104 protein-coding genes, 3 tRNA genes and 1 pseudogene (2 of these 108 running past the window's edge) are annotated in these 113008 nt (G+C 65.5%); 74 read left to right on the forward strand and 34 right to left on the reverse strand.

Annotation, left to right across the window (positions count from 1 at the left end; translation table 11 throughout):
* Positions 1 to 902 carry the 5' portion of a long-chain fatty-acid--CoA ligase gene (locus CAFEL_RS04575; protein WP_194560246.1) on the reverse strand. The gene continues 838 nt to the left of window position 1, outside the view, so only the first 902 of its 1740 coding nucleotides appear in the window; it begins with the start codon at positions 900 to 902; its stop codon lies off the left edge, out of view.
* 241 nt (positions 903 to 1143) lie between these two features.
* Here CAFEL_RS04575 and rho point away from each other — a divergent pair, with 241 nt between their 5' ends.
* From rho to CAFEL_RS04670, 19 genes are all read left to right on the forward strand, one after another.
* On the forward strand, positions 1144 to 2940 hold the full coding sequence (rho, locus tag CAFEL_RS04580) for a transcription termination factor Rho (protein WP_290172298.1): 1797 nt from the start codon (positions 1144 to 1146) through the stop codon (positions 2938 to 2940).
* Positions 2940 to 4019: a peptide chain release factor 1 gene (prfA, locus tag CAFEL_RS04585; RefSeq protein WP_194560244.1), complete on the forward strand. Its 1080-nt coding sequence runs from the start codon at positions 2940 to 2942 to the stop codon at positions 4017 to 4019. Before rho ends, prfA begins: the two co-directional genes overlap by 1 nt.
* Entirely contained in the window at positions 4006 to 4851 is an 846-nt protein-coding gene (gene prmC, locus CAFEL_RS04590; RefSeq protein ID WP_194560243.1) for a peptide chain release factor N(5)-glutamine methyltransferase, read from the forward strand. Before prfA ends, prmC begins: the two co-directional genes overlap by 14 nt.
* A gap of 25 nt (positions 4852 to 4876) precedes the next feature.
* Positions 4877 to 5533, forward strand: coding sequence for an L-threonylcarbamoyladenylate synthase (locus tag CAFEL_RS04595; RefSeq protein ID WP_194560242.1), 657 nt, complete (start codon positions 4877 to 4879; stop codon positions 5531 to 5533).
* A 6-nt stretch (positions 5534 to 5539) separates the two neighbouring features.
* Positions 5540 to 6703 carry an MraY family glycosyltransferase gene (locus CAFEL_RS04600; RefSeq protein WP_194560241.1) on the forward strand — a complete coding sequence of 388 codons (1164 nt, stop codon included), beginning with the start codon at positions 5540 to 5542 and terminating at the stop codon, positions 6701 to 6703.
* A 19-nt stretch (positions 6704 to 6722) separates the two neighbouring features.
* The gene (locus tag CAFEL_RS04605; RefSeq protein WP_194560489.1) at positions 6723 to 7121 is read left to right on the forward strand and encodes a Cg1360 family ATP-synthase-associated protein; all 399 of its coding nucleotides are present in this window, start codon (positions 6723 to 6725) and stop codon (positions 7119 to 7121) included.
* A gap of 355 nt (positions 7122 to 7476) precedes the next feature.
* Positions 7477 to 8271, forward strand: a complete 795-nt coding sequence (atpB, locus tag CAFEL_RS04610; RefSeq protein ID WP_034999809.1) for a F0F1 ATP synthase subunit A — start codon at positions 7477 to 7479, stop codon at positions 8269 to 8271.
* Between the two features lie 97 nt (positions 8272 to 8368).
* Entirely contained in the window at positions 8369 to 8614 is a 246-nt protein-coding gene (locus CAFEL_RS04615; protein ID WP_034999811.1) for an ATP synthase F0 subunit C, read from the forward strand.
* A gap of 47 nt (positions 8615 to 8661) precedes the next feature.
* Complete coding sequence (locus CAFEL_RS04620) at positions 8662 to 9234, forward strand: F0F1 ATP synthase subunit B (RefSeq protein WP_194560240.1); 573 nt, start codon at positions 8662 to 8664, stop codon at positions 9232 to 9234.
* 5 nt (positions 9235 to 9239) lie between these two features.
* The gene (locus CAFEL_RS04625) at positions 9240 to 10073 is read left to right on the forward strand and encodes a F0F1 ATP synthase subunit delta (protein WP_194560239.1); all 834 of its coding nucleotides are present in this window, start codon (positions 9240 to 9242) and stop codon (positions 10071 to 10073) included.
* 8 nt (positions 10074 to 10081) lie between these two features.
* On the forward strand, positions 10082 to 11746 hold the full coding sequence (atpA, locus tag CAFEL_RS04630) for a F0F1 ATP synthase subunit alpha (protein ID WP_194560238.1): 1665 nt from the start codon (positions 10082 to 10084) through the stop codon (positions 11744 to 11746).
* 51 nt (positions 11747 to 11797) lie between these two features.
* Complete coding sequence (locus CAFEL_RS04635) at positions 11798 to 12766, forward strand: F0F1 ATP synthase subunit gamma (RefSeq protein WP_194560237.1); 969 nt, start codon at positions 11798 to 11800, stop codon at positions 12764 to 12766.
* 3 nt (positions 12767 to 12769) lie between these two features.
* Positions 12770 to 14281, forward strand: a complete 1512-nt coding sequence (atpD, locus tag CAFEL_RS04640; protein WP_228496370.1) for a F0F1 ATP synthase subunit beta — start codon at positions 12770 to 12772, stop codon at positions 14279 to 14281.
* A gap of 11 nt (positions 14282 to 14292) precedes the next feature.
* Positions 14293 to 14661: a F0F1 ATP synthase subunit epsilon gene (locus tag CAFEL_RS04645; RefSeq protein WP_194560236.1), complete on the forward strand. Its 369-nt coding sequence runs from the start codon at positions 14293 to 14295 to the stop codon at positions 14659 to 14661.
* Between the two features lie 144 nt (positions 14662 to 14805).
* Positions 14806 to 15276, forward strand: a complete 471-nt coding sequence (locus tag CAFEL_RS04650) for a DUF2550 domain-containing protein (RefSeq protein WP_194560235.1) — start codon at positions 14806 to 14808, stop codon at positions 15274 to 15276.
* 22 nt (positions 15277 to 15298) lie between these two features.
* Positions 15299 to 15991, forward strand: coding sequence for an endonuclease NucS (gene nucS / locus CAFEL_RS04655; protein WP_194560234.1), 693 nt, complete (start codon positions 15299 to 15301; stop codon positions 15989 to 15991).
* A complete protein-coding gene (locus CAFEL_RS04660; protein ID WP_194560233.1) occupies positions 15991 to 16278 on the forward strand; it encodes an Rv1322 family protein in 288 nt (95 codons plus the stop codon). Before nucS ends, CAFEL_RS04660 begins: the two co-directional genes overlap by 1 nt.
* Positions 16279 to 16288: 10 nt before the next feature.
* Complete coding sequence (locus tag CAFEL_RS04665) at positions 16289 to 16591, forward strand: MTH1187 family thiamine-binding protein (RefSeq protein WP_034999836.1); 303 nt, start codon at positions 16289 to 16291, stop codon at positions 16589 to 16591.
* 6 nt (positions 16592 to 16597) lie between these two features.
* Complete coding sequence (locus CAFEL_RS04670; protein WP_194560232.1) at positions 16598 to 17431, forward strand: tetratricopeptide repeat protein; 834 nt, start codon at positions 16598 to 16600, stop codon at positions 17429 to 17431.
* Here the strand turns inward: CAFEL_RS04670 and glgB are convergent.
* Both glgB and CAFEL_RS04680 read right to left on the reverse strand, forming a co-directional pair.
* Positions 17428 to 19617: a 1,4-alpha-glucan branching protein GlgB gene (gene glgB / locus CAFEL_RS04675; RefSeq protein WP_194560231.1), complete on the reverse strand. Its 2190-nt coding sequence runs from the start codon at positions 19615 to 19617 to the stop codon at positions 17428 to 17430. The two genes, CAFEL_RS04670 and glgB, sit on opposite strands and share 4 nt — an antisense overlap.
* Positions 19618 to 19625: 8 nt before the next feature.
* A complete protein-coding gene (locus tag CAFEL_RS04680) occupies positions 19626 to 21653 on the reverse strand; it encodes a maltotransferase domain-containing protein (RefSeq protein WP_194560230.1) in 2028 nt (675 codons plus the stop codon).
* Positions 21654 to 21794: 141 nt separating this feature from the next.
* Between CAFEL_RS04680 and CAFEL_RS04685 the strand changes: the two genes are divergently transcribed.
* Genes CAFEL_RS04685 through CAFEL_RS04705 form a run of 5 tightly spaced genes read left to right on the forward strand, consistent with a single transcriptional unit; the run spans position 21795 to position 26846 of the window.
* Positions 21795 to 22589 (forward strand): ABC transporter ATP-binding protein, encoded by a 795-nt coding sequence (locus CAFEL_RS04685; protein ID WP_194560487.1) that lies wholly within the window; start codon positions 21795 to 21797, stop codon positions 22587 to 22589.
* Between the two features lie 17 nt (positions 22590 to 22606).
* Positions 22607 to 23482: an NUDIX hydrolase gene (locus tag CAFEL_RS04690; protein ID WP_194560229.1), complete on the forward strand. Its 876-nt coding sequence runs from the start codon at positions 22607 to 22609 to the stop codon at positions 23480 to 23482.
* On the forward strand, positions 23472 to 24611 hold the full coding sequence (locus CAFEL_RS04695) for a THUMP-like domain-containing protein (protein WP_194560228.1): 1140 nt from the start codon (positions 23472 to 23474) through the stop codon (positions 24609 to 24611). The genes CAFEL_RS04690 and CAFEL_RS04695 overlap by 11 nt, the downstream gene beginning before the upstream one ends.
* A 9-nt stretch (positions 24612 to 24620) precedes the next feature.
* Complete coding sequence (locus tag CAFEL_RS04700; protein WP_194560227.1) at positions 24621 to 25730, forward strand: cysteine desulfurase family protein; 1110 nt, start codon at positions 24621 to 24623, stop codon at positions 25728 to 25730.
* Positions 25731 to 25781: 51 nt separating this feature from the next.
* Entirely contained in the window at positions 25782 to 26846 is a 1065-nt protein-coding gene (locus tag CAFEL_RS04705) for a glycoside hydrolase family 25 protein (RefSeq protein ID WP_194560226.1), read from the forward strand.
* An 8-nt stretch (positions 26847 to 26854) separates the two neighbouring features.
* Here the strand turns inward: CAFEL_RS04705 and CAFEL_RS04710 are convergent, their stop codons facing one another.
* Entirely contained in the window at positions 26855 to 27643 is a 789-nt protein-coding gene (locus tag CAFEL_RS04710) for a spermidine synthase (protein ID WP_194560225.1), read from the reverse strand.
* A 330-nt stretch (positions 27644 to 27973) separates the two neighbouring features.
* Between CAFEL_RS04710 and CAFEL_RS04715 the strand changes: the two genes are divergently transcribed.
* Complete coding sequence (locus CAFEL_RS04715) at positions 27974 to 28162, forward strand: hypothetical protein (protein ID WP_194560224.1); 189 nt, start codon at positions 27974 to 27976, stop codon at positions 28160 to 28162.
* Between the two features lie 210 nt (positions 28163 to 28372).
* Here CAFEL_RS04715 and CAFEL_RS04720 read toward each other — a convergent pair whose 3' ends face one another.
* Both CAFEL_RS04720 and CAFEL_RS04725 read right to left on the reverse strand, forming a co-directional pair.
* Complete coding sequence (locus CAFEL_RS04720; RefSeq protein ID WP_353959478.1) at positions 28373 to 28663, reverse strand: metal-sensitive transcriptional regulator; 291 nt, start codon at positions 28661 to 28663, stop codon at positions 28373 to 28375.
* 34 nt (positions 28664 to 28697) lie between these two features.
* On the reverse strand, positions 28698 to 30857 hold the full coding sequence (locus CAFEL_RS04725; RefSeq protein ID WP_194560222.1) for a heavy metal translocating P-type ATPase: 2160 nt from the start codon (positions 30855 to 30857) through the stop codon (positions 28698 to 28700).
* Between the two features lie 173 nt (positions 30858 to 31030).
* Between CAFEL_RS04725 and mnmA the strand changes: the two genes are divergently transcribed.
* From mnmA to CAFEL_RS04740, 3 genes are read left to right on the forward strand one after another with little or no spacing between them, the layout of a single operon-like run.
* Positions 31031 to 32110, forward strand: a complete 1080-nt coding sequence (gene mnmA, locus CAFEL_RS04730; protein ID WP_194560221.1) for a tRNA 2-thiouridine(34) synthase MnmA — start codon at positions 31031 to 31033, stop codon at positions 32108 to 32110.
* A gap of 10 nt (positions 32111 to 32120) precedes the next feature.
* Positions 32121 to 32978: a uroporphyrinogen decarboxylase/cobalamine-independent methonine synthase family protein gene (locus CAFEL_RS04735; RefSeq protein WP_290172309.1), complete on the forward strand. Its 858-nt coding sequence runs from the start codon at positions 32121 to 32123 to the stop codon at positions 32976 to 32978.
* Positions 32975 to 33358, forward strand: coding sequence for a hypothetical protein (locus CAFEL_RS04740; protein ID WP_194560220.1), 384 nt, complete (start codon positions 32975 to 32977; stop codon positions 33356 to 33358). The genes CAFEL_RS04735 and CAFEL_RS04740 overlap by 4 nt, the downstream gene beginning before the upstream one ends.
* On the opposite strand, the gene CAFEL_RS04745 is transcribed toward CAFEL_RS04740, so the two are convergent.
* The gene (locus tag CAFEL_RS04745) at positions 33355 to 34029 is read right to left on the reverse strand and encodes a 3'-5' exonuclease (protein WP_194560219.1); all 675 of its coding nucleotides are present in this window, start codon (positions 34027 to 34029) and stop codon (positions 33355 to 33357) included. The genes CAFEL_RS04740 and CAFEL_RS04745 overlap by 4 nt on opposite strands.
* Positions 34030 to 34099: 70 nt before the next feature.
* On the opposite strand from CAFEL_RS04745, the gene ligA reads away from it, so the two are divergent.
* Positions 34100 to 36127 carry an NAD-dependent DNA ligase LigA gene (ligA, locus tag CAFEL_RS04750; RefSeq protein WP_194560218.1) on the forward strand — a complete coding sequence of 676 codons (2028 nt, stop codon included), beginning with the start codon at positions 34100 to 34102 and terminating at the stop codon, positions 36125 to 36127.
* On the opposite strand, the gene CAFEL_RS04755 is transcribed toward ligA, so the two are convergent.
* On the reverse strand, positions 36124 to 36789 hold the full coding sequence (locus CAFEL_RS04755) for an ACT domain-containing protein (protein ID WP_194560217.1): 666 nt from the start codon (positions 36787 to 36789) through the stop codon (positions 36124 to 36126). The two genes, ligA and CAFEL_RS04755, sit on opposite strands and share 4 nt — an antisense overlap.
* Before the next feature lie 82 nt (positions 36790 to 36871).
* Here CAFEL_RS04755 and CAFEL_RS04760 point away from each other — a divergent pair, with 82 nt between their 5' ends.
* From CAFEL_RS04760 to CAFEL_RS04780, 5 genes are all read left to right on the forward strand, one after another.
* A complete protein-coding gene (locus CAFEL_RS04760) occupies positions 36872 to 38011 on the forward strand; it encodes a cytochrome P450 (RefSeq protein ID WP_194560216.1) in 1140 nt (379 codons plus the stop codon).
* Positions 38012 to 38079: 68 nt separating this feature from the next.
* Positions 38080 to 38379, forward strand: coding sequence for an Asp-tRNA(Asn)/Glu-tRNA(Gln) amidotransferase subunit GatC (gene gatC, locus CAFEL_RS04765; protein ID WP_194560215.1), 300 nt, complete (start codon positions 38080 to 38082; stop codon positions 38377 to 38379).
* Between the two features lie 6 nt (positions 38380 to 38385).
* Entirely contained in the window at positions 38386 to 39867 is a 1482-nt protein-coding gene (gene gatA / locus CAFEL_RS04770) for an Asp-tRNA(Asn)/Glu-tRNA(Gln) amidotransferase subunit GatA (protein ID WP_194560214.1), read from the forward strand.
* Positions 39868 to 39889: 22 nt separating this feature from the next.
* On the forward strand, positions 39890 to 41152 hold the full coding sequence (locus tag CAFEL_RS04775; protein WP_228496368.1) for an MFS transporter: 1263 nt from the start codon (positions 39890 to 39892) through the stop codon (positions 41150 to 41152).
* A gap of 10 nt (positions 41153 to 41162) precedes the next feature.
* Positions 41163 to 42194: an ATP-dependent 6-phosphofructokinase gene (locus CAFEL_RS04780; RefSeq protein ID WP_194560212.1), complete on the forward strand. Its 1032-nt coding sequence runs from the start codon at positions 41163 to 41165 to the stop codon at positions 42192 to 42194.
* Here the strand turns inward: CAFEL_RS04780 and CAFEL_RS04785 are convergent.
* Positions 42191 to 42922: a PrsW family glutamic-type intramembrane protease gene (locus CAFEL_RS04785; protein ID WP_194560211.1), complete on the reverse strand. Its 732-nt coding sequence runs from the start codon at positions 42920 to 42922 to the stop codon at positions 42191 to 42193. The two genes, CAFEL_RS04780 and CAFEL_RS04785, sit on opposite strands and share 4 nt — an antisense overlap.
* A 113-nt stretch (positions 42923 to 43035) precedes the next feature.
* Positions 43036 to 43320 (reverse strand): hypothetical protein, encoded by a 285-nt coding sequence (locus CAFEL_RS04790; protein WP_194560210.1) that lies wholly within the window; start codon positions 43318 to 43320, stop codon positions 43036 to 43038.
* A gap of 307 nt (positions 43321 to 43627) precedes the next feature.
* Between CAFEL_RS04790 and CAFEL_RS04795 the strand changes: the two genes are divergently transcribed.
* Positions 43628 to 44146, forward strand: coding sequence for a mismatch-specific DNA-glycosylase (locus CAFEL_RS04795; RefSeq protein ID WP_194560209.1), 519 nt, complete (start codon positions 43628 to 43630; stop codon positions 44144 to 44146).
* A gap of 136 nt (positions 44147 to 44282) precedes the next feature.
* On the opposite strand, the gene nadC is transcribed toward CAFEL_RS04795, so the two are convergent.
* Entirely contained in the window at positions 44283 to 45158 is an 876-nt protein-coding gene (gene nadC / locus CAFEL_RS04800) for a carboxylating nicotinate-nucleotide diphosphorylase (protein WP_194560208.1), read from the reverse strand.
* 6 nt (positions 45159 to 45164) lie between these two features.
* Positions 45165 to 46118, reverse strand: coding sequence for a quinolinate synthase NadA (gene nadA / locus CAFEL_RS04805; RefSeq protein WP_194560207.1), 954 nt, complete (start codon positions 46116 to 46118; stop codon positions 45165 to 45167).
* A gap of 21 nt (positions 46119 to 46139) precedes the next feature.
* Here nadA and CAFEL_RS04810 point away from each other — a divergent pair.
* Positions 46140 to 46451: pseudogene (locus CAFEL_RS04810) on the forward strand (bile acid:sodium symporter family protein); the annotation flags it as partial.
* On the opposite strand, the gene CAFEL_RS04815 reads toward CAFEL_RS04810, so the two are convergent.
* Both CAFEL_RS04815 and CAFEL_RS04820 read right to left on the reverse strand, forming a co-directional pair.
* Positions 46448 to 47251, reverse strand: coding sequence for a PrsW family glutamic-type intramembrane protease (locus CAFEL_RS04815; protein WP_194560206.1), 804 nt, complete (start codon positions 47249 to 47251; stop codon positions 46448 to 46450). The pseudogene CAFEL_RS04810 and the gene CAFEL_RS04815 sit on opposite strands and share 4 nt — an antisense overlap.
* Complete coding sequence (locus CAFEL_RS04820) at positions 47251 to 47766, reverse strand: hypothetical protein (RefSeq protein WP_194560205.1); 516 nt, start codon at positions 47764 to 47766, stop codon at positions 47251 to 47253. The genes CAFEL_RS04815 and CAFEL_RS04820 overlap by 1 nt, the downstream gene beginning before the upstream one ends.
* Before the next feature lie 78 nt (positions 47767 to 47844).
* On the opposite strand from CAFEL_RS04820, the gene CAFEL_RS04825 reads away from it, so the two are divergent.
* Positions 47845 to 48792 (forward strand): GNAT family N-acetyltransferase, encoded by a 948-nt coding sequence (locus CAFEL_RS04825; protein WP_194560204.1) that lies wholly within the window; start codon positions 47845 to 47847, stop codon positions 48790 to 48792.
* A gap of 36 nt (positions 48793 to 48828) precedes the next feature.
* Positions 48829 to 50331 carry an Asp-tRNA(Asn)/Glu-tRNA(Gln) amidotransferase subunit GatB gene (gene gatB, locus CAFEL_RS04830; RefSeq protein ID WP_194560203.1) on the forward strand — a complete coding sequence of 501 codons (1503 nt, stop codon included), beginning with the start codon at positions 48829 to 48831 and terminating at the stop codon, positions 50329 to 50331.
* Between the two features lie 291 nt (positions 50332 to 50622).
* On the opposite strand, the gene CAFEL_RS04835 is transcribed toward gatB, so the two are convergent.
* Entirely contained in the window at positions 50623 to 52038 is a 1416-nt protein-coding gene (locus tag CAFEL_RS04835) for a YkvI family membrane protein (protein ID WP_194560202.1), read from the reverse strand.
* Between the two features lie 179 nt (positions 52039 to 52217).
* On the opposite strand from CAFEL_RS04835, the gene CAFEL_RS04840 reads away from it, so the two are divergent.
* A complete protein-coding gene (locus CAFEL_RS04840; protein WP_194560201.1) occupies positions 52218 to 53033 on the forward strand; it encodes a DoxX family protein in 816 nt (271 codons plus the stop codon).
* A gap of 8 nt (positions 53034 to 53041) precedes the next feature.
* Here the strand turns inward: CAFEL_RS04840 and ilvD are convergent, their stop codons facing one another.
* Positions 53042 to 54880, reverse strand: coding sequence for a dihydroxy-acid dehydratase (ilvD, locus tag CAFEL_RS04845; RefSeq protein ID WP_194560200.1), 1839 nt, complete (start codon positions 54878 to 54880; stop codon positions 53042 to 53044).
* A 12-nt stretch (positions 54881 to 54892) separates the two neighbouring features.
* Positions 54893 to 55435, reverse strand: a complete 543-nt coding sequence (locus CAFEL_RS04850) for a PH domain-containing protein (protein WP_194560199.1) — start codon at positions 55433 to 55435, stop codon at positions 54893 to 54895.
* Positions 55436 to 55749: 314 nt separating this feature from the next.
* Here CAFEL_RS04850 and CAFEL_RS04855 point away from each other — a divergent pair, with 314 nt between their 5' ends.
* From CAFEL_RS04855 to ilvC, 3 genes are all read left to right on the forward strand, one after another.
* On the forward strand, positions 55750 to 57543 hold the full coding sequence (locus tag CAFEL_RS04855) for an acetolactate synthase large subunit (protein WP_394354800.1): 1794 nt from the start codon (positions 55750 to 55752) through the stop codon (positions 57541 to 57543).
* Between the two features lie 2 nt (positions 57544 to 57545).
* Complete coding sequence (gene ilvN / locus CAFEL_RS04860) at positions 57546 to 58064, forward strand: acetolactate synthase small subunit (RefSeq protein ID WP_194560197.1); 519 nt, start codon at positions 57546 to 57548, stop codon at positions 58062 to 58064.
* 73 nt (positions 58065 to 58137) lie between these two features.
* On the forward strand, positions 58138 to 59154 hold the full coding sequence (gene ilvC, locus CAFEL_RS04865; RefSeq protein WP_194560196.1) for a ketol-acid reductoisomerase: 1017 nt from the start codon (positions 58138 to 58140) through the stop codon (positions 59152 to 59154).
* 64 nt (positions 59155 to 59218) lie between these two features.
* On the opposite strand, the gene CAFEL_RS04870 is transcribed toward ilvC, so the two are convergent.
* A complete protein-coding gene (locus CAFEL_RS04870) occupies positions 59219 to 59815 on the reverse strand; it encodes a hypothetical protein (RefSeq protein ID WP_194560195.1) in 597 nt (198 codons plus the stop codon).
* Between the two features lie 279 nt (positions 59816 to 60094).
* Between CAFEL_RS04870 and CAFEL_RS04875 the strand changes: the two genes are divergently transcribed.
* From CAFEL_RS04875 to CAFEL_RS04910, 8 genes are read left to right on the forward strand one after another with little or no spacing between them, the layout of a single operon-like run.
* The gene (locus CAFEL_RS04875) at positions 60095 to 60985 is read left to right on the forward strand and encodes a cation diffusion facilitator family transporter (RefSeq protein ID WP_194560194.1); all 891 of its coding nucleotides are present in this window, start codon (positions 60095 to 60097) and stop codon (positions 60983 to 60985) included.
* A 22-nt stretch (positions 60986 to 61007) separates the two neighbouring features.
* Positions 61008 to 62777, forward strand: coding sequence for a DUF262 domain-containing protein (locus CAFEL_RS04880; protein WP_194560193.1), 1770 nt, complete (start codon positions 61008 to 61010; stop codon positions 62775 to 62777).
* Positions 62777 to 63634, forward strand: a complete 858-nt coding sequence (locus tag CAFEL_RS04885; protein WP_290172316.1) for a hypothetical protein — start codon at positions 62777 to 62779, stop codon at positions 63632 to 63634. Before CAFEL_RS04880 ends, CAFEL_RS04885 begins: the two co-directional genes overlap by 1 nt.
* A 60-nt stretch (positions 63635 to 63694) precedes the next feature.
* Positions 63695 to 64711, forward strand: coding sequence for a 3-isopropylmalate dehydrogenase (locus tag CAFEL_RS04890; protein ID WP_194560192.1), 1017 nt, complete (start codon positions 63695 to 63697; stop codon positions 64709 to 64711).
* Positions 64712 to 64721: 10 nt separating this feature from the next.
* The gene (locus tag CAFEL_RS04895; protein WP_194560191.1) at positions 64722 to 66170 is read left to right on the forward strand and encodes a cell wall-binding repeat-containing protein; all 1449 of its coding nucleotides are present in this window, start codon (positions 64722 to 64724) and stop codon (positions 66168 to 66170) included.
* Between the two features lie 42 nt (positions 66171 to 66212).
* A complete protein-coding gene (locus CAFEL_RS04900; protein ID WP_194560190.1) occupies positions 66213 to 68078 on the forward strand; it encodes a DUF294 nucleotidyltransferase-like domain-containing protein in 1866 nt (621 codons plus the stop codon).
* Position 68079: 1 nt separating this feature from the next.
* The gene (locus CAFEL_RS04905) at positions 68080 to 68646 is read left to right on the forward strand and encodes a 3'-5' exonuclease (RefSeq protein ID WP_194560189.1); all 567 of its coding nucleotides are present in this window, start codon (positions 68080 to 68082) and stop codon (positions 68644 to 68646) included.
* 34 nt (positions 68647 to 68680) lie between these two features.
* Positions 68681 to 69472 carry a fumarylacetoacetate hydrolase family protein gene (locus CAFEL_RS04910; protein ID WP_074432049.1) on the forward strand — a complete coding sequence of 264 codons (792 nt, stop codon included), beginning with the start codon at positions 68681 to 68683 and terminating at the stop codon, positions 69470 to 69472.
* Positions 69473 to 69477: 5 nt separating this feature from the next.
* Here the strand turns inward: CAFEL_RS04910 and CAFEL_RS04915 are convergent, their stop codons facing one another.
* Positions 69478 to 70593: an isochorismate synthase gene (locus CAFEL_RS04915; RefSeq protein WP_194560188.1), complete on the reverse strand. Its 1116-nt coding sequence runs from the start codon at positions 70591 to 70593 to the stop codon at positions 69478 to 69480.
* Between the two features lie 85 nt (positions 70594 to 70678).
* Between CAFEL_RS04915 and CAFEL_RS04920 the strand changes: the two genes are divergently transcribed.
* The gene (locus CAFEL_RS04920; protein ID WP_194560187.1) at positions 70679 to 71731 is read left to right on the forward strand and encodes a CE1 family esterase; all 1053 of its coding nucleotides are present in this window, start codon (positions 70679 to 70681) and stop codon (positions 71729 to 71731) included.
* Positions 71732 to 72005: 274 nt separating this feature from the next.
* Here CAFEL_RS04920 and CAFEL_RS04925 read toward each other — a convergent pair whose 3' ends face one another.
* Positions 72006 to 72434 (reverse strand): hypothetical protein, encoded by a 429-nt coding sequence (locus CAFEL_RS04925; protein WP_228496366.1) that lies wholly within the window; start codon positions 72432 to 72434, stop codon positions 72006 to 72008.
* Positions 72435 to 73199: 765 nt separating this feature from the next.
* Between CAFEL_RS04925 and gltX the strand changes: the two genes are divergently transcribed.
* The 8 genes from gltX (at position 73200) to CAFEL_RS04965 (ending at position 80284) form a co-directional block, all read left to right on the forward strand.
* A complete protein-coding gene (gene gltX, locus CAFEL_RS04930) occupies positions 73200 to 74687 on the forward strand; it encodes a glutamate--tRNA ligase (protein ID WP_194560186.1) in 1488 nt (495 codons plus the stop codon).
* A gap of 156 nt (positions 74688 to 74843) precedes the next feature.
* Positions 74844 to 74915, forward strand: a tRNA-Gln gene (locus tag CAFEL_RS04935).
* 30 nt (positions 74916 to 74945) lie between these two features.
* A tRNA-Glu gene (locus CAFEL_RS04940) sits at positions 74946 to 75018 on the forward strand.
* A gap of 160 nt (positions 75019 to 75178) precedes the next feature.
* On the forward strand, positions 75179 to 76315 hold the full coding sequence (locus CAFEL_RS04945) for an alpha/beta hydrolase (protein WP_290172319.1): 1137 nt from the start codon (positions 75179 to 75181) through the stop codon (positions 76313 to 76315).
* Positions 76316 to 76400: 85 nt separating this feature from the next.
* Positions 76401 to 77471 carry an ABC transporter substrate-binding protein gene (locus CAFEL_RS04950; RefSeq protein WP_194560184.1) on the forward strand — a complete coding sequence of 357 codons (1071 nt, stop codon included), beginning with the start codon at positions 76401 to 76403 and terminating at the stop codon, positions 77469 to 77471.
* Between the two features lie 6 nt (positions 77472 to 77477).
* On the forward strand, positions 77478 to 79088 hold the full coding sequence (locus CAFEL_RS04955; protein ID WP_194560183.1) for an ABC transporter permease: 1611 nt from the start codon (positions 77478 to 77480) through the stop codon (positions 79086 to 79088).
* A complete protein-coding gene (locus CAFEL_RS04960; protein WP_194560182.1) occupies positions 79088 to 80137 on the forward strand; it encodes an ABC transporter ATP-binding protein in 1050 nt (349 codons plus the stop codon). The genes CAFEL_RS04955 and CAFEL_RS04960 overlap by 1 nt, the downstream gene beginning before the upstream one ends.
* A 74-nt stretch (positions 80138 to 80211) precedes the next feature.
* Positions 80212 to 80284 (forward strand) — tRNA-Glu (locus tag CAFEL_RS04965).
* A gap of 146 nt (positions 80285 to 80430) precedes the next feature.
* On the opposite strand, the gene CAFEL_RS04970 is transcribed toward CAFEL_RS04965, so the two are convergent.
* A complete protein-coding gene (locus tag CAFEL_RS04970; RefSeq protein WP_194561165.1) occupies positions 80431 to 81609 on the reverse strand; it encodes an IS1249 family transposase in 1179 nt (392 codons plus the stop codon).
* Between the two features lie 125 nt (positions 81610 to 81734).
* Here CAFEL_RS04970 and CAFEL_RS04975 point away from each other — a divergent pair, with 125 nt between their 5' ends.
* The 3 genes from CAFEL_RS04975 (at position 81735) to CAFEL_RS04985 (ending at position 84673) form a co-directional block, all read left to right on the forward strand.
* Positions 81735 to 82562, forward strand: a complete 828-nt coding sequence (locus CAFEL_RS04975) for a PhzF family phenazine biosynthesis protein (RefSeq protein ID WP_194561018.1) — start codon at positions 81735 to 81737, stop codon at positions 82560 to 82562.
* A 79-nt stretch (positions 82563 to 82641) separates the two neighbouring features.
* Positions 82642 to 83217 carry an HD domain-containing protein gene (locus tag CAFEL_RS04980; RefSeq protein WP_194560960.1) on the forward strand — a complete coding sequence of 192 codons (576 nt, stop codon included), beginning with the start codon at positions 82642 to 82644 and terminating at the stop codon, positions 83215 to 83217.
* Positions 83218 to 83227: 10 nt separating this feature from the next.
* Positions 83228 to 84673, forward strand: coding sequence for an FAD/NAD(P)-binding protein (locus CAFEL_RS04985; RefSeq protein WP_194560961.1), 1446 nt, complete (start codon positions 83228 to 83230; stop codon positions 84671 to 84673).
* A gap of 68 nt (positions 84674 to 84741) precedes the next feature.
* Here the strand turns inward: CAFEL_RS04985 and CAFEL_RS04990 are convergent, their stop codons facing one another.
* Positions 84742 to 86739, reverse strand: coding sequence for a purple acid phosphatase family protein (locus CAFEL_RS04990; RefSeq protein WP_194560962.1), 1998 nt, complete (start codon positions 86737 to 86739; stop codon positions 84742 to 84744).
* A 136-nt stretch (positions 86740 to 86875) separates the two neighbouring features.
* Here CAFEL_RS04990 and CAFEL_RS04995 point away from each other — a divergent pair, with 136 nt between their 5' ends.
* Positions 86876 to 88570, forward strand: a complete 1695-nt coding sequence (locus CAFEL_RS04995) for an alkaline phosphatase D family protein (RefSeq protein WP_194560963.1) — start codon at positions 86876 to 86878, stop codon at positions 88568 to 88570.
* Positions 88571 to 88654: 84 nt separating this feature from the next.
* Here the strand turns inward: CAFEL_RS04995 and CAFEL_RS05000 are convergent, their stop codons facing one another.
* The 3 genes from CAFEL_RS05000 to CAFEL_RS05010 all read right to left on the reverse strand — a co-directional run bounded on the left by CAFEL_RS05000 (position 88655) and on the right by CAFEL_RS05010 (position 94205).
* Positions 88655 to 90844 carry a YhgE/Pip domain-containing protein gene (locus CAFEL_RS05000; RefSeq protein ID WP_194560964.1) on the reverse strand — a complete coding sequence of 730 codons (2190 nt, stop codon included), beginning with the start codon at positions 90842 to 90844 and terminating at the stop codon, positions 88655 to 88657.
* Positions 90841 to 93432, reverse strand: coding sequence for a YhgE/Pip domain-containing protein (locus CAFEL_RS05005; protein ID WP_194560965.1), 2592 nt, complete (start codon positions 93430 to 93432; stop codon positions 90841 to 90843). Before CAFEL_RS05005 ends, CAFEL_RS05000 begins: the two co-directional genes overlap by 4 nt.
* 86 nt (positions 93433 to 93518) lie before the next feature.
* The gene (locus CAFEL_RS05010; RefSeq protein ID WP_194560966.1) at positions 93519 to 94205 is read right to left on the reverse strand and encodes an IclR family transcriptional regulator; all 687 of its coding nucleotides are present in this window, start codon (positions 94203 to 94205) and stop codon (positions 93519 to 93521) included.
* Positions 94206 to 94266: 61 nt separating this feature from the next.
* Here CAFEL_RS05010 and leuC point away from each other — a divergent pair, with 61 nt between their 5' ends.
* Positions 94267 to 95688 carry a 3-isopropylmalate dehydratase large subunit gene (leuC, locus tag CAFEL_RS05015; protein WP_194560967.1) on the forward strand — a complete coding sequence of 474 codons (1422 nt, stop codon included), beginning with the start codon at positions 94267 to 94269 and terminating at the stop codon, positions 95686 to 95688.
* 12 nt (positions 95689 to 95700) lie between these two features.
* A complete protein-coding gene (gene leuD / locus CAFEL_RS05020; protein ID WP_194560968.1) occupies positions 95701 to 96291 on the forward strand; it encodes a 3-isopropylmalate dehydratase small subunit in 591 nt (196 codons plus the stop codon).
* 12 nt (positions 96292 to 96303) lie between these two features.
* Here leuD and CAFEL_RS05025 read toward each other — a convergent pair whose 3' ends face one another.
* The 3 genes from CAFEL_RS05025 to CAFEL_RS05035 are packed head-to-tail and all read right to left on the reverse strand — an operon-like array spanning position 96304 to position 98270.
* On the reverse strand, positions 96304 to 96765 hold the full coding sequence (locus tag CAFEL_RS05025) for a hypothetical protein (RefSeq protein WP_194560969.1): 462 nt from the start codon (positions 96763 to 96765) through the stop codon (positions 96304 to 96306).
* 5 nt (positions 96766 to 96770) lie between these two features.
* Complete coding sequence (locus CAFEL_RS05030) at positions 96771 to 97235, reverse strand: YbjN domain-containing protein (RefSeq protein WP_034999885.1); 465 nt, start codon at positions 97233 to 97235, stop codon at positions 96771 to 96773.
* Between the two features lie 24 nt (positions 97236 to 97259).
* The gene (locus CAFEL_RS05035; RefSeq protein WP_194560970.1) at positions 97260 to 98270 is read right to left on the reverse strand and encodes an NUDIX hydrolase; all 1011 of its coding nucleotides are present in this window, start codon (positions 98268 to 98270) and stop codon (positions 97260 to 97262) included.
* Positions 98271 to 98372: 102 nt separating this feature from the next.
* On the opposite strand from CAFEL_RS05035, the gene CAFEL_RS05040 reads away from it, so the two are divergent.
* Positions 98373 to 99371, forward strand: coding sequence for an NAD(P)H-dependent glycerol-3-phosphate dehydrogenase (locus CAFEL_RS05040; RefSeq protein WP_194560971.1), 999 nt, complete (start codon positions 98373 to 98375; stop codon positions 99369 to 99371).
* A gap of 21 nt (positions 99372 to 99392) precedes the next feature.
* Complete coding sequence (locus CAFEL_RS05045) at positions 99393 to 100433, forward strand: D-alanine--D-alanine ligase family protein (RefSeq protein ID WP_194560972.1); 1041 nt, start codon at positions 99393 to 99395, stop codon at positions 100431 to 100433.
* Here the strand turns inward: CAFEL_RS05045 and CAFEL_RS05050 are convergent, their stop codons facing one another.
* Complete coding sequence (locus CAFEL_RS05050) at positions 100434 to 101369, reverse strand: DUF3515 domain-containing protein (RefSeq protein ID WP_194560973.1); 936 nt, start codon at positions 101367 to 101369, stop codon at positions 100434 to 100436.
* A gap of 34 nt (positions 101370 to 101403) precedes the next feature.
* Here CAFEL_RS05050 and CAFEL_RS05055 point away from each other — a divergent pair, with 34 nt between their 5' ends.
* From CAFEL_RS05055 to CAFEL_RS05085, 7 genes are read left to right on the forward strand one after another with little or no spacing between them, the layout of a single operon-like run.
* A complete protein-coding gene (locus CAFEL_RS05055; RefSeq protein ID WP_290172326.1) occupies positions 101404 to 102366 on the forward strand; it encodes a thiamine-phosphate kinase in 963 nt (320 codons plus the stop codon).
* On the forward strand, positions 102366 to 103007 hold the full coding sequence (locus tag CAFEL_RS05060; RefSeq protein ID WP_228496524.1) for a uracil-DNA glycosylase: 642 nt from the start codon (positions 102366 to 102368) through the stop codon (positions 103005 to 103007). The genes CAFEL_RS05055 and CAFEL_RS05060 overlap by 1 nt, the downstream gene beginning before the upstream one ends.
* 24 nt (positions 103008 to 103031) lie before the next feature.
* Positions 103032 to 104576: a DAK2 domain-containing protein gene (locus tag CAFEL_RS05065; RefSeq protein ID WP_194560976.1), complete on the forward strand. Its 1545-nt coding sequence runs from the start codon at positions 103032 to 103034 to the stop codon at positions 104574 to 104576.
* Complete coding sequence (locus CAFEL_RS05070; protein ID WP_194560977.1) at positions 104577 to 106679, forward strand: ATP-dependent DNA helicase RecG; 2103 nt, start codon at positions 104577 to 104579, stop codon at positions 106677 to 106679.
* A gap of 18 nt (positions 106680 to 106697) precedes the next feature.
* Positions 106698 to 107288: a 16S rRNA (guanine(966)-N(2))-methyltransferase RsmD gene (gene rsmD, locus CAFEL_RS05075; RefSeq protein WP_194560978.1), complete on the forward strand. Its 591-nt coding sequence runs from the start codon at positions 106698 to 106700 to the stop codon at positions 107286 to 107288.
* Positions 107289 to 107765 carry a pantetheine-phosphate adenylyltransferase gene (gene coaD / locus CAFEL_RS05080; protein WP_194560979.1) on the forward strand — a complete coding sequence of 159 codons (477 nt, stop codon included), beginning with the start codon at positions 107289 to 107291 and terminating at the stop codon, positions 107763 to 107765.
* Entirely contained in the window at positions 107765 to 108502 is a 738-nt protein-coding gene (locus CAFEL_RS05085; protein WP_194560980.1) for a sulfite exporter TauE/SafE family protein, read from the forward strand. Before coaD ends, CAFEL_RS05085 begins: the two co-directional genes overlap by 1 nt.
* 148 nt (positions 108503 to 108650) lie before the next feature.
* Here the strand turns inward: CAFEL_RS05085 and CAFEL_RS05090 are convergent, their stop codons facing one another.
* From CAFEL_RS05090 to CAFEL_RS05110, 5 genes are all read right to left on the reverse strand, one after another.
* On the reverse strand, positions 108651 to 109424 hold the full coding sequence (locus CAFEL_RS05090; RefSeq protein ID WP_286205306.1) for an amino acid ABC transporter ATP-binding protein: 774 nt from the start codon (positions 109422 to 109424) through the stop codon (positions 108651 to 108653).
* Entirely contained in the window at positions 109424 to 110389 is a 966-nt protein-coding gene (locus tag CAFEL_RS05095) for an amino acid ABC transporter permease (protein WP_194560981.1), read from the reverse strand. Before CAFEL_RS05095 ends, CAFEL_RS05090 begins: the two co-directional genes overlap by 1 nt.
* A gap of 2 nt (positions 110390 to 110391) precedes the next feature.
* Positions 110392 to 111291, reverse strand: a complete 900-nt coding sequence (locus CAFEL_RS05100; RefSeq protein WP_228496525.1) for an ABC transporter substrate-binding protein — start codon at positions 111289 to 111291, stop codon at positions 110392 to 110394.
* 116 nt (positions 111292 to 111407) lie between these two features.
* Complete coding sequence (locus CAFEL_RS05105) at positions 111408 to 112046, reverse strand: hypothetical protein (RefSeq protein WP_194560983.1); 639 nt, start codon at positions 112044 to 112046, stop codon at positions 111408 to 111410.
* A gap of 22 nt (positions 112047 to 112068) precedes the next feature.
* Positions 112069 to 113008 carry the 3' portion of an MFS transporter gene (locus tag CAFEL_RS05110; protein ID WP_290172334.1) on the reverse strand. The gene runs 269 nt beyond the window's last position, so only the last 940 of its 1209 coding nucleotides appear in the window; the start codon falls outside the window, past its right edge; it ends in the stop codon at positions 112069 to 112071.

Raw genomic sequence — 113008 nt, forward strand, 5'->3', positions numbered from 1 at the left:
TGCAAGCTCATGCGCTCGGGCGGGTTGTGTAGGTAGTGCACCATCAGCTGGATCCACAGGGTAGGCACCCCGTGGGCGACGCGCGGGTGGGTGCCCGCGATGAGCTTGGCCAAGGTGGGGGCGGACATGTCCGAATCCGGCAACACCAGCGGCGTGCCAGCCAAAAACGCGGCGAGCGGCACGCCCCAGCTGAGCACGTGGTAGATGGGGATGCAGCACAAAAACGTCTCACCGTGCGTCACGGCCAACGAGTCGGTGGCGCGCAGGCTCGTCGCCTCCAGCCACAGGGAGCGGTGCGAATAGGCCACGCCCTTCGGCGCGCCGGTGGTGGCGGTGGAATACACCAGCGCCGCTGCGGTGTTTTCGGGCAGTTCGGGCCACGGGTAGGACGTCGGTCGGCCGTCGAGAAGCTGCTCGTAGCTGTATACCTTGACTGAGTCGGGGAGGTGCGAAGCTGCGTCGTCAAGCGGTTCGACGCCCGTAAACGCCACCGCGCGCACGGTCGGGCAGTCCTGCAAAATTGTGCCCAGCTTCTTTGCCAGCCGCGGGTCCGCGACCACAACTTCGGACTCGGAGTGGTTGACAACGTACGCGATCTGATCCGCCATGAGCTGCACGTTTAGCGGATTGAACACCGCGCCCTTCGCGGCAACGGCGAACATCACCTCGATGTGCTCCGCGCAGTTGTACAGCAACGTGGACACGCGCTGGTCGCCGTCGATGCCCAGGTCGTTGTGCAGGGCATGCGCAAAGGCCGCGGCGCGTGCGCCGATCTCGGCGAACGTGGTTTCCTCCGCGCTGGATGCGCGCCACGTCGTGCACTTCGTGTTGGCGTGGGCTGTGATGCCGAACTCCAAAATCCTGGCGACGGAGAACGGCACCTCCTGCATCGTTGAAAGCATGCAGGCCATGTTAGCGCGGGCCTGATTAGCACAGGGCCTTCTATGCGCTACACTTCTGCGTGGATCGTGCGAATTGCACCCGTCCCGGAACTTCTCCGGTTGAGGGGTGCTGGCGGCGCTACCGGGAGGAACGTTTCCCCGGGCCCGCGAGATCCGTAAGACCGCACACGACCGCTACCGGTACATGCAAACGCGAATATCTGCGCGATTAAGCAGCTGGCTTAGCGACGAAAGGACACACGTGACCGAAACCGGCACCGCGGCCGACCTCGCCGCAATGAAGATTCCGGAGCTGCGCAAGCTCGCCGCCGAAAAGGGACTTAAGGGGGTCTCCGGGCTCCGCAAGGGGGAACTCATCCAGGCCATCGTTACCGGGCAGGTGCCCCGCAAGGCCGCCGCCGAGAAGGCTGCGCCGGCGGAGAAGTCTGCCGCCGAGAAGGCAGCGCCGGCGGAAAAGGTCGAGAAGCCGAGCCAGGCCGAGAAGCAGCAGCCTAGCGACGACGACGAGTCCCGCGGGGCATCGCGCTCGGCCGCACGTCGCGCCCGCCGCAACCGTGCACGCTCGCAGCACGACGAGCAGCAGGGCGGCGACAACCGCGAAAACCGCGACAACCGTGACAACAATGCCGACGGCGATAACGAGCAGAACCACGGCAGCGACCACGGCAACAACGACCGTGGCAACGACCGGGGCGGCCGCAACAACCACGGCAACCATGGCAACCACGGCGGCAACAACGACGACCACCACGGCGGGGGCCGCCGCGGCCGCCGCGGGCGCCGCAACCGTAATCGCAACCGGGACCACAACCACGGCGGCGGAAACAACGCCAACAACGACAACCAGAACTTCAACCCGGAGGACCTGCAGGAGGTCGCCGGTATCGCGGACGTGCAGGACAACGGTTCGGCGTTCATCCGCACCACCGGCTACCGCCAGTCCAACGCGGACGTCTATGTGCCACAGAAGCTCGTGCGCCAGTCGGGCCTGCGCTCCGGCGACGCGGTGACGGGTCAGGTCCGCGCCAACGGGCAGTCCCACTCGCAGGGCAACGGCCGTAACCGCCGCAGCTACAACCAGGTTGTGCGGGTCGATTCCATCAACGGCCAGACCACGGAGGCGGCGAAGGGCCGCAAGGAGTTCCACAAGCTCACTCCGTTGTACCCGAACCGCCGTCTGCGCCTGGAAACTGAGCCGAAGATCCTCACCACCCGCGTGATCGACCTGGTCATGCCGATTGGTAAGGGCCAGCGCGCGCTGATCGTCTCCCCGCCGAAGGCCGGTAAGACGACGATTCTGCAGAACATCGCCAACGCGATCGCCACCAACAACCCGGAGTGCTACCTCATGGTGGTGCTGGTGGATGAGCGTCCGGAAGAAGTCACGGACATGCAGCGCAGCGTCAACGGCGAAGTCATTGCCTCCACGTTCGACCGTCCGCCGTCAGAGCACACCGCTGTGGCCGAGCTTGCCATCGAGCGCGCGAAGCGCCTGGTGGAGATGGGCCAGGACGTGGTGGTCCTGCTGGATTCCATCACCCGCCTGGGCCGCGCCTACAACAACTCCTCCCCGGCGTCCGGCCGCATCCTCTCCGGCGGTGTGGACTCCAACGCGCTGTACCCGCCGAAGCGCTTCCTGGGCGCTGCCCGCAACATCGAGGAGGGCGGTTCGCTGACGATCATCGCCACCGCGATGGTGGAGACCGGCTCGGCTGGCGACACCGTGATCTTCGAGGAGTTCAAGGGCACCGGCAACGCCGAGCTCAAGCTGGATCGCAAGATCGCGGAGCGCCGCGTGTTCCCGGCTGTGGACGTCAACCCCTCCGGCACCCGCAAGGACGAGCTGCTGATGAGCCCGGAGGAGGCGCGCGTGATGCACAAGCTGCGCCGCATCCTCTCCGCGCTGGATCCGCAGCAGTCCATTGACATGCTGATTAAGCAGCTGAAGAAGACGAAGACCAACGGCGAGTTCCTGATCGGCGTGGCCAACTCTGCACCGATGGCGCAGACGGAAAACGACGAGGAGGACTACTCCTAATGGCAGAGAAATCGCAGGTTTCGCTTGTCGACGACTACGTGGCCGAATACCAGGGCATCCAGGCCCAGATGGGCGACCCGGAGGTGGCGGGCGACCAGGACCAGTTCCGCAAGCTGTCCAAGCGCTACGCGGAGCTGCAGCCGATCATCAACGTCTACAACGACCTGACCCAGGCGCAGGAGGACCACGAGGCCGCGGCCGAGATGGCCAACGAGGACAAGGAGTTTGCCGAGGAGGCCAAGCGCCTTGAGGGCGAGATTGTCCGCCTGGAGGAGGAGCTGGCCGACCTGCTGGCCCCGCGCGACGAGCACGACGGCGACGACATCATCATGGAGCTCAAGGCCGGCGCCGGCGGCGAGGAAGCCGCGCTGTTCGCTGGCGACCTTGCGCGCATGTACCAGAAGTACTGCGAGAAGCATGCCCTGACCTGGGAGGTGCTCGACGTCGCCGAGTCCGACCTGGGCGGCGTGAAGGACATGACTGTCGCGGTGAAGTCCAAGAACCCCTCGCGCGACGGCGCCTGGTCCAAGCTGAAGTTCGAGGGCGGAGTGCACCGTGTGCAGCGCGTGCCCGTCACGGAGTCCCAGGGCCGCATCCAGACTTCGGCCGCAGGTGTCTACGTCTTCCCGGAGGCCGACGAGATTGAAAGCGTCAACATCGACGACAAGGACATCCGCGTCGACGTGTACCGCTCTTCCGGCAAGGGCGGCCAGGGCGTGAACACGACCGACTCGGCCGTGCGCATCACCCACCTGCCCACCGGCATTGTGGTGACCTGCCAGAACGAGCGCTCTCAGATCCAGAACCGCGCCCGCGCCATGCAGGTGCTGCAGGCACGCCTGGACCAGCTGGAGCGCGAGAAGCTCGAGGCCGAGGAGGCCGAGGGCCGCGCATCCCAGGTGCGCACCATGGACCGCTCCGAGCGCATCCGCACCTACAACTGGCCGGAAAACCGCATCTCGGACCACCGCATCAATTACAAGTCCAACAACCTGGACTCGGTGCTCGACGGCAACATGGACGACCTGATCGGCGCGCTGCAGACGCACGAGCGCCAGGAGCGTCTTGAAGCCGAGTAGCGTCCGCTCGTTCCTCCCGGAAGCGGTGAATGCCCTCCGGGAGGCGGGCGTCGACTCTCCGGAGGTGGACGCCCGCCTGCTCGCCGCGCACGTGCTCGGCGTCGCGCCGATGCAGCTGATGTTCGCCGATGTGCCGGCGGACTTCGGGCAGCGCTACACCGAACTCGTCGCCCGCCGCACGAAGCGCGAGCCGCTGCAGCACATCATCGGTACCGCGCCGTTTTACGGCGTCGACCTCGCCGTCGGCCCCGGCGTGTTCATCCCCAGGCCCGAAACCGAGGTCCTCGCCGAGTGGGCGGTGCAAAAGCTTATCGACGCACCTTCGGACCCCACCGTCGTCGACCTCGGCTCCGGCACCGGAGCTTTGGCCATTGCGGTAGCCCGCGCTAGGCCGGACGCGACGGTGTACGCGGTGGAGCGGTCGGAGGCCGCGCGTGCCTACCTGCAGCGCAACGTCGATACGCTTGCGCCCCAGGTCAACGTGGTGGCGGGCGACATGACCGACCCGCAGCTGCTCGCCGGGATCCGCGCGGACGTGGTGGTGTCCAATCCGCCGTATGTTCCGGAAACGCCGGAGCTGCAGCAAGAGGTCTACGCAGACCCGCACGAGGCAGTCTTTTCGGGCGTTGATGGGCTGGCGGCGATTCGCGGGATCGTGCCCGTCGTCAAGCAAATGCTCAAAGATGGGGGAGTTGTGGGCATTGAGCACGACGACACAACCTCCGAGGCTGTGCAGGATGAGCTGCGCGCCGGCGGTTTTGCGGACGTGCGCGCGATGGAGGACCTGACCGGGCGGGCCCGGTTTGTCACGGCGAGTAAGCTAGCCCGGTAACTGCCCGACGGCCAAGGAGCGAACATTGAGGGAAACGTACAACTGCCTCGACCCGCAAAAGCGCATCGAAGGGGTACGCGCTGCCGCCGATGCCGTCCGGGCCGGACGCTGCGTGGTGCTGCCGACGGATACCGTCTACGGCATCGGCTGCGACGCCTTCAACAACGACGCCGTGGACACGCTTTTGGCCACCAAGCGCCGCGGGCCGGATATGCCGGTGCCGGTGCTCGTGGGCTCCTGGGTGACCATCCAGGGGCTCGTGCGCGAGTTCACCGAGACCGCAAAGACGCTGGTGGAAGCATTTTGGCCGGGTGGACTGTCCATCGTCGTGCCCGAGGCGCCCAGCCTGCCGTGGAATCTCGGCGACACGCGCGGCACCGTGCTGCTGCGCATGCCGAATCAGCCGCTAGCGCTCGAGCTTCTGCAAGAGACCGGGCCGATGGCGGTGTCGTCCGCGAACATCTCCGGCAACCCGCCGGCGACCACCGCCACCGAGGCGCGCCAGCAGTTCGGCGACGCGGTGCCGATTTACCTCGACGGGGGCACCGCGGAGATCGGGGAGCCCTCCACGATCATTGATCTTTCTGGCCCCGCGCCACGGATTTTGCGCGAGGGGGCGATTTCCGCCGAACGCATCGGTCAGGTCTTAGGGCTTGACCCAGAGAGCATGCGGAGGAAGTAACCGCCGATGAACGCCTCCGGTGTTCCGCTGCGTGAGCTGGGCCTCGTCTTGCTCGTGGCGGCTGCAGTCACGTACCTGGCCACCGGGCCGGTGCGGTCCATGCTCGTGCGTACGGGCAGGGTGGCTGAGATCCGCCAGCGCGACGTGCACACGCAGCCGACTCCGTCGTTAGGCGGGCTAGCTATGTTCACCGGGTTCTTGGCCGCCTACGCGCTCGCGCAGCAGCTGCCCGCGCTGACCCGCGGGTTCGCGCCCGTGACGCCGGAGATGACCGCGGTACTGGTGGGCGGGCTCGCCATCGTGCTCGTCGGTGTGGTGGACGACCTGTACGAGCTGCGCGCGCTGACCAAGCTGATAGGGCAGTTCGCGGCGGCGGTGATCATGACGGCCCTGGGCATCGTCTTTACCGTGTTTTATGTGCCGTTCGGGGAGGGCACCACGCTCATCCTGGATCAGGTCCAGGGCATGGTCTTGAGCGCACTTTTTACGGTGCTTTTGATTAACGCCGTGAACTTCGTCGACGGCATCGACGGGCTCGCCGCGGGCCTGGGCATGATCGCGGGTTCTGCGATCCTGATCTACTCGTTGGCGGTGCTGCACGACCAGGGCGGGGCCGTCTCCGCATACCCGCCGGCGATAATCTGCGCGATCCTGGTGGGCATCTGCGCCGGGTTTTTGCCCCACAACTTCGAGCCGGCGCGCATCTTCATGGGCGACTCCGGGGCGATGCTGATCGGGTTGTTGCTCGCCGCGGCGTCGATTTCGGCTTCCGGCAAGATCAACATGTCCCTCTACGGCGCGGCTGACCTGGTCGCGCTGGTCAGCCCGATCATTGTCGTGCTGGCGGCGATCGCGCTGCCAGTGCTGGACCTGGTGTGGGCGGTGATCCGCCGCACCGCGAGGGGGCAGAGCCCGTTTGCCGCGGACGCTGGGCACATTCACCACCGCCTACTGCGGCTGGGGCACACCCACCGGCGCACCGTGCTAGTGCTCTACATGTGGGTTTCCGCCGTGGCCTTTGGCGCGGTGAGCTTCTCCGTGGTGCCGTTCAAGGTCGCGGCGTCGCTGAGCGTGGCTGCACTGCTGGTTGCGTTCTTGCTCACGCTGGTGCCCTTGGCCAAGGGGAAAATTGGCCCGGCAGGTAGGATGAGCCACCGTGAAACCGCTTGAAGTCAACGACGCTAATGCCATGTCCGACCACCGCAAGCCCCTTGTGCGCGCTCTGAAGGTGGCGAGCTGGGCGCTCGTGGCGCTGACCGTGGTCGCCCTTATGGGGTGGGGCGCGGCGCGCGACCTGCCCGGCATTTGGGCCGCATTGATGGGCGTGGCCGTCGGCGGGAGCTTCGTGCTGCTGACGGCGGTCACCGTGCTTGCCACCTCGAACTCCTCCCCGAACGCGACCATGGCGATCGTGCTCGGCGGCTGGCTGCTCAAGATGGGTGTGCTGGTGCTGTTTTTCCTGTGGATCCGCGGCTACGACTTCTACGACCACCAGGCGTTCGGCATCACCACTATGGTCGCTTTAGTTGTGGCCTTGGGTGCCGAAACTTGGGGCTTGATCACCACGCGCACTACCTACCTGGATTAGGGGTAAGTGCGGCCTGTGACAGACCTAACAACCCTTCGAAAACGCGTTGTAGCAGCGCAGTTGCGGGTTTCGGGGGTCTGGGGTGGCGCGTCGGGGGGACAACTCCACAGGTAAAACCTACTTTGCGCGGATGGCCTGTTAGGATTACCGCTGGGTTTGTTCCGAGTCGATATCAACCCTCGTAAGCAGGGGAAACCGGCAGAAGAACGACATCCCCTGCCCCCGCGGAAGCAGATGTGCGACGGAGTCCGCCGCGGAGGCAGCCTTTGTTGAAGACGTCCATCGCACCGCGCGCCGAGCGCATCGGAGCGCGGCCCGAGAACGGGAGAGAACGCTGAGCGTTACAACTTTGGCCATGAAGGGTGAATTCCACGCACCTTCGCTTGGTCCAGAATTTTTCCCGGGGCAGACGTACGGCCAGCTCATTGGCGAAGACTTCGCTAATGGGTGGTTCGCACTCGATCGCATCATGCTCGTCCGCCTCTTCATGGCGGCGATTTTGGTGCTCCTCTTTGTTATTGCCTTCCGGAACCCGAAGCTGGTTCCCAAGGGGCTGCAGAATGTCGCCGAGATCGGTGTCGATTTCGTCCGCGTCAACATCGCGGAGGACACGCTGGGGAAGAAGGACGGCAAGCGGTTCCTGCCGCTGCTGTGCACCATCTTCTTCACCACGCTGTTCATGAACGTCGCAACGATCATCCCGGGCCTGAACATCTCGCCTAACGCACGCATCGGCATGCCGATCGTCATGGCGGTTGCGGCCTACATCGCGATGATCTACGCCGGCGTGAAGCGCTACGGCATCGCTTTCTTCAAGCACTCGACCGTGATTCCCGGCCTTCCGCCGCTGCTCCACCTTCTGGTGGTGCCGATCGAGTTCTTCTCGACGTTTATTCTGCGTCCGGTCACCCTGGCTCTTCGTCTTATGGCGAACTTCCTGGCTGGCCACATCATTCTCGTCCTGCTGTATTCCGCCACGAACTTCTTCTTCTGGCAGCTGAACGCATGGACGGCAGTGAGTGGCCTGACCCTCATCGCAGCACTGCTGTTCACCGCATACGAGTTGATCATCATCTTCCTGCAGGCGTACATCTTCGCCCTGCTGACTGCGGTGTACATCGAGCTGTCGCTGCACGCGGATGCGCATTAACAAAGCGCGACCACACGGCCAACTGAATAACCCCACAATCTGTCACTCGCTCACCCGCAACCCGCGGGAGAGCACTTAGAAAGGGAACGACTTTCACATGAACGACATCATTCTTGCTCAGGCAGCGGAGACCGTGAACCGCTACGAGGGTCTCGGCACCATCGGCTACGGCCTTGCAACCATCGGCCCGGGCATCGGCATCGGCATGCTCGTCGGCAAGACCGTCGAGGGCATGGCCCGCCAGCCGGAGATGGCTGGCCAGCTGCGCACCACCATGTTCCTGGGTATCGCCTTCGTTGAGGCGCTTGCCCTGATCGGCCTCGTCGCCGGCTTCCTGTTCTAAAAAACACGAACGAATAACCCGTACATTTTTTAGATCAGGAGCAACCAATGACTAACGTCACTGCATTCCTCGCTGCCGCAGAGGCCAGCGAGAAGCTGCCGCTGGAGAATGAACCTTCCATTCTTCTGCCGGCCGCCTACGACGTGGTTTGGTCTCTTGTCGTTTTCATCATCGTCGGCCTACTTTTTGCGAAGTACGTCATTCCGAAGTTCCAGGAAGTGCTGGCGGAGCGCGAAGACCGAATCAAGGGTGGCATCGAGCGTGCTGAGGTCGCCCAAAAGGAAGCCAAGGCTGCCCTGGAGAAGAACAACGCCGAGCTTGCGGAGGCGCGCCACGAGGCCGCTGAGATCCGTGAAGCCGCCCGCACCCGCGGCAAGGAAATCGAGGCTGAGTCCCGTGCCCGCGCCGAGGAAGAGGCCCGCCGCATCATCGCCTCCGGCGAGAAGCAGCTGCAGGCCTCCCGCGAGGAGGTTGTCGCTGAGCTGCGCAACGAGATGGGCCAGAACTCCATCTCGCTGGCTGAGCGTCTGCTGGGCACCGAGCTGTCGGATTCGACCCGCCGCTCGAATACGATCGACGAGTTCCTGAGCGAGCTCGACCACGTGTCGACGAGGAAGTAGGCGAGATGAAGGCAGCTAGTCGCGAAGCACAGTCGCACGTTACGGGCAAGCTCGAAGAGCTGATCCGGAACGCCGACAATTCCGTCGCCGTGGCTGCGCAGATCGGTACCGAGCTGTTCCTCACCGTGGACCAGCTCGACACCGAGCGCGCACTGCGTATCGCCGTGGCCGACACGTCGCTTAAGTCCTCGCAGCGCGAGGGCATCATCCGCGACGTCTTCGGCAACAAGGTTGCGGAGCCCACCTTGAACATCCTCACCGCTGCAGCGCAGCAGGAGTGGTCGACCCCGCGCGAGTTCCGCGCTGGTCTGGTCAACCTCGGCCGTCGCGCGCTCGAGTTGGGTGCCAAGGAGCAGGGCCAGCTGGAGCATGTGGAAAACGAGCTGTACCAGCTCTCCACGCTGCTCGAAGGGGAGAAGGAGCTGACCCAGCTGCTCTCCGACCGCACCGCGAACCCGGCGCAGAAGCGCGGACTGTTGGCTAGCGTGATTTACGGCAAGGTGACGATGTTCACCGAGGCACTGGCATTGCAGGTTATCGGCCGCCCCCACCACAACCCCGTCGACGACTTGGCCGAGCTGGCCGCAGGCGTCGCGGAGCAGCGTGGCAAGGCTGTCGCTCGCGTGAAAGCCGCTGAGGCACTCAGCGACACCCAGCGCGATGCACTAGCCCGCAAGCTGGAGCAGATTTACGGTCGCGAGATGGCCATCCACTCTGAGGTTGACCCCAGCCTCCTCGGCGGAATGGTTGTCCGTGTGGGCGATGAGGTCATCGACGGTTCGACGCGCGGGAAGATTAACCGCCTTCGCACCGACATGGCAGCCCAGGCGGCCAAATAGAAAACAACATGCTGGAAGAAACTACCGAGAGCAGGAAGAACATGGCGGAGCTGACGATCTCCTCCGATGAGATCCGTAGCGCGATAGCGAACTACACCTCGAGCTACTCCGCGGAGGCCTCCCGTGAGGAGGTCGGCGTGGTGACTTCGGCTGCAGATGGTATTGCCCAGGTTTCCGGGCTGCCAGGTTGCATGACGAATGAGCTGCTCGAGTTCCCGAACGGCGTCATTGGCGTCGCACAGAACCTCGAGACCGACTCCATCGGTGTCGTGGTGCTGGGTAATTTTGAGTCCCTTTCCGAGGGCGACGAAGTCAAGCGAACGGGCGAGGTTCTCTCGATCCCGGTCGGCGAGAACTTCCTCGGCCGCGTGATTAACCCCCTGGGCCAGCCGATCGACGGCCTGGGCCCCATCGAGTCCAACGAAGAGCGCGCCCTGGAGCTCCAGGCCGCAGGCGTTCTCGACCGCCAGCCGGTCGAGGAGCCGCTGCAGACCGGCATGAAGGCGATCGACGCCATGACCCCGATCGGCCGCGGCCAGCGCCAGCTCATCATTGGCGACCGCAAGACCGGCAAGACCGCGGTCTGCATCGACACCATCCTCAACCAGAAGGAGTTCTGGGAGACCGGTGACCCGTCGAAGCAGGTGCGCTGCATTTACGTCGCCGTCGGCCAGAAGGGCTCCACCATTGCTGGTGTGCGCCAGACTTTGGAGGAGGCCGGTGCCCTGGAGTACACCACTATCGTGGCGGCTCCGGCATCCGACTCCGCTGGCTTCAAGTGGCTGGCCCCGTTCTCCGGGGCGGCCCTGGGCCAGCACTGGATGTACCAGGGCAAGCACGTCCTGGTGATCTACGATGACCTGACCAAGCAGGCTGAGGCCTACCGTGCGATCTCCCTGCTGCTGCGCCGCCCGCCGGGCCGCGAGGCATACCCGGGCGACGTGTTCTACCTGCACTCCCGTCTGCTGGAGCGTGCCGCCAAGCTCAACGACGAGCTCGGCGCAGGTTCCCTGACCGCGCTGCCGATCATCGAGACGAAGGCGAACGACGTGGGCGCCTTCATTCCGACCAACGTCATCTCGATTACCGACGGCCAGGTCTTCCTGCAGTCCGACCTCTTCAACCAGGGCGTGCGCCCGGCTATCGACGTGGGTATCTCCGTGTCCCGTGTCGGTGGCGCCGCGCAGACCAAGGGCATGAAGAAGGTCGCCGGTAACCTCCGTCTGGACCTCGCCGCATACCGCGACCTGGAGGCCTTCGCGGCCTTCGCGTCCGACCTCGACGCCGCTTCCAAGAAGCAGCTCGAGCGCGGCCAGCGTCTGGTGGAGCTGCTGAAGCAGTCCGAGCACGCACCGCAGCCCGTCGAGTACCAGATCATCTCGATCTGGTCCGCAAACGAGGGCGTTTTCGACGTCGTTCCCGTCGAGGACGTCCGCCGCTACGAGGCAGAGCTGCACGAGTCCATCCGCGCCAACGCTCCGCAGGTCTACGACCAGATTGCGGGCGGCAAGCAGCTTGACGACGACTCGAAGGCCGCGATCCTGCGCGTCAACGAGGACCTGGCACGCAACTTCCAGGCTTCCTCCGGCGAGCGCATTGTCCGCGAGGCCGAGGCAGAGCCGCTCGACTCCAAGCAGGTGGCCAAGAACCAGCTCAACGTCAGCCGCTCCTAGACCGCGTGCATCGCTACTAGGACAACTACTTAAAGGAAGGGAGGAAACACCATGGCAACGCTTCGCGAATTGCGCGACCGCATCAGGTCCGTCAACTCAACGAAGAAGATCACGAAGGCCCAGGAACTGATCGCCACCGCGCAGATCACCAAGGCCCAGCAGCGCGTCGAGGCGGCTAAGCCGTACGCCGACGAGCTGAAAGACGTCATGGAACGCCTCGCGTCCGCGAGCTCCCTGGCCCACCCCATGCTCCATGAGCGTGAGAACGGCCGGGTCGCGGCAATCCTCGTGGTCACCTCTGACCGCGGTATGGCCGGCGGTTACAACCACAATGTCCTGAAAAAGGCGGCGCAGCTGGAGCGCATGCTCACCGATGCCGGGTACGAGGTAGTCCGCTACGTCACCGGCAACAAGGGTGTCACGCACTTCAAGTTCCGCGACATGGACATTCAGGGTTCTTGGACCGGATTCTCGCAGCAGCCGTCGTGGGAAGACACTCACGGCGTGCGCCACCAGATCATCGACGGCTACATGGCAGGCTCCGAGTCCTCGGTGCCGCTGCGTGTCGACGGTGCGGAAGGTGGTTCCGTGCGCGGCTTCGACGTCGTGCACGTTGTCTACACCGAGTTCGTCTCCATGCTGTCGCAGGAGGCTCGAGTCGCCCAGCTCCTGCCGATTGAGCCGGTGCTGGAGGAGTTCAAGTACGAGCAGCAGGACATGCTGACTACTTCCGGCGATGTGCGCCCGGACATGAACTTCGAGCCCGACGCTGACACGCTGATGGAAGAGCTGCTTCCGGTGTACGTCTCTAGGTTGCTCTACTCGATCTTCCTGGAGTCCGCTGCAGCGGAGTCGGCATCGCGCCGTACGGCTATGAAGAACGCGACGGACAACGCTACGGAGCTGGCTAACGACCTGTCCCGTGAAGCTAACCAGGCCCGTCAGGCAAAGATCACCCAGGAAATCACCGAGATTATCGGCGGCGCTGGCGCGCTGTCCGGTAGTGGAGAAAGTGACTAAATCATGACTACTGCTCACTCTTTTGATGAGCGCAACGACGAGCTGGCGGGTGCGGCTTCTGAGACCGAAACCGCCCCGGCTCAGGTCGAAAACACTCAGAACCCGCGCGGTTCTGAGAACGGCCGTGTCGTTCGCGTCATTGGCGCAGTCGTCGACGTGGAGTTCCCGCGTGGCGAGCTGCCCGCTCTGTACAACGCGCTCGAGGTCGACATCGACCTCGGCGAAATGTCCCGCACGATCGTGCTCGAGGTTGCCCAGTTCTTGGGCGACAACCTCGTGCGCACCATCGCCATGGCGCCGACCGACGGACTTGTCCGCGGCGCCAAGGTGGCGGACTCCGGCAACCCGATCTCCGTGCCGGTGGGCGACCAGGTGAAGGGCCACGTGTTCAACGCGCTCGGCCAGTGCCTGGACGACCCGTCGGTGGGCGAGACCGGCGAGCGCTGGGGCATCCACCGCGAGCCGCCGGCATTCAAGGACCTCGAGGGTAAGACCGAGATCCTGGAGACCGGTATTAAGGTCATCGACCTGCTCACCCCGTACGTCAAGGGCGGCAAGATCGGCCTGTTCGGCGGCGCTGGCGTGGGCAAGACCGTGCTGATCCAGGAGATGATTACGCGTATTGCGCGCGAGTTCTCCGGCACCTCGGTCTTCGCCGGCGTGGGCGAGCGCACCCGTGAGGGCACCGACCTGTTCCTCGAGATGGAGGACATGGGCGTGCTGCAGGACACCGCGCTTGTCTTCGGCCAGATGGATGAGCCGCCAGGGGTCCGTATGCGCGTGGCCCTGTCCGGCCTGACCATGGCGGAGTACTTCCGCGATGTGCAGAACCAGGACGTGCTGCTGTTCATCGACAACATCTTCCGCTTCACCCAGGCGGGCTCCGAGGTGTCGACCCTGCTGGGCCGCATGCCTTCCGCCGTGGGTTACCAGCCGACCCTAGCCGACGAGATGGGTGTGCTCCAGGAGCGCATTACCTCGACCAAGGGCCGTTCGATTACGTCGCTGCAGGCCGTGTACGTGCCGGCGGACGACTACACCGACCCGGCTCCGGCCACCACCTTCGCCCACCTCGATGCGACCACCGAGCTTTCCCGTTCGATCGCGTCGAAGGGCATCTACCCGGCCGTGGATCCGCTGACCTCCACGTCCCGTATTCTCGAGCCGGGCATCGTCGGCGAGCGCCACTACGCGGTCGCTCAGCGGGTGATCGGTATTCTGCAGAAGAACAAGGAGCTGCAGGACATCATCGCCATTCTTGGTATGGACGAGCTGTCCGAGGAAGACAAGATCACCGTGCAGCGCGCACGTAAGCTCCAGCGCTTCCTGGGCCAGAACTTCTTCGTGGCGAAGAAGTTCACCGGCGACGAGGGCTCCTACGTCCCGCTCGAGGAGACGATCGACGCGTTCGACCGTATCTGCGAGGGCGAGTTCGACCACTACCCGGAGCAGGCCTTCAACGGTCTTGGCGGTCTGGACGACGTCGAGGCTGCGTACAAGAAGCTGCAGGCGTAGGAGGGTAGAACATGGCTGAACTTACCGTTCAACTGGTCGCGGTTGACCGCATGCTCTGGAAAGGCCAGGCAAGTATTGTCACCGCCCAGACCACGGAGGGTGAGATCGGCATCCTTCCTGGCCACGAGCCGCTCCTTGGCCAGCTCAAGGACAACGGTGTGGTGACCATCCGCCCGACCGACGGCGAGCGCATCGTCGCCGCCGTCCAGGGGGGCTTCCTGTCCGTTGTGGGCGAGAAGGTGACCATCCTGGCCGACTACGCCGTTTTCGCCTCCGAGGTCGACACCGCCGAGGCGGAGTCGCACCTCCACGACGAAGATCGCGTTGTCAAGGCTCGCTCCGAGGCGGAGCTCGCCGCGGTTCGCCGCTTGAACCAGTAACTGGTCTGGAAGGCATAAACGCCGACCGCCACGAACGCACCCCCTTCCCGGGAAACCGGGAGGGGGTGTTTCGCATTTGTGCGATATGATCACTGGCAAATGTCTATCCAGCGGAGTCGAGGAGGTTGGGCCGGGATGGTGGTCGTGGCGGGTATCGCAGCGCTTGTCCTGGCTGTCCTCGCCGCGGCGGCCGGCTGGCGCTTCGCGATGGTGCGCAACTCCGGCGCACGCGCCATGATGCGTGAGCTGCCGGCGCAGGGCATCCACGGCTGGCGCCACGGGGTGCTGCGCTACGACGGGGAGCGGCTGCTGTTTTTCAAGCTCCGATCTCTGACGTTCCACCACGACGTGGAGCTGGATCGCCGCGGGGTGGAATTCGAGGGCTTCAGGGACGTGACCGAGGGTGAACGGGAGTTCATGCCTGAGATCGGTCACGTCCTTCGCTTTTCCGGCCCGCAGGGGGACTTCGAGTTCGCGGCCGACCGCCACACGGAGATGGGGCTGGTGTCGTGGGTGGAGGCGGCCCCGGATGTGCGCAAGGAGCGTATCGACGTGCATTCGCTGGCCCAACGCGCGCAACGCGAGTCGGCGCAGCGTGATGCAAACGAGCGCTAAGCCCGGCTGTACCCTGACAGGCATGCGTCTTGTCATAGCCCGTTGCTCTGTGGATTACGTCGGCCGCCTGGATGCGCACCTGCCGGAGGCGAAGCGCCTGATCTTGGTCAAGGCGGACGGTTCGGTGTCCATCCACGCGGATGACCGCGCCTACAAGCCGTTGAACTGGATGACGCCGCCGTGCACCACCCGTGTGGAGCAGGTGGTGCACGTCGACGGCGAGGACACCGGCGAAGAGCTGTGGATCGTGGAGAATCCGAAGGGCGAGCAGCTGCGCATCACAATTTCTGAGGTGCTTTTGGACGAGACGAAGGAGCTTGGGCAGGACCCCGGCCTGGTCAAGGACGGCGTGGAGTCGCACCTGCAGGAGCTTTTGGCGGAGCACATCACCACGCTCGGAGACGGCGTCACCTTGGTGCGCCGCGAGTATCCGACTGCGATCGGCCCGGTGGACATCCTGGCGCGCGACCCGAAAGGCGGCACGCTTGCGGTGGAGGTGAAGCGCCGCGGCGGCATCGACGGCGTGGAGCAGCTCAGCCGCTACGTGGAGCTGCTCAACCGCGACGAGCTGCTGCGCCCGGTGCGCGGCGTGTTCGCGGCGCAGGAGATCAAGCCGCAGGCACGCACGCTCGCGGGCGACCGCGGCTTCGAGTGCGTGACCCTGGACTACGACGAGCTGCGCGGCATCGAGTCCGCGGAGCTGCGCCTGTTCTGATGCCGCGTAGGAACCGACGCCGGAACCAGACGCCGCGTTACGTGCTGCCCAAGGACGGCTCCACGTTCATCGGCACGCAGGAGATGGAGGGGCCGAGCTGGACCAACGGGGAGATCTTCAAGGTCCGCCAGATCGGCTCGGCGGCCGCGACGAAGTACTACATCTGCCCTGGTTGCAACCAGAACATCCCGCCCGGGGTGGCGCATGTGGTGGCGTGGCCACGCGATACCGGACGCGGCGCGGACGACCGGCGGCACTGGCACAAGCACTGCTGGCAGCGGCGCTAGTATTGGCCGCATGATTGCAGCGTTTTCTGTGGCACCGACCATGACCGAAAATTCCAACGCGGAGATGTCCGACGTTGTCGCCAGAGCGGTGAAGGTGGTCCGCGAGTCGGGCCTGCCGCACGAGACCACGGCGATGTTCACCACCATCGAGGGGGAGTGGGACGAGGTCATGGACGTGATTAAGCGGGCGACGCAGGCGGTGGAGGAAGTCTCCCCGCGCGTGTCGCTAGTGGTCAAGGCGGATATCCGTCCCGGCTACGAGAACATGCTGCAGCAGAAAGTTGAATCCCTGAACAAGCACTTGGAGGCGTAAGAGCACATGACCAACCCGCAGTTCACCGGCGGCGCGATCGACCTGGGAGCGCTCGCGGAGCGCAACGACGAGGCGCAGGCCGGCTTCGAGCCGTTCATCACGGTCACTGAGGCCAACGTTGAAAAGGGCGTGTTCGAGCGCTCCATGCAGATCCCCGTGGTACTGCTCATCGGCACGCCGCGCAGCCCAGACTCGGAGAGCCTGAAGGCGCAGTTTGAGAAGCTCTCGGCAGGCCAGCGCGCGTTCATGGTCGGCTACGTGGACGCGGACTCCACCCCGCAGGTCGCGCAGGCCATGGGCGTGCGCGTGCTGCCCACCGTGGTTGCGCTCGCGGGTGGGCGCCCGGTGGCCAACTTTGAGGGCAACCAGCCGGCCGACGAGCTCGAGCAGTGGGTGGGCGCCCTGGTCAGCCAGGTGGGCCCGCAGCTTAAGGGGCTTGTCGACGACAACGCGCCCGAGCAGAAAAACGCCGACCCCCGCCTGGACCGCGCGACCGAGGCGCTCAACGCGGGCGACTTCGACGCCGCCACGGCGGTCTACGACGATATCCTCGCTGACGACCCCACTAACGCGGGCATCAAGCAGGCCAAGGCGACCGTGGCTGTGCTTAAGAGGGTGCAAGGACAGGGGGAGCCGGAGGAGGACGTCGAGAAGCTGCTGTGGCTCGCGGACAAGGAGTTTGTCGCAGGCGACCCGGAGGCGGCCTTCGATCGTCTGCTGGAGCACGTCAAGGCCGAGCCGCGCGCCAAGGAGCGGCTGCTGGAGCTGTTGACGCTGCTCGAGCCGGGCGACCCGCGCGTGATCGCGGCGCGCACCCGGCTCGCGAGCGCCCTGTTCTAGCGGCGCAGGATGTAGTACTGCGCGCTCATCGCCGGCACGTGCAGCTCGGCGGACTGCTCGAAGCGGTCCCATTCGGTCGGCTCGGTGGTGAGCACCTGCGGCAGGTCGTTGCCGGCGCCGCCGTAGACGGCGTCGTCGGTGTTGACTAGAAGTTCCCACTCGCCGGCCTCGGGAAGCCCCAGGCGGTAGTTGGGCTGGGAGGCGCCGGAGAGGTTCACCACGGCGAGCACCGGGGTAGCGTCCACGCCCCAGCGGATGTAGGCGAGGATGTTGTTCGCGGCGTCGTCGCCCTTGACCCACTGGAAGCCCATCGGGGTGTTGTCCTGCGAGTACAGCGCCGGGGTGTCGCGGTAGACGCGGTTGAGGTCGCGCACGAGGCGCTGCACGCCGCGGTGGTAGCCGTGGCCCCAGCTATCGGAGATGTTGTCCCAGTTGACGGAGTGGGCCTCGTCCCACTCGGTGGTCTGGCCCCACTCGCAGCCCATGAACAACAGCTGCTTGCCGGGGTGCGAGAACATGTAGCCGTAGAGGGCGCGAAGGCCGGCGGCCTTGTTCCAGTCGTCGCCCGGCATGCGCGTCCACAGCGAACCCTTGCCGTGGACCACCTCGTCGTGGCTAAACGGCAGCACGTACCGCTCGGAGAACGCGTAGACCAGCGAGAAAGTGATCTCGTTGTGGTGGTAGGAGCGGTGGATGGGGTCCAGGGAGAAGTACTCCAAGGTGTCGTTCATCCAGCCCATGTTCCACTTCAGGGAGAAACCCAGCCCGTCTGCGTCCGTCTGCGCGGTCACGCCTGGCCAGGCGGTGGATTCCTCGGCGATGGTGAGCACACCGGGGTGCTCGCGGTGCACGGTGGCGTTCATCTCCTGCAAAAACTGCACGGCCTCCCAGTGCTCGCGCCCGCCGTACTGATTGGGCAGCCACTCGCCGGGCTCGCGGGAGTAATCCAAGTAGAGCATGGAGGCCACCGCGTCCACGCGCAGGCCGTCCAGGTGGAACTCATCGCACCAGTACAGGGCGTTTGCCACCAGGAAGTTGCGCACTTCGCGGCGACCGAAGTCGAAGACGTAGGTGCCCCAGTCTTTCTGCTCGCCGCGGCGCCAGTCGGGGTGCTCGTATAAGGCGGTGCCGTCGAAACGCGCGAGCGCGAAGTCGTCTTTGGGGAAGTGGGCGGGCACCCAGTCCACCAGCACGCCGATGCCGTTGGCGTGCAGCGTGTCCACGAGTTTGCGGAACTCGTCCGGGGTGCCCCAGCGCGCGGTCGGGGCGTAGTAGCCGGTGACTTGGTAGCCCCAGGAGCCGCCGAAGGGGTGCTCGGCCACGGGCAAAAACTCCACGTGGGTGAAGCCGTTTTCCACCAGGTAGGGCACGAGCTCCTCGGTCAGGGTGGCGTAGTTGGATCCCTGCTTCCAGGAGCCGATGTGGCACTCGTAGACGCTCATGGCGGAGTTGGTGGCGTCGATGCCGGCGCGCGAGTTGATCCACTCGCTGTCGGTCCACTCGAACTCGCTCGGCGCGGCCACCACGGATACGGTCTCCGGCGGGGTCAGCGTCCGCTTGGCCAGCGGGTCGGCCTTGTCCACGCGGGTGCCGTCGGCGATCTGGATGGCGTACTTGTAGGTGGCGCCGTCGCCGATGCCGGGGATGAAAATCTCCCACACGCCGGAAGAGCCCAAAGAGCGCATGGGGTACTGGTTGGGGTTCCACCCGCAGAAGTCGCCGACGACGGCCACGCCCTGGGCGTTCGGCGCCCACACGGCAAAAGAGGTGCCGCTGACCTCGCCCAGGGAGGTCTCGTAGGAGCGCACGTTCGCGCCGAGGACCTCCCAGAGGCGTTCGTGGCGGCCCTCGTTGATCAGGTGGAGATCCAGCGAGCCCAAGGTGGGCAGGAAGTGGTACGCGTCCGCCACGATGGCAGGCTCTGCACCCGGGTAGGTGACGCGGAGGCGGTAGTCGGGCGCATGCTCGTCGTCAAGCGAGATTGCCCAGATGTCGTCGCCGATGGGCTGCATGGCGCGCGCGCCGTTGTGGATGAGCAGCTCCACGCGCTCCGCGCCGAGGAAGCGGGTGCGCACGACGGATCCTGCGCCCACGCGGTGCCAGCCGTAGAAATCGTGGGGCGCGTGGTGTTTGCACTCGATGAGGCGCTGGCGGTCGCCTTCGGGGATGAGCAGGTCGGTGTTCATTGGCTTCCTTAGGGACGGTAGTCGTGGTCTGAGATCTGACGGTACGCAAGTGCTTCTCGACGAGCCGAAGGCACCTCCGGCAACCGGAAAATATGCGCGACGTTCTTCTCCGGCGCGAGACGGATGAAGTTACCGGTCTCGGCGGTGGTCCAGGTGTAGCGCTCGCCGGTGATCTGGTCGTGGACGTCGAAGGTTTCGCCGTCGTTTAAGCCGACCGCGGAGGCGTCGACACGCAGCATGCCCTCCTGGGTGGAGGAGGGATCCAGGTTGACCACCACGAGCACCGCGTTGCCGGTCTCCGCGTCCACCTTGGAGTAGGCGATGATGTTGTCGTTGGCGATGTCGTGGAAACGGATCTGGCGCAGCTGCTGCAGCGCCGGGTTGTCGCGGCGGATCTGGTTGAGCAGGGTCAGGTACGGCTCGAGCGACGCGCCCTTTTCCAGGGCGGCGGCGAAGTCGCGGTGGCGCAGCTGGTACTTCTCGCTGTCGTGGTACTCCTCGCTGCCTTCGGCCACGGGGCGGTCCTCGTAGAGCTCGTAGCCGGAGTAGACACCCCACAGCGGACTCATGGTGGCAGCCAGGGTGGCGCGCAGCGCAAAGGCCGCCGGGCCGCCCTCCTGCAGCGTGGCGTGCAGGATGTCGGGGGTGTTGACGAAGAGGTTGGGGCGGGAGACGTCAGCGACGTCCACGAGCAGCTGGGCGAAATCGGTCAGCTCCGCCTTGGTGGTCTTCCACGTGAAGTGGGTGTAGGACTGCGAGAACCCGGCCTTGGACAGCCCGTACATGCGCGGCGGGCGGGTAAACGCCTCCGCCAGGAAGACCACGTCCGGGTCGGTCTCGTGCACCTTCGCAATCAGCCAGTGCCAAAAATCCACCGGCTTGGTGTGGGGGTTGTCCACGCGGAAGGTGGTCACGCCCAGGTCCACCCAGTACATGAGCACGCGGTAGATCTCCGCGTAGAGCTTCTCCGGAGCGTTGTCGAAGTTGAGCGGGTAGATGTCCTGGTACTTCTTCGGCGGATTTTCGGCATAAGCAATGGTGCCGTCCGCGAGCACGGTGAAAAACTCCGGGTGCTCTTTTGCCCACGGGTGGTCGGGGGCTGCCTGGAGGGCGAAGTCGAGGGCGATTTCCAGGCCCAGCTCGTTGGCGTGGTCCATCATGTCGAGGAATTCGTCCTCGCCGCCCAGATTCGGGTCGAAGGCGTCGTGGCCGCCGTGCTTGGAACCGATCGCCCACGGCGAGCCGACGTCACCGTCCTCCGGGGTCAGCGTGTTGTTCCGGCCCTTGCGGTTGACCTCGCCGATGGGGTGGATCGGCGGGAAATACACGGTGTCGAAGCCCATGTCCGCCACGCGCTGAAGCTGCGCGGCGGTGGTGGCCCAGGTGCCGTGGACCGGGTTGCCGTTGTCGTCCACGCCGCCGGTGGAGCGGGGGAACAGCTCGTACCAGGAGTTGACCAGCGCTGCGCGGCGCTCCACCAGGATGTCGGCCACGGGCCCGCGGGTGACCAGCTCACGCAGCGGGTACTCGGCAAGCACGTCGCGCACCTCGGTTGACACGCACGGCGCGATGCGTTCGGCGAGCGGGAGCGTGTCGTCGAGAAGCGTTGTGCGGGCGTTTTGCAGCACCTGTGGCGCGGGGGTCTGGGCAATGGCCGCGGCGAACAGGTCCGCGCCGTGGGCAATGTCGTTGGCCAACTCGGCTTCGGTCTGGCCGGCGGCGAGCTTCTTCTCCACCGCATTGCGCCACGTGGCCATCACGTCGCTCCACGCGTCCACCCGGTAGCGCCACAGCCCCTTTTCGCGGGGGATGAAGATGCCGTGGACGTAATCCGGGCGGTAGACCTCCTGGCGCATCGGCACCGAGAACTGCTCGCCGGAAGGCGACACCAGCACCAGCGTCGCAGCGATCGCGTCGTGGCCCTCGCGCCACACCAGCGCCGAAACGGGCACTACCTCGCCGACCACCGCCTTCGCGGGCAGCGTGCGCCCGGAAACCTGGGGGCGCACATCGTCGATGCCAAAGCGAGCAACCATTTTTTACTGACCCTCTCAACCTGCCTGCATTCCATCAGCCAGGGTAGCGCGGGCCTCCCACACACGCGGGCCGAAATAGGTAAAGATGGATGCGTGAATGCGAGTGAGGAATTGGTGACAGACCCGGACCTGCTGGTGGACATGCGCGACGTGGAATTCATCCGCGGCGGCAACACCCTTGTGGGGCCCGTGACATGGCAGGTGGAGCTGGACGAGCGCTGGGTGGTCATCGGCCCCAACGGCGCCGGCAAGACCACCCTGATCCGCATGGCCTCGGCCCAGGAGTTCCCGTCCAAGGGCACCGTGTTCATCATCGGCGAGCGCGTCGGCGCCACCGACATGCGCGACCTGCGCGCGGCGATCGGCGTGACGTCCTCTGCGGTGGCGCAGCGCGTGCCGGACAACGAGAAGGTGGGCGACCTGGTCGTCTCCGCCGGCTACGCCATTTTGGGGCGCTGGCGCGAAGACTACGACGAGATGGACTACGAGCAGGCCCTCGAGGTGCTCGAGCAGGTCGGCGCGATCCACCTGATCGACCGCACCTGGGGCACCCTGTCCGACGGCGAGAAGAAGCGCGTGCTGGTTGCGCGTGCGGTGATGACTAACCCGGAGCTGTTGATCCTGGACGAACCGGCCGCCGGCATGGACCTGGGCGGGCGCGAGGACCTGCTGGCCTACCTGGGCGATCTGGCCATGGACCCGGACGCCCCAGCGATTGTCATGATCACCCACCACTTGGAGGAGATCCCGGCGGGCTTTACCCACGCCATGCTGTTGGACGAGGGCGAGGTGGTCGCCCAGGGCCTCATCAACGACGTGCTGACCTCCGAAAACGTTTCGCGCGCCTACCACCAGCCCATCGAGGTCACAGTGGACGAGGGCCGCTACACCGCCCGCCGAGCTCGCGCCAAGCGCGGTGGTGCGCACCGGGCGTAGGCCTGGGGATTTCGGCCATGCCCACGAGAAGGAACCACACCCAGGGCGTGCTGACGCACGACGTCGGCGACACCATCGACGTCCATGAGCGCAGCGGGTTTCAAGGTGCCCGGCTGTCCGCGACGGTGATGCTGCTGCGCGACGGTGCGGACGGTCTCGAGGTGTGGATGCAGGAGCGCGTGCTATCCATGCCGAATTACCCCGGCATCACTGTCTTTCCCGGCGGCGGGGTGGATTCGCGCGATTTCCCGCCGCGCGCGTGGGACGACGGCGAGCTGTGGCTCGGCCGCTCCGCGATTTCCCTGGCCCGGCAGCTGGGCGTGACCAAGTACAAGGCGCACGCGCTGCTGTTCGCGGCGGTGCGCGAGCTGTTCGAGGAAACCGGCACGCTGCTCGCCGTGGACGACGACGGGGAGCTGCTCGATGACGCGCGCCCCTTCCACGAGCACCGCCTGAAGCTGGAATCGCATGAGCTTTCGCTTACCGACGTGCTCCGCGAATCCAACCTCAACGTCTGCGCCGACCTGGTCAAACCGCTCGCGAGGTGGGTGGGCAAATCTGAAAGCGGCAACTGGTTCGACACCTTCACCTTCGTCGCCGCCAACCCGGAGGGCCAGGAACCGGATTCCAACACCGAGGAGGCGGACGACGCCAACTGGTTTCCACCAAAGCTGATCTTGGACGGCTGGCAACACGGCCTGGTGCGCCTGGCACCCTCGACGTGGGCGCAGCTGACTGAGGTCGCGCGCTTCCACGACACGGCAGAGGCGCTGGCTGCCGCCTGGCGCGCAGACCTGTCCCCGGTGGTGGGCGACCCGGTAGACGACGTGCGCTACCGCGACTTTTTCTCTTTCACGCCCATAGACAGGATTGGACGCCGCGGTGGGATTTAGCGTTGCAGAAGCCCGCTTTTTAGCGGCACACGCCGGGGAGGTCGCCGACGTTGCGCCGCAGGTGGCGCTAACCAAGCAATCCGTGTTCGCGGACCGCGGGGTCCTCGATGCCCGCTTCGGCGAGTACGCCCGCGCGGTCAGCGTGCTCATCTCCTCCCAGCGCGCGGCAGAGGGGAAGTTCCCGGAGCACTGGCTCACCGACGCCGACGCAGTGCAGCAGGCCACCCCGGCGCGCGTGGCGCGCGTGCGGGCGCAGCGCATTGCGGCGGCCGGGGTGGAGTTCGTCCACGACGTGACCTGTTCGGTGGGCTCGGAGGCGCCGGCGTTTCTTGATGCCGGCGTTGCCTGGCTCGGCTCGGACTTGGACGCCGCGCGCCTGGTCATGGCGCGGCACAACCTCGGCGCAGACGCCTGGCTGGCTCGCGCCGACGCGCTCGCGCCGGTGAGCACCGGCGGGGCGGTGGTGGCCGACCCCGCGCGCCGGGCCGGCGGCAGGCGGATCACCGACCCGGCGAAGCTCCTGCCACCGCTGCCGGACTTGCTTTCCGCGCATGCCGGCCGCGAGATGGCGGTCAAGTGCGCGCCGGGCATCGACTACTCCGGGTGGGACGGCCTGGTCAGCGTGGTTTCGGTGGACGGGGGCGTCAAAGAGGCGTGCCTGTACACGCCAGGGTTGGCGGGCGGAGCTCGTCGAGAAGCAGTGGTGTTGCGCGACTTCGAGGAACGCGTCACCGACGACGAGCTGGACGAGGTGGAGGTCACCGCGCCGCGCAAGTGGATCATCGAACCGGATGGCGCGGTCGTGCGCGCCGGGCTGGTGCGGCAATGGGCGGCGCGCCACGGGTTGAGCATGCTCGACGAGCACATCGCCTACACCACCGGCGACGCTGTGCCAGCGGGGTATAGCGGCTTCGAGTTCATCGAGGCGGTGCCGCTGCGCGCGCTGAAGAAAACGCTCGCCGGACACGGGGCTGGGGCCGCGGAGATCCTCGTGCGCGGGGTGGACGTGGACCCCGACCAGCTGCGCAAGAAGCTCAAGCTGCGTGGGGACAGGCAGATGGGCGTGGTGATCGCGCGCGTCGGCAACGACGCGGTGGCGCATGTGTGCCACGCGCGCGTGCACGCCTAACCTGGGGGCATGGTCTACCTCGATCACGCAGCCACCACCCCCATGCGCCAGTGCGCCATCGACGCATGGGTGGAGCACGCCGGTGCGTTGAACGCCGGCAGCCAGCACGCCGCCGGGCGCAAGGCCAACGCGGTGCTCGCCGACGCCCGCGAGCGCATCGCGTCCGCGGTGGGGGCGGATCCGGTGGAGGTGGTGTTCACCGGCTCCGGCACCGAGGCGAACAACATCGGGGTGCGGGGGCTTTGGAACGCCTCCGGCGGCGGCCGTGTGGTGTCCACCCCGATCGAGCACCCGGCCGTGCTCGAGGTGGTCAAGTCTCTGGGGCAGACTGAGTGGCTGCCGGTGGGGCGAGACGGCGTGGTCTCGGACCTTTCGGCGCTAGATACCCCGGCGGCGGTGGCGGCGGTGATGTGGGCGAACAACGAAACCGGCGCGATCCAGCCGGTGCGCGAGGCTGTCTCCCGCGCAGGTGCCGTGGGCACCCCGGTGCACGTGGACGCGGTGCAGGCGGTGGGGCACATTCCGGTGGACTTCCACGAGCTCGGCGCGGCCACCCTGGCGGCCAGCGCGCACAAGTTCGGCGGGCCGCGCGGGATGGGCATCTTGTTGGCCCGCCGCTCGCCGGCGCCGCAGCCGGTGATCCTGGGCGGCGGGCAGGAGCGCGGGATCCGTTCCGGCACGGTGGATGTGGCCTCGGCGGCGGCAACGGCGGCGGCGCTGGAGGAAGCGGTCGCCGAGATGGGGCAGGAGCAGCAACGGATCGCGGCACTGCGCGACGCGGTGATTGCCGGAGTGAAGGCGGCTGTGCCGGAGGTGATCGCTGTAGCGCAAGAGCCCCGCCTGCCCGGGCACGCGCACTTCATGTTCCCGGGGGCGAACGCGGACGCGCTGATCATGCTTTTGGACGCCCAGGGCATCCAGGTCTCGGCCGGTTCGGCGTGCGCCAGCGGTGTGCTGCGGATGAGCCACGTGCTCGAGGCGATGGGGTACTCCGAGCGCGAAGCGATGGGGGCGCTGCGCGTGACGGTGGGGCGGACGAACACGCGCGAGGACGTGGACGCATTCCTCGCTGCGATTCCGGAGGTGGTGGAGCGGGCCCGCGCCGCTGGCGCGTTGTGATTTGCGTGTCGCGTGTGGCACGTGTGAATTGAGTGGTTTAGTGTGTCGGGCATGCAGATCACTCGCCGCATCCGTACCGCAGCCGCCGCCGTGACCGCGCTCGCCCTGGGCCTGAGCGTGGTCAACCCGGTGACCGGGCCCGCAGACGCCCAGCCCATTCCGGGCGTGGTCTCCGGCGTGGACGTGGCGGGCCACCAGCGCCCAGGTGGCGCCGCCATTGACTGGCGCTCCGTGCACACCGTCGGCGGCCAGGACTTCGCCTACGTGAAGGCCTCCGAGGGCGACGGCTGGAAGAACGATTTCTACGACGAAGACGCCAAGGCCGCGGCCGACGCCGGCCTGAAGGTGGGCGCCTACCACTACGCGCGCCCGGCAGAAGACCCGGTGGCGCAGGCGCGCTACTTCGCCTCCGTGGTCAACGACGGCCCGGCCACCCAGCTGCCGCCCGTGCTGGATCTGGAGGTCGACGAAGGGCTGGGGCCGGTGCAGCTAGCGGGATGGACGCAGGCGTTCCTCTCCGAGCTCGAGGCGCGCACCGGCAAGCGCCCGATGATCTACACGTACCGCTACTTCTGGTACGAGCGCATGAACGACACCCGCGCGTTCACCTCGTATCCGCTGTGGCTGGCGGCCTACCAGAACCGCCCGCCTGCCCCGGTCGGCGGTTGGGACAAGCTGAGCTTCTGGCAGCGCAGCGAGTCCGGCCGCGTGGTGGGCATCAACACGCCGGTGGACATGAACATCTACAACGGCAACGCCGCGCAGCTGAACCAGTTCGCCGCAGGTGACCTGCGCGCCGGCGGCGGCGTGCTGGAGGCGTTCCAGGCGCCGGACTCCGGGGAGCTGAAGGTGCTCGAGCAGGACAGCACCAAGCTCGTCGTCGCTATCCTCGCGCTCGCCGCGGGCGGCCTGGGTGCGCAGCAGCTTATCGACGCCGCCCGCCTCGCCGGCTTCGACCCGACCGACGCGGACAACATCGCGGGCCTCGTCCGTGCGCTCGCGGGCCAGGGCGAGCTGCCGATCGAGGATCTGCAGAAGATGATGGTCGGCGACTACCAGATCGGCGACCTGCTCATCCTGCTTGACAATGCCGCCAAGGCAGCGAACAAGGGCTAAATCAGGGGCTAGTCGTGCCGCGGTGTAGTCGCTAAGCGGCGGCACCATTTTTCGTCTTTGAACTGCGCCGGCACCCCGCCTTTGAGCAGGTTGCGGGTGAGCGTGTCGCTCGCCTCCAGCGGGTGGCCAGCGCCGATAAGCACGATGTTGCCGTAGCGGCGGCCTTTGAGCATCGGTGGGTCCGCAATCGCTGCGATGTGCGGGAACACCTCTAACATCCCCGCAAGCTCTTCCTTCGCCTCCTTCAGGTCCGCGTGCGAGCCGCAGTTGGCCACGTAAAAGCCGCCATCGCTTAACGACGTCCACGCCGCGCGGTAGAACTCCACCGTGGTGAGATCGCGCGGGGTGGTGGCCGAGAAGAACACGTCGCGGATGATCACGTCGCGGGTCGCCGGTTTGAACGCGTCGGTGGCCTCGCGGGCGTCGCCGACGCGGATTTTCACGGTGGGGGACCGGGGGACGTCGAAAAGCTCGCGCGCAAGGACCGCAAGCTCCGAATCGATCTCCACGACCGTGCTGCGCGAGCCGGGCCACGCGGCGGCGAAGTAGCGGGCGAGCGTGCACGCGCCGCCGCCGAGGTGCGTCAGCCGCGACTTCGGGCGTGCGTCAACTGGGTAGGCGGAGTCGAGGAAATCCGCCATCCAGCGCATGTACTCGAAATCCAGCCGAGTCGGCTCGCCAGGAACTATGTGCGAGCTGGGCACGCCGTTGACCAGCAGCACCATGGAGCCGTCGGGCTCGTGGAGCACCTCGGCGACGCCGGTGTCGATCTCGTAAAACTCGCTTTTTGCGACCATGGCGGGTGAGAGTACTAGAGGCGCGCGTGAGACTAACCCGGTGCGGTAGGCAAAAAGCGCCGGGTGCACCCGGTCGCGCGACTGCGTTTTAACCAGCACCCGGCCCACATGCGTCTTCACTGTGGGCCGGCGACCGTGCGGATCGTGTTCAAGAGCGCCAGGACGATGGTGCCGACGTGGACGCTTCCCGCCACTGGCCGCCTCGTCGTACTGCGGTTTGACGCTGGTGAGAATGCAAGTTGAACCGTGAAAAACAAGGTCTTGCGCTACGGTCGCTAGTACTGATCCAGGGGATCGATGTCCAAGGTATCTACGCAGAAGGAGGGGCAAATGTCGACTCCGGTTACCCGGATGCTCTCGAACGACGAGATCATCCAGGAATTGGCCAGCATCGAAGAAGAGATGCAACCGTACAACGTCGATGTCTTGCGTCGGCTTCGCGAGGCCGGTGCCCTGAAGTTCGAAGAAGAACGCCTGTTAGAACGTTACGAAGCGTTGTCGTGGATGCTCAACGGGTAGATGTCTTGTCTGAGCACGCCTGGATAGAACATGCAACGACGTTCGTTGGTGAAATACAGGATCTGCTCGAAAACACATTAGTAGGTTCCACCACGCTAGAGACTTTACGCTCCGCCGGATGTTATGTGCAGCCTCCATCGGAGTGGACCGACGTTTCACCTCTCGCTGAGTAGGGACACGCAACAGACGCACGAGTCCTCCCACGGCTGTCTAGGATTTCACCAGCCGAGCGATTGCGGCGGACGCCTCTTCGATCTTGGCGTCGGCTTCCTGCCCGTCGCTGATCGCATCGGCAACACAGTGCTTCAAGTGGTCGTCCAGCAAACCCAGTGCTACGCCCTTCAGCGCCGCGTTGACCGCACTGATCTGGGTGAGGATGTCAATGCAGTAGGCGTTTTCGTCGATCATGCGGTGGATACCGCGGGTTTGCCCCTCGATACGTTTGAGCCGGGCGAGGTAACGGTCTTTCTCGCTGATGTAGCCGTGGGTGGGGGTGCTCATCATTGGTCTCCTGAGTGGTGTGGACGGTGTCGGGTCACTTGGACCGGTTAAGCATCCGGTCGGTGCTGCTCTGCGGGGTGAGGTCGAGGCGGCGGAGCAGCTGCGCATTGAGGGCGACGACGACGGTCGAGGCCGACATCAGGATTGCGCCGACGCTCATCGGCATCACGAACCCGATTGGGGCGAGGATACCGGCAGCCAGCGGAACGGACAGCAGGTTGTAGCCGGCCGCCCACCACAGGTTCTGCTTCATCTTCCGGTAGGTCGCACGGGAGAGCTCGATGACCGAAAGCACCGATCGCGGGTCGGAGCTTGCCAGGACGACGCCCGCCGAGCCGATCGCCACGTCTGTGCCGGCACCGATCGCGATGCCGACATCGGCCTGGGCCAGCGCGGGGGCGTCGTTGACGCCGTCGCCGACCATGGCGACCTTGTGGCCCTCGCCTTGCAGTTCCTTGACTTTCGCGGCCTTGTGCTCGGGACGCACACCCGCGAAGACCCGGTCAATGCCCAGGTCCTTGGCTACGGTGTCCGCGACGGCCTGCGCATCGCCGGTGATCATGACGACCTGGGCGCCCGCAGAGTGAAGTGCGTCGACGGCGTCGCGGGACTCGGGGCGGATCTCGTCGGCAAGCCGGAGCGCTCCGATCACTTCGCCGTCGGCGAGGACGTGGAGAATGATCGCGCCCTCCTTTCGCCACTCGTCTGCGATGGGGAGCTCTTCGGCGGAATGCTTCTCAAGCAGGTAGGGGCCACCGACCTCGATTACCTCACCGTCGACAGTTGCCTTCACGCCCACTGCTGGGGACGAAGAAAAGTCGATTGCCTGCGGGACGGCTACGCCACGGGCCTGAGCAGCCCCGGTGATGGCGCGTGCGAGCGGGTGCTCGCTGTCTGCCTCGGCGGCCGCCGCAAGGGCAAGCACATATTCTTTATCACGCCCGCCGGTGGTGTCGATCGCGGTGACGGTGGGTTCGCCCTTGGTGAGAGTGCCGGTCTTGTCGAACAGTACTGCGTCGACGGTGCGCATGGATTCGAGTGCGAGCCGATCCTTGATCAGCACTCCGCCGCGGGCGGCGCGCTCAGTCGCAATCGAGACGACCAGCGGGATTGCGAGGCCTAGGGCATGAGGGCAGGCGATGACGAGCACCGTGATGGTGCGCACCACGGCGTCGTTTGGCATGCCGACAACGGTCCAGACCACGGCGGTCAGAATGGCGGCGCCGAGGGTGAACCAGAACAACCACGCGGCGGCCTTGTCTGCGAGGCGCTGCGCCCGCGATGACGATTCTTGCGCATCGGTGACGAGCTTTTGAATACCGGCCAACGCGGTGTCGCCACCTGTGGCCGTGACCTCGATGCGCAGGCCCGAGTCTGTCGCGATGGTGCCAGCGACCACGTGCTCGCCTTCACCGCGGCGCACCGTTTTCGACTCACCGGTGACCATCGACTCGTCCATGCTGGCGCTGCCGTCGACGATTGTGCCGTCGGCAGGTACGGACGCGCCGGGCCGCACGATCACGACATCGCCGACCTCAAGATCCGCCGGGGTGACCTTCACCACTTCGTCGCCGTCGACTTTCTCGGCCTCGTCGGGCAGAAGTGCGGCGAGCGAATCCAGGGCCGAGGTGGTCTGGGCGAGGGAGCGCATCTCGATCCAGTGCCCCAGCAGCATGATGACCACCAGCAGCGCCAGTTCCCACCAGAAATTCAGCCCGCGGTCCAGCAAGTTCAGGCTCGCACCCCAAGAGGAGATGAAGGCGACCGTGATCGCGAGCGCGATCAGCAGCATCATGCCGGGTTTGCGGGAGCGGATCTCGGAGACAGCACCCGTCAAGAACGGGCGACCTCCCCAGAAGTAAATGACCGTGCCCAAAAGCGGCGAGATCCACCGGACCCATTCAGCGTCAGGCAGCTGGTAGCCGATGAGATGGGCGAAGGTTTCGTTAAATCCGACGACCGGGATCGCGAGAACCAGCATGATCCAGAAGAGCCTGCGGAACTGGGCAACGTGGTCTCCGTGGCCTGCGTGGCCTGCGTGGCCCGCGTGGCCATGGCCTCCATGTTCTCCGTGGCCCGCGTGCTCCGCGTGCTCGGTACTGCCGTGACCGGAATGGGTCTTGTGAGCGTCGTGCTCGTGATGGCTGGCGTGCCCACCGGGTCGGGTGCCGGAGTGGGCGTGTCTGTCGTTCATGGTTCTGTCCTCTCGTTGCAGTTCATCGTTGTGGTCGGTTCGGCCGTGCCGGGGCCTAGCACCACGACCGTCTCCCACGTTAATACCCCAGTGGGGTATATGTCTAGGGGGTGTCACAGTCCGAACGACCTGACGTTTCACCTTTCGCACTCACGGGACTACACTGCGCCGACATGCGAGTATTGGCGGCCATGAGCGGGGGAGTCGACTCCTCTGTCGCTGCTGCGCGCCTGGTGGAGGCGGGCCACGACGTCGTCGGTGTGCATCTTGCGCTGAGTAAGGACGCGCAGCAGACGCGCGAGTCCGCCCGCGGCTGCTGTTCGCTGGAGGACTCCGCCGACGCGCGCCGCGTGTGCGACCACCTGGGCATCCCGTTTTACGTGTGGGATTTCTCGGACCGCTTCAAAGAAGAGGTCATCGACAACTTCGTGTGGTCCTACGAGCACGGCGAGACCCCCAACCCGTGCCTGCGCTGCAACGAGAAGATCAAGTTCGCGGCGTTGCTGGACCGCGCGGTGACCTTGGGCTTCGACGCTATCGCCACCGGGCATTACGCAATTATCGACGACCAAGGCAACCTCCGCCGGTCCACCGACCCCAAGAAAGACCAGTCCTACGTCTTGGGCGTGCTCACGCGCGACGAGTTGGACCGCTGCATCTTCCCGGTCGGCGACACCGAAAAGCCACAGATTCGCGAGGAGGCGGCCCGCCACGGTTTTGCCACCGCGTCCAAGCCGGATTCCTACGACATCTGCTTCATCCCGGACGGCAACACCCAGGCGTTTCTGGGCCGCTCCATCGGCATGCGCCCCGGCATGATCAAGGACACCGACGGCCGCGAGCTGAAGGAGCACGACGGCGCGTTCCAGTACACGATCGGCCAGCGCAAAGGACTGAATATCCGCGTGCCTGCTGAGGACGGCAAGCCGCGCTACGTCACGGACGTGGACACCGCCACTGGCACGGTCACCGTCGGCCCGCGGGAGGCACTGAAGGTCCACGAGATCACCGCCGACCGTCTGAAAGTGCTGCACCCGGCGATGGAAGGCGAGTTCGGGGCCAACGTGCAGATCCGCGCCCACGGCGGGGTCGTGCCCTGCACCGCACGCGTTGAGGGCGATCAGATGACGCTTGCCCTGCACGAGCCGCTCGAAGGCGTGGCCCGCGGCCAGGCGGCGGTGCTCTACCTGCCGGACCCGGACGGTTTGGGCGACATCGTGCTCGGCTCCGGCACCATCTGCGCCACCGCGTAACATCAGCGCCGTGACAATCCTTCCCCCAACCGCGTTCGGGCTTGGCCCGCTGCCCGGCACTGACCTCGCGCAGGCCGCGGACGTGGTGCTGTCAGAGTCGCCCCTGCCGCACATCCCGCAGCTGCCGGACCGCGGCGTCGGCTCGGACCTGATCGGCCGCACCGCCGCCATGCTGGAACTCCCCGTCGCGCGCGGACCCCGCGGCTGGCGCGTGGCGGCTCGGAAGCGTGCGGATGCCGACCGCATGGAGCGCGACCTCGACCACCTCGAGGAGCTCTGGCACGGCAAGGTGGACACCGTGAAGGTGCAGCTGGCCGGCCCGTTCACGCTCGCCGCCGAGATCGAGATGGCCAACGGCCACCGCATGATCACCGACCCCGGCGCGCTTCGCGACCTCACGGACGCCCTGTTGGAGGTGTGCGTGGGGCACCGGCGGGACGTCGAGAAGCGATTTGGCGAAAGTGTGCTGCAGCTGGACGAGCCGCGCCTGCCCGAGGTCGTCGCTGGCACGCTGCAAGGTGCCACAGACTTCGAGACCATCCGCGCGATCCCCGAGCCGGAGGAGACACTCGCGCGCTTCGGCGAGCACCTGCTGCATACGCCGAAGCTTGTTGACGCCCCGTGGCTGACCTGCGACCCCCGCAGCGCCGACAAAGATGCGCTGGCCCGGCTGTTGGACGCCGGCACGCGCATCGCGATTCCGACGATGGCCCCGCGCGAGCTGTACAATCTCTTCGACGAGCTGCAGATCGACCCCGCCGAAACGACCGTGGACGTCTACGCGGAACCAGCCAAAACGCTTATGGACACGGCGGCGAACTACCGGGCGGCCCGGGAGATGGCCAAGGCGCTTACAGTGGAGGTATGACTAAGCCGCTGCATTGGGACAAAAAGAAGGCCGACTTCTCGTCGGGGATCGTCTTCGGAGTGATGTTCTTTGTCGTGTTCGGCTTCATGCTGGACGACATGCTCTTTGGGGCCATCAGCGGTATTGCGTTCTTCGTCGCGTTTGGGCTTTTGTCGGGTAAACGCGAGGCCGATTTTGACGGGCAGACGCTGCGCCTCGTGGACAAGAAGGAAACCACAGAGCTCGACGCCGCCAGCATCGCCGATGTGATCATCAGCGAGTCGGGCGCGATGGTGGTGAAGACCAAGTCGGGGGAGAGGTACTCGGTCGAATCCGAAGGCGACAACCGGGGGCTGCACAACTTTGCGGAGAAGCTGCGCGCGGAGCTGGCGCTCAACTAGCCCAGCATGGGCCAGCCGGGCAGCACGTTCGAAGCGTCGCGGCCCTGGGACTCGAAGTAGCGCTTCCGGTCCTCCTGCAGCGTGAAGTACTCCACCGCCTGGTACTCCATGAGCTCGCCGGTGTCCATCTGGGAAAGCTCCGGGTAGAGCTTGCGCACCTGCATCCACGCCACGCGGGCTGCGGCGAACGCGTCCGCGGTGGCCTCATGCGCGTTGTCTAGCCGCACCCCGTAGTGCTCGCACATGGAGGTTAGATTGCGCGGGCCTTTGCGGTAACGGTCCTTGGCGCGGTCGATGAGCAGGGGGTCAAACACCGGGCCGGTGACCGTGAAGTCCCCGGTGAGCTGGCGCAGCACCGTCAGGTCGTAGGGGGCGTTGAACACCACCAGAGTCAGGCCGTCCTCCCAGCCCTTCTTGATCGCCTCGACGGTCTCGCGCACCACCTCGTCGTGGTCGCGCCCCTCCGCGCGGGCCCTTTCCGTGGTGATGCCGTGCACCTTCGCGGCCTCTTCCGGGATCTCCACTCCGGGGTCGGCGAGGGTTTCGTTGGCGTCGACCTCGGAGCCGTCGATACGCACGAGCGCAGAGGTGACCACACGGGCCTCGCGCGGGTTGGCGGAGGTGGTCTCCAGGTCGAAGGAGAGCATGCGGGAGGCGTCGAAAGTGGCCATGAGCGACATTGTAATGAGCGCGCCGACACGGGCAGAGCGGACGTGAGTGACGGCGCTAGACTCGACACCCGTGAGTGAAATTTCCGCTGATCTGCACCGTGAATGGGACGAGCTGGCCGCGAAGGTGCGCAAGCACCGGGACCTGTATTACAACGGCCAGCCGGTGATCACCGACGGCGAGTTCGACGAGCTGTTCCGTAGCCTTCAGAAGCTGGAAGAGGACCACCCAGAGCTGGCCGTGCCGGACTCGCCTACCAAGGAGGTCGGCGCGCCCGCTAACGACACCGCGTTCGCGGACGTCACCCATCCAGAGCGCATGATGAGCCTGGACAACGTCTTCAACGAAGACGAGATGCGCGAGTGGCTCGCCAAAGCCCCCGGCCCGTACCTCACGGAGTTGAAGATCGACGGGCTGTCCATCGATCTGGTCTACGAAAACGGCGAGTTGACCCGCGCGGCCACCCGCGGCGACGGCACCACTGGCGAGGACATCACCGCCAACGCACGCGTGATCGAGGACATCCCGCAGAAGCTCACTGGCGACGCCCCGGCGTTCCTGGAGGTCCGCGGCGAGGTGTTCATCCGCCCCGAGGACTTCCCGGAGCTCAACGAGCTGCGCCAGAAAGAAGGCGGCAAACCGTTTGCCAACCCGCGCAACACCGCGGCTGGTGGGCTGAGGCAGAAGAACCCGGAGGACGTGAAGAAGCGAAAGCTCCGCATGATTTGCCACGGTATAGGCGCGCGCGAGGGCTTCACCCCGGAAAGCCAACACGAGGCCTACGAGAAGCTCGCCGAGTGGGGACTGCCGGTCAGCGAGTACACGCGCCGGGCGGAGTCGGCCGAGGAGGTCATCGAGGCCGTCAACTACTGGGGCGAGCACCGCAACGGCGCCATCCACGAGATGGACGGCCTGGTGGTCAAGGTCGATAGCGTCGCCGAGCAGCGCGCCCTGGGTGCGACCTCCCGCGCGCCGCGCTGGGCCATCGCGTACAAGTACCCGCCGCAGGAGGTGACCACGAAGCTCAACGACATCGAGGTCTCCGTGGGCCGCACCGGCCGCGCCACCCCGTTCGCGGTGCTCGAGCCGGTGTTCGTCTCCGGCTCGACGGTGTCCATGGCCACGCTGCACAACCAGCACGAGGTCAAACGCAAGGGTGTGATGATCGGCGACACTGTCGTGGTGCGCAAGGCCGGCGAGATCATCCCGGAAGTGCTCGGCCCGGTCGCGGATCTCCGCGACGGCACCGAGCGCGAGTTCGTCTACCCCGAAAACTGCCCCGTCTGCGGCACGAAGCTCGCGCCCGCGAAGGAGGGCGACGCGGACTGGCGCTGCCCCAACACCCGCTCCTGCCCCGCGCAGCTTGCCACCCGCCTGGAGTACATCGCCTCGCGCGGCGCGTTCGACATTGAGGCGCTCGGGGAGAAGGGCGCGCAGGACCTCATCGCCTCCGGCGTGCTGAAGGACGAGGCGAAACTGTTCGACCTCACCGAGGAGGACCTGAAAAAATCCAGCGTGTACACCCGCAAGGACGGCGAGGTCAACGCCTCCGGCAAGAAGCTTCTGGCCAACTTGGACACCGCCAAAAACGCCGACCTGTGGCGCGTCATCGTCGCGCTATCTATCCGCCACGTCGGCCCCACCGCGGCACGCGCGCTCGCGTCGCGCTTCCACTCGATGCGTTCGCTTATCGACGCACCAACGGCCGACCTCGCCGAAACCGACGGCGTCGGCGACGTGATCGCCGAAAGCTTCAAAGAGTGGTTCACCGTGGACTGGCACCAAAACATCGTGGATACCTGGGCCGCAGCCGGCGTGACCATGGAAGCGGACGAGGAGGACCGCGCCCCGCAGACGCTGGAGGGGCTGACCATCGTTGCCACCGGCACGCTGGAGGGCTTCACCCGCGACGAGATCAAAGAAGCCATCTTGTCACGCGGCGGCAAGGCGGCCGGCTCGGTGTCGAAGAAGACCGATTACGTGGTCGTGGGCGAAAACGCCGGCTCCAAGGCCGCGAAGGCGGAGGAGCTGGGACGGCCGATCCTTAACGAGGAGCAGTTTGTGCAGCTGCTCGAGGGCGGGCCAGACGCGCTTAGCTAACGCAGCATCGCGCCGGCGATGCAGCCGAGGTCGCCGATCTCGCGCACCTCGGACGCCAGGAAATCCGGCCCTCCCACGCGGCCGACCACCAGCACCATGTCGGTGCCGTGCAGGGGGGTGATCGTCAGCGAGGTGCCGAGCTGGAACCAGGACTCCGGGGCCCAGTCGTCGAAGTCGGGCTGGAGGATGCGTGCGGCCTCAACGGGCGGCATCTGCGGGGTTGATCCGTCGTCTTCCGGCGCGGCGGGGGAGGCTGCGGCGCGGGTGAGACCCTCGTCGGAGGTGTGCAGCACCACGGCCCAGGATGAGGTCACAGCGCTCGGCATGACGTTGACCAGCTCGCTGAGCCGGTCTTCGACGCTGTCGGACTGCGCCGCAATCTGCGCGAGCATCTGGATCTGCCCGCGGCGGTCCACACGGCCGGTGAACGGGCGGATCGAATCCACTTCGGCGCCCTCGACAGATGCCACGGCAGTGATCAGGGTGTCCACCATCACGCCGGTGGGCAGGGTGACCACGATGTCATCGGTCACCGTGCCGTCGTGGGACGTCTCGACGATGTCGACGGAATTGATGTCGGCGTCGACCATGCCGAACACCTCGGCAAGCTGGCCGAGGCTGCCCGGGACGTCGGGGAGAGATACGCGGATGAGGTACGACATGGCCTTATTTATAGCAATTCGGCACATCAGGAGCGGGTGTACATTCGAAAACCCATCATTTTTCGAACGGAGGAGAACCAGAATGGACCGCACCGACATTCCGCAGACCACACTCGCCGGGGCCGAACCGCGTGCTGTCGGGGACGCGTTGCTTCGCGACGGCGCGAGGTTGGCTCGTGACGGCGAAGAGGTCGTCGTCACGGGCAACGCTCTTGCGCGCGAAGTGGCGGAAAATCCGAAACAGTTCTCGTCGGGTGTGTCACGTTTTCTGCAGTTGCCCAACGGCCTCGACGGCGGGAAGCACACCGAGATGCGTGCGTTCATCGACCGTTACCTCACTGCAGAGGAGGTCGGGCAGCTCGATCAGATGTTCCGCGAGATCGCGCGCGAACTGGCTGAAAAGGCGGTCTCGGCCGGTGAAGTCGACGCCGTCGGCGACTTGGGCGCCCAGTACACGGTTCGGGCGATGACCGCGTGGCTCGGATGGCCAAGCGAGCTCAACGACACCCTTGTGAAATGGGTGGCGGACAACAACGCGGCCACCCGGTCCGGCGAGCTCGAGCGCACCGCGGCCGTCGCGGAGCGTTTCGACGACATCATCCGCTCTGTGGTCGAGCCGCTCCAGGACAACCCGGGCGATTCGGTCACTTCGCGGCTCGTCCACGACGACAGCCTCGGGCGCCGTCTGGAGTTCGAAGAAATTGTGTCCGTGCTGCGCAACTGGACCGCGGGCGATCTGAGCTCAATGGCGTACTGCATCGGCGTGGTGCTCGACGCCCTCATCCGTCACCCGGAGCTGCAAGACCGCCTCGCTGGCGGTGTGTCGCAGAAGGAGTTCACCGCGATTGCCGACGAGATTCTCCGCGCCGATTCGCCGTTTGTGAGCAACCGGCGCGTGACCACGTGCCCCGTCTCGCTCGGCGGGCACGATCTGCCGGAGGGGCAGCGCGTGCGCATCCACTGGACCGCGGCGAACCGGGATCCGGAGGCGTTCGCAGAAGCGGATGGATTCGCACCGGATGCTCATGCGGATAACAACCTGGTCTGGGGCGCAGGCCCTCACGCGTGCCCCGGCAAGGCGCTGTCGATCGTCGAGTTGCAGGCGTTCTTCGAGGAGTTGCTTGCGGCCGCGGAGGTCACCAGCGCCGGCGAGGGGGAGCGTGAGGTTCACCCGGTCGGTGGCTGGGCGTCGTTGCCGGTGCGTCTTACCGCCCGCGGGTAAGCGAATTGCCGTGACGTAAGATAAGGCGCGTTAATCGCAACCCACGTGATGGACGAAGGGATGGGACTGTGGCTGAGATTTCACGCGACGAGGTGTCGCGCATCGCACGCCTGGCGCGAATCGCGCTGAAGGACGAGGAGCTGGACGACATTGCCCAGCAGCTGGACACGATCGTGGACGCGGTCTCGAAGGTGCAGAGTGTGGACACTGAGGGTGTCACGCCGATGAGCCACCCGCACTCCATCGACGCGGGTATGCGCGACGACGTGGAGAAGAGGACGCTGACGCAGGCAGAGGCGCTGGACCAGGCTCCGGCCGTGGAGGACGACCGTTTCGTGGTGCCGCAGATTCTCGGAGAGGGAGACTAGAGACTTATGACGCAGTACACGATTCCGGCCGAAGGTCTCGTCGCAAAGCCAGCGCACGAGCTCGCAGCAATGATTCAGTCCGGCGAAGTCACCTCCCGCGAGGTCACGCAAGCCTTCCTCGACCGCATCGCGGAGGTCGACGGCGAGCTCGGCGCCTTCCTGCACGTCGGCGCCGACGAGGCGCTTGCCGCGGCGGACAAGGTCGACGAGCAGGTCAAAAATGGCGATCAGCCGGCTTCCGCGCTCGCAGGCGTGCCGCTGGCGCTGAAGGACCTGCTGGTCACCACCGACGCGCCGACCACCGCCGCGTCGAAGATGCTCGAGGGCTACATGAGCCCGTACGACGCCACCGTGGTGGCCAAGCTGCGCGCCGCCGGCATCCCGATTCTGGGTAAGACCAACCTGGACGAGTTCGCCATGGGCTCGTCCACGGAGAACTCCGCCTACAAGCAGACGAAGAACCCGCACGACCTCGAGCGCGTCCCGGGCGGCTCCGGCGGCGGCACCGCGGCGGCGCTCGCGTCCGGTGAGGCACCGCTGGGCATCGGCACCGACACCGGCGGTTCCATCCGCCAGCCGGCATCCCTGACCGGCACCGTCGGCGTGAAGCCGACCTACGGCGGCGTGTCGCGCTACGGCGTGATCGCGTGTGCGTCGTCGCTCGACCAGGTGGGCCCGTGCGCGAACAACGTGCTGGATACCGCGCTTTTGCACGAGATCATCGGCGGCCACGACGAGTTTGACGCCACCTCCGTGGACCGCGAAGTGCCGGCGTGCGCCGACGCCGCACGTGAGGGCGCGAAGGGCGACCTCAAGGGCGTGAAGATCGGCCGCGTGAAGCAGTTCGAGCGCCCCGGCACGCAGGACGGCGTGAAGGACGCCATTGATAAGGCCTACGCGCAGCTTGAGGCGCAGGGCGCGGAGATCGTCGAGGTGGACTGCCCGAGCTTCGAGGACGTCATGGGCGCGTACTACCTGATCCAGACCTCCGAGGTCAGCTCCAACCTCGCGCGCTTCGACGGCATGCGCTACGGCCAGCGCGCCGGCGACGACGGCAGCCGCTCCGCCGAGGAAGTCATGGCCGCCACCCGCGGCGAGGGCTTCGGCGCCGAGGTCAAGCGCCGCATCATCCTGGGCACCTACGCGCTGTCTGTGGGTTACTACGACGCCTACTACCTGCAGGCGCAGCGCGTGCGCACCCTAGTGGCCCAGGACTTTGCCAAGGCATTCGAGCTTTGCGACGTCATCGCCGCCCCGGCCGCTCCCACCACCGCGTTCAAGCTCGGCGACAAGGTGGACGACCCGCTGGCGATGTACAACTTCGACCTGTTCACCCTGCCGCTGAACCTGGCCGGCCTGCCCGGCATGTCGGTGCCGGCAGGCGAGGCCTCCGACACCAACCTGCCGGTGGGCCTGCAGCTGATCGCCCCGGCGTTCGAGGACGCGCGCCTGTACCGCGTGGGTGCCGCTTTTGAAGCCGGCCGTTAACCCCTGGAATACCCTCGCAGCTTTGGCTGCGGGGTATTTTCTTGTGCTGATCGACCAGGGCTTCATGCCCGTGATCACCCCGCTGTTGCCTTTCGAGGTTTCCGGCGCGGTGTGGTTGACCAGCATCTACCTGCTGTGCACGGTCGCACCGATGCCTGCCACAGGCAAGCTTGGCGACGCCTTCGGGCAACGCCGCGTCTTCCTCATCGGCTTGGCCATCTATGTGGCCGCCCTGGTGTTCGCCGGCGCGTCGTGGTCCTTCGGCTCCCTGGTGGTGGCCCGCGGCCTGCAGGGTCTGGGCGCCGCGGTGTTTTTGCCGCAGGCGTTTGGGCTGATCCCGCGGGTGTTCGGAGAAGACACACAAGGCCGGGCGTTTGCAGCCTGGGGCGTGATCGGCTCGGTGGCGTCGCTGATCGGCCCGGTGGTCGGTGGGGCAGTGGCAGACGGCTTCGGCTGGCGTGCCGCGTTTTTCGCGCAAGCCGCGCTTGGTGCGGTGGCGCTGGTCGCTGGGCTGGTCGCGCTGCCGCGGCTGCCGCGCAGCAACGAGCGGGTGACGCTGTTGCCTGTGGTGCTTTCCTTCGGCGGGTTGGGGCTGCTTGTCTACGGCATTCAGTTCGGGCAGTGGCCCTCGATCCTCTTGGGCGCGCTGCTGATCGGCGTGCTGGTGCTCTCAGCCCGCAACGGCACCGATGACGGGTTCCTGCCCGTGGAGCTCATGCTGAACCGCTCGTTTGCGCTCGGCGCGCTGGGCGTGGCTGCGATGGGCTTTACCGTGGCGTCGATGTTCATCCCGCTGATGTATTGGCTGCAAACCGTCGCTGGTGCCTCGCCGACGGCATCCGGCGCCGTCACTGCGCCCATGTCCGTGTTCGCGCTCGTGCTCACCCCGGTTGCCGGGTACCTGACGGACCGTCGCGACCCGGGCAAACTCTGCGCCGCGGGCTTTAGCGTCTCCGCGGCTGGTCTGGCACTCGCGATCGCTCTGATTCACACCGGGGCGGGCGTGTGGTGGTTTACCGCAGTGACCTCGCTGTTGGGCATCGGTGGCGCGTTCGTGTGGGCACCCAACGCGGCGGTGACCATGCGCGGTGTCCCCGAGCACGAAACCGGCGCGGCTTCCGGGTTGTACAACACCGCCCGCCAGGTCGGGTCCGTCCTCGGTGTGGCACTGGTAGGCATGGTGCTGGCTTCCGGCGCCATCGAATCCACCGCCGGTTGGGCGCTTGCGCTGCCGTGCGCGGCGATGCTGATCGGCGCGGCGTCGTCGCTTCGGCTTCGCGGGTAGCCTGGCAGCTATGCGACTTGCCACTTTGACCTCCGGCGGCGACTGCCCCGGCCTCAACGCTGTTATCCGCGGTATTGTTCGTACCGCCAACACGGAATACGGTTCCACCGTCGTGGGCTACCGCGACGGCTGGGTGGGCCTGATGGAAGACCGTCGCGTCGACCTGTACGACGACGCCTACATGGACTCCCTGCTCCTGCGTGGCGGCACCGTGCTGGGCACCGGCCGCCTGCACCCGGACAAGTTCAAGGCGGGCCTGGACCAGATCAAGGCCAACTTGGACGACGCCGGCGTGGACGCGCTTATCGCCATCGGCGGCGAAGGCACGCTCAAGGGCGCGAAGTGGCTCTCCGACAACGGCATCCCGGTGGTGGGCGTGCCCAAGACCATCGACAACGACGTCGCCGCGACCGACTACACCTTCGGCTTCGATACTGCCGTGTCCGTGGCCACCGACGCCATCGACCGGCTCCACACCACGGCTGAGTCCCACAACCGCATCCTCATCGTGGAGGTGATGGGACGCCACGTGGGCTGGATCGCCCTCCACGCCGGCATGGCCGGCGGCGCGCACTACACCGTGATCCCCGAGGAACCCTTCGACATCGCGGAGATCTGCAAGGCGATGGAGCGGCGATTCCAGATGGGGGAGAAGTACGGCATCATCGTCGTCGCAGAAGGCGCGGTGCCGAAAGAGGGCACGATGGACGCGGGCTTGGGGGAAGAAGACGAGTTCGGCCACACGACGTTCAACGGCATGGGCCAGATCATCGGCGACGAGGTGAAAAAGCGGCTCGGCTACGACGTGCGCACCACCGTGCTCGGCCACACCCAGCGCGGCGGCACTCCCACTGCTTATGACAGGGTCTTGGCCACCCGCTACGGCGTCCACGCCGCGCGCGCAGCCCACGACGGCAACTTCGGCCAGTGCGTGGCCCTGCACGGCGAGGACATCGAACTGGTCGCGCTCGAAGACGCCGTGGCACAGCTCAAGACCGTGCCCGAGCGTCGCTACGCCACCGCGAAGGCAATGTTCACCTAGGTGTCTTCGCTCCCAGCAGAACCTGCCACTGTCAGACGGCCAATTTTGCGGCTGCGCGCGTAGAACCAGATACCGCCTGCGAACACAAAGATCGCGCTGGCGAAGAGACCGATAATCGGGGCGACATCGCCCGGCAGCTCAGTCGCGGTATTGAACGTCGCGTGGCCGGCGTACCCGAACAGGTACCACCCAAGCAGCTGACCGACGCGCCAGCGCATGGGCTTGTCGGTGCGGCACAGGAAATTGCCCAGACCCCAGGCGGTTAGCCCCGTGTAGAAGGCGTGCGCCCACGGGGCGGGAAGGCAACGCATGCCGACAGCGACCAGTGAGCCCTCGAGGTCGGAATTGAGGTTTTCCAGCGCTCCCTTAAGAATGTACGTCGAGTCCTCGACCGCGGAGTACCCGAATCCCACAGCAATGGCGATAGTAACGGCCTCGACAGGACGCTGGATGCGGATAACCATGGTGCACAATACAAACACGGCGGTGAACTTCAGTAGCTCCTCCGCGGTAGGGGAGATGAGGCCGAACTGCAGGTTGCTCAACCCGAGTCGGCCCTGCAGCGACACCGCGGCGTCGTTTGCGTTGACGGATGGTGCATAAAGCGCGGCGCCACAGAAAAACGCTGCGGCCACCCACCCCGGCATGGCATGAGCCATCTGTCCCGGATGGTTGCGCAGCGCAAGCCAGGCGATGAGCAGCCAGACGCCTGCGTGCACAACGCTCATACCTGCGGTAGCGGAATTGAAGGGCAGGCCAGCGAGGTACGCTGCGGTCCATGCCGCGCTCGTGAGAAAGAGAATGGCCGCGATTATTCGCAGCGCGAGAGCCGGTCGCTGTGTCACTGGGCACCCACTTTCATCTCCTCCGGAGCTGCGGCGACTACGCGGTCAGCCATTTCATCCGCGTCAGGGCCGCCGATGGTGAAGTAGCGGGTAGAAGCGTCGTCGAGCACGGATACAGCAACGAAGGCGCCGTCTCCTGAGGCGCCGTTGCGTTTCACCCGCACGCCGTCGCGCGGTTGCTCGATGCCGTCCACATCAACCGAGCGGTCCCAGACCGCGGCGCGGTAGACGCGAGCAAGTGCCCTATCTTCGTCGTCAGGAGTGGACTCGGAGCGGGCCATGATGCGGGTCCCGCCGCAATCCCAGATTCTCGAGCTCTGCGCGAATCCCGACGGGTTGCTGCATATGAGCGGGCCATCCCCGTCAGCGACGGAAACACTCCCCATTTCAACCGGATTTTCAGTCGCGGCCGATCCTTCCGACGACGCGGGTTGGCTGAGTATGCGCGGAGCTACGAGCAGCACGGCCACAAGGACACAAAGGATTGTCCCGAGCACCACTGGTGCCCAGGAAAGGGTGGGCTTATTCATATCGGCATACTGTACAACGGGTCTGGCGACGCAGCAGGGGACCGATACAGTCGGATGCATGCACGACCGTATTCCCGATCCTTGCCGGCTCCTCATCGTCGGCATCAACCCCGGCCGCCTCACCGAGGAGGTGGACGCGCCCTTTGCCTACCCGGGCAACCGCTTCTGGCCGGCGCTGGAGGCCGCGGGCATCACCCCGTACCGAGTCCACGCCAATGAGGGGCTTTCGGAGGAGGACTCGGCGATGCTCGCCGAGCGCGGCATCGGCTTTACCAACCTGGTGGGGCGCATGACGCCGAAAGCGTCCGACCTTTCCAAGGCGGAACTCGTTGAGGGAGGAGAGGTGGTGCGGGGCGTCGTCGAAAAGCATCAGCCCGCAGCCGTCATGTTCGCAGGCATCGGGGCGTACCGCGATGCCTATCGACGACCAAAGGCCACCCGCGGCCTCCAGCCCGAGACCCTCGCCGGAGTGCCGGTGTGGGTGGTGGGCAACCCCAGCGGGCTCAACGCGCACGAGACCGTGGCCACGCTCGCCGAGAGCTACCGGGAGGTCTGGGAGGCGACCGCGCCGCTTTGACGGCCGATGGTGCGATCGCCGTGCGCCGTTCACGGGCGCTGACACGCTACCGGCAGGGCGATGGTCACCTAGGTTTACAGCTGGCCGGAGGTGAAGACCTCGCTCAAGGCCCGCCTGAACAGGTGATCCGCCGAGGTCAGGTCAGCGCGTCGAGACCAATATCCAGGATGGTCACCGAGTGCGTGAGCGCGCCGACGGCGAGGAATTCAACGCCCGTGTCCGCGTAGGCGCGGGCGCGATCAAGCGTCAAGCCACCCGAGGATTCGAGCATCGTCGCTGGGGACAGGGCATCTCGCCGGGCGACCGCCACCCGCGTGTCTTCCACCTCAAAATTGTCCAGCATGACCAGAGTCGGCTTCAATTCCAGGACCTCGGTGAGCTGATCTAGGTCATCCACTTCGACCTCAAGGGGGAGGCCTGGGAATGCGTTGGCCGTGCGTCGATATGCGTCGGCTGCGCTACCGACGCTCGCGACGTGGTTGTCCTTGATCAGTGCTGCGTCACCCAAACTCATGCGGTGGTTGACACCTCCGCCGCAACGCACGGCGTATTTCGCCAAATCGCGGTAGCCGGGAAGCGTTTTCCGGGAATCCCTCACCCGCGCCCGAGTGTCGGAAATAACCTCCGTCCACGCAGAAGTCGCGGTCGCGATGCCGCTAGCGTAGGTGAGCAGATTCAATGCAGTCCGTTCCGCCGACAGAATGACGCGCGCCGGGCCGGACACCGTAGCAAGACAGTCACCGGCCGTCACTCGATCGCCGTCGGCGGCGTGCACAGACACGTCGACGGCGGAGGAAATCTCGTGCATAGTCCATCCCACAACGTCGATTCCCGCGACGGTCCCGTCCTGGCGAGGGACCACCTGTGCAGTAAGAACCGCATCCATGTCAATTGTCGCCACGGATGTGGCGTCGGGGCCATGAGCGAAGTCCTCCGCGAGACCGAGACGGATGAGTCGCTGTATGGCCTCCTTATTCAGTGGAGGGAGGATCGGCTGAGCAGGCGTTGTCATCGGTGTCTACTCACCGCTTCCCGGTGTGCCGATCGCGATCATCCGCTCCAATGACTGGCGCGCCTTCGCCGCGACGTCCTCGGGCACGGTTATCTCGTCGCGGAGGTCACGCAGGCTGCGAACCAGCTTTTCTGGGGTGATCATCTTCATGTACCGGCAACTAGCTTGGGGGTTCACGGGCTGGAAATCCGCCAGCGGAGCCCGCTTTCGCAACTGGTGCAGCATGCCCACTTCGGTGGCTACGAGCACAGTTCCTTCTGTGTCGCGGTCTGCTTGGTCGAGCATCCCGCCGGTGGATAGCATGTGCACACGCTCCGGTTGGATCACTCCTTCACCAGCGAGGAAGATTGCGGAATTCGCACAACCGCATTCTGGGTGGATATACAGCGGCGCATCGGGGTGCGCCGACGCTTGCTCCGCAAGCTCCTTGCCGTTGATTCCTGCGTGGACGTGGCATTCGCCCGCCCAGATACGGATGTTCTCGCGGCCGGTCAGGCGCTTCACGTGGGCGCCGAGGAACTGGTCGGGGCAAAAGAGGATCTCACGGTCCGGATCGATAGAATCCACCACCTCAACGGCGTTCGAGGAGGTGCAGCAGACGTCCGTAAGGGCCTTAACATCGGCGGTGGTATTCACATAACTGACGACGACCGCACCAGGGTGTTCGTCCTTCCATTGCTGAAGTTGCTCAGCGGTGATGGAGTCCGCCAGCGAGCATCCGGCATCTTGGTCCGGGATGAGCACCGTTTTGTCGGGGCTGAGGATCTTGGCGCTTTCCGCCATAAAGTGCACACCGCAGAACACGATCACGTCTGCGTCGGTGTCGGCGGCGATACGAGATAGCGCGAGTGAATCGCCGGTGAAGTCGGCGATGTCCTGGATCTCCGGGATCTGATAATTATGCGCCAGAATGACGGCGTTTCGTTCGCGCTGAAGTTTGCGTACTTCATCGGTCCACATACGCCCAATGTAATCCGGGGCGCTCTGTCGGTGACGATGACATCGGTTTCCACGCTGCTCGCTCCGATTTTCACCCCGCTACTCACACTCTGGCCGGCCGGTGAGCACATGGATGTCAGCGCAGGCCCAATGGTGTGGTTGATCGTGAAAATGGTCATTCTGCCGGCCGGCCTCGTCGTCCTGCTCGTGGTCGTGCTCCACAACGCCCTTGGTTACGCGTTGGGCTACGCCACTGGCAAGGCTACGGGCCAGACGGAACAGTCGTCGCGCACAATGGCCGTAGAGGTGGGCATGCAAAACTCCGGTCTAGCCGCCACGCTCGCCGACAGCTACCGGGAGGTCTGGGAGGCGAGAGCGCGGGAGCGACGGTAGAGCCGGATCAGCAGCACCCACAGCAGTACCGTGACCGCGATCGCGCCGACGAGACCCGCGACACCGGGAAGCATACGGGCAGCGTTGAACGCCCCGTGGAGCGCAGCGGCGAGGAGGAACCAGCCGGCAATCCGGGGGAGGCGCCAGCCCAAAGGCTGGTCGGTGCGGCACAGGAACTGCCCGAGGCCCCACGCCGCCAGGCCGGTGTAGACCGCGTGAGCAAACGGCCCCACGACAACCATCACAAGCATAAAAATTGCGCCGTCGCGATACTCCGAGTGCAGATCCAGCGTCGCTTTAATCGCTGAATTGGTTACGATCTCGGCGACTGAGAAGCCGGCGCCGACCGCCATGCCGACCACCGCCGACTCGACGGGTCGGCGCACCGGCGCGAAAGCGGCGATGACCAGTAACGCAGCCAGCAGTTTGGCAGTCTCCTCCGGAATCGAGGAAAACAGGTACGTCACAACGTCGGGCAGCTGCTGCGCCGCATCGAGGTAAGCGGAGTTGACGAGTGGCATCACGCCGCCTAAGCCCACCCCGGCAATCACGCCGACTGGCAGCCACCACGGATTCCCAGGCCGTCCTGGGTGGCGGTGCAAAAGGAGCCACGCCGCCGCGACAGAAATGAGGACGAATGCCGCCGCTGCAGCGCCGAACGCAGGCGTCCACGGCACCTGGGTAAGTGCGTAGACGAACCGTGCCACGCACGCGAGGATCACCAGGCCGCCAACACCTTGGAGGATGAGGTTCTTCTGCACTACTTAGCCTCCTCTGCGACAAGACGCTCGACGATCTCCCGGCCGGCGTCGTCGGGTGCCGCGACGTACACCGTGAGGTCGCCGCGTTCGACGGCGGCGACGGAAATGTCGTTGCGGTGCACCGCGTACACCCCGGGCGCGGGGCGCTCGAGCTCGTCCGTGTTGACCCGGTCGCCTCCGCTTACGAGCCAGTACGTGCGCGTGACTGCTTCCGCACGCGCGTCCTCGTCGGTCGCGTCGGTGCGCATTTGAATCTTGGTGTCGCCGCAGTCCCACTTCCACGTATCGGTGTCGTCTTCGGAACTATCCGAGCCGGACGTTTGAGTGCACTTCAGGGGAGCACCGTTGGCGTCGAGAAGCGTGACGCCACCGGCGGAGACCTCCGTGACCTCGGGCTCGCCGTCCGACGTGGCCGCCTGGGCGACAAACGGGGCGGCGAGGATGAGTGCTCCGACGGCGACGATGCCGAGCGTGCCGGTGCGGGTATTTCTGTCAGAAAAATCGGGGTATTTCACTCGGAGACACTATAGGGGACTGCTCTCTCATTCGCAGTGTGCAGCTATATGTACCGCCCCTGCAGTAGCATCGCTGAAATGATGCTGCTTGAACAGATGGCGCGCGCGTACGAGGTGTGGATGCCACTTCAGCTTCGCGAGTGGTACACCGCAGACGAGCGGCGTGAGCTCGCGGTGCAGGAGATGCGCCCGCAGGCGCAGCATGTGGCAAACGAGGAGTTCGGCGCGGGCTTTCGCGACCATTTGAAACCTCTCGGCGGCCCGGACGTGCCCGATCCGCTGGCGTGGGCGAACCGGCGCGTTGAGTTTGCGGACGGGCAGTGGTGCGTCGCCGGGATCCGCTTTCTGGGCCTGGACCCGGACAAGGCGTTCGTGCACGTCGTGGCGACATCCGTGCCACCGCAGCACGACCGCCTAGGCACGTACACCAAACAGCTGCACCACGAGTTCGCGGACTTCGGCCCGCTGGCCATCCGCTTCGAGCTGCCGAACCCGCCCGAGGACGCGGACATTGACCAGTGGACCATCGCCGGGCTCGTCTCCGAGCTGCGGCGGAAACCGCGCCGCCCGCAGCACGAACGCGTCCGGCTCACCCCAGCAGACCCCTCGGAGACGGCGCCATATGCCGATGAGGTGCTCGGCAACGTCGCAAAGCAACGGCCCGAAGTACGCACCTGGACGGAGGCCGCGACCCAGGAGCAGCTGCAGAGCTGCGCGGAGACCGGTGCGCTGTGTGCGATCGAGGTAGACGGGCAGCGCGCGGGCATCATTGCGGCGGCCCGCGACGATGCAAACGGCATGCGCGGCTTCCAGGTCTACGAGTTCCTCCTCGACGACAATGCCCGCGGTCGCGGCCTCGCACCTGTGGCGATGCAGTTGCTTTGCGACGTCCTGCCGGCCAATCCCGGTGACACTTTGTGGGGGTCGGTGCACGTGGGCAATGGGCCGTCGATAGGCAATGCGCTCGCAGTCGGCCGCGAGAAGACGGCGGCATTTGTGTGGGTGCAGAGACGGGGCGAGCTGTAGCGCGGGGGCGCGGGGCGGGGCAGTAGACTGATGCGCATGACTGCGTACGACCTGATGGATTACGACGAAGTACTCGAAAAGTACGACCCCGTGATGGGCCTTGAGGTGCACGTCGAGCTCGCCACCGAGACGAAGATGTTCTCCACCTCCTCCGCACACTTCGGCGCGGAGCCGAACACGAACATCGACCCGGTCTCGCTCGGGCTTCCCGGTGCGCTGCCGGTGGTCAACGCCAAGGGTGTGGAGTGGGCCATCAAGATCGGCCTGGCGCTGAACTGCAAGATCGCCGAGTCCTCGCGGTTCGCGCGCAAGAACTATTTCTACCCGGATCAGCCGAAGAACTACCAGATCTCCCAGTACGACGAGCCGATCGCCTACGACGGCTACCTGGACGTCGTGCTCGAGGACGGCACCGAGTGGCGCGTGGAGATCGAGCGCGCGCACATGGAGGAAGACACCGGCAAGCTCACCCACCTAGGCTCCGCCTCCGGCCGCATCACCGGCGCCACCGCGTCGCTGGTGGACTGCAACCGCGCGGGCATCCCGCTGATCGAGATCGTGACCAAGCCGATCATCGGCGCCGGCGAGCGCGCACCCGAGGTGGCCAAGGCCTACGTCGGCGCACTGCGCGAGCTGGTCAAGGCCCTCGGCGTCTCCGACGCGCGCATGGACCAGGGCAGCATGCGTTGCGACGCCAACGTGTCCCTGCGCCCGGTTGGCCAGGAGGAATTCGGCACCCGCACCGAGACGAAGAACATCAACTCCCTGAAGTCCGTCGAGCAGGCCGTGCGCTTTGAGATGCAGCGCCAGGCCGCGGTCCTGCAGGACGGCGGGGAAGTGGTCCAGGAGACCCGCCACTACCAGGAGAAGGACGGCTCCACCTCCAAGGGCCGCCCGAAGGAAGAGGCGAGCGACTACCGCTATTTCAACGATCCAGATCTTCCGCCGGTGATTGCCAAGCCGGAGTGGGTCGAGGAAATCCGCGCCACCCTGCCAGAGCTGCCGTGGGTGCGCCGTGCGCGCATCCAGGAGGAGTGGCAGCTGCCGGAGAAGGAGTTCCGCGACCTGGTCAACGCCGGCGCGCTCGACCTGATCGTGGACACCGTCGAGGCTGGCGCCACGCCCGATGAGGCCCGCGCATGGTGGGTCTCCTACATCAACGGCAAGGCCAACGAGGCCGGCAAGGACCTCGACGCCCTCGGTGTCACCCCGGCCGACGTCGCCCGCGTGGTGGAGCTGGTCAAGGAAGGCAAGCTGACCACCAAGCTGGGCCGCCAGGCCATCGACGGCGTCATCGCTGGCGAAGGTTCTGTCGACGAGGTCGTCGCCGCCCGCGGCCTGGAGGTCGTGCGCGATGACGGCGCGATTGAGAAGGCCGTCGACGAAGCGCTGGCCGCCAACCCGGACATCGTGGAGAAGTACCGCGCCGGCAACAAGAAGGTCACCGGCGCCATTGTCGGTGCGGTGATGAAGGCGACCCAGGGCAAGGCCGACCCGGGGCAGGTCAACCAGCTCATCGCGAAGAAGCTCGCGGAGTAGCGTTATTCGGCTGCATCGGCCGCAAATGGTGAAAGGCAAGTGGTGAAGATCCGCAGATCCGCGCGGATTCACCACTTGCCTTTCACCATCTGTAAAGCAAGGGGTTGCCCTTGCCCATCACCTGACAGACCCCTAGTAAGCGATCCAGATTATGGCCCAAAACAGGGCTTTCTCTGGCTCCCTTACTAGGGGTCTGCGGTGGGTTAGTCCAAAGGGAAACCCAGCAACGCAAAACCCCGGCCAACTTTGCGTTGGCCGGGGCGGAGCTGGACGTCGTAAAGCGAAAAGTGCTTACTTGCCCTTGGGCTTCTGCTCAGGCTTGACGGCGGGGAACTCGCCGGTCTTGTACATCTCCTCGTACGCCTCCCACTGGATCTTCTCGTCCTGGGAATCCGGGGCGCCAGCGTAGGAGTCGGACTCGGGGTCCAGGGCCGGGACGGTCTTGATGTCGAAGTCGCTGGAGGAGTCGGCGTGCATGTCCGCCGCAACCTCTTCCTGCACCGACTGCCACAGTTCCTTGCCTCCGACGTTGGAGTCGGAGGTCAGCGAGTCGACCTCGCTGCGCTCCGCGCCGGTGAGGTCCGAGCTCTCGGGATCAAGCTGGCTGCCGGCGAGCTCGGCGAGACGCTCGCGGCGGCCGGTCTCGTCCTGGATGTTCTTGCGGTCGCGGAACCAGGCCACACCCATGACGATGCCCAGCACCAAGCCCAGGTAGCCCAGGACCGGGTAGACCCAGCCGACCAGGTCGGCGAAGCCGATGAAGGACAGCGCGAAGCCGACCAGCACCACGATGCCGTAGTAGACGCGGAACTTGCCCGGCTTGTCGTTGCTCAGGCGGCGGCCGAGCGCGTAGAAGAGACCGACGGCGGTGTTGTAGATCATCAGGTAGATGACGATGGAAACGAACACGCCTACGGCCGGGTGCATGGTGTCGAAGACCTTCAGCAGCGGCAGATCCGCGTCCATGACTGCTTCCATGTTGCAGAACAGGATGAACACCAGGATCATCAGCAGCACGGCGAACATGATGCCGCCGAGCAGGCCGCCCTTGCCGGTCTGGGCCGGGTTCATGTGGGAGCCGGCGAAGACAAGCATCATGGAGGTGTCCATGATCATCACCAGCGTGGCGTAGTTCAGCGCGGTGATCAGCCAGTTGTCGAAGGTGCCGGATGCGTGCGGGTTGGTCTGCGCGATTTCGTTGATGTAGCCGAAGTCGTCCGGGATGTTCATCAGCGTGATCACGAATGCGCCGAGCAGGCAGATGATCAGCAGCGGCGTGATGAAGGAGATCACGCTGGTGAGCTTGTCCACGTCCAGCAAGCCGGACAGCAAAAGCAGCACGACCATGATGGCGGAGCCGACCCAGGTGGGGAAGCCGAACTGCTGCTCCAGGTTGGCGCCTGCGCCGGCGACCATGACGAAGCCGATGCAGAACAGCGTGAACATGGTGGTGATGTCCATGTATTTGGCCAGCCATGGTCTGGACACGCTGCGGAAGACCACACTGTGGTTGTCCGCCAGGTAGTAGGAGCCGAGCTGGTAGACCCAGCCGCTGAACACGGCGATGCTGATGCCGGCCACGGCGGCGCCGGCGATGCCCCAGTAGCCGAAGGACAGGAAGTACTGGATTACCTCCTGGCCGGATGCGAAGCCCGCGCCGACCGTGAGGCCCACGAGCGCAAGGGCGATTTTGAAGGTTTTACCCATAATTTTCCTCAATGAAATCTAGTAAATGAGCGGAGCCGAGGGTAACACCATTAGGGGGCCATTGCTAACCGACGACCAAAGGTTCCCGCCGTCAACCCCGCAGCGCACAGGCGTGGTTTTGGCGTTTTTAACGGCGCGTTGTCAAGGATCAGGCAGTGTTTTCGCATAGATTTGTTGGCATGGCTAACAACCCACGCGATCTCACCCCGAATGAGCAAAACGATCTGACAAACCTGGATTCCCCTGAGGTACCGGAGTACACCGGCGACGGGCTTTACACCCGAACGGGCAAGGCTGCCCCGACGGAAATCTTCCCGCGCGGCGAGCAGGACAACGCCCCGTTGATCCCGCAGGCGCCGGAGACCACCGGGTTTGAAAGCACCACTGAGACGGCGGCCGTGGACCGCGAGCCGGCGTATGAGGCCACCGAGCCGGCCTACGCCGAGGCCGCTGAGCCGGCCGTGGTGGAGGAGGAGACCCGCCGCGGCACCACGGACTTCGGTCTTTTCTTGATGCGCCTGTTCCTCGGCGCGTTCTTGATTATCGATTCCGTCGCGATCTTCTTCCGCCTCGGCGGCAACGAAGGCATCTCCGGTCTGGAGAGCGCGTTTGCGGATTACCCTTACGGTTCCGGTCTGGCCGTTGTGGTGCCCACCCTCGAGCTGGCCGCTGGCGTGTTCCTGCTGCTTGGCCTGCTCACTCCGATTGCGGCGCTGGTCGCTATCACTGTGACCGGCTTTATGGCGCTGCACGCGTTCGTTTCCCAGTCTGACGGCTTCAACGTATTCGCCTGGACGCCGGAGACCTGGGTGCCGGTCATGCTGCTGGCCGCATCCCTGGTCGTGCAGTTCACCGGCCCGGGCCGCTACGGCGTCGACGCGTCGCGCGGCTGGGCCAAGCGCCCGCTGGTCTCCAGCTGGATCTGCGCGCTGCTCGGCCTGGCGGCTGCCGGACTGATCTGGTGGTTCGGCACCGGGGTCAATCCGGTCGCTTAGTCCACTAGTTAGTCGACAAGGCGCACTGCGCCCTTGTCGGCGCTGGTGGCCATCTTCGCGTACGCTCGCAAAGCCTTCGACACCTCCCGAACGCGGTTCGGCGTCCACGGGGTGTCGGAGGCTTCCATCGTTTTCCGGCGCTTGTCCAGCTCCGCCTCGTCCACGTCGAGCTTCAGCTCGCGGTTGGACACGGAAATGGAGATAGTGTCGCCGTTTTCAATCAGGCCGATCAGGCCGCCGGCGGCGGCTTCGGGGGAGATGTGGCCGATGGAAAGCCCGGAGGTGCCGCCGGAGAAACGCCCGTCCGTGATCAGCGCGCACTTTTTGCCTAGGCCAGCGCCCTTCAAGAACGACGTCGGATGCAGCATCTCCTGCATGCCCGGCCCGCCGGCGGGGCCTTCGTAGCGGATCACCACGACCTCACCTTCGAGCACCTCGCGGTTGAGGATCATGGAAACGGCCTGCTCCTGCGAGTCCACCACGCGCGCGGGACCCGTGAACTCCCACAGGCCCTCTTCCACGCCGGCGGTCTTCAAAATTGCACCGTCGGGTGCGAGGTTGCCGCGCAGCACCACCAGGCCGCCGTCGGACGTAAACGGGTGCTCGGCGTCGTGGATCACGCCGTTTGCCGCGTCGGTGTCGAGCTCCGCCCACCGGGCGCTCTGGGAAAACGCCTTCGTGGTGCGCTCACCGCCGGGGGCGGCGTGGTACAGCTCCAGTGCCTCATCGGTCGCGGACCCGCCGCGGATGTCCCAGTCTGCGAGCCATTCGCTTAGCGACGGATACGCGATCGAGTGCACATCCGCGTGCAGCAATCCTGCGCGGTTGAGCTCGCCTAGGATCGCCGGGATGCCGCCTGCGCGGTGGACGTCCTCGACGTGGGCTTCGCCGTTGGGCGCGACCTTGGACAGGCAGGGGATCTGGTGGGACAGCTCGTCGATGTCGTGGAGGTCGAAGTCGATTCCGCCCTCCTGCGCGGCGGCGAGGATGTGCAGGATGGTGTTGGTGGATCCGCCCATGGCCATGTCCAGCGCCATGGCGTTGCGGAAGGCGTTCACGCTTGCCACGTTGCGCGGCAGGACGGATTCGTCGCCCTGGCCGTAGTAGCGCTCGCACAGCTCCATGATGGTGCGGCCGGCCTTTTCAAACAGCTCGCGGCGCGCGGTGTGGGTGGCGAGCGTGGTGCCGTTTCCCGGCAGAGACAGGCCGAGCGCCTCGGTGAGGCAGTTCATGGAGTTGGCAGTGAACATGCCGGAGCAGGAGCCGCAGGTGGGGCAGGCGTTGTTGGCGATGTCGTCGAGCTCCGAGTCGGAGACGCCGTCGTTGGCGGACAGCGCGATCGCGTCGATGAGGTCGGACTTCGGCTTGGTCACCCCTCCGACGGAGAATGCCTTGCCGGCCTCCATAGGGCCGCCGGAGACGAACACGGCCGGGATATTCAGGCGCATCGCGGCGTTGAGCATGCCCGGGGTGATCTTGTCGCAGTTGGAGATGCAGACCATGGCGTCCACGGTGTGGGCGTTGACCATGTACTCCACCGAGTCGGTGATGATTTCGCGCGACGGCAGGGAGTACAGCATGCCGGAGTGTCCCATGGCGATGCCGTCGTCGACGGCGATGGTGTTGAACTCCTTGGGCACTCCGCCGGCGGCGCGCACGGCGTCCGCGACGATGTCGCCGACTTCCTTGAGGTGGACGTGGCCTGGCACGAACTGGGTGTAGGAGTTCACAATGGCCACGATCGGCTTGCCAAACTCGTTCTCGCCGGTGCCGGTGGCGCGCCACAGTGCGCGGGCGCCTGCGGCCTGGCGGCCGATGGTGGTGACGCGTGAGCGAAGTGGGATCACGGTGGTTACTCCTTAACTTTCAGGGGAAGTTTTCGGCGCGGACGGGCGCGGGCCCGGCAGATCCGGGTGCTCGGCTACATAGGCGTCGTACTCTTCGCGGGAGAGCAGAATTTTGTGGCCGTCCTTGTCGATGATTTCGTACTTGCCGTCGGCGGCCTCCTGGGCTGCGGTGATCACGTCGGTGATGCGGCCGTTGGAGGCCTCGGCCAGATCGGGAAGCGAGTTGAAGGTCACGCCGGGCAGCGGGTGCTCGGTGCCGTCGACAGTGACGGCGTGAACAGCAGAACCCTTGAACGCGAGGCCTTTCAGATCGCGCCACGGCAGGGTGACGTTCTTGCGCACCAGATACTTGGCGGTGATGCCGCGCTCGTCCACGGTGGTGGAGGAGGCGAGTACCCAGGCCAGCCAGACGGCGGGGAAGATCAGCAGCCAGGCCAGGTACTTCGGCGCCCAGAGGATGCCCATCAGGGCGATGCCGGTGGCGAGCACGATGGCGAGGATGTGCTCGCGCGTGGGCTTGAATACGTGCTGGGTGTGCTCCGGCGTGTCAGTCATAGTTGGGGATGGTAGTCACCTTTGGAACGTCGATAGGCAATAGCCCGCAATTTAAATACTTGAATAAAAACCCACGAGTTGTTGTCTGGGACACTACAGTTCTGAATCGTGATCAACGAGCGACTTGTAATTATTCTCTCCCGACGGCGCTTGCCGTAGCGGGTGCGTTTTACACGCCGCTCACACACACCAAGCGCCCTCGAGAGCACATCGCTCGCCGGGGGCTTTTGTTGTATGAGATCGCGATAACAAGCAGAGTCGAGCAAGCAAGGAGCCTTCACGTGGCAGCTGCAGAGAAAAGAAAGCCCGAACGCATGACGGGTGCGGACGCAGTCGTGCGCAGCCTCGAGGAACTGGGCACCGAGATCGTATTCGGTCTGCCCGGTGGTGCAGTGCTCCCGCTTTACGACGCACTGTTCCGCGCCGAGAAACTGCGCCACGTCCTCGTGCGCCACGAGCAAAGCGCAGGACACGCAGCGGAAGGCTACGCGGTGGCCTCCGGCAATGTGGGCGTGTGCATCGCCACCTCCGGCCCGGGCGCGACCAACCTGGTTACCCCGATTGCGGACGCCTACCTTGATTCGGTGCCGATGGTGGCCATCACCGGCCAGGTCGGCTCGCCGCTTTTGGGCACCGACGCGTTCCAGGAGGCGGACATCCGCGGTGTGACCATGCCGATTACCAAGCACAACCTCATGGTGGCGAAGGCTGAGGAGATCCCCAGCGCAATCGCGGCGGCCTTCCATATCGCCTCCACCGGCCGCCCCGGCCCGGTGCTGGTGGACATCCCGAAGGACGTGCAAAACGCCGAGATCGAATTCGCGTGGCCGCCGAAGGTGGACCTGCCGGGCTACAAGCCGAACACGAAGCCGCACAACCGCCAGATCGCGCAGGCGGCGAAGATGATTGCCAAGGCGAAGCGCCCCGTGCTCTATATCGGCGGCGGCGTGGTCAAGGCAAACGCGCACAAGCAGCTGGCCAAGTTTGTGGAGGCCACCGGCATCCCGGTGGTGACCACACTGATGGCGCTCGGGACGTTCCCGCACGACCACCCGCTCTACCTGGGCATGCCTGGTATGCACGGCACCGTGCCGGCGGTGGGCGCGTTCCAGGAGTCCGACCTGCTCATCGCGATCGGCGCGCGTTTCGACGACCGCGTCACCGGCGACACCGAGACCTTCGCCCCGCACGCGAAGGTCATCCACGCCGACATCGACCCGGCCGAGGTGGGCAAGATCCGCCCGGTGGACGTGCCGATCGTCGGCGACGCCAAGCGGGTGCTGTCCGAGCTCACCGATTATTTCGAGGAAAAAGATAAGGTCAAGGCTCCCAGCATCAGGCCGTGGATCGAGCGCTTGATGGACCTCAAAGAGCGCTTCCCGCGCGGCTATGAGGAGCACACCGACGGCACGCTGGCACCCCAGTACGTGCTGGAGACGCTGTCCAAGACCGCAGGTTCCGACGCAATTTATGTCTCGGGCGTGGGCCAGCACCAGATGTGGGCCGCCCAGTTCATCGACTATGACAAGCCGCGCCACTGGATCAACTCCGGCGGCGCAGGAACGATGGGCTTTTCCATCCCGGCCGCGATGGGCGCGAAAGCGGCGATGCCGGAGAAAGAGGTCTGGGCGATCGACGGCGACGGCTGCTTCCAGATGACCAACCAGGAGATCACCACCGCCGCCCTCGAGGGCTTCCCCATCAAGGTGGCCTTGATCAACAACGGCAACCTGGGCATGGTGCGCCAGTGGCAGACCCTGTTCTACGACGGGCACTACTCGCACACCAAGCTCGGCGGCGAGGTTTACGTCCCGGACTTTGTGAAGCTGTCCGAGGCGCTCGGCGCGGTGTCGTTCCGCGTCACCTCCGCCGACGAGGTGGAAGAGGCGATCCAACGCGCCCGCGAGATCAACGACCGCCCGGTGGTGATCGAGTTTGTCGTGGGCGAGGACGCGCAGGTGTGGCCGATGATTGCGGCTGGCACCTCTAACTCCGACATCGAGTACGCGCGCGGCATGCGTCCGTTCTTCGGCGAGGAGGAGTCTGCGGCGGAGACGCCGGAGGCCATCAACGACACCATCGAAGCGCTCGAGCAGGAGGGAAACTAACCATGGCACAGCCCGAACAGATCACCCGCCACACGCTGTCGGTGCTCGTCGACGACGTCGACGGCATCATCACCCGCGTCACCGCGCTGTTTACCCGCCGCGGCTACAACCTGGTCTCCCTCGTCTCCGCGAAGACGGCGAAGGAGGGCATCAACCGCCTCACGGTTGTCGTGGACGCCACGCCCCATGCCGTCGAGCAGATCACCAAACAGCTGTACAAGCTCATCCAGGTGCACAAGGTGCTCGAGCTTGACGACGCCACGTCGGTCGGCCGCCAACTGCTCCTGGTGAAGGTCAACGCGGACAACCTGACCCGTCCGCAGGTGGTGGACGCCGCCAACCTGTTCCGCGCCCGCGTGATCGACGTGGCGGTGGACTCCGTGATTATCGAGGCCACGGGCAACTCCGCCAAGCTCAAGGCGTTTCTTGAGGTGATGGACTCCTTCGGGATCCGCGAGTTGGCGCGCTCCGGTTCGGTGGCGCTGTCGCGTGGTGCCAAGACGATGGCAAAGTCCGAGTAAATCTTAAAATCCCGAGACGGTTGTGTCATAATGTGAAATGACCGTCTCATAGAATGAAGGAAGTGACGTACACATGGCAATCGACGTGCTCTACGACAACGATGCAGACCTGTCCCTGATCCAGGGCAAGAAGGTCGCCATCATCGGCTACGGCTCCCAAGGCCACGCACACGCGCAGAACCTGCGCGAATCCGGCGTCGAGGTGGTCGTCGGCCTGCGCGAAGGCTCCAAGTCCGCGGACAAAGCTCGCGAGGCTGGCTTCGAGGTCAAGACTAACGCGGAGGCCGCTGAGTGGGCCGACGTGATCATGCTGCTGGCCCCGGACACCTCCCAGGCGCAGATCTTCACTGAGGACATCGAGCCGAACCTCAAAGACGGCGACGCACTGTTCTTCGGCCACGGCCTGAACATCCACTTCGACCTGATCGAGCCGGCGGACAACATCACCGTCGCCATGGTCGCGCCGAAGGGCCCGGGCCACCTGGTCCGCCGCACCTTCGTCGACGGCAAGGGTGTGCCGGCGCTGATCGCTGTGGAGCAGGACCCGCAGGGCAACGGCAAGGAGCTCGCTCTGTCCTACGCCGCGGCGATCGGCGGCGCACGCGCAGGCGTCATCCCGACTACCTTCGAGGCGGAAACCGTCACCGACCTGTTCGGCGAGCAGGCCGTGCTCTGCGGCGGCCTGGAGGACCTGATCATGTCCGGCTTCGAGGTGCTCACCGAGGCCGGCTACGAGCCGGAGATGGCCTACTTCGAGTGCCTGCACGAGATGAAGCTGATCGTGGACCTGATCTACGAAGGCGGCCTGGCCAACATGAACTACTCCATCTCCGACACCGCGGAGTTTGGCGGCTACCTCTCCGGCCCGCGCGTCATCGACGCCGGCGCGAAGAACCGCATGCGCGAGATCCTGAAGGACATTCAGGACGGCACGTTCACCAAGCGCCTCGTCGACAACGTCGAAGGCGGCAATAAGGAGCTGGAGGACCTGCGGGCGAAGGTCTCCGAGCACCCGATTGAAAAGACGGGCGCAGAGCTGCGCGACATGATGAGTTGGGTGAAGAACCCGCTCACCGACACCGCCCGATAGCTTGTAGGCAGCAAAAACCCCGCGCTCCCGATTGGGAGACGCGGGGTGAAGCTTTTTGTAGCGACTAGTTGGTAGCCGCAGCACCCTCCGGAGCTTCCTCCGGTGCCAGGGTCTCGGTGATCTCGTCAACGATGTTGGTCTCGGTGACCGTCTCGTCTGCCGGCTCAGCGGCGGACTCCTCGGCGCCCGCGGCAGCGGACTCCTCGGCGCCCTCGACGGTGGTGGTCTCGGAGACAACCTCGGTTGCGGCGGTGGTGGTGGAGGTAACGGTCTCGCCCTCGTCATTGTCGCCGGAGAACAGGGACCACAGCAGCCACAGCAGCAGCAGCGCGACGAACAGGCCGAGCAGCCACTTCCACCAGCCGCCACCGGAGTTGCCCTCTTCGGTCACAGCCGTGGAGCCAGAGGTGGAACGAGCCGGGGTGGATGCGGTGCCCTCGGTGGTGGTGCGCTCAACGCGGACATCCTTGTTCGGCTCGACGTTGGTGCGGTCAGCGTTGATGTCCTTAACGCGGTCGGCGCCCTCGCCGCCGCGGCCACGCAGGTCGTCCAGCTTGTCCTTGCCGAGATCCTTCGCGTCGCCGAGTTTGTCCTGGCCGAAGTCCTTAGCGTCCTTGGCGACGTCCTTCGGGTTGCGCTTCGGGTCGATGGGGTTGCTCATTGTAAATTCCTTTCGTGCTAACACAAGTGCTGGCATAACGTCTCCGTCGGACGCATGGCTGAGCCAGCATCCGTGGCGAACGAACGCCCACTGTAACAAAACTTCCGCAAGCGGTGCCGCGGGATCCGTGCTGCGCGTCTCAATGTATTCGGCGTTTTCCCTGCGCTCCCAGGGTGGCCGCTGCCATATGGAACGATTTTCAATTAGTTGTCATTAAGGTATGCAGCGAATACCGTAGGTCGTCGATAGGCAATGTGCAGAATGCGAAGGGAACCGGAGATGCACGACAACGCACACCACGACCACGCCCACGGCGCTCCGCGGCGCGCGCTCGCAGTCGCGCTTGCCATCACCGGCACGGTGTTTGTCGCGGAGGTCGTAGGCGGTTGGCTCTCCGGGTCGATGGCGTTGATCGCGGATGCGATGCACATGCTTTCCGACGCCGCGGGGCTGATCATCTCGCTGATCGCCATCATCGTCGGACAAAGGGCAGCCTCGGCGACCGCGACGTACGGTTACCGGCGCGTGGAGGTGCTCGCCGCGCTGCTTAACGCGGTGGCGGTGCTGAGCATCTCCGTCTGGATCGTGGTTGCGGCGGTGCGCAGGTTGGGCGACCCGCAACCGGTGGAGACCACCTCAATGATGGTGATCGCGGTTGTTGGCTTAGTCGCGAACGCAGCCTCGGCGTGGGTGCTCTCGCGCCATAGGGAGGGCTCCATCAACGTGCAGGGAGCGTACCTGCACGTGATGGTGGACATGCTCGGCTCCGTCGCAGTGCTTGTGGCCGGAGCGGTGATCGCGCTCACCGGTTTTACCGGAGCGGACGTGGTCGCCTCGCTGCTCATTGCGGCGCTAGTGCTGCCACAGGCTTGGCGGCTGATGGTGGGCTCTACCCGCGTGATGCTCGAGCACGTGCCGGCCGGGTTTGACGCGGACGAGGTGGTGCACGCACTGAAGCATGTCGAAGGGGTGGGTGACACGCATGACCTGCACCTATGGTCGCTGGATGGGGTGAGCGTGCTGGCTACGGTGCACGTGGTGGCGCGTCCCGGGGTGGACCGGGACCAGCTGCTTGACCGCGTGCAGGAGGCCCTGGCGCAGCTAGGGGTGGAGCATGCGACGGTGCAGATTGAGCCGCCGGAGCACATCGGTCACGAGAAGGTGTGCTGAAACTGCACTACGCTGTGGTGCCATGGGTTTCACCACGCCGAGCTACTCACTCAAGGACTTGTTTTCCCGCGCAGGGCGGGGAGAGCTGCAGTTGCCTGATTTTCAGCGCGAATATCTTTGGGGCGTCGACAGAGTCCGCACGCTGGTGACATCGGTGCTGCGTGGCTACCCGGTGGGCTCGTTCCTCGCCCTGGACACGCGCAACATGGAGCAGCGCTTCAAGCCGCGCCCGCTCGAGGGCGTGGAGGTCGACGGCGTGGCTCCAGGGCTGTTGCTTCTGGACGGCCAGCAGCGCCTGACCTCGCTCTACCAGGCGTTCACGAACAACGGCGAGGTCCATACCGTGGATTATTTAGGCCGGCCGATCTGCCGCCGCTTCCTGGTGGACGTGCGCGCCGCGGCGTCCGCGGACCCGATGCCGGTGGAGGCACTGTTCGCGGTGGACGAGCAAGGACAGGTGCGTTCCCACTTTGGGCCGGTCGTCGAAGGTGCCCTGAATTCGCGCGAGGCCTACATACATAACGGTGTCATCCCGGTGAGCATGCTGCTGTGGCCGGAGGGCAACGACCTGCTCGTGGACATGGCCGCGAGCACCGAGGACGCGCAGCTGCGCGACGCGGTCAAGCGTTTTGTCAACCAGGTCATGCGGGCGCTTCCGGCTTACGACGTGCCGGTGATCCGCGTGGACCGCGAAACCACGCAGGCGGGTGTTGGCCAGATCTTCGCCTTTGCCAACTCCGCAGGCGTGCAGATGGACGTTTTTGAACTGCTCACGGCGGTCTTCGCATCCGAGGACCCGTCGTTCGTGCTGGCGGAAACATGGCTGGATACGGAGTGCAAGCTGCGCGAGCATCCCGTGCTGGACAGCGTTGGGCGCGTGGAGTTTTTACGTGCGCTGTCGCTGCTGCTGTCCAGCAGGCGAGGCCAGGCGCGGGGCCACCGCGGCGACATCTTGGACATAACGCTTGAGCAGTACCGGAATCACGCAGGTGAGATGCTGGACGGTTTTCTTGCCGCGGCGGCGTTTTTGGAGAAGCGACGGGTTGTTTCCGCGGACCAGGTGCCGTACCCGGCCCAATTGATCCCGTTGGCGGTGATTTTGGCACGCCTGGCTGAGGATCCGGGCGCGCTCGAGCGCGAGGGGGCAGCGGACCGGCTCAACCGCTGGTTCTGGTGCGGTGTCTTCGGTGAGCTGTACGGCTCCCACGCACCCACCATCCGCATCGGACTGGATGTCACCGAGGTGACTCCCTGGGTGCGCGGGGACACCGGCGAGCCGCCCCGCACGGTGTCGGACGCGCAGTTTTACGAGTCCCGCCTGCGTACTGCCGGCCCGGACAGCGGCGTCTACCGTGGCCTGTACTCGCTGCTCATGGCCCGGGGCGCACGCGATTGGCGCACCGCCGAGCCGTTTACCGCCGAAACGGTGGGGCGGCTGCAGCCCCGGTTCCGGCAGGTGTTCCCGACAGAGTATCTGGCAGTGACCGGTGCGCTGGACAACGACCCGGAGCTGGCCGATTCGGTGCTCAACCGTACCCCGATGGGACGGCGCACGGACGTGGTTATCGAGGGCAACGAGCCGAAGCGTTACCTGTCCCGGCTGCAGTCGAAGTCCCTGCTGGAAGACGACGAGTTCGACGCAGTGCTTGAAGGCCACGAGATGGACCCGGAACTGGTGCTGGCCTCGAACTGGGAGGGCTTCGTGGCCGACAGGCGCGAGCGCTTCGTGGGCATGATCGAGTACGCCATGGACCGTGCCGCCGAGCGGGACTGGGAACCGAGCGGGGACTAGTGGCGAAAGCGGGAACTTTCGCGGGGGCGGCCGCTGTGATTGCTGCCGCCGCGATGCTGATGTCGTGCGCGCCCGAGGCGCAGTTGAGCCCACTGGAGCGCGCTCGCGGCGTGAACCAGTCCAAGCACGTGGGGAAGCTGTTCGCGGGCGAGCCGGAGGTCGTCGATGACGTTCTGGGCATTGAGACCACGAGGTTGTTCTTCCCGGCGTCGGAGACGCTCGTGCTGAGCGACAGCTCGGTTGAGGCGCAGCTACGCGCGGCTTCCATCGCGGTGACCACGAACGCGCCGATGATGGTCTACGACCCGGCCCGCCACGCCGAGTACGTGCAGATGATCGCGGATATGCGCACGGTGAACGTGCTCACGGTCGGGGACGTGGCCATTGCGCCGTCGAAAGGCGCGGTGAGCGTGCGGCGCGATCCCGGTGGACTGCGGGCGTTGGAGCAGATGACGGCGTTGCGCTACCGGGAGCGCACCGTCGCCACGCCGCAGGAGGCGGTGCGGGAGGTAGCCGAGTTGCACCAGCGCGAACCGATGTGGCTGCGTGCGCAGTGGGCGGATCCGGCGGTCTTGCCCGCGTCGACCCCGGAACCTTTCCCCATTCAGTCCCGCCGCGACGCCAATATGGCACCAAGGGTGGTTGCGACCTGGGAATCGTCGATCCCGTCCGTGGCAAACGCGCGCAGCTACGGCGCGGAAGTGACGCTTGTGCCGTTGGCGGATCCGCGCAGGAGCGAGCAGACCCTGTTTGCCATGGCGGGGTTGGCCGAGCGTCCATTGGTGGCGCTGGGAAGCCACTTCGGTACCTCCGAGGAGCTGGCCGTGCGTATCCGGGAGGCGGAAGCGGCCTACTAGCGCGGCGCGAGGTGATAGCCTGAGACTGTTTTCTACTATGTGAGAAGAGGGTTTCAGGATATGAAAATTGCAGTGCTCGCAGGAGACGGCATCGGACCAGAAGTCATGGCGGAGGGTCTCAAGGTTCTCAACGCTGTGCGCGACGACGTGGAAACGACCGATTTCGATCTCGGTGCCCGCCGCTACCTGCGAAACGGCGAGCTTCTTACGGACGCCGACCTGGACGATTTGAAAGCGCACGACGCGATCCTGCTCGGCGCCATCGGCGACCCGGAGCGCGTTCCGGCCGGCGTGCTCGAGCGCGGCCTGCTGCTGCCGCTGCGCTTCAAGCTGGACCACTACGTCAACCTGCGCCCGTCGCGGCTGTACCCGTCGTCGGTGAGCCCGCTGGCGAACCCGGGGGACATCGACTTTGTGGTGGTGCGCGAGGGCACCGAGGGGCTCTACGCCGGAAACGGCGGCACCCTGCGACAGGGCACGGACAACGAGGTGGCGTCAGAGGTCTCCCAGAACACCTACCACGGTGTCTCCCGCGTGGTGCGCTACGCGTTCGAGCTGGCAATGACCCGCCGCAAGAAGCTCACCCTGGTGCATAAGACGAACGTGCTGGTCAACGCCGGTGGGTTGTGGCAGCGCGTCGTCGACGAGCTCGCGCCCGAGTTCCCGGAGGTCGAGGTGGACTACAACCACATCGACGCCGCGACGATTTACATGGTGCAGGACCCGCAGCGTTACGATGTCATCGTCACAGACAACCTTTTCGGCGACATCCTCACCGACCTCGCAGGTGCCGTCGCCGGGGGCGTGGGGCTCGCCAGCTCCGGCAACATCAACGCCGCCAAGGAATTTCCTTCCATGTTCGAGCCGGTGCACGGATCGGCCCCGGACATCGCCGGGCAGGGCATTGCGGACCCGGCCGCGATGATCCTGTCGGTGGCGATGATGCTGCGCTTCCTCGGCGACGAGGACAACGCCGCGCGCATCGAAGAGGCCGTGGAGGGCGATGTGGCCTCCCGCGGCGACGCGAAGCTGCGGACCACCGAAGTGGGTGACCGGATCGCCGCCGCCCTGAAGTAGGGTTGTGCGCATGCATGTGACCCGCACGATTCCTGCCGTCCTGACCGCAACCGCACTGGTGCTCACCAGCTGCAGCAGTACAGAAGGCGGGGTCGGCGCCCCTGCCGCGCTCGAAACTCACGGTGACGAGGTCATCCAGGACACAGACGGCACCGGTGTGGAGGTCTCACAACGCCTCTTCGATTCCTCGGAGTCCGTTGTAGTCTCCGCCAAGGACCGCGACCAGCAGCTCAAGGCAGCGGCCATCGCCGTCAAGCTTGGGGCGCCGATGCTTGTGCGTCTCGACGGCACCGATTCCGCCGTCGACGCCGAAGTCGAGCGCCTGGGCGCCACGCGCGTGATCAACGTTCCGGGCGATGAAGAAGAGGCCGAGGCGGTCGCCTCCGCCGAGCCGGCCGAGGACGCCGCTGCGATCGCGGCGTTGGACGCGCAGAACCCGAGCGAGCTGACCATGCCACCGGTGTTCGCCACCGCGCTGTCCTCGCGCGCCTCCGTCGCCACCGCGCGCGCGGCTGGCGCAGAGGTGCAAGTGCTGGCGGCGCCGGATCCGCGCGCCACGGCGGACAGCATGCGCACCGTCACCGACCAGGACACCCTCGCGCTGGGCCGCCAGTGGGGCGACACTGAAAACTTCCAGGCGCGTGCGGCACTCGCGGAGGGCGGCGAGCTGCCGGGCGGCGGCGGCCTGGTCTTCCCGGGCCGTCGCATGGTGGCTCTGTACGGCCACCCCTACGGCCCGGACCTGGGCGTGATGGGGGAGCAGGACCCGGCGGCCGCGGTGGAGCTGGCGAAGAAGTACGCCGAGGACTACCAGCCGTTTAGCGATGCCCCTGTCATCCCCGCGTTCGAGGTCATCGCCACCGTTGCCTCCGGCGGCCCGGGCGACGACGGTAACTTCTCCAACGAGACGCCGATGGAAGACCTCGTGCCCTACGTCGACGCGATCGTGGACGCCGGCGGCTACGCCGTGATCGACCTGCAGCCCGGCCAGGGCAGCTTCCTCGAGCAGGCCAAGCTGTATGAGGAGCTGCTCAAGCGCCCGAACGTCGGACTGGCACTGGACGCCGAGTGGAAGCTCAACCCGGGCGAGCAGCCCCTGTCGCGCATCGGCAGCGCCACCTCGGGCGAGATCAACGAGGTGGCGGACTGGCTCGCGCAGCTCGTCCGCGACAACAACCTGCCGCAAAAGGCGATGATTCTGCACCAGTTCAACGTGGCCATGTACCCGGACCGCGAAAACATTGTCACCGGCCAGCCAGAGCTCGCCTGGATCCTGCACGCCGACGGCCACGGCGACCCGGAGCAGAAGTTCGATACCTGGAACGTGCTGCGCGAAGGTCTGGACCCGAACTATTTCATGGCGTGGAAGAACTTCTTCGACGAGGATTTCCCGACGTTTACCCCGGAGCAGACCTACCGCGACGTCAACCCGCGTCCCTGGTTTGTCAGCTACCAGTAAAAACTGCCGGTATCGGGCGCAGCCGCACGATACTCTTGCTCTATGAGTGTGGAGCTTGATGAGGTCTACGGTTTCCTCGCCCAGCACGAGCCCTTCTCGACGCTACCCGAGGACACGCTGCGCGCACTTCCGTCGCAGATGGGCATTACCTATGTCCGCCGCGGCCAGGCCGTGGTGGAGGTGGGCCAGCCCAACGACACGCTCTACGTCATCCGCTCCGGCGCGGTGGACATCGTCAGCGCGGACAACCTGCTGCTGGACCGGCGCGAGGCTGGCCTGAACTTCGGCTACTCCACGCTGGTGGGCGAGCGTGAGTCCGCCTACCTCATGCAGGCGGTGGAAGACAGCATCCTGCTCTTGCTTCCGCGCGAGGCGTTCCTCGAGTTGCTTGCGCAGTTCCCCGACATGGGCCGTTTCTTCCAAACCGCCTCCCGCCGCGTGCGTGCCGCCGCCGAGGAGGTGCGCGATGGCGGCGCCACCGACGTGCTGCGCACCCCGCTGCGCGAGATTTTCGCCGGCCGCGGGCCGGTCACCCGGGACAAGCACGTGAGTATCGCCGAGGCCGCTCGCGCGATGGGCGAAGAGGACATCAGCAGCCTGATCATCACCGACGGGCACGAGGTCGCCGGCATCATCACCGACGCCGACATGCGCTCGCGCGTGGTCGCGGCGGGGGTGGACACGTCCGGGCCCGTGGCTGATGTGATGACCAGCCCGGTGCGTACCATTGCCCCCAACGCGCTCGTGTTCGAGGCGATGCTGACTATGAGCGAGATGGGCATCCACCACCTGCCGGTCGCGGACGACACCCAAGTGGTTGGGGTGGTCACCGCTGCGGACATTATGCGCCAGCTGCAGGCGGACCCGATCTACCTCGCGGCGGACGTCGCGCGGGCGTCGCAGGAAGAGCTGGAGGGCGCCTACCGGGACGCGGCGCGCGTCGCGGTGCGGTTTTTCGAGCGCGGCGCTTCGGCGGCCGTGACGCAGCGGCTGCTCACTTCGATCGCGGATGCGGTGGCGAAAAGGTTGGGCACTTTAGCCGTCGAGAAGCTTGGGCCTCCGCCTGTGCCTTTCGCGTTCGTTGCGGTGGGCTCGCAGGCGCGCGGGGAGATGGGTCCAGCTAGCGACCAGGACAACGCGCTCGTGCTCGCCGATTCCTTTGATGCCGAGCGACACGGCGAGTACTTCGCGCAGTTCAGCGCATTCGTCTGCGAGGGGCTCGCCCGCGCCGGCCAGGCGTTGTGCCCGGGCGACATGATGGCGTCTTCGCCACATTGGCGGATGACGGAAAGCGAGTGGGGGCGCACGTTCCACGGCTGGGTCACCGCGCCGAAGCCGGACGCGCTACTGCACGCGCAGGTGTTCTTCGATTTCCGCGCCGTCTTCGGTTTCGGAGAAGGCTGGGAGGACATGGCCACGCGCGTGCGCTCTGGCGCGCTGGCGTCCGCGCACGGCTCGCGCCGCCTCCATACGCACCTGGCCGCGCTGGCCACATTCCGCGAGCCCCCGGTGGGTTTCTTCCGCGGGTTTGTGCTCGAGCGCAGCGGTGATTACGCCCACACGCTGGACATCAAGCGTGGCGGCACTGCGGCGGTGGTGCAGATGGCGCGCCTGTACGCCATCGCGGCCGGGGTGGACGAGGTGGACACCATCGCGCGGCTGCGCGGCGCCGCCGGCGGGCCGGTCTCCGCGAAGGGCGCGGCGGATCTCTTGGACGCCTACGAGTACTTGGCCGACTTGGCCATGCGCCACCAGGCCACGCAGGTGCGCGCGGGCGAGGTTCCGAACTACCGCATCGACCCGAAGCAGCTGCCCGAGCGCGACCGCGCAGCACTTCGCGACGCGTTCGGGGTGATCAAGTCGTTGCAGAACGCGCTTTCCACCGCGTACCCGACCAGGGCGGTGTGAAATGCTGTTCGGTCCGAAGAAGCGGCAGCTTATCGACGACTCCCTGCTCGCCGTGGACGTCGAAACCACGGGCCTGAAGCCAGCGCACTCGCAGCTGGTGTCCGTGGGTTGGGTGCCGGTCAACGGCCGGGTGATCGACCTCGCCGGCGCCGAATACTTCGTCCTGCGCGGGGCGGACGTGGGGGAGTCCGCCACATTGCACGGGGTGACCGACGACGAGGTGACGTCGCTGGGCCGGGAACCTGCAGAGGTGCTCGAGGTGTTTCTGGCTGCGCTCGACGGGCGGAAGCTGCTCGCGCATTTCGCGCAGATGGAAACCGGGTTTTTAGGCAAGCTGCACCAGGAAGTGCGCGGCTCCAAATGGCGGCTGCACGACAGCGAGGTGGTTGACACCTTCGCCATGGAGCGGCGCCACATGGAACGCATGGGCACCTACCCGCGCGGCGAAGACCTGCGTTTGCCCAGGGTGCGTCAGCGTTATAACCTGCCGGCCTACGCGAACCACAACGCGTTGACCGACGCGGTGGCGTGCGCCGAGCTCTATCTCGCGTTAACCGCATCCGGGTAACGCCACTTTTGTAATTGGTTGTATGCTCTGTCACATGCGTTTTGGACGAATTGCAACACCTGAAGGAATGACATTCGCCGTCATCGACGACGAGGGAACAACTGCGAAGGCCATCGCTGGCACCCCGTTCACCGACCCCGAGTACACCGGCAAAGAGTATGCGCTTGAGGACGTCCGCCTGCTCGCCCCGACGCTGCCGTCGAAGGTGGTGGCAGTGGGCCGCAACTACGCCGACCACGTCGCGGAGGTGTTCAAGCAGTCCTCAGAGCACCTGCCGCCGACGATCTTCATCAAGCCGTCCACGGCTGTGGTGGGCCCCGGCGCCGCCATCAAGATTCCGGAGTACGCCACCGGAGTGGAGTTTGAAGGCGAGCTCGCGCTCGTCGTCGGCGTGCCGTGCAAGAATGTCAAGGCTGCAGACTGGAAGTCCGTTATCCGCGGCGTGACCATCATCAACGACGTGTCGTCCCGCGACCTGCAGTTCGCTGACGGCCAGTGGGCCCGCGCGAAAGGCATCGACACCTTCGGTCCCATCGGCCCATGGATTGAGACGGACCTGGAGAAGTTCGACTTCGCCAACCTGCCCATCAAGGCGCACCACACCCACAACGGCGTCACCGAGACCAAGCAGGATTCCAACTCCAACCAGATGATCAAGTCCGTCGGAGAGATGGTGGAGTGGGTCTCCGAATCCTTCACGCTGCTGCCTGGCGACGTCATCGCAACCGGCTCGCCCGCCGGCACCGCGGAGATGGTGCCGGGCGACCATATCGAGGTGGAGATCCCCGGCATCGGCAAGCTGGGCAACCCCGTCGAGCGGGCGTAGGGCGCTTAGAGGCCGAGTGCGCGCATGATGGTACGCAGCTTGGCCGAGGTCTCGTCGAGCTCCGCCTGCGGGTCCGAGTAGGCGGTCAGGCCCCCGCCCGCCCAGGCGCGTGCCCGGGTCCCGTCGGTGTTGACCTCGGCGCAGCGGATGGCCACCATGTACTCGCCGTCGCCGGCCGCGTCCGTGTATCCCACCGCGCCGGCGTAGAATCCGCGGTCCGGCTCTGCGGTGGTAATCAACGCCTCCGCCGCCGCTTGCGGGGTGCCGCAGACCGCCGGGGTGGGGTACAGGCTTAAAGCGAGGTCGAGCGCGCTCGGCGCTGGATCTTTCAGCACGCCCTCGATTGGTGTGGCCAGGTGCCACATCTCGCTGGTCTTTTCCAGTCTTGGTCGATCGGGGACGATTAGCTCGCTGCACAGCGGTGCCAGGATGCGCCGGATGTGGTCGACCACGAAGCGGTGCTCGTCGAGGTCTTTCGCAGAATCGCGCAGTGAGTTGGCCGCCGCCTGGTCTGCATCCTGGTTGCCGGGGACGCGGGCGGCGGAACCTGCCAGGGGAAACGACCAGACGCGCCTGCCGCGCCGGCGCACCAGCACCTCTGGCGAGGACCCGACGAGGAAATGCCCCGCGCGTCCCGACGGCGTCAGGTCCGCGATGAACCCGTCGTGCGTATACGACAGGTCGATCAGCCGCGCCGCGACCAAGCGGGGGTCCACCGGCGGGTCAAAAGCGATGTCGACTGCACGCGCCAGCACTACTTTGTCCAGGGCGGAGCTTTGGATTGTCGAGATGGCGGCTTCGACTCGGCGTAGGTGTTCGGCCGGGGACGGGTCAACGTCGATAAGCATTGCGTTGAGCTTGGAACCCTCGCCGACGCGGTAGTACGGGTGCGGCTCGAGCGCACCCGGCTCCCGGATGATGTGCTCGGGGACCGTGAGTGCCGCTGGGCAGTCGTGATCGAAGGGGAGGGCGCCGACAACCATTTCTTCCTCGCCGCGCGCGATCGCGTCCGCAGCCTCCCACGCATCGTCGAAGGTGCGGAGTGCACCTTGGGTGCGCACGGAGCCGTCGCCACGCGAGAGCAGAAAGTCTGGGGCGCTATCGGGTCTGGAAGTGGGCATGTGACGATACTTTAACGAACCTCCATTTGTGCACGCACGTCTGTATTGCTTGCCGCTACATAAAAGTGGGGTTAATGTGGCCGGTGTGAAAATTGTGAAAAGCCTTGCAGGTGGTCTCGCTGCCTTGCTCATCGCAGGTAGTGCGGTCGCCCCGGTGCAGGCTGGGGCCCAAGATATGTCGTCCCAAATCAACGGACAGGTCAACCGTGCGATCAACGACGCTAACCGCGCCGCCACCGACGCTGTGAACCAGGCCAACGCCGAGTGGAACAAGTTCGTCAAAATGGCCAACGACACCATCCCCGGCAGCTCGGCTCTTCCGCGCAATCCGCTGCCCGCGCCTGCGCCGGTGCCTGCGCCCTGGACGCCACAAGTACCCGCACCAGTGGCTAACGGCACCAACGGCGAAATCCACGCCGCAGGACGCAGCTACCTCATCTGGGTGCCGCGGGGCTACAACCCGGCGAACCCGACGCCGGTGATGGTGGGCTACTCCGCCTACCAAGACTCCACCGAGAACTTCCGCAACTACTCCCGACTGCGCGAATCCTCCGTCGGGCGCGACGCCATAATCGTCTATCCGCGCGCTATCGGTACATCCTGGGAAGGCTCGCCGACCGCAGTCACCCGGCCCGGGCAGGACATCGCATACGTGCGCGCAATGATCGACGACGTACAGCGCTACTACAACATCGACCGCCGCCGCATCTACGCCACCGGCATGTCCACCGGCGGCGGCATGGCAGCCGTTTCCGCCTGCCACATGGCAGACCTCTTCGCCGGCGTCGCAGGCGTATCCGGTGCGTACTACGCGCCGGTGAACCGGGGTTGCCAGAACCTGCCGATCGCATTCATGGCGTTGCACGGCATGAACGACACCCTCACCCCGTACTACGGCACCACCCGACGCGGCCAGCGCGTCCTGCCGGTGCCGGAGCTATTCGGCTCCTACGCCGCCCGCAATGGCTGCGGCCCCGGCCTCAACCGCGCCCCGCTGTACAACGCCACCCGCGTCTCCGCCCGCGGCTGCCGCAAGGGCGTCGAAGTGATCCAGGTGCACGGCTCCAACCACTACTGGTGGTACTCGCCGTCCGCCGCCGACGAAATGTGGGCGTTCCTTTCCCGCCACTCCAAGTAGCGCACCACCTAAGCGCCCCCGGGGCGCGACCCGGGGGCGCCTGTCAAGGCGCGGTTTTGTAAAACTCGGCCACAGTGGGGTGAGGGGTTGGGGGTTTCGGGGTTTTGTTTTAGGCCGAGTTTTACAAAACCATGTTGTGCCGGTTCTGCGGCCGCATAATGTTGTGCCGGTTCTGTCCCGGGGTGGTGTCGCTGCTTCTTACTTTCGACTCGATGTAAAGCAGGCACAAAATCTAGGGTAGCCAGCTTAGCAAGGTGAATAGGGGTGACTGCCCCTATTGGTAGATGCATCGCTCAATTTCATGACCGGTTTCGCTGACACGAATACCGCGTGTGCGGCTTGGGAACTTCGCAGGGATCCCTGGCTCGAAATCAATTTCAAGTTTTGCTGATAATAGTCGCACCGCGTCATCGACTTCATTGGGATCACAGGGAACATCAGCAACAGTTACGAAGAAGAATACTGAGTACTCCGCTTCCTCTTCCGGGCTTAACTCCTCACTCGGTGGGATGATCTCTGACAGGAGGAGTTCAAAAGTTGGCTCACTGTGTCCAGCTTGGTATGCCTGTTCAGACGAGAAGTGCACTCTGTTTTTCTCGCGCACTACATCGACACATCTTTGGTGCCTTGCTTTTGCTTCATCAAGTTGGTCGTACCGACACACGAATTTTGTGAAAAAACACCACGTAGATGTCTCATCCATAATGGTTCCTTATCTGTACGTCGATTTATTTCGGGGCGTGGTCGTCTCTATCCGGCCACCTGAACTAGAAGCGTGTCCGAGGCTAACGAAGAGGGGGGATAGATAAATGTAGACAATGTATGTTTCATTGCTCGCCACTTTTCTGGAGGGTCTCCCTCGTTATATCCAATTGCAACTCGTGCTGGCACCATTCCCATCTCAGGTTTGTACAGAAAAGAGATTGACTCCAATGACAACTATCGGGTCGCCCGCGCCTATTTCAAGCTGAGCATGCTACGGGACAGGTAGCCGAAACCGTAGATATCGAGCAGGCATTTTTCGAAACGGTGACCATCTCGTCGAGTTCATTAGGCATTCGCAGGGCTTTGGATTCTGAAAGGCTGGCCGTCGAATCGGAGTCGATTGCGTGCTCTCTGCGCGTGATCGGCGCTCGAGTAGTAAGGGAAGGATGGGCCGTGACGGAGTTTCGGCACCGCCACATCGATCGTCCGTGACAGGCTCTCGCGGTTGCGGTAGCGGCACCAGTTGCGGTGGGGCACGCCCTAGAGAATGAGGCGTCGCCGTATTGGGCGCCGTTGGCAGGGTCAGTTTGGACGCAAGAGGATCTAGTTGAGTTGACTTGTCCAATCGGGGGTCTCGAGCCAGTTGAACTTTCAAATACGTTGCCGGGAGGATAGGCGGTGCAGCGGTTATTGCCATGCTTCTTTCGGTGGTGCACCGGAGGACGTCGATAAGCGAGGGGCTCTGCGCGCTACGATTGCGCACATGACTGACTCTTCAATGCGTGTACGTTTTTGCCCGTCACCCACCGGAACCCCGCACGTGGGCATGGTGCGCACGGCACTGTTCAACTGGGCGCAGGCGCGCCACTCCGGCGGCACGTTTGTGTTCCGCATCGAGGACACGGATGCCGCGCGTGACTCGGAGGAGAGCTACCAGGCGATCATCGAGTCGCTGGAGTGGCTGGGCCTGACCTGGGATGAAGGCATCAATGTGGGCGGCCCGCACGAGCCGTACCGCCAGTCCCAGCGTTCTGAGATCTACACGGACGTTTTGAATAAGCTCATCGAGGCCGGCGAGGTGTACCCGGCGTACTCCACGAACGAAGAGGTCCAGGAGCGTCACAAGGCCGCCGGCCGCGACCCGCAGCTGGGCTACGACAACTTCGACCGCGACCTGACGCAGGAGCAGATCGACGCGTTCGAGGCTGAAGGTCGCAAGCCGGTGTGGCGCCTGCGTATGCCGGACCAGGACTGGACCTGGAACGACTTGGTGCGCGGCGAGGTGACGTTCAAGTCCGAAACGCAGCCGGACTTCGTGGTCGCCCGCTCCAACGGCGCACCGCTGTACACGCTGGTCAACCCTGTCGATGACGCGCTGATGGGCATCACCCACGTCCTGCGCGGCGAGGACCTGCTGTCGTCCACCCCGCGCCAGATGGCGCTGTACGAGGCGCTCAAGCGCGTCGGCGTCGCAGACTTCACCCCCGAGTTCGGCCACCTGCCGTTCGTGATGGGCCAGGGCAACAAGAAGCTGTCCAAGCGCGACCCGGAGTCGAACCTGTTCAACCACCGGGACAACGGCATCATCCCGGAGGGCATGATCAACTACCTGGCGCTTTTGGGTTGGTCCCTGTCCGCGGACCAGGACATCTTCAGCGTCGACGAGTTTGTCAATGCCTTCGACGTCAACGACGTGCTGGGCAACCCGGCCCGCTTCGACCAGAAGAAGCTCGAGGCCATCAACGCCGACCACATCCGCCTGCTCGACCCGGAGGACTTCCGCGACCGTCTCCGTGCGTACCTGACTGAGCACACGGACTTCCCGGAGGACTACCCGGCCGACAAGTTCGCCATTGCTGCGGACCTGGTGCAAACGCGCATCAAGGTGCTGTCCGAGGGCTACAACCTGCTGAAGTTCCTGGTCACCGCCGACGAGGACCTGGAGCTGGACGAGAAGAGCGCGAAGAAGAACCTCAAGGACACCGCCATCGAGCCGCTGGACGCGGGCATCGCCGCGCTGGAAGCGGTGGAGGAGTGGACCACGCCCAACATCGAGGCGGCGTTGAACAAGGCGCTTATCGACGACCTCGGGCTGAAGCCCCGCGTCGCGTTCGGTGCCCTGCGCGTTGGCGCGACCGGCGCGGCAGTGTCTCCGCCGCTGTTCGAGTCTATGGAGCTGCTGGGACGCGAGTCCACGCTGAAGCGTCTCCGTGCCGCTCGAGAGGTGACTCCCTACCAGCCGGCGGAGTAGTTACAACGCTGTTGTTATGGCCCGTTATGGCCGCCGCGATTTGGGCGGTGGCCTGCGGATTTGGTTGCTGTAGCGATTCATGGTTATAGTAATCCACGTTGTTCAGCAGACAGGCGCAACGCCGAGAGGGAAAGCGCAGGTCAGACTGAAAAACGATGGCCTATGGTGTAATTGGCAACACAACGGTTTCTGGTACCGTCATTCTAGGTTCGAGTCCTGGTAGGCCAGCTGCAGAGCTTTTAAGTTCTGTGTCCTAATGCCCCGTTCGTCTAGCGGCCTAGGACGTCGCCCTCTCACGGCGGTAACACGGGTTCAAATCCCGTACGGGGTACAACGCAAAAACCTCCGGTCCAGCTTTTGGGCCGGAGGTTTTTCGCGTCCGGTACTGTGAGCGCATGGTGTGGAAGTTGTCGTCGCTGTTCAGTGGTGAAATTCGTCAAAGTGGCTCCAGTCTCATCGACGCGTTCAGCGTGCCAGCAGCAGCATCGAGCTTGTCATCCTCGATTCCACTGCTCGCAGTGCCGGCGCTGTTCCTCGCAACGCTGGGTGGGGGTGTCTTCGGTGCGTCGCTCTACGAGGGGTCGGCGGCAAGCGGGTCGTCGATAGGCGATGGCTCCAGCAACGTCGCCGAGACGTTCCCGGATCCGGACGCGAAGCCCGCGACCCTGAAATCGGTGACGCACATTGAAAACGACGTCTACGAGGTCGTCGTGTACTCGCCATCGATGGATAGGGAGGTCAAAAACGAGGTAATCCTGCCCGGCGGGCCGGATAACGACACTCCGCGGCCCACGTTTTACCTGCTCATGGGTGCGGACGGCGCCGCCAACGGCTGGTCCTGGCGCAACTCGTCCGACTACCAGGAATTCTTCCAGGACAAACTGGTCAATGTGGTCACTCCGATCGGCTCAGTCTCCTCAATGCAGGCTGATTGGTACCGCGAGGACAATGCGACGGGGCGTAACAAGTGGCTCACGTACTTCACCAAAGAGCTGCCTCCGCTTATGGACGAGCAGTTCCACGGCACCGGCACCGACGCCATCGCGGGCATTTCCATGTCCGGCGGGCCGGCACTGCATATTGCGTCGTTGGAACCGGAGCGGTTTGCCGCCGCGGCGTCGTACTCCGGGTGCCCGGCTACCTCCGGTGTCCTTGGCGATACATACGTGCGCCAGGCCTTGAAGCTCAACGGGGCGGATCCCCGCAAGATGTGGGGCATGTCCTCCAACCCGGCGTGGATGGTGCACTCGCCCGTGCTGCACCTCGGCGCGCTGGACAACACGAAGCTTTTCATCTCCGCCGCGCAGGGAGTGCCCGGCGCTATCGACGACACGAAGACGTCCTCCGAACGCATTGGCCCGCCCGTGGCGATCGAGTCTGCGTCGTACGCGTGCTCTGAATACTTCGTGGACCGGGCGCAGCGCGCCGGCCTGAACGTGCGGTGGTACCCACAGGTGGAAGGCACGCACAGCTGGGGCCTGTTTGAGAAGTCCATGCGCAAAAGCTGGGGCTTGATCGGGTCGGCGCTTGACGTGCAACCCTTCGAGCGGGAGACCCCGGTGACGAAGACGCCTCCCACGGAGGAGACGCCGCAGCCTGTCGGCGGGTCTGCAGGGTCGAGTGGGTAGCAACTGGCGCTGCTGTTCGGCGAGCGTGCAGTGGGATGCGGTGTTAAGGTAAGCGCTGTTTTTACCGTGCGCAAAGGAGTTCTTAATGAAATTCACACGAAAGTCCCTGTCTGCAATTGCCACCCTCAGCGCCGCGATGCTCGCTCTCGCTGGCTGCTCTGAGCCTACAGAGGACACAGCGTCTAGCAACGGAACCTCCGGCGGGAATGCTGCTGAAGACGCGGCCAAGGACTCTGCCACCGGTTCGCTCACGCTTTACACTTCCGAGCCGGAGGAGAAGGTCGACGAAATTATCGCAGCGTTTAATGAGGAGCACCCGGATGTAGACGTGCAGGTTTATCGTGCAGGCACCGGTGACCTCAAAGCGCGTATCGAGGCAGAAAAGGCATCTGGCTCCGTGGAGGCCGACCTGATCTGGGCGGCGGACGCACCAACTTTTGAGGCCTTCAAGTCTGAAGACCTGCTCGCACAGTTGAATGATGTGGAAGCTGGTGAGGTTATCGACGGCGCCGTGGACCCGGAAGGGTACTACGTTGGCACCCGCATCATCTCTACCGTTCTTGCGTACAACACCTCAGTGATCGATGAAGCTGATGCACCACAGTCTTGGACGGATCTGACCGACGCACGGTTCCGCGACAAGATCGTCATGCCGGACCCGGCAGTTTCCGGCGCAGCCGCATACAACGCCACGGTGTGGATGAACAACGACGAGCTCGGTGAGGATTGGCTCACCGCGCTGGGTGAGAACGCACCGATGATTGCTGCATCCAACGGCCCGACCTCGCAGGAGATTGCGGGTGGTGGCCACCCGGTCGGCGTAGTGGTGGACTACCTCGTGCGCGATCTGGCGGCACAGGGATCCCCGGTTAAGGAGGTCTACGCCACCGAAGGCTCGCCGTACATCACCGAGCCGATCGCAGTATTCGCGGATTCGAAGAACCAGTCTGTGGCGGAGTTGTTTATTAACTTTGTGCTGTCGAAGAAGGGCCAAGAACTAGCAGTCGAGCAGAACTACTTGCCGATCATTGACGGCGTCGGTACGCCGGGTGATGCCCCGGAGCTTGATGATATTGCGTTGAAGGATGCTGATCTGCAGACGCTGACGGACGATCGCGCACGTTCTGTAGAGTTTTTCCAGAGCGCGATGAACTAGGTGGCAATGCAACGTGTTTCTTCGCCGGGGCTCAACCTTGCTCGCCTAGGGGTGTGGTTGGTTGCCGCGGCGATTTTTATTGTTCCTCTCGCGCTGGTGGTCTCACTCGCGCTCGGGGGAAATCAGTTTCCGGTACTTGTGGAACAAGGCCTGGCGCGCGCCACTTGGAATTCCGTGATTACCACCGTGCTGTCTTCTATGGGCGCGGTACTAATCGGCGGCACGATTGCGATTGTTTTGGAGCGCACCGATGTTGGTGGAGCAACGGGATTACGCTTATTTCTGCTCTCGCCGCTGTTAGTCCCGCCGTTCGTCGGTGCCATTTCCTGGCTGCAGCTGTTTGGCCGAAACCAGGGGCTCAATGCGCTGTTCGACCGGCCGCTGTGGGACCTGTACGGAGCCGACGGCATCGTCTTTCTGATGACGTTGCACTCGTACCCGGTTGTGTACGTCATTGTGGCCGCAGCGTTGCGCCAGATCCCCTCTGATCTCGAACTGGCTGCGCGCGTTAGTGGCGCGGGCAGTGGCACGGTGCTGCGCACTGTGACCATCCCGCTGTTGGGGCCCGCATTCTTGAGCGCCTTCACCTTGACGGCAGTGTCGAACCTCGCCGACTTCGGTATTCCATCGATTCTGGGGTCGCCGGTGCAGTTCGAGACATTAGCGACAATGTGTTACCGGTTTATGGAATCAGGCACGGTAAGCAACCCGCTGCAGGTCGTGTCCACAGTTGGAGCAGTGTTGATGCTGCTGGGCATTATCGCCGTGGTGGCAGATTACGCGGTGTCGCGCCGAGCCTCCTCGCAAGTCAGTGGTGCCAGCACGATGAAACTTTCACTCGGTGTGGCGAGAGTTCCTGTCACCGTGGTGTCCTGGGTCCTTGCACTCGCGGTTACCCTTGGTCCGATCTTGGGGCTCGCTCACCGTGCGTTGCTTCCGGCCCCGGGTGTGCCGTTTACGTTGGAGACCATCTCGCTGTCGAATTTTCAGCGCACCCTGAGTAACCCGCGGGTGGTTGATGGTTTCACTAACTCGGTCGCTCTCGCAGGCGGTGCCGCACTACTGTGCGGTCTGCTGGGTTGGGCGATCGGCATCTTGGTCACCCGCACCCGCGCGCGTACTAACACGCCGCTATCCCTGGCTACATTGCTTCCGGCTGCACTCCCTGGACTGATCATTGGCGTCGGGTGGCTCATTGTGGGCAGGTACACGGGGCTCTACAACACCCGTTGGGTGATCCTGTTGGCCTACGTCTGCGCCTTCACAGCCTTGGTGCTGCAGGCTGTGCGCGCACCGATGAGCAAGATTCCGGTTGCAGTGGAAGAAGCGGCACGAATCTCTGGCGCGGGTAGGGTGCGCTCAATCGTGGATACTTCGGGGCGAATGGCTGTACCAGCGGCGTTCTCCGGGGCAGTTCTCGTTGCAGTCACCGCGGTGCGCGAGCTCACCGTGTCAATTCTGCTCGTTGCTCCGGGCACCACAACAATTGGTGTGCAACTGTTCAACCTCCAACAGTCCGGAAACTACAACCAAGCTTCAGCGCTTGCATTGATGTTTGCAGTAATCGGTATTGCCGCCCTGGCACTGACCGTGCGCAACCCTGACAAGGAGTCCTGATGAGTGACATTGCGATTGAAGGCCTCAGCGTCGTATTCCCAGACGGTGCCGTTGGGTTGGACGACATCAACCTACGCGTTGGTAGCGGCGAGTTCGTAGCGCTAGTCGGCCCGTCCGGCTCGGGAAAAACCACGCTGCTGCGCACCCTCGCCGGGTTTGTGCAGCCCTCCACAGGCACGGTCTCCCTCGACGGTACAAACGTGACTCGCACACCGCCAGAAAAGCGGCGGATGGGCATGGTGTTTCAGCAGCACGCAGTCTGGCCACACATGAGTGTTGCGGATAATGTCGCCTACCCGCTCAAACGTGCAGGTACGAGCAAGAAACAACAACAACAGCTCGTCGAATCGACGTTGCGCACCGTGGGGCTGGAGAGCTACGGAGACCGGAAACCTTCAACGTTGTCTGGCGGTCAGCGGCAGCGAGTCGCACTCGCGCGTGCGATTGTGGCCAAGCCGCAAGTGCTGCTGCTCGACGAAGCTTTGTCGGCCCTCGACGAACCACTGCGAGACAGTCTTCGCCGAGAGCTTGTTGCGCTGACTAAGCAGTCTTCTTTAACTACAGTGCACGTGACCCACGACCGCAAGGAAGCGATTGCCATCGCAGATCGCATCGCATTGCTGCGAGACGGCGAGCTCGAGCAGTTTGCCTCGCCGAGGGATATCGTAGCTCAACCAGCTTCGCCGTGGGTGGCCTCCTTTATCGCTGACGCGACGCTGTTAGAGGGACAAATTATCGACGGCCGCGTGGTCGTCACAACGCCTGCCATGGAATGGCCGACTGCGCATGTGGAGATGGTTGGCGCATCAGGCCATAGAGGTGATGTCACCGTTGCGGTGTTGCCTGAGGCGGTAGAAGTGGCAGCACCAGGGGAGCGGAACGTACTAAACGGCCGGGTCACCTCCTCGCTATTTGAGGTGTCCGTCTACTCGCTCACCATCGATGTGGACGGGGTGGAGTTTCGCGCTCGCGCTTCAGCCCGTATGAACCCAAAGGTCGGGGATCGTGTCAGAATCGGTATTCACAATCCGCTCGTTTACCCTAGGTAAAGAGGTCTGAACAGGCGATTTGTAGGTTTGCAGTACCGTCCTTTATCTTTAACAAGTCGCAAACAAGCGAGCGCGCCCCGTTCGTCTAGCGGCCTAGGACGTCGCCCTCTCACGGCGGTAACACGGGTTCAAATCCCGTACGGGGTACAACGCAAAACTCCCGATCCGGACTCCGGGTCGGGAGTTTTCGCATTGGTAGCCTTGGCCGGGTGACTTCCCTGGACTTCTTTGAAATCGACGTCTTCGCCGGGTTAAACGACAAAAAGTGTGTCTGATTCAGCGTGTCGTGGGGGTTAGATTTGGCCTTTTTGGATGCCGATTGAGTGGGTGTAGTTGGTGTCGATAGCGTTGTCGTAGAGGGCTGGTCGTCCTGTTTCGTGGTCGGCTTGGTTCTCGGTTTGGGTCAGGGTGGATACTTTGGCGAGTTGGTCCTGGCCCCAGTTGGACTGCCTGGCGATTCGTACTGGATCGTCAGGCAGTTCCGTTTTTAGGTAGAGCCACCAATCCAGCATGCGGCGTTGTCGTTCGCCGGATCTGCCGCGGTGGGTTCTGGCGAGCAGTTTGAGCTGGGCGTTGATGCCGCCTTCTAAGCTGTTGGTGTTGGATTTGATCCGCTCTGGTTGAAGTACTGCTTTTGGCGGGTTGAGGTAGACGAACAGCATCTCGGACCGGAATAAGTGGTTGAGGCTGTTGTAGGCCTTGCGCACGTTGTGATGCGTCCACACCCGGGTCCATGCACCGGTTTTCGGGTCTTTCACCATGGTTTTCTCGTCCATCCATGACCGGTAGATCGTGGAGAACTCGTGCAGCTGCGCACCCCATGCGGCGGCTGCATCCAGCGTGGTGATCCGGGTCAGCTTCAGCGCAAGTCGGTAGATGGTGCGCCCGGCATCCGTACGCGGGTTGCTGGTGGTGTAGCGGCGCACCACGCGTTGGGCGTGGACGAGGCAGCGTTGAATTTTCGTGGCCGGCCAGCACTTTTTGATCGCGCTGTAGGCTCCTTGGCCGCCGTCGATGACGGCGATGAGTGGGGCTTCGATGCGTTCAAGCAGCAGTTGGTAGTCGCGGGTGGTTTCGTGTGTGCACCAGTGCCAGGCAATCACGTGGTCGATCGTCGCCGCGACGATCAAGCAGCCGCCGGCGGTGTAGGTGCCGTCAAGGAAGATCTGGTCGTAGACCCGCTTGTCGTGGCCGGCGGTGGGGTCAGGCACATCAACGAACCAGAACGGTTCGAATCGACGTTGCATCGTGCGCGGTGAGCACCCCACACGGCGGGCAACGGTATCGAGGCTGGCACCGGTGGTGAGGTGGTCGATGAAGACGGTGAACGCCGCCGCGTTGGTGATGTCGCTTCGGTGTTTCACGCTGGAGGCGCCACATTGTTTGCAGCGCCACCTGGTGGTGCCTTTGCTGGTGGTGCCGTTGCGTTTCATTTCACCGCCGCAGTAGCAGCGAGGTTGGTTCTTTGACATTGCGACACCACACCACGCCGCACATAGCACACCAACGCTGCCACACCGAGGATTGAACGCTCGAGACCTAGATATATGCCCCCGGAGCATATATTTCCCTGAAACCTACAGGTCAACCCCTGAAAATCGTAGATTCCAGACACACTTTTTGTCGTTTAACCCTCTTCGCCACCGGCGCGTTCACCGGCAACCCGCTCGCCGTGATCTGCGGCGCGGATGATTTGAGCGACGAGCAGATGCAGCGAATTGCGTCGTGGACCAACTTCTCCGAGACGACGTTCCTGCTTGAGCCGACCGATCCTGGGGCGGATTACCGCGTGCGCATCTTCACGCCGGTGGAGGAGTACGCTTTCGCAGGACACCCCACCCTCGGCACGGCGCGTGCGTGGCTTGAACTGGGCAACTCACCCCGCAAGCAGGGCCGCGTGATCCAGGAGTGCGGCGTGGGCAACGTCGAGGTCCGCATCGAAGGCGACTCGCTCGCGTTCGCCACCCCGCCCTTAAAGCGTGGCGGCCAGCTGTCGCCGGAGGAGAAGGATGAGGTGTGCGAGACCTTTGGCGTCGAGAAGCAATTGCTTATCGACGCCGCCTACGGCGACAACGGTCCCGGCTGGAAGCTGGCTTTGCTGGATGGCCTGGACGCGTTGCGCGCGTTGGAGAAGCCGGCGGATAGCGGTCTGAAGATGGCGTTTGCGGCGCTGACTGGTGGCAACGATCCGGCCTATGAGCTGCGCGCGTTCACGCCGACGTTCGAGGACCCCGTGACCGGCAGCGCGAACGGTGCGATGGCGCAGTGGTTGCGCGGGCGGGGAGTCGTGCCGGAGCGCTACACCGTCTCGCAGGGAACCGCGCTGGGACGCGATGGGCGGGTGGAAATCACCGACGACGGAAGTGACATCTGGGTCGGCGGTCGCGCGCAGGTGCGGGTTCGAGGGACGTTGAACGTAGCGTAGAACGTGTGTTCTACTCCTGGTGGGGTCGTGTCGGCGGCGTTCGTATCGTGTGAAGCGTCCCCGGCAGAAAGGCTCTCACATGACCAATACCCTCGTCGCGTCCCCGCGACTTATCCAGGCAATTAACACCGCAGCGTGGGCACACCGCGACCACGTGCGTAAAGGCACCGACATTCCGTACGTCTCCCATGTGTTCGGAGTGATGCAGCTGGTGTCCCAAGTTACAGACGATGAGGACGTGCTCATCGCGGCGCTGTTCCACGACATTTTGGAGGACGTGCCTGAGGAGTACAGCCCCGAGCGCATGACAAGGGAGTTCGGCGAGCGTGTCGTGGAGCTGGTGCGCGGAGTGACCAAAGACAGCACCCTTTCCAGCTGGCAGGAACGCGCGGACGCGTATTTGGCGCACCTGCGTAAGGCGGATGATGGCAGCGTGGTCATCTCTGCTGCCGACAAGCTGCACAACCTGCTTTCCATTCACGCCGATTTGGGTGAGCTGGGCGATGACCTGTGGGCCCGGTTCAACTCCGGCAAGGAGCGCCAGTTGTGGTGGTACCGCTCTGTGGCGGACCTGGTGCTAGAACGTCTGCCTGGAAACCCGCTCGGCGAAGAACTGGCCCGACAGGTGGAGCGGCTGGAGAACCGCGGCGCATAAGCTGGGACGCATGGTTAATTCGGCGATGAAGGTAGCGATAATTGGTGCCGGGCCGCGCGGTCTGTGGGCATCGGAAGAGCTCATGGAACGGGCGCGGGAGCGCGGTGCGGCAATCGACGTGACTGTGTTCGATGCCAAGCCGCTGGAGGAGTCCTCCGCGCCCGGGGCGTTTCGGGATTCAGTGCCGGAGGAATTCATCCTTAACGCACCGAAGTCGATCGTGGAGACGAAACTCGGGCCGCTCGACCCGAACGATGAGCTTCCGGGGGACTTTCCCAGCCGCAGGCACGTCGGGGAGCACCTCGATGCATCTTGGCGTGCGCTCGAGGAGAACCTGCCGCCTCGCTGCAGTCTCACGCACCGGGTGGCAAACATCGAGATGGTCGAACCCGCCGACGATGGGGTGGTGGTGCTCGGCGAGCACTTCGACGAGGTCCTCATGGTCACCGGACACGCGCATGACTGGCCCGGTTCGCTTGCGCATGCGGATCTCGGCGACTTCAAGGTGGTCGCCCCTGCCTACCCGGCATCGAACTTGGACGCGGTGGGCCCCGACGATGTCGCGTTGGTGCGCGGCGCTGCGCTGACCTTCATTGACGTGGTGAAGTACGCCGACGCGAAAGTGTTCTATCCGGTGACACGGTCGGGTCGCTTCATGGAGGTCAAGGCGTATTTCGAGGGCGAGGCGAAAATAGAAGCGCAGCCGCACATCGAGGCGGCGTCGCAGAAGATCCTCGAGTGCGAAGGCCTCGACGAGCTGGAAGGCATCCTCGTGGACTGCGCCACGGAGCTGCTCCGCATCGCCGGCGGCGAAGGCGGGAAAGACGACATTCGGAAAGTGTTGCGCGGTGAAGACTTCACCGGGGACCCAGTGGCGGAGCTTCGCGCATCCGTTGCCGCGGCCCGAGGGGAGCGCCCGTGGACGCCGGCGCTTGCGGTGGCGCTTGCGTTCCGCGACACCTACGATGCGGTGATCGACCGCGCCTCCTACGGCGGCCGCCACACCCTGGGCGGGAAGGACTTCGACGCATTCGTTTCCACCCTGGAGCGCGTCGGCTTCGGCCCACCGGTGGAGTCCGCGCAGATCATGCTCGAGCTTCTCGACGAAGGGCGCATCCGTACTGAGTTAGTCGCACGCGGCGAGGAGGATCTCCGCGATCTGGCCGAAGAGGTCGGCGCGACTGTCATCATCGACGCGGTGCAGGCACCTCCCGGGATTGTCGAGGGCACCCTGGTAGGCAACCTGGTGGAGGCCGGAATCGGACTCCGCTACGCCGGCACGAATGCTCTGCACGTGAAGCCCGACGCCACGCTTGTGGGGCAGAAACATCTTTCTGCTGCCGGCCGCATGAACGAAGGTCTGGTGCTCGGCCACGACACGCTGAAGCGCACCAAGCAGCACGGCATCGATCGCTGGGCAGACCGAGTGAGCACCGCTGCGGCGGAACACAAGTAGCGGCTGCTGAAACACAGAACCCGCCGCGGCGGTCTAGAAGATCGCGTTGGCGGGTTGTTGGCGGTGCGCTAGATGTTGAACTGCTTGCGGATGTCCTGAATCCACTGCGGGTGGACGTAGGACAGCGCCGCGAAGATCGCACCCAGGACGGCGATCAGTATTGCCAGCACGGTGAGGATGATGCCGCCGGTGCTGCTGCCGGACACGCTGCCCGCGGCGTCCTTACCGGTGTTATCCGCGTTTGAATCCCCAGCCGGTTCCTGCGGTTCGGCGTTCTTGGTGATGGTCTCGGTGACCGTGGTGGGCACCGTCTTGGTCTTCTCCACGACCTTGGTCTCCGGGGCGGTCTGCGTCGACGTCTCGGTCACGGTGGCAGTGCCGACGGAAGTGACGGTGGTGACCTCCGGCTCAGCGTTCTTGGTGATGGTGGTCGGCACCTCAACCGTGGAGGTCTCGGTGACGGTTTCCTTCGCCGTGGTCGGCACCGTCTTGGTATTCTCCACCGTCTCGGTGGCCGGCGAGGTCTGCACGGACGTCTCAGTCACCGTTGCTGAACCGACAGAAGTCTTGGTGGTGGTGACCAGCTTCTCCGAGGTCTGCGTCGTGGTCACGACCTCCGGTGCCGGCTTCTGCTCGGTGGTCGGCTTCTGCTCAGAGGTCGGCTTCTGCTCAGAGGTCGGCTTCTGCTCGGTGGTCGGCTTGGTAGTCTCTTCCGGCTTCTCCTCCGGCTTCTGTGCGTCCTTCTTCTGCAGCGTGACCTGGTCCACCACGTACGGGGTGTTGATGTTGTAGGTGGTCAGCTTCAGCTCGGTCGGGGAGACGTCGATGCTGGTGTAGTCCGGGTTGTAGTCCTGGCGCCAGCGGGCCGTGGTGTCGTGCGCCAGGTCGCGGGCGCGCTCCTCGCGGACGTGCGGGTGGGTTTCGCCGAACTTGTCCTGGAAGTCGTAGTACTTGCCGCCGGTGGCGGTGGTGGAGGTGAGGTAGAGCACCTCGCCGTCCTCCGGGATGAGCACATCGCCGGACTTTGCAGCGCCCTCCGGGATCACCGGATCAAAACCGTTCATCAGGTGGGTGCGGGTGTAGATGTGATCGTGGCCGCTCAAGACCAGGTCCACGCCGGCTTCGGACAGCTTCGGCGTGAGCTGCTCGCGCAGGCGCACCACATCGCTGTCGGTGTAGTGGGTGCCCTGGGAGAACGGTGCCTGGTGGATGCCCACCATCACCCAGTCCGCGTCCGCGCCGTGGTCCGCGATTGCGTCGTTGACAAACTTCGCGTGGGCCTCGATGTCGGCTGCGCTCGAGCGGTTGCCGTCGAGGCCGATGAACAGGACGTTGTTGTAGTTGAAGAAGTAGTTTGCGGTTTCGCCGTCTTCGTTGGGCAGGAAGTAGGTGTCCTGGAAGTGGCGGTCCGGCGCGTACGTTTCGTGGTTGCCCTTCAGCACCGCCAGACGGTAGTTCTGCAGCGCTTCCGGGGCGGTGAACTCCTCGAGCTGCTTGACCGGTGCACCCCAGCCCTCAGCCTGGTCGCCGAGGTGCATGAGGAACGCGGAATCCGGGTGCTCGCCGGTGGCGACGTTGACTGCCTTGTCCCAGGCGGCGGACTGCTCGTCGATCTTCGCGTCCACGCCGATCTGTGCGTCGGCCATGGCCAAGAAGCTCCAGGAGTCGGAATCCTCGCCCGTGGTGAAGGTGCGCTCCTCGCTCCAGCCGCGGTCGTCGTTGCCCACGCGGTAGACGTACTCCGTGTCCGGCTCAAGGCCGGTCATCGTCGCCTCGTGCGGGTAGAAGATCGCCGCGTTGTACTGGCCGCGCGGGGACTCGACGCTGGTCTTATCGGCCTCGTTGTCCGCCGGCCAGTACTCCAAGTACTGCAGCTCGTTGGTCTTGGATTGCCAGGCAACGTTGGCCTCCGTGGCGTCGGAGCCGATGCCGAGCACGATGCGGCTGAGCTTGGTGTTAACCGCATCCGCAGCCACAGCGGTGGTCATCGGCGCGAGCAGGGAGAAAACGACGGCGGTGGCGATGGTGCCACGGCGCAGGGAACGGTGGGTACGCAGGAGAGTCATGGTTGCCCACTTAAATCACCCGTTTTTAACAGCCGGTTACAAGTAATTGGACACCTTGATGAATTGAAAATGAATATCACGTGACATCGGTCTGCTGTTCTTGCACCGTGCTTACAGCTAGTTGAAAGTATGCTCCATGAGCTCAAAGTTCCGTGTCAATCGTCGTGTGTTCCTGCAAACTGTCGCAGCGGCCGCTGCCGCAACCGTTATCGGCACCGGTGGCGCTTACGCCGCCCGGCGTGGCACGGTGTCCACCCCTGAAGAACCGACCCCGGCGGGCGAGTGGGACCTGCCGTTCCTCCACGGCGTAGCATCCGGCGACCCGCTGCCGGACCGCGTGGTGCTGTGGACCCGCGTGACCCCGTCGCGCGAGGCGCTGCCGGGCTCCGGCCTGGGTGAGGGCGTGGAACTGGAGTGGCAGATCGATACCTCGGAGGACTTTGGTAACCCGCAGACGGGCTCCGTGACCACCTCGGCGGATTCGGACCACACCGTCCACGTCGACCCGGACGGTCTGGAGTCGGAGACGGAGTACTTCTACCGCTTCGTCGTCAAGAGTGGCGAGTTCGAGGGCGCGACCTCCCCGGTCGGCCGCACCCTCACGGCGCCTGAGGCTGACGCGAGCGTGGACAACCTCAACCTGGCCATCGCCTCCTGCGCGAACTGGGAGTCCGGCTTTTTCGCCGCGTACGGCGACATGGCGCAGCGCGCCCGCGCAGGCGAGATCGACCACGTGGTCTTCCTCGGTGACTACATCTACGAGTACCCGACCGGCGAGTACGCCGGCAAGAGTGGCGTCGCGCGCATGCACCACCCGGAGTGGGAGATCACCACGCTGGAAGATTACCGCCAGCGCCACGGCCGCTACCGCACTGACCTTAACCTGCAGGCGGCGCACGCGGCGTGTCCGTGGATTGTCATCTGGGACGACCACGAGACGGCCAACAACAGCTGGTTCGAGGGCGCGGAGAACCACACGGACGGCCGCGTGGAAGGCGAGTGGCCGGAACGCTTGAGTGCCGCGAAGCAGGCATACTTTGAGTGGCTGCCGGTGCGCGCGCAGTTCGAGGGCGAGGAGCAGCTGCTTTACCGCAGCTTCACGTTCGGCGACTTGGCGCAGCTGACCATGATGGATTTGCGCACCTACCGCGACGCGGAGACCACCGGCGCGAACTTCGGCAACGACGACCGCACGATGCTGGGGAAGACACAGTTCGATTGGGTTGCGCAGCAGCTGCAGGAGTCCACCGCCCGCTGGGATGTGCTGGGCAACTCGGTGATGATCTCGCCGATGCGCTTTGCCACCATCCCGGACAACGAGAAGGCCAACATCGCTGCCGGTTACATGAAGGAGCGCGCGACGGGCATCGCGGTGAACTCGGACCAGTGGGACGGCTACGCCGCGGAGCGCGACCGCCTGCTCACCATGTTGGACGAGCAGGAGTCGAACGCGCTGTTCCTCACTGGCGACATCCACTCGGAGTGGGCGAACTCGATCGCCTCGCCGTCCGGTTTCGGTGAGATCGGCTGCGAGATGGTCACCACCTCAATCTCCGCGCCCAACGTGGACGAGATCCTCACCAGCGCCTTCGGCACGTACCACAAGGAGGACAACTCCACGTCGCTTTTGGTGGAGCAGACAATTCGGGATGCCAACCCGTGGGTCAACCACATCGATTTTGACGCACACGGCTACGGCGTGGCGAGCATCCACCGCGATTACGTCGACATGCTCTACTACCGCGTCTCGGACGTGGAGGACCCGGACGCTTCCGTCAGCTTGGGCGAGAAGCGCCAGTGGCGCATCGGCGAGGGGTTCGTCGAAGCATAATCTGCTTATCGACGACGGCCGCGACATCTGGGTGGGCGGGCTGGTCACCGCGCGCGCGGCACCATCGAGCTGTAGGCGGGCGGCCTACGTCATCATCACCTTGGTCTGGGCGACCGCCTCGTCCATGCGGCCGATCGCGTGGTGCAGCCGGTGGCGCAGCCAGAGGCCGAGGAAGAGGAAAGGCAGCACGAAGAGGACGAGGCTGCCGAGGGCTCGCCAGAAGTCCCAGCCGTAGGTGCCGAAGACCGCGGCGCGCATAGCGCGGATCGAGTAGGTCGCGGGTAGCCAGGGGCTGATCGCCTGCGCCCAGCCCGGCAGCAGCTGCAGCGGGTAGGCGCCGCCCGCCGCCGAGACCTGGAGCACCAGGATGAGCACGCCCACGGCCTTGCCGGCGTTGCTCAGGGAGAGCACCAGCGTGTAGCAGATTAGGTGGAAGACCAGGCTCGAGACCCACCCCGCCATGAAGAGGAGGAAGGGGTGCGCGGGCTCGATGCCCACGTAGACGATGAGCCCCGCCATGAGGAGCGTGGATTGGGCCAGGCCGGTGGTCACGAACGTCAGGTAGCGGCCGAAGTACTTCTGGCCCGCGGTGAGGTTGTCGGGATCGACCACGTTCTGTTCGATGGAGCGGTCGTCCGTGCGCACGGCCACCGACGTCAACAGGGCGCCCACCCACAGGGCGAGCACCGTGTAGAGCGGGGCCATGCCGGCGCCGAAGCTGACGCGGGGGAAGACCTCCTTGCGCTCCACCTTGACTGGGTCGACGAGGGCGTCGGCGAGCACTTCCGGGTGGCTGGAGACGAGGTCGGCCAGCTTCGTCAGGTCCCCGCTCGAGCGCGCCTGCGCGATCGACCGCTGCGCCTCCTGCATCCTCGCCGCGTTGGCGCGCAGGGATTCCGCCGTGTCGCGTAGATCCGAACCGGAGGCTGCGAGGGTGTCGCGCAGCGAGCCGGGCCGGTTGGCCAGGGCAGAGGAGATGCCGTCCATGTCCGAGCGGGCCTTGTCGACGTTCGCGCGGACGTTGTCCAGCGAGCCTGACAGCGCCTCGAGGCGCGGGCGGATCCCCGTGTCGTAGGAATTCTTGGCCGAGTCCATCGCCTCGCGGGCCCGGGCGATCGAAACCTCGATCTCCTGCCGGTCAGCGTTCTTCCCGTCCCGGCCGCCCTGCCCGGCGGTGAGGTGCGCGGCGGCGTCGTTGAGTCGGTCGCGCACGGCCGTCTGGCGGGCGATGGCGTCGTTGAGGTCGCCGACCACCGCGCGCACCCCCGGCTGGGCGTCGGGGGGAAGCGCCGGGGCGACATGCCCGTTGATGGTGTCGCGCAGGGCCGTGTACTGCCTCACCTGGACATCGACGCGCGCGGCGATGTCCGTCAGGTTCGCGGCGGTGGCCTGGGAGGTGGCGGAGGAGTCCGCCAGCAGCTGGTCGACACGTTCGCTCACGGCGGCGAAGCTTACCGACGTCGCCCCCAGCGCCGCCGCAAGCGCCGCGCCGTCTCCGCCGAGGCTCGCCCCGGTGACCCCGAGGTCGACGGGGTGGACCTGCTCGAGAGAGTCGCCCAGCGCCCCGGAGATCCGCTCGGCGCTGTCGACGAGCGGCACGCTCAACTCTGTGAGCGTGGCGAGCGCGTCGACGGTGCGGGCGCTGGAGAGCAGCTGGTCGCGAGCGCTGGCGGTGCGCGTCTCGATGGAGTCGAGCGCCTGCTGGGTCTCCGCCTCGTTGAAGTAGTCCGAGGCCGTCTCGATCACCCCGAATGACACCTCGGAGAGGGCCCTGGTGAACGACGCGCTGATCTGGGCGCTGACGCCCTGCGTGCCGTTGGCGATGAGCAGCGGGGAGATGGGGTTCTTCTTCTCGTTGACGTAAAGGTCGATCCGGCTGGGTTCGGCGTCGTCGGCGTAGAAGGTGAACATGTCGTCGCTCAGCGTGGGCGGCAAGACGATGGCGGCGTAGTACTCACCGGACTTCGCGCCCTCGATGGCGTTGTCGGCATCGGTGATGACCCAGTCCATAGAGTCGTCGCGGTAGAGCTGGGAGAGGACCATGTCGCCGACGTTGACGGCCAGCGGGGTGAGATCGCTCGTGTGGCCGCGGTCGGTGTTGGCCACCGCCACCTCAAGGCGCTCGGTGTTGCCGAATGGGTCCCACGTGGCCAGCACGTTGAACCAGGCGAAGAGGCAGGGGATGGCGATCAGGCCGACCATGACGATGCCCGCCATGACGTTGGTGTAGAGCCGGCGCAGGTCGTTGTAGGCGATGGAGAAGACGGTTCTCATTTGGTGTCCTCGCTTTCGGCATCCGCGGGCCCGATGGTGATGCTGGTGCCGGCGGAGTCGTGGCGGTGGATCACGGCGTCGCGCAGCTCGGCCTCACCGAGGCGCGAGACCTGTTCGGCGTCGACGAGGCTCTGCGTGAAGTACTCCACCGCGCCGAGGTAGAGGACGACCAGCAGCGACCAGGCGACGACGATGGCCAGCATGATCGTCTTGTCGGTGGGCAGGAGCATGGTCAGCAGGGTGATGATGGCGATGCCGACAACGCCCGCGCCGATCCCGCCGAAGATGAGGGTGCGGTAGTTCTCCCGCAGCATCCGCGCCCGCTTCTCGACGCCCCCGCGGAACTCATCCCGGTCCGACAGGGCGGCCATGATGTCGGACGCGCGGTAGGGCGAGCCCATGACCTCCACCTCCTCGTTCGTTATCAGGTTCGTGCGCGCGAGCTGGCGGTTGAACAGGAGGTTGGCGTGCGAGGAGGTGAGTCGGAACAGCCACCCCAGGGCGAAGGCCGCGGCGGACATGGCGAGAAGCGCCGCCAAAAAGCGGAGGTAGTGATGGCCGTAGAACCCGGCGATGGTCTCGCGCATCGCGTCGATGCCGTAGCGGAAGGGGAGGAAGGGGTAGATGTGGCGGAAGAAGTCGGGCATGAGCTCGATGGGGTAGAGGCCCGACGCGCCCGGGATCTGGATGACGACGAGGAAGACGGCGATGCCGCGGCCAATGTGGCCGAGCGCGGAAACGATGGAGTAGATGATCCCCGTGTAGGCGACCCCGATGGCGATTGCGGTGGCGAGAAAGGCCGTGACGGACTGCATCTGCACCCCGAAGGCGACGTTGCCGAGCGTCACCACGACGGCCTGGAGCACCGAGAGCGTGGCGAAGAGGAGGAAGCGGCCGAGGTAGGCCTGGCCGACGGTGAGGCGGCGGAAGCCCTCGGTGTCGACCTCGACGCGGAAGATGATCGTCAGCACGAACGCGCCGATCCACAGGGCCAGGTTGGTGAAGAAGGAGGCCATGGAACTGCCGTAGTTCTCCGTGGGGAAGAGGGCCTGCTGCTCGACGGTGACGGGCGAGGAGATGTACTCGCCGATCTTCGTGGAGTTGAGGTTCGTGACAGTGTTGAGGGCCTCCGAGTCGGAGGTGGCCAGGAGGGCGTTGATGTCGGACTGGGCGGAGCGGGCGCCGTCGGCAAGCGTGCCGAGGTTGCCCGAGACCTCGTCGAGGATGCTGAGGCTGGCCGCGAGCTGGTTGTCCACCCCGGCGAGCAGGGAGGTCGTTTCCTCGCGCAGGGCACGCTGGCTGCTCAGCGCGCCGCGCACGGAGGCGACGCTGCCGGAGGCCTGCGCGAGCGAGGCGTTGATCGCGGGCACGGACTCGCCGAGCTGCTTGCTCGCGTCGCGCGCTGCGGCGTTGGAGTCGGCGGTCGCGGCCCCGAGGGAGTCACCGAGCTCGCCTATCGACGCCAGCGCGGCGCCCGCGCTGCGGTCCACGTTGTTCAGGCCGTCGAGGACGGCGCGGGAGGCGGCGGTACGCTCCTCCAGCGCGCTGGCCGCGGCGTCGAGCTGAGCGCGGACCTCGGGCGATAGGGCGGCCCCGGCCGACATGGCGCGCAGCTGCGCGGCGGCGGATTCGCCCTGCTTGACCACGCCGTCGACCTCGCCGACGGCGGAGCGCACCCGCCCCTGGGCGGTGCCGAGCTGGCCCGTCGCCTCCGCGATGGAGGCGTTGGCGGAGGCGGCGCCGAGGCTGAGCGCGTTGGCGGACTCGACGAGCGCGGTCGACGTGTCGGCGCTGAAACCGGCGGAGGACTTCTGCAGCTCGGCGATGATCCCCTCGGCCTCGCGGAGGGAGGAGTCCACGGCCCCGAGGGTGTCGTCGACGGAGCCGACGAGGGTGTTCAGCTCGGCGACGACCGGGCGCGCCCCGCTGATGCTCTGCTTCATCGTGGCCACCCGCCCCTGGGAGGCGTCGAGGTCGGCGGCGATCTGGCCGAAGCTCCCGGAGGCCTTGCCTCGGACCTCCTCGGCATCATCGCGCGACGCGAACCCCGTGTTGCGCAGCTCGGTCGCCGCGGCCTCGCCGACCTTCTTCTTGAAGGCCTCGGACACGGCCGTGTCGACGGCGGAGGCGCCGGCATCGGTGATCGAGGGGGCGACGCCGTTGCTCTTCTCGTTGACGTAATACTCCAGCACCGGCTGCGTGTAGGTGCCGCTGACCAGGCTCAGCAGGTCCTCGCTGAACTCAGGCGGGATGAGGAACATGGCGTAGTAGTCGCCGCGCATGAGCCCGTCGCGGGCCTCGTCCTCGGGGAGGAACACCCACCCGATCTTGTCGTTGTCCTTGAGCTGCTCGGTGATCTGCTCGCCGACGTCGACCTCGCCGACGCGCTCGGCGGAGGCGCCGCGGTCGTTGTTGACCACCGCGATGCGGATGTTCTGGGTGTGGTCGTAGGGGTCCCAGAAGGCGTTGATGTTGAACCACGAGTAGAGCGCGGGGATGATGAGCACGCCGACGATGATGATGAAGGCCCGGGGAACGCGCAGCAGGCGACGAATGTCCCGTCCAAGAATCTGCACGCTTTTTCTCACGTGGCGAGCGTACCCTCGAATGGAGCGTTAGGGAAACGCCCCGGGTCTGGGCCCGTTGGCGCCCCCAGTGTCAGGCCGTAGCTCGGCTAGAGCTCGGCGCTCAGCCGAGCGGTGGCGTCCTTGAGCGCGGCGCCCCACTTGGCTGCGGGGCTCGGTCCGAGCCGCTCGGCCGGGCCGGAGATAGACAGCACGGCCACCAGCGCGCCATCCGGTTGGAACACCGGCGTGGACACCGATGCGAGCCCGACTTCGCGCTCTGCGACGGATTCAGCGAAGCCGTCGTCACGCACCTGCTTGAGTTCCGCGTCGTTGAAGGGCGCGTCGACGGGGGCGTAGGCGGCGAACACGCGGGCGGCGGAGCCCGCGGTGAGGGTCAAGTGGGAGCCGACCGGGACCACGTTGTGCAGGCCGCTTTCGGGTTCCTCGGCGGCGATGCAGGTGCGCGTGGTGCCGGTGAGTTGGTAGAGCTGGGCGGACTCGCCAGTGGTCTCGACGAGATCGCGAAGCACCGGGGCCGCGGCCGCGAGCAGTCTCGGCGACGGCCCGCCGGTGTAGCTGGGCAGCGCGGGCCCAAGCGACCATTCGCCGCGTTCGTTGCGGGCGAGCACGTGGTGCACCTCGAGTGCTGTGGCGATGCGGTGTGCGGTGGCCCGGGGCAGTTCGGTGGCGTCGCTGAGCTCTGCGAGCGATTTGTCGCCGCTGGCTACCGCGGCCACGATTGCTACTGCGCGGTCGAGCACTTTAATGCCGGATCCTTCGTTATACTGTCTCACAGTTCGAATCCTATCATCTCATTATGTGGGAAGTTAGGGAGGAAACGCGAAGGAGTTTGCTATGGCGGAGAGACCGTTGACGTTGGCGGAGAAGGTGTGGCGCGACCACGTGGTCAAGCAGGGCGAAAACGGCGAGCCCGACCTCATCTTCATCGATTTCCAGCTCCTGCACGAGGTCACCTCGCCGCAGGCGTTCGAGGGGCTGCGCTTGGCAGGCCGCAAGATGCGGCACCCGGAACTGCACCTGGCCACCGAAGACCACAACGTGCCCACCGAAGGGATCGTCTCCGGCCAGCTGCTCGAAATTGCGGAGCCGACCTCGCGCACCCAGGTGGCCACGCTGCGCAAGAACTGCGAGGAATTCGGCGTGACCCTGCACCCGATGGGCGACGTCAAGCAAGGCATCGTGCACACCGTCGGCCCGCAGCTGGGCATCACACAGCCGGGCATGACCATCGTGTGCGGCGACTCGCACACCTCCACCCACGGCGCGTTCGGCTCCATTGCCATGGGCATCGGCACCTCCGAGGTGGAGCACGTCATGGCCACCCAGACCCTGCCGCTGAAACCCTTTAAGACCATGGTCATCGAGGTCACCGGCGAACTGCAGGAAGGCGTCACCGCGAAAGACCTGATCCTGGCGATCATCGCCAAGATTGGCACCGGCGGCGGCCAAGGCCACATCATCGAGTACCGCGGCGAGGCCATCGAGAAGATGTCCATGGAAGCGCGCATGACCATCTGCAACATGTCCATCGAGGCGGGTGCGCGCGCCGGCATGGTAGCGCCCGACCAGAAGACCTTCGATTACGTCGAAGGCCGGGAATACGCACCGAAGGGCGCCGACTGGGACGCAGCAGTGGAGTACTGGAAGACGCTGCCCACCGACGAGGGTGCCAAGTTCGACACCGTGGTGGAAATCGACGGCGCCTCCCTGACACCTTTTGTCACCTGGGGCACCAACCCCGGCCAGGGCCTGCCCCTGGGTGAGCGAGTGCCGGATCCGGAGGACTTCACCGACGAGACCTCCAAGCAGTCCGCAGCCAAGGCATTGGACTACATGGACCTGACCCCAGGCACGCCGCTGCGCGACATCGCCATCGACACCGTGTTCCTAGGCTCGTGCACCAACGCCCGCATCGAGGACCTGCGCGCCGCCGCCGAGGTGGTTAAGGGCCGCACCATCGCGGAAAACACCCGCATGCTGGTGGTGCCCAGCTCCACGCTGGTCAAACAGCAGGCGGAGGAGGAAGGCCTGGACAAGGTCTTCACGGACTTCGGCGCCGAGTGGCGCACTGCCGGGTGCTCGATGTGCCTGGGCATGAATCCGGATCAGCTGAAGCCGGGGGAGCGGAGTGCGTCGACAAGCAACCGCAACTTCGAAGGACGCCAAGGACCCGGCGGGCGCACCCACCTTGTCTCCCCGCTGGTCGCCGCGGCGACCGCTGTCACCGGTCACCTTGCTAGCCCCGCAGACCTGTAAAGGAGCACTCAGATGGAGAAATTCACCACCCACACCGGTGTCGCCGTACCGCTGACGCGCTCGAACGTGGACACTGACCAGATCATTCCGGCACGCTACCTCAAGCGCGTGACCCGCACCGGCTTCGAAGACGGCCTGTTTTCCAACTGGCGCGAAAGCGAACCCGGATTTGTGCTCAACCAGGACGAGTACAAAAACGGCTCCGTGCTGTTCGCCGGGCCCGACTTCGGCACCGGCTCCTCGCGCGAGCACGCCGTGTGGGCGCTGATGGATTACGGCTTCCGCGCCGTGTTCAGCCCGCGCTTCGCCGACATCTTCCGCGGCAACTCCGGAAAGGCGGGACTGCTGGCCGCGAACCTGCCCGAAAGCGACATCGAGCTGATCTGGAAGCACTTAGAGCAGCACCCGGGCGAGACCGCCACCGTGTCGCTGGAAGACCGCACGGTCACCGTCGGCGACAACACGTTCGTCTTCGAGGTGGACGACTACACCCGCTGGCGCCTGATGGAAGGCCTCGACGACATTGGCCTGACGCTTCGCGGCGAAGACGCCATCGAGGCCTACGAAGCGCAACGGCCGGCGTTCAAGCCGGCCGTGCGATAAAAGGGGGAAGCGCTACTCCTGCGGCGCTTCCTCGTCGAGGCGCTGGGTGACCTCCGGCGCGAACTCCGCGAGGAAGTCACGCGAAGCGGTCACCACGCCCTGGATTCCGGTGAGGATGTGGGACTCGAACTGGGCGTCGGTGTACTCCCAGTGGCCGGGCAGGCTGTAGGCCACGCCCAAGGCGGTGACGCCGCGCTCCTCATCCTTCAAAGCGGTGACGGTGGGGTAGGCCTTGGTGTAGTTGTACTGCTCGGCCCAGCTGCGGATGTCCTCGTAGCGGTCCGCGCCGATGGAATCAACCGCGACCGAGGAAATCACGTTGATGTTCGGGGCGATGTGCGCGATTTCCAGGCCGATGCGGGAAAAGCCGGTGCGGATGGCAAACTCGCTTGCCTCGTCAAACTGCCAGCCCTGCTTGGCAAAGACGTCCTTGACGCGCTGGATGGACAGGGGCTTTAAGGTGTCGTTGCTCATGGGTGTTACGCCTCCTTAGCGCCGTCGTTGAAGGATTCTTCGAGGCCCGGGAAGGTCTCGCGCAGCTGGCCGGCCACGTGGTGGATGGCGGAGAAGAAATACTCGCACATCTCGCGCAGCTGCGTGTCGGCGAAACCGTCGCCGGAGAAGAACGGCGCCTCCATGATCGCGATGGCGGTGCCGTCTTGGCGCAGCACCGGGTGCACGCGCACCAGCGGCAGGGTGCGGTTCATCACGTTCGCGAACTCGCGAAGCTTCTCGACGTCCTCCGGTTGATCCACAACCGCCATCCACCTGGACGTGGCCTTGAAACCCTCGCGTTCGACCTCGAAGAAGACCACCAGGCCGGGAAAGGCGGTGCGGCACTCGCCGCCGTCTTCGCGGAAGTACTTCAGATCCATCGCCTCCAGGGTGGACGCGATGCGCTCCTGCGTCACCGGCGGGAATGCGGTGGGGGTGGGGGAAGTCATAAGAAAATCCGTTCCTTTCTGTTGCTACAGCACCGGCAGTGCGGACGGGACGTAGTCGGCTCCGGTGAGTTGGCCGCCGTGAAAGCTCAGCACCCACACGGAGCCCTTCTTCGCGTGGATGTCGGAGTCGATGGGCAGGGTGCCCTGCGCAGACAGCCAGGCGATCATGCCCGGGATGACATCGCCCTGGGCGCAGACCACGGAGGTGCCGCCCTGCTCAATCACCTCGGTGAAGGCGCGCTGCGCGCCGACCATGTCGGACAGCCAGGCCTCGTCGCCGAAGCGCGCATCCACGGCCACGTCGATGCCCAGCTCGTCCGCAAGCGGGGCGACGGTGGTCTGGCAACGCTCCGGCGCCGCGGAGTAGATCCGCTCCGGGGAAAATGCGCTGAGCAGCGGGATCAGCATCTCGGATTGGCGGCGGCCCTTCTTGTCCAACGGGCGCAAGTTGTCGTCGCCGGACCACTTCTCACGCTCGTGCGCGCGGGCGTGGCGCACGTACAGCACGCGTGCGTCCGCCGGGGTGGCGAAGCGTTTCTTCGCCTTGTGCAGCACCTGGCGGTCTAAGTCGTAGGTCATCAGCTCGCAGGCGTCGTCGAGAGGCAGCCAGCGGATCTCGTCCACCTCGTCGTTGGGCTCGAACTCGCCGCCGGTGACCTCGCCGGTCCAGTAGTAGACCACCTTCGTGGTCTTCTTCACCGGGTAGACCGTCTTGCCCAACAGCTTGCCCAGGCGCACGTCGAAACCGGTTTCTTCCTTGATCTCGCGCACCGCGGTCTGCACCAGGGATTCGTCCGGGTCCAGCTTGCCCTTGGCCAACGACCAGTCGTCGTAGTGCGGGCGGTGGATGCACGCCACCTCCAGCGAGTCAGGTTGTGCCAGGTCGCCGCGCCAGAGCACCGCGCCGGCGGCAAGCGTGGTGCGCTTGAACTCGCTTTGCGGGTGGTTGGGGATTTCCTGCAGGCGCCCGGTGAGGAACATCTCGCCGCGCGTGTCCTTGTCCTGCTCGTGCAGTTGGCGGTCGTCATTTGGCATACGTTCCATTGTGTCGCAGACTCGGCGGGCGCGCTACGTCCGGGCGGGGTCCGGGCGGGGTGGTACGTTGTAGCGGTTGAAAAACGCTGGGAGGACGCACTGATGGTCAACGTGGCAGTACTGGGCGCCGGTTCCTGGGGGACCACCCTTGCCAAGGTGTTCGCGGACGCGGGCAACCCCGTGAGCCTGTGGGCGCGGCGCGAGGAGCTCGCACGCACAATCCGCGACACCCGGGAAAACCCCGACTACCTGCCCGGCATCGAACTCCCGGCGGCGATCCAGGCCACCTCGAACGCCGCCAAGGCGCTGGAGAACGCGGCGATAGTCGTCTTCGGCGTGCCCAGCCAGACCATGCGAGACAACCTCACCCGCTGGGCGCCGCATTTGCCTGGCGACGCCACGCTGGTCTCCATCTCCAAAGGCGTCGAATCCGGCACGCACTTGCGCATGAGCGAAATCATCGCGGAAGTCACCGGCGTAGAAAACGAGCGGATCGCGGTGCTGTCCGGGCCGAATCTCTCGCGCGAGGTCGCCGAGGAGCAGCCGGCCGCGACCGTGATCGCCTGCGCCGACGAAAACCGCGCCAAGCTGGTCCAGGCCGCGTGCGCCACTAACTACCTGCGCCCGTACACCAACACCGACGTGGTGGGCTGTGAAATCGGCGGCGCCACCAAAAACGTCATCGCGCTCGCCTGCGGCATGGCCGCCGGCCAAGGCTTGGGAGACAACACCCAGGCCACACTGATCACCCGCGGCCTGGCGGAGATCACCCGACTCGGCGCGGCGCTCGGGGCGGACGCACGCACCTTCGCCGGCCTTGCGGGCATGGGGGACCTGGTGGCCACCTGCGCCTCCCCGCTGTCGCGCAACCGCACGTTCGGCGCCGCGCTGGGTGGAGGCGCCACGATGGACGAGGCCCGCGCCGCCACCAAAGGCCAGGTCGCGGAGGGCGTGGTGTCCTCGCGCAGCATCTTCCAGCTCGCGGAAGAGCACTCTGTGGAGATGCCCATTACCCAGGGCGTGTTCTCGGTGTGCCACGAGGGCATGAAGGTCGCGGACGTCATCGCTGCGCTGATGGGTCGCAGCAAGAAAGCGGAGTAGCGCCCGGTAGGCTAGCTCCCCGTGATCCGCATAGCTGTTTTGTACGGTGGCATGTCCACCGAGCACTCGATTTCCTGCATCTCCGCCGACTCGGTCATGTCGCACATGCCCGCCGAGTACGAGGTGGTTCCCATCGGCATCACGCAGGAAGGTATCTGGGTTGAGGGTGTGGCGAATCCGGCTAAAGGGGCGGAGCTTCCCGTCGTCAAGCCTGGGCGCGAGGTTGCGCTCTCGTTGAACCCGCAGCGCAAGGGATTGCTTTACGACGTCACCTCCGGCGAGACCATCACCACCATCGACGCCGTCTTCCCGGTGCTGCACGGCAAATACGGCGAGGACGGCACGGTCCAAGGTCTGCTGGAGATGGCCGGGGTGCCGTACGTCGGCCCGGGCGTGCTGGCGTCCGCGTGCGGGATGGACAAGGAGTACACGAAGAAGCTGGTGGCGGCGGCCGGGATTCCTGTCACGCGCGAGGTGATCCTGAACGGCGCGCGCGAGCTGACCGAGGCGGAGCGCTCGCATCTTGGTCTGCCCGTGTTTGTGAAGCCGGCCAACGGCGGGTCTTCTATCGGCGTGTCCAAGGTGACCAGCTGGGATGCGCTGCCCGACGCGGTGTCGCTCGCGCTCGAGTCCGACGGCAAGGTCATCGTGGAGGCCGAGTTGGTCGGCGACGAGGTGGAAGTCGGCGTGCTTGAGCGCCCCGACGGCACCATCGCCGCATCCGTGCCCGCCAAACTCAACGGCACCGAGGACTCCGCTGAGGGCTTCTACGGCTTTGAGACGAAGTACCTCGAAGAAGGCGTCACTGCCACCATCCCGGCGCCGTACTCCGACGAGCTGATCGCCCAGCTACAGGACATGGCGGTGACGTGCTTCCATGCGCTGGACTGCAAGTCGCTCGCGCGCGTGGACTTCTTCGTCACCGACAACGGGCCGGTGCTCAACGAGATCAACACTATGCCCGGCTTCACCGCCATTTCGATGTACCCGCAGGTGTGGGCCGCCGCGGGCGTGGACTACCCGCAGCTGCTGGACACCCTGATCCGAACCGCGCTGCGCTAGCTAGGCCTGCGCGGTGTGCTCGGCGATGAGGTTGGTCAGGTTGGTGATCGCCTCGTTGCTCTCCACCTGCGGCAACGACGCCGCGACCTGCACGTCGCGGCCCATCGCGTACCAGGTGGAGGCGGTGGTGCCGTTGGCCAGCTTCACGTCTTCGAACCAGGGCACGCCGTTGATCTGGTCCAGGCGTGCGCCCGGGCCGTAGTTCTCCGGGTCGGCGACTCCGCAGCGCAGCACGATCGCGTCCTGGCCTGCGGCGGACCAGGCCACGGTCTGTTCGCTCACGGCGTCGACGCGAGTGTAGCCCTCAGCGATGGACTCAGGAGCCGCGGCGAGCAGGCTGCCGCAGGCGTCAGAGCCAGCGTCAGCGCCGGCGGCGAGGTCGGCGAGCGGGGCGGGGCGCTGCTCGGGGGCGGGGCCGGTCAACGCTGCGGTGTCGAGGCCTTCGACGGGGGCGGTGCCGTCGCGAAGCTGCTGCGTATCGGCGGTGACGGCGAGGACGGGGGAGCGGTCCACGGTGAACCAGGTGGCCAGGGTGGAGCCCGGGGTGGCATCGTTGACGCGCAGCCAGCGGGCGCCGTCGATGTCCTCGGTCTGCGCGTACGGGGTGTACTGTGCGGGCGCGTCCACGCCGCAGCGCAGGGTGATGCGCTCGGTGGAGGAGGCCTGCCACGCGGCGGCTCCCTCGGGCGCGGGCTCGGCCAGTTCGGCGCGTTCGAGGCTTGCGAGGGTGGGCGGGAGGGCGTCGATAAGCGATGTGCACTCTGAGGAAGATGCCTCGGGCGCGGGAACTTCCGTCATCGCCACCGGCTGCAATGCGACGCGGTTGAAGAACACGCGCGCGCCGACGAGCACGCCGAGCACCAGCGCCACCGCCAGCCCAAGACTGACGTAGATGGTGGTGCGGTTAAATTGAGCATCATGCGCCGTGGAACCCATGGCGGCTGAGTCTAGTGAAAGGGTGCGCGCAGACGTGATCGAGACAGGCTTTCCCACCGGCGGGCCGACACTGGGCGAGCTCGGCGAGCGCGAAGTCATTGCGCTCATCCGCGCCCAGGCGCCGTCCCCGCTCAACGGCGACGACGCCGCGGTGCTCACCCAAGCGGCGCCGAACTCCCGCGTGGTGGCCAGCACCGACATGCTCGTGCAGGACCGCCACTTCACCACACAGACCACCACGCCGTACCTGCTGGGGCGCAAAGCGGCGCTGCAGAACTTCGCGGACATCGAGGCGATGGGCGCGCGCCCGATCGCGGCGTTGATGGCGGTCTCCGCGCACCCGGACACCCCGGCGAAGGTGCTGGAGGAACTTGCGCGCGGAGTGGGCGAGATGGCGTCGGACTACGCCTGCGAGCTCGTCGGTGGTGACGTCACGGGCGGCGACTACCTGGTGGTGTCCGTAACCGCCATGGGCGCGCTCGGCGGCAACCGCCCGCCGCTGACCCTGGACGGGGCGCGCCCGGGGCACCGCGTGATCGCGCATGGGCGCATCGGGTACTCCGCGGCGGGGCTGGCGCTGCTGCAGGCTGGCGTGGACATCCCGTCCCAGCTGGAGCCGCTGGTCGCCGCGCACCAGGTGCCGGAGCTGACCCCGGGCCGCGGGGTGGTGGCGCGCGCGGCGGGGGCGTGCTCCATGACGGACAACTCGGATGGGCTGATCCGGGACATCACCCAGCTCGCGGAGGCGTCCGGGGTCGGCATCGACCTCGCGTCCAACGCGATCGCCCCCGACCAGCTGTTGGTAGAGGCCGGCGAGTTGCTCGGCATGGACCCCTGGGAGTGGGTGCTCGGCGGCGGGGAGGACCACACGCTCATCGGCACCATCGAAGGCTCCGCGCCGGTGGGATTCCGCTCCATCGGCGCGGTGACCAAGAAGCAGGGCGTGCGTATCGACGGCTCCGCGCCCGCCACCGACACCGGATGGGAGAGCTTTTAATGTTGCCCGTACACGAATCCTGGCAGGCGCCCCTGGCGCCGGTGGAGGATCAGATCCACGCCATGGGCGATTTCCTGCGCGCCGAGGGCGAGTACCTGCCGCGCGGCAACGACATTCTGCGCGCGTTTGCGGACCCGTTCGAGGATGTGCGCGTGCTCATCCTGGGCCAGGACCCGTACCCAACACCGGGGCATCCGATGGGGCTGGCGTTTTCCACCCAGCCCGGGGTGGCCGCGCCGCGCTCGTTGGTGAACATTTACAAGGAGCTGCAGGACGATCTGGGCGTTCCGCCACGCAAGGACGGGGACTTGAGCTCGTGGTCGAAGCAGGGGATCTTGCTGCTGAACAGGGTGCTCACCGTGCGTCCGGGTGCGCCGGCGTCGCACCGCGGCAAGGGCTGGGAGGCCGTGACGCAGGCGGCGGTCGAAGCACTGGTGGCCCGCGACACTCCTCTGGTGGCCATCCTGTGGGGCCGTGACGCGCAGACGGCCGCGAAGTTCTTGGGCGACACCCCGCGCATCGAGTCGCCGCACCCGTCGCCGCTGTCCGCCTCCCGCGGGTTCTTCGGCTCCCGTCCGTTCTCGCGGGCGAACCAGGCGCTGGAAAAGATGGGTGCCCAGCCAGTCAACTGGGCACTCTAAGCAAAACCTGTAAACTCTCTCAGCATGTCTGCATCTCCGCTTTCCGACGGCGCACGCCTGCTCGCATGGGCCCGCCGCGCCTCCGGCGAGCTGGAGCGCAAGCGCGCGGAGATCAACGAACTCAACGTTTTCCCAGTTCCGGACGGTGATACCGGCTCCAACATGGCGCACACGATGGCAGCGGCGGTCGAGGCCGCCTCCGAGCTGCCGGAGGGCGCGGGCCTGACTGAGGTCGCCGAAGCGCTGGCCGTCGGCGCGGTACGCGGCGCGCGCGGCAACTCCGGTGTCGTGCTCTCCCAGGTCCTGCGCGGCTTCGCCCAGGCCGCCGACAACGGGGCAACAGAAGGCGAGATGCTCGCCGTCGCGCTCACCAACGCCGTCGGGTTTGTGGACCGCGCCATCGCGGAGCCGGTCGAGGGCACCATCATCACGGTGCTGCGCGCTGCCGCTGACGCCGCGCGCCCGAACGCGCACCTCCCGCTTCACGACGTCGCTGCCGCCGCCACCGCCGCCGCCCAAGATGCGCTGCGGCTGACGCAGACCCAGCTGCCGGCGCTGCGCGAGGCCGGCGTGGTCGACGCCGGCGGGGCGGGCCTGGTGGCGGTGCTGGGCACGCTGACTGATCTGGGCGCGGCTGAAGGGGAAGGCGAGGGGGAGCCGGATGGCGTCGATAGGCAGATGCCCGAAACCCACGGCACCCAGGGCGAGCTAGAGGTGATGTTTAGCTTCCGCGGGGACCTTGATGCGCTGAAAGGCGAGCTTGCGGGGCTGGGCGACAGCCTGATTATCGCGCCGCTGAACGACGCTGAGGCCACGGTGCACATCCACTCCCGCGACGCCGGCAAGGTCATCGAGACCGCCTTTTCCGCAGGTGAGGTGACAGATCTGCGCTTGGAGGTGCTCACGAGCGCGGTGGCGGCCGGCGCGCCGGAGCGCCTGATCATCGCTGTCACCCCGCCAGGGTCTGTAACCAGCCTGTACGCCGCCTCCGGTGCGGCGACCGTGGTGCCGGGGCCGAACGTGGCGGCGGACATGCTCGACGCGATCACGCGCTCCGGCAGCAACGAAGTGATCGTGCTGCCGAACGGCCAGCTGAGCAGCAGCGAGCTCGCAGCCGTGGAAAACGCGGCGCGCGCGGTAGAGCAATCCATCACCATCCTGCCCACGGTGCGGCTGGTCTCCGGCATCGCAGCGCTGTCCGTGCACGATCCGGCGCAGCCGCTGGCCACCGCCGCCTTCACCATGTCCGAGGCCGCCGGCGAGATGCGCACAGCGCTCGCCTTCCGCGCCGAGAAGGGCGCGCTTACCCTGGGCGGCGCGGTGGCGAAGGGCGACGTGGTGGTCACCTCCCGCGGCGAGCATCTCCTCATCGCCGACGAGCCGATGGAGGCCGTCGAGCGCGCCTGCCGCCGCCTGCTCGAACACGGCGGGGAGCAGGTGAGCGTCCTGTTCGACCCGAGCGAGCTGCGCGCGGACGCGCTGGAGGAACTCGCGGGCAAACTCGGTGTCGACGTGATGGTCTATCCTGCGGACGGACTGCAAGCCTGCGCGGAGATTGGGGTGGAGTAGATGCTGGGTTTCGAGGACACGCGCCCGCTCAACCTGGTCATTCCCCTCAAGCAGGCCAAGGCGATAGGCAAGCACCTCGACATCCACACCTGCGGCGAGCTGCTGCGGCACTACCCGAGGCGCTACCTGCACTACGGCACCGGCGCCGACCTTTCCGGGGTGCGTCCGGGCGACACGATCAACGTCATCGGCACGGTCGTGGGCACCGAGCAGTTCACCTCCAAGAAGCAGCCGAAGCGGCCCATTTACAAGGTGCACGTGGACGACGGCCGCCAGGTGTTTTTGGCCGCCTTTTTCGGTTCCCACTACGCCCAGCGCGTGCTCAAAGAGGGCCGGCGGGTGATGCTCACCGGCAAGTACGACGTGTTCCGCAACCAGCCGCAGCTCTCGCACCCGGACTTCGTGCTTTTGGACGGGCCCACGCAGGCCACTGGCGCGCTGCGGCAGCTCGGCCACTTCGGCGACATCGAGCAGATCATGAGCGGCCGCGAATGGCTGCCCATCTATCCGGCGGTGAAAAACGTCAGCACCTGGACCATCATGGGGGCGGTGCATGCGGTGCTCAAGGAGCTTCCGCCTATCGACGAGCCTCTCGGCTTCACCCCCATCGGGTTTTTGCCCCTGAATTCGGCTGTCCACCAGATCCACGAGCCGGGCCCGCCGGGGCCTGCCCGTGCGCTGGAGCGGCTGAAGTACGACGAGGCGCTGTCCGTGGCGTTGGCGATGGGCGTGCGTCGCGCCGACGCGGAGGCCCGCAGCGCCAAGGCTCTGCCGCGCGTGAAAGGCCGCGACCAGGACCTGCTGGTGCAGCGTTTGCCGTTCCCGCTGACCTCCGGCCAAAACGAGGTGGTCGCGGAGATCACCCGCGACATGGCGCGCACCGTGCCCATGAGCCGTCTGCTGCAGGGTGAGGTCGGCTCCGGCAAAACCATCGTGGCGCTGATCGCCATGCTCCAGGCCGTGGACAACGGCGCGCAGTGCGCCTTCCTCGCGCCGACGGAGGTGCTGGTGCTGCAGCACGCCCGCTCCATGACGAAGGTGCTCATGAACGCCGGCCTGCCCACTCGCGTGGTGGCCCTGACCGGGTCGATGCCGGCGGCGCAGAAGCAGGACGCGCTGCTGAAGATCATGACCGGCGAGGCCGACATCGTGGTGGGCACCCACGCACTGATCCAGGATGGGGTGGAGTTTTTCAGCCTCGGGCTTGTGGTGGTGGACGAGCAGCACCGCTTCGGCGTGGAGCAGCGCGACGCGCTGCGCGCCAAGGCGGGGGATGAAACCCCGCATCTGCTGGTGATGACGGCGACGCCGATCCCGCGCACCATCGCCATGACCGTCTTCGGCGATTTGACCGTGTCCACCCTGCGCGAGCTGCCCGGCGGGCGCAAACCGATCCAGTCCGCGGTGGTGCCCGAGTTCAAGCCGCGTTGGGTGGCGCGCGCCTGGGAGAAGATCCGCGAGGAAGTCGCCGCCGGGCACCAGGCGTACGTGGTGTGCCCGCGCATCGACGGTGAAGGCGGCGTGCTCGAGGTCTTCGCCGAGCTCGCGTCCACGGAGTTCGAAGGTCTCAACGTGGCGTTTCTGCACGGCCGGATGAAGGGCGATGAGAAAGACACCGTGATGGCGGACTTCGCCGCCGGCGGGGTGGATGTGCTGGTGGCAACCACGGTGATCGAGGTCGGCGTGGACGTGCCCAACGCGACGGTGATGATGGTGCGCGAATCCGAGCACTTCGGCGTGTCCCAGCTGCACCAGCTGCGCGGGCGCGTGGGCCGTGGCGGCAACCAGTCGCTGTGTTTGTTCCACACGCAGGCGGAGGAAGGTACCCCGTCGTTTGAGCGCGTGAGCCAGGTCGCGTCCACCACGGACGGTTTCGCGCTGGCGGAGCTGGACCTGCTCAACCGCCGTGAGGGCGACGTGCTGGGCACGCAGCAGTCCGGCATGCACCGCACGCTGAAGTTGCTCAACCTGGTGGAGGACTTCGAGCTCGTGCGCCGGGCGTACGACGACGCCGCCCGTCTGGTGGCAGACAACCTCGAGTTCGCCCGCGCCGCCACTGCGGATTTCATTCCGGAGGACTTCGAGTATTTGGACAAGAGCTAGGGCGTTAGAGTTGTGGCCATGAACCGCATCATTTCCGGCGAGGCCCGCGGCCGCAAGATCAAGGTGCCGCCAGAGGGCACACGTCCCACCTCAGACCGAGCGCGCGAGGGCCTGTTTTCCTCCCTGCAGGTCCGATTCGGGTTCGTGGACATGAACGTGCTCGACCTGTTCGCCGGTTCCGGCGCGCTGGGGTTGGAGGCGGCCTCCCGTGGCGCCGCCGAGGTGGTGCTGGTGGAAAACAACCCGGAGGCCGTGCGCGTCATCGAGTACAACGCCGGTGTGGTCGGCCACCCGAATGTGACCATCGAGCAAGTGAAGGCATCGACGTACCTCGCCCGCGCGCCGCGCAACCACTTCGACATCGTGCTCGCGGACCCGCCGTACGAGCTCGCGGATGAGGCCGTCGCGGAGATGGTGGAGGCGCTTAAGCCGGTGCTTCACGACGGCGCCGTGGTCGTCGTCGAGCGCCACCGCGAAAGCCCCGAGACGGCCTGGCCGAAGGAGTTCACCCCGACCGGCCAGAAGCTGAAGAAGCGCCTCTACGGCATCGCGCGCATGGACATGGCCGTGTACTCGGATCCGGAAACTGAAGCAGAGGTGGAGGAGTAAATGACTACCGCAGTATGCCCGGGCTCGTTCGACCCGATCACGAACGGCCATCTGGACATTGTCACCCGCGCTTCGCGGCACTTCGACGAGGTGGTGGTCCTGGTCACCGGCAACCCGACAAAGACCTCGGGGCTGTTTTCCATCGACGAGCGCGTCGAGCTGATCCGCGAGGTCATCGCGCACCTGCCCAACGTCCGCGTGGACAGCTGGGGCGGGTTGCTGGTGGACTACACCTCCGCCCACCACATCACCGCCCTGGTCAAGGGTCTGCGCTCCTCGCTGGATTACGAGTACGAGCTGCCGATGGCGCAGATGAACCGACGCCTGACCGGCGTGGACACCTACTTCCTGCTCACGGACGAGAAGTACGGCTACATTTCCTCCTCGCTGACCAAGGAGGTGGCCAAGTACGGCGGCGACGTCACTGGCCTGGTGCCGGATACCGTGCGCGAGGCGATGGCGGAGAAGTACCGCTAGTGCTCGTCGCGTTGGGCGTCGGCATTGCCGTCGCGGTGGGCGCGTGCCTGCAGCGCATCTCCGGGATGGGCGTGGGGCTGATCGCCGCCCCTGTGCTGTCGCTGTTGCTCGGGCCTGTCGACGGCATCCTGCTGGTCAACCTCCTCGCCGTCATCAACGCTGCGACGAACACTTGGGGCATGCGCGCGGACGTGGACTGGAAAAAGTTCGCTCCGATCGCGCTCGCGCTAGTCTTTGGCGTGGTCCCGGGTACCTGGGTGGTGGCGAACGCGCCGACCAACGTGTTGCTCGTGCTGGTCGGCGCTTTGCTGCTGCTGGCATTGTCCGTGGTCACCCTGGGCAAGCGCTACGTGCCGCGCGTGGAGGGTGCGGTGCCGGCGGCGCTGTCAGGTGTGATCGGCGGGTTCATGAACACCCTGGCCGGGGTGGCCGGCCCGGCGATTACGGTCTACGCGGAGGCTGCCCGTTGGCCGCAGCGGGTCTACGCCGCCACGCTGCAGCCGATCTTCTTGGTTGCCGGCACGCTGTCGTTCACGGTGAAGGTGGTCGCCGGCGCCGCGGACGTGACGGGCATTGAGCCTGCGCTGTGGGTCGCCACGCTGGCCGCTTTGGCGGTGGGCATTGGCGCGGGCAAGCGCCTGGCACCGCACGTGCCGCCGGCTACCGCGCACCGCATCGCGCTGGGCTTGGCTTTCGCCGGCGGGGTGACGGCCCTGGTGCGCGGGCTATTGGCTTAGCGCCGGTGGCGTAGGTTGGCCTCGTAAAAGTTGACGACCAGGCTATTTCCGCGGCCCGTTTGCCCAGTTCGCGTTTCGGCCGCGTCAGATTTTACGAGCGGCCGGTTTCGCCCCGCGCCAAGAATGCCGGCGCCAGGCGAGAACCTGATTAAAACAGGGTGGACACGAACGCCTTGGTGCGCTCGTGCTGCGGGTTGTCCAGCACCTGCTCCGGGGTGCCGTACTCGATGATCCGGCCGCCGTCCATGAACGCGACCTTGTCGGCCACCTCGCGGGCGAACGCAAGCTCGTGGGTGACCACCAGCATGGTCATGCCCTGCTCGGCGAGCTCGTGCATCACGCGCAGCACTTCGCCGACGAGTTCGGGGTCGAGGGCGGACGTGGGTTCGTCGAAAAGCATGAGCTTCGGATCCATCGCCACCGCACGCGCGATGGCCACGCGCTGCTGCTGGCCGCCGGAAAGCTGGATCGGGTAGGCGTCCGCCTTGCTGGCTAGGCCGACCATCTCCAAAAGCTCCATGGCGCGCGCCTTGGCCTCGTCCACCGGCTGGCCCTTGACGTGCACGGGCGCCTCGATGATGTTGTCCAGCACCGTGCGGTGGCCGAAGAGGTTGAAGTTCTGGAACACCATGCCGATGTCGCGGCGCTGCTTGGCGGCGTCCTTCTCGCTCATCTCGTGCAGCACGCCGCCGCGCTCGTTGTAGCCGATGAGCTCGCCGTCGACGTAGAGGCGGCCGGCGTTGACCTTCTCCAGGTGGTTGACGCAGCGCAGCAGGGTGGACTTACCGGAGCCGGACGGGCCGATCAGGCAGGCGACCTCGCCGGGGTAGACCTCCAGGTCGATGCCTTTGAGCACGTCGAGGTTGCCGAAGGACTTCCACACGTCCACGGCCTGGATCATTGGCTTTTGCTTGACGGTCATTAGCGCTGCCCCTTCTTCTGCGGTTCTTCCACGATTTCAACGTTGTTGGGGATGGTGCCCTCGGCGTCGGCCAGGCTGGCCAGCTGGCGGGCGGTGAGCTGGCGGGTGGCACCCCGGTCGAAGTAGCGCTCCAGGTAGTGCTGCGCCACCATGAGCAGCGAGGTGATCACCAGGTACCAGGTAGCGGCGACCAAAAGCATCGGCACCGGCTCGAACAGGGCCGCGGCGATGTCCATGGAACGGCCGTAGAGCTCCAGCGAGTAGGGGATGGCCACCACCAGCGAGGAGGTTTTCAGCAGCGAGATGAACTCGTTGCCGGTGGGTGGGATGATGATGCGCATCGCCTGCGGCAACACGGTGCGGCGCATTGTCTGGCTCCAGCTCATACCCAGCGCCTTGGAGGCCTCCACCTGGCCCTCCGGCACCGCGGAGATGCCGGAGCGGACAATCTCGGCCATGTAGGCGGCCTCGTTTAAACCCAGGCCCACCACGGCGAGCGCGAACGCCGAGGAGGTGAACGGGTCCAGCGGGATCTCGGTGAAACCGAGGTTGATCGTGTCGTAGATCGCGCCGATTAGGCCCCAGAACATCAGCTGGACGTAGACCGGGGTGCCGCGGAAGATCCACAGGAAGATCCAACCGACGGTTTTGAACACCGGGTTCGGGCTCATGCGCATCACCGCCAGCAGCACGCCGCCGGCCACGCCGATGAGCATGGCCAGCACTGTGATGGCGATGGTGTGCAGCGCCGCGGTGGCGATGCGGGTGTCCAGGAGGTAGGAGAAGTAGGTGTCCCAACCGTAGGCGTCGTTACGCGCGGCGCCGATGACAAACCAGACCACCAGCACCACGAGCAGGGCGGCGAGCGCCCAGCGGCCCGGGTGGCGCAGCGGCTTGGCCTGGATGCGCTCGGGGCGGGTGCGCTCTTGCTGGCTCGTGGCGTACTTGGAATAGGGGGTGCTCATGCTCACTGTCCTCCCAGAGGTTGTTCATTTTTCAGGGCCTGGTCCAAAAGGCCGGTATCGATGTTCCACTGCTCGAGAATCCGCTCGTAGTCGCCAGTGTCGATGAGGTGCTGCATCGCCGCCGCCATCGCGTCGGCGAGTGGCGAGCCCTTCGGCACCGCGAAGCCGTAGGGGGCTGCGTCGAACATCTCGCCGATCATCTCCAGCACGCCGTCGGAGCGCTCCACGGCCCAGGCGGTCACGGGGGAGTCAGCGCTGTACGCGTCCGCGCGGCCCACCAGCGCGGCGAGTGCGGCGTTGTCGGCGGTGTCGAAGGCCAGCACCGTGATCGGGTCCTTACCGGCCGCCTCGCAGGCCTCCGACTTCGGGCGCACGTCGTCAGTGTCCGACACGGTCGTGCGCTGCACCGACACCGTGAGCCCGCAGGCGTTATCCGGGTCCACGCCCGAGCCCGGCTGGGCGGCCCACTGCACGCCGGCGTAGAGGAAGTTGACAAAGTCGAAGGACTGGCGGCGTTCCTCGTTGTCCGTGAAACCGGACGCGCCAACGTCCAAGCTGCCCGCGGACACGGCGGGCAAGATCATGGCGAAGTCCATGTCGTCGGCCTGGAAATCCATCCCCATTACGCCCGCTGCAGCGCGCGCGAGGTCCAGTTCCACGCCGATGAGCTCGCCTTGCGAGTCCTTGAACTCGAAAGGGGCGAACGGCGGGTTCGTGCCCACGTTAAGCACGCCGTCTGCGGCGACCTCTGGCGGCACCATGGCCGCAATTTCAGGAACAGCGTCCGGGACGATGGGTTCCCAGCCGTCGGGGGTGCCGCCCTCCTCGTTGGTCACGCAACCCGCGAGCAGCGTTGTCGCGCCCAGGCACGCGGCAACGCGTAGGAAGGTGGTGTGTTGCATACCGGCTCCAATATACGATGAATATTTACAATCCATCGTATATTACACCCGGGCGCAAATGCGTATCGACGGCCCCGGGGTCACCCCTGGGGCCGTCGATACGCAAAAGTTTTTGGCTAGGGCTGCGCCATGCGAACGCCGCGCATGATCAGCTCAATCAGTGAGCCGATGACCAGCATGCCCAGGAAAACAGGGATGAGCACCGAAGTTGCCTGGCTGGAGCCTGCGGAGGACTGCGCGAAATCGCCGCTGAAAAAACCGGAGGACATCATCGCCGAGCCCTGAGCCTCCTGCTTCCACAGCTCTACAGGGTTGGCGGTGTCTGGGACAGAGGAGTTGCGCGCCCACGCCTGGACGAAGTCTTTGCCGTCGCCTTCCTCCATGCCGTCGGTCCACTCCAGGAACATCTCCGAGGAGGAGACCTCCTTGAGCGGGTTCTTCTCCGGATCGATGTAGAGCGGATCGTTTTCTGGATCCGGATTCAGCCCCTCGAGCTCAGGCGACGGATCGCCCGGCTTCCGCGGACCTTTGTTCTTCTTATTGTCGGTCTTGCTGGAGGAGCTTTCCCCGCTGCTAGAGGAGGTGCCCTCGGCCGAAAGCTTTTCAAACGCGTCCGCGGTCTGGCGGAAAACCTCGGCGTCTTCGGCGTTGATGCCGGTGCCTGCCGGCTTCGTCTGCGAGGTAGCAGACGGAGCGTTCAGGCCTGCAAGGACGAGTGCTCCGGCGGTCACGCCGGCGATGAGAGACTTGCGCATGGGGCGTATCTTAATCAATCCGTTAGAGAATGCGATGCAGAGTCTTTCGACCTGCGAAGAGGATCAGCAGGGACACCACGAGGGACCCTGCGCCGAACCAGTACGGCACGCCGGCACCCAGAGCTGCAGCCAGCGGGCCGGATACAGCTGGTGCCACCGCGCCGCCGAGGAAGCGCATACCCGAATAGCTCGACGACGCCACGTTTCGCGGCATCTCCGTGGCCTCCATGACAGCTTCAGTCAGCACCGTGTTGAACACGCCGCTGAAGAAACCCGCGAGGATGACCAGGACCACTACAACGCTCAGCCGGTGAGCGCCGAAGCCGAGGCCCGCCAGAACAGCGCTGAAGCCGAGGAGCACGGTGACCACCACCGGCATCAGACCGAAGGCGCGGGTCAGGCGAGGCGCGATGAACACCGAAGACACGGCCAGCGCCAGGCCCCAGCCGAAGAAGACGTAGCCCAGCTCAGTCGCGCCGAAGTTGCGCCCGCTTAGCGCGGCAGCTTCCTCGATGGGGTAGGGCGAGTAGGCGAGCAGGGTGAAGAACCCGAAGTTGTAGAAAAACGCCACCAAGCCGAGCGTGAGCAGGGCCGGGTCCTTGGCTGCGGCGAGCCCCGCCGTCAGCGCGACGGGCTCCGGTTTGCGCTCCGCCTTGGCCAGCAGCGTCGCAATCGCGATAAAGCCGGCCGCCATCAGCACCGCCGTGCCGTAGAAGGGTGCGCGCCAGCTGATCTCGCCCAGCATGCCGCCGACGAGGGGGCCGATGGCCATACCGACGCCCATCGCGGCCTCGTATAGGATCACTGCCTGGCCCGCGTGGCCCGCCGCCACGCCGACGATGGCTGCCAGCGCCGTCGAGATAAACAGTGCGTTTCCTAGACCCCAGCCAGCGCGGAAGCCGATGATTGCGTCGACCGAACCAGCAGCACCAGACAGCGCAGAGAAGGCGACGATCAGCGCC

Origin of the sequence: Corynebacterium afermentans subsp. lipophilum, assembly GCF_030408375.1 — a bacterium.
GTDB lineage: Bacteria > Actinomycetota > Actinomycetes > Mycobacteriales > Mycobacteriaceae > Corynebacterium > Corynebacterium lipophilum.

What these genes read in the sequence shown, in the direction of transcription:
- CAFEL_RS04985 (WP_194560961.1), top strand. Translation starts at nt 83,228, where the DNA reads ATGGTTAATTCGGCGATGAAGGTAGCGATAATTGGTGCCGGGCCGCGC.
- CAFEL_RS04850 (WP_194560199.1), bottom strand. Translation starts at nt 55,435, where the DNA reads ATGACTGACACGCCGGAGCACACCCAGCACGTATTCAAGCCCACGCGC.
- CAFEL_RS04715 (WP_194560224.1), top strand. Translation starts at nt 27,974, where the DNA reads ATGTCGACTCCGGTTACCCGGATGCTCTCGAACGACGAGATCATCCAG.
- CAFEL_RS04740 (WP_194560220.1), top strand. Translation starts at nt 32,975, where the DNA reads ATGACTAAGCCGCTGCATTGGGACAAAAAGAAGGCCGACTTCTCGTCG.
- CAFEL_RS04990 (WP_194560962.1), bottom strand. Translation starts at nt 86,739, where the DNA reads ATGACTCTCCTGCGTACCCACCGTTCCCTGCGCCGTGGCACCATCGCC.
- CAFEL_RS04835 (WP_194560202.1), bottom strand. Translation starts at nt 52,038, where the DNA reads ATGGGTAAAACCTTCAAAATCGCCCTTGCGCTCGTGGGCCTCACGGTC.
- CAFEL_RS04950 (WP_194560184.1), top strand. Translation starts at nt 76,401, where the DNA reads ATGAAATTCACACGAAAGTCCCTGTCTGCAATTGCCACCCTCAGCGCC.
- CAFEL_RS05070 (WP_194560977.1), top strand. Translation starts at nt 104,577, where the DNA reads ATGCTGGGTTTCGAGGACACGCGCCCGCTCAACCTGGTCATTCCCCTC.
- leuC (WP_194560967.1), top strand. Translation starts at nt 94,267, where the DNA reads ATGGCGGAGAGACCGTTGACGTTGGCGGAGAAGGTGTGGCGCGACCAC.
- CAFEL_RS04780 (WP_194560212.1), top strand. Translation starts at nt 41,163, where the DNA reads ATGCGACTTGCCACTTTGACCTCCGGCGGCGACTGCCCCGGCCTCAAC.
- CAFEL_RS04670 (WP_194560232.1), top strand. Translation starts at nt 16,598, where the DNA reads ATGACCAACCCGCAGTTCACCGGCGGCGCGATCGACCTGGGAGCGCTC.
- coaD (WP_194560979.1), top strand. Translation starts at nt 107,289, where the DNA reads ATGACTACCGCAGTATGCCCGGGCTCGTTCGACCCGATCACGAACGGC.
- CAFEL_RS04705 (WP_194560226.1), top strand. Translation starts at nt 25,782, where the DNA reads ATGCAGATCACTCGCCGCATCCGTACCGCAGCCGCCGCCGTGACCGCG.
- CAFEL_RS04700 (WP_194560227.1), top strand. Translation starts at nt 24,621, where the DNA reads ATGGTCTACCTCGATCACGCAGCCACCACCCCCATGCGCCAGTGCGCC.
- CAFEL_RS05025 (WP_194560969.1), bottom strand. Translation starts at nt 96,765, where the DNA reads ATGAGCAACGACACCTTAAAGCCCCTGTCCATCCAGCGCGTCAAGGAC.
- CAFEL_RS04955 (WP_194560183.1), top strand. Translation starts at nt 77,478, where the DNA reads ATGCAACGTGTTTCTTCGCCGGGGCTCAACCTTGCTCGCCTAGGGGTG.
- CAFEL_RS05000 (WP_194560964.1), bottom strand. Translation starts at nt 90,844, where the DNA reads ATGAGAACCGTCTTCTCCATCGCCTACAACGACCTGCGCCGGCTCTAC.
- CAFEL_RS04680 (WP_194560230.1), bottom strand. Translation starts at nt 21,653, where the DNA reads ATGGTTGCTCGCTTTGGCATCGACGATGTGCGCCCCCAGGTTTCCGGG.
- CAFEL_RS04825 (WP_194560204.1), top strand. Translation starts at nt 47,845, where the DNA reads ATGATGCTGCTTGAACAGATGGCGCGCGCGTACGAGGTGTGGATGCCA.
- CAFEL_RS05030 (WP_034999885.1), bottom strand. Translation starts at nt 97,235, where the DNA reads ATGACTTCCCCCACCCCCACCGCATTCCCGCCGGTGACGCAGGAGCGC.
- CAFEL_RS04600 (WP_194560241.1), top strand. Translation starts at nt 5,540, where the DNA reads ATGAACGCCTCCGGTGTTCCGCTGCGTGAGCTGGGCCTCGTCTTGCTC.
- CAFEL_RS04645 (WP_194560236.1), top strand. Translation starts at nt 14,293, where the DNA reads ATGGCTGAACTTACCGTTCAACTGGTCGCGGTTGACCGCATGCTCTGG.
- CAFEL_RS04755 (WP_194560217.1), bottom strand. Translation starts at nt 36,789, where the DNA reads ATGTCGTACCTCATCCGCGTATCTCTCCCCGACGTCCCGGGCAGCCTC.
- CAFEL_RS05095 (WP_194560981.1), bottom strand. Translation starts at nt 110,389, where the DNA reads ATGAGCACCCCCTATTCCAAGTACGCCACGAGCCAGCAAGAGCGCACC.
- CAFEL_RS04720 (WP_353959478.1), bottom strand. Translation starts at nt 28,663, where the DNA reads ATGAGCACCCCCACCCACGGCTACATCAGCGAGAAAGACCGTTACCTC.
- CAFEL_RS04900 (WP_194560190.1), top strand. Translation starts at nt 66,213, where the DNA reads ATGAGTGTGGAGCTTGATGAGGTCTACGGTTTCCTCGCCCAGCACGAG.
- CAFEL_RS04725 (WP_194560222.1), bottom strand. Translation starts at nt 30,857, where the DNA reads ATGAACGACAGACACGCCCACTCCGGCACCCGACCCGGTGGGCACGCC.
- CAFEL_RS04880 (WP_194560193.1), top strand. Translation starts at nt 61,008, where the DNA reads ATGGGTTTCACCACGCCGAGCTACTCACTCAAGGACTTGTTTTCCCGC.
- CAFEL_RS04795 (WP_194560209.1), top strand. Translation starts at nt 43,628, where the DNA reads ATGCACGACCGTATTCCCGATCCTTGCCGGCTCCTCATCGTCGGCATC.
- CAFEL_RS04710 (WP_194560225.1), bottom strand. Translation starts at nt 27,643, where the DNA reads ATGGTCGCAAAAAGCGAGTTTTACGAGATCGACACCGGCGTCGCCGAG.
- nucS (WP_194560234.1), top strand. Translation starts at nt 15,299, where the DNA reads ATGCGTCTTGTCATAGCCCGTTGCTCTGTGGATTACGTCGGCCGCCTG.
- CAFEL_RS04625 (WP_194560239.1), top strand. Translation starts at nt 9,240, where the DNA reads ATGAAGGCAGCTAGTCGCGAAGCACAGTCGCACGTTACGGGCAAGCTC.
- CAFEL_RS04890 (WP_194560192.1), top strand. Translation starts at nt 63,695, where the DNA reads ATGAAAATTGCAGTGCTCGCAGGAGACGGCATCGGACCAGAAGTCATG.
- atpD (WP_228496370.1), top strand. Translation starts at nt 12,770, where the DNA reads ATGACTACTGCTCACTCTTTTGATGAGCGCAACGACGAGCTGGCGGGT.
- CAFEL_RS04690 (WP_194560229.1), top strand. Translation starts at nt 22,607, where the DNA reads ATGCCCACGAGAAGGAACCACACCCAGGGCGTGCTGACGCACGACGTC.
- CAFEL_RS05050 (WP_194560973.1), bottom strand. Translation starts at nt 101,369, where the DNA reads ATGGGTTCCACGGCGCATGATGCTCAATTTAACCGCACCACCATCTAC.
- atpB (WP_034999809.1), top strand. Translation starts at nt 7,477, where the DNA reads ATGAAGGGTGAATTCCACGCACCTTCGCTTGGTCCAGAATTTTTCCCG.
- CAFEL_RS04995 (WP_194560963.1), top strand. Translation starts at nt 86,876, where the DNA reads ATGAGCTCAAAGTTCCGTGTCAATCGTCGTGTGTTCCTGCAAACTGTC.
- nadC (WP_194560208.1), bottom strand. Translation starts at nt 45,158, where the DNA reads ATGACAACGCCTGCTCAGCCGATCCTCCCTCCACTGAATAAGGAGGCC.
- CAFEL_RS04790 (WP_194560210.1), bottom strand. Translation starts at nt 43,320, where the DNA reads ATGGCCCGCTCCGAGTCCACTCCTGACGACGAAGATAGGGCACTTGCT.
- CAFEL_RS04980 (WP_194560960.1), top strand. Translation starts at nt 82,642, where the DNA reads ATGACCAATACCCTCGTCGCGTCCCCGCGACTTATCCAGGCAATTAAC.
- CAFEL_RS04925 (WP_228496366.1), bottom strand. Translation starts at nt 72,434, where the DNA reads ATGGATGAGACATCTACGTGGTGTTTTTTCACAAAATTCGTGTGTCGG.
- CAFEL_RS04905 (WP_194560189.1), top strand. Translation starts at nt 68,080, where the DNA reads ATGCTGTTCGGTCCGAAGAAGCGGCAGCTTATCGACGACTCCCTGCTC.
- CAFEL_RS05090 (WP_286205306.1), bottom strand. Translation starts at nt 109,424, where the DNA reads ATGACCGTCAAGCAAAAGCCAATGATCCAGGCCGTGGACGTGTGGAAG.
- CAFEL_RS04915 (WP_194560188.1), bottom strand. Translation starts at nt 70,593, where the DNA reads ATGCCCACTTCCAGACCCGATAGCGCCCCAGACTTTCTGCTCTCGCGT.
- CAFEL_RS04895 (WP_194560191.1), top strand. Translation starts at nt 64,722, where the DNA reads ATGCATGTGACCCGCACGATTCCTGCCGTCCTGACCGCAACCGCACTG.
- CAFEL_RS05105 (WP_194560983.1), bottom strand. Translation starts at nt 112,046, where the DNA reads ATGCGCAAGTCTCTCATCGCCGGCGTGACCGCCGGAGCACTCGTCCTT.
- CAFEL_RS04605 (WP_194560489.1), top strand. Translation starts at nt 6,723, where the DNA reads ATGTCCGACCACCGCAAGCCCCTTGTGCGCGCTCTGAAGGTGGCGAGC.
- CAFEL_RS05040 (WP_194560971.1), top strand. Translation starts at nt 98,373, where the DNA reads ATGGTCAACGTGGCAGTACTGGGCGCCGGTTCCTGGGGGACCACCCTT.
- CAFEL_RS04875 (WP_194560194.1), top strand. Translation starts at nt 60,095, where the DNA reads ATGCACGACAACGCACACCACGACCACGCCCACGGCGCTCCGCGGCGC.
- gatB (WP_194560203.1), top strand. Translation starts at nt 48,829, where the DNA reads ATGACTGCGTACGACCTGATGGATTACGACGAAGTACTCGAAAAGTAC.
- rsmD (WP_194560978.1), top strand. Translation starts at nt 106,698, where the DNA reads ATGAACCGCATCATTTCCGGCGAGGCCCGCGGCCGCAAGATCAAGGTG.
- CAFEL_RS05100 (WP_228496525.1), bottom strand. Translation starts at nt 111,291, where the DNA reads ATGCAACACACCACCTTCCTACGCGTTGCCGCGTGCCTGGGCGCGACA.
- CAFEL_RS04620 (WP_194560240.1), top strand. Translation starts at nt 8,662, where the DNA reads ATGACTAACGTCACTGCATTCCTCGCTGCCGCAGAGGCCAGCGAGAAG.
- CAFEL_RS04855 (WP_394354800.1), top strand. Translation starts at nt 55,750, where the DNA reads ATGACGGGTGCGGACGCAGTCGTGCGCAGCCTCGAGGAACTGGGCACC.
- CAFEL_RS04615 (WP_034999811.1), top strand. Translation starts at nt 8,369, where the DNA reads ATGAACGACATCATTCTTGCTCAGGCAGCGGAGACCGTGAACCGCTAC.
- CAFEL_RS04970 (WP_194561165.1), bottom strand. Translation starts at nt 81,609, where the DNA reads ATGTCAAAGAACCAACCTCGCTGCTACTGCGGCGGTGAAATGAAACGC.
- gatA (WP_194560214.1), top strand. Translation starts at nt 38,386, where the DNA reads ATGACGCAGTACACGATTCCGGCCGAAGGTCTCGTCGCAAAGCCAGCG.
- CAFEL_RS05065 (WP_194560976.1), top strand. Translation starts at nt 103,032, where the DNA reads ATGTCTGCATCTCCGCTTTCCGACGGCGCACGCCTGCTCGCATGGGCC.
- CAFEL_RS04840 (WP_194560201.1), top strand. Translation starts at nt 52,218, where the DNA reads ATGGCTAACAACCCACGCGATCTCACCCCGAATGAGCAAAACGATCTG.
- ilvC (WP_194560196.1), top strand. Translation starts at nt 58,138, where the DNA reads ATGGCAATCGACGTGCTCTACGACAACGATGCAGACCTGTCCCTGATC.
- CAFEL_RS04635 (WP_194560237.1), top strand. Translation starts at nt 11,798, where the DNA reads ATGGCAACGCTTCGCGAATTGCGCGACCGCATCAGGTCCGTCAACTCA.
- mnmA (WP_194560221.1), top strand. Translation starts at nt 31,031, where the DNA reads ATGCGAGTATTGGCGGCCATGAGCGGGGGAGTCGACTCCTCTGTCGCT.
- CAFEL_RS04960 (WP_194560182.1), top strand. Translation starts at nt 79,088, where the DNA reads ATGAGTGACATTGCGATTGAAGGCCTCAGCGTCGTATTCCCAGACGGT.
- CAFEL_RS04665 (WP_034999836.1), top strand. Translation starts at nt 16,289, where the DNA reads ATGATTGCAGCGTTTTCTGTGGCACCGACCATGACCGAAAATTCCAAC.
- CAFEL_RS04910 (WP_074432049.1), top strand. Translation starts at nt 68,681, where the DNA reads ATGCGTTTTGGACGAATTGCAACACCTGAAGGAATGACATTCGCCGTC.
- CAFEL_RS05035 (WP_194560970.1), bottom strand. Translation starts at nt 98,270, where the DNA reads ATGCCAAATGACGACCGCCAACTGCACGAGCAGGACAAGGACACGCGC.
- prfA (WP_194560244.1), top strand. Translation starts at nt 2,940, where the DNA reads ATGGCAGAGAAATCGCAGGTTTCGCTTGTCGACGACTACGTGGCCGAA.
- glgB (WP_194560231.1), bottom strand. Translation starts at nt 19,617, where the DNA reads ATGAACACCGACCTGCTCATCCCCGAAGGCGACCGCCAGCGCCTCATC.
- CAFEL_RS04785 (WP_194560211.1), bottom strand. Translation starts at nt 42,922, where the DNA reads ATGAGCGTTGTGCACGCAGGCGTCTGGCTGCTCATCGCCTGGCTTGCG.
- nadA (WP_194560207.1), bottom strand. Translation starts at nt 46,118, where the DNA reads ATGTGGACCGATGAAGTACGCAAACTTCAGCGCGAACGAAACGCCGTC.
- CAFEL_RS04760 (WP_194560216.1), top strand. Translation starts at nt 36,872, where the DNA reads ATGGACCGCACCGACATTCCGCAGACCACACTCGCCGGGGCCGAACCG.
- gltX (WP_194560186.1), top strand. Translation starts at nt 73,200, where the DNA reads ATGACTGACTCTTCAATGCGTGTACGTTTTTGCCCGTCACCCACCGGA.
- CAFEL_RS04870 (WP_194560195.1), bottom strand. Translation starts at nt 59,815, where the DNA reads ATGAGCAACCCCATCGACCCGAAGCGCAACCCGAAGGACGTCGCCAAG.
- atpA (WP_194560238.1), top strand. Translation starts at nt 10,082, where the DNA reads ATGCTGGAAGAAACTACCGAGAGCAGGAAGAACATGGCGGAGCTGACG.
- CAFEL_RS04745 (WP_194560219.1), bottom strand. Translation starts at nt 34,029, where the DNA reads ATGGCCACTTTCGACGCCTCCCGCATGCTCTCCTTCGACCTGGAGACC.
- leuD (WP_194560968.1), top strand. Translation starts at nt 95,701, where the DNA reads ATGGAGAAATTCACCACCCACACCGGTGTCGCCGTACCGCTGACGCGC.
- CAFEL_RS05060 (WP_228496524.1), top strand. Translation starts at nt 102,366, where the DNA reads ATGTTGCCCGTACACGAATCCTGGCAGGCGCCCCTGGCGCCGGTGGAG.
- ilvN (WP_194560197.1), top strand. Translation starts at nt 57,546, where the DNA reads ATGGCACAGCCCGAACAGATCACCCGCCACACGCTGTCGGTGCTCGTC.
- CAFEL_RS04660 (WP_194560233.1), top strand. Translation starts at nt 15,991, where the DNA reads ATGCCGCGTAGGAACCGACGCCGGAACCAGACGCCGCGTTACGTGCTG.
- CAFEL_RS04685 (WP_194560487.1), top strand. Translation starts at nt 21,795, where the DNA reads ATGCGCGACGTGGAATTCATCCGCGGCGGCAACACCCTTGTGGGGCCC.